Origin of the sequence: Epilithonimonas hispanica, from assembly GCF_003385395.1 — a bacterium.
Lineage (GTDB): Bacteria > Bacteroidota > Bacteroidia > Flavobacteriales > Weeksellaceae > Epilithonimonas > Epilithonimonas hispanica.
This window is the reverse complement of sequence record NZ_QNUG01000015.1, coordinates 1-99160: the sequence shown is the minus strand read 5'-3', so window position 1 is coordinate 99160 and position 99160 is coordinate 1. Positions and strand designations below refer to the sequence as shown.

Below are 99160 nucleotides of genomic sequence, written 5' to 3'. Positions count from 1 at the left end.
AGATAATTTTGGTTTAATTGGTTTGAAATAAAAATTTTCTTTGATGGTTAATTTTCTTAATTCCTTTAAAATAAAATCGTAAATTGCATCTAGGTTATTCATAACGTATTAGATTGATAGTCAATACAATATACGAAATTTCCGTATTATGAGTAACCTTTTTTATAATGCACTACGGGTTTTCATATGTAGATTGTATTTTTTTGAATGAGTGAATTAATCACTTTATAAAGATGCATCATTTTATTGTAAGGTTGGAAGGGAAAACAATTTTTTTTTAATTTGAATTAAAACCACAAAAGTCACAAAAGCTTCTGTTTTCTTAAGTTTATCAAAAGTTCAAAAAAGGAATTGCTTTAAAAAAAATATCTTTTTTAGTCTTTATGGAAATTATTCTTTTGTGACTTTTGTGGTTTAATGTTTTTCAAGATTTTAAACTTCATTTATTTAGAACAATTTTTCCGACATTTGTTAAAATAAAATGTCGATTTTAAATTTAGCAAAAAAATATCTCATTGACAGTCAGGTTTATGTTTCATTAATGGGAACTTTTCTGGCTGGTTTTTTTATGCTGGAGCAAAAGATATTCCGATGGCCGACTTTGCTTTTGATTTTCATCACTTATTTCAGCGGTTATCTTTATACTAAATATCAGTACGACAAAAAGAAGTTTCTCAAGATTCTGATTTTCAATTGTATTTGCGGAATTATCAGCGTCATTCTCATTCTCAAAAATCATAACGAATACAGACTTCTGAAATGGGCAATTATTGTCATTCTTGGTTTGCTTTACAATTCTTTCTTCTTGGAGAAATTCATCAGGAAAATCCCATTACTAAAAATTTTTTACGTTGGATTGACTTGGGCTTTAATCAATTCTTGGTTGATTCTTCCTGAATTTAATTGGCCGATTTTTTTAATTTCTTGGCTATTCATTTCGGCTTTGGTTTTACCTTTTGATATAAGAGATATGAAAAGTGATGATGTTGTGACTTTTCCGATTTTGATTGGTGTTCAGAAAACTAAATTTCTGGCTTATATACTGATTTTCATTTCTGGTTTATTGAGTGTTTTTTACCTTGATTTGGAATTCGGAATTTATTTTTTCTTGACGGTAATTATCACATTTATATTGATTTATTTTTCTGAAAATAGCAATCAAGAATCATACTTTTCTTTTTGGGTAGAGAGTTGTAGCGGATTACCTTTGTTATGGCTTTTCGTGCATTGGCTTATAAATTGCTAATACAGATTTTGTTGAATTTTACTTTAAACCACATAGACACATAGTTTAATAATACTTGGTTGATTGATAATTTAAGATTAAATAGTTGCAACTATTTAATCTTTTTAATTAGATGAAATAAATCTATTGTGCCTATGTTGTTTATTTATCTTTAAAATATTTTTCCGATTATTGATGAACAAATCGATTCTGATTTTTATTTTCGTTTTAAGTTGCTTTTCTTTTGCTAATGCTCAGGAAGGAAAAGATTCGCTTTATTATAAAATTGAAGAATTTTCGGATAAAAGAGAATTTACAAAATTCATTCATCGTTTTATATTTCGTCGCGAAGCAGATTCGGTTTCCGTAAAAACTCGAACCGAGAAAGAAACGCAAGCATCTTATGATGGAAGATATATCCGAAATATTAAAATTGAAACGATTGACCCTTTTGGATATGGTTCTAAAGACAAAAAAGAAAAGTCCAAATGGTACGATTGGTTTACAAATCATCTTCATTCAAATACTCGAGTTTCAACAGTTAATAATTATTTGCTTTTCAAAAAAGGCGAAGAATATAATGCGCAAAAACTCTATGAATCCGAACGTTTGCTAAGAACAATGCCTTTCATCAACAGAGTTAATATCAGCATTTCTGACAGCACTTCTACCAAGGATTCTATTGATGTTGTGATAAAAGTTCTCGATTCTTGGAGTTTGAAGCCGAGAGTGAGTTATTCTGGAAGTAAAATCGGTCTTGGAGTTACAGAAGAGAATTTTCTAGGTCTTGGTCACGAAGCGGATTTCCTTTACAGAAACGATTCTAAGGAAAAACAAGATTATATGTACGGAAGTTATACGGCTTATAATCTCTTTGGTTCTTACATCAATGCTCAAGTTTTGGGAGAAAGAGATTTTGTGAAAAATGAAAGAATTAATTTTAATGTTAAAAGAGACTTTTTCTCACCATTGACTAAATGGGCAGGCGGATTCACTTTTGAATATTTTATGCGAAATGTTTTACTTCCGATAGAAACAGACACAACTTTTCCTGAAGTTCAAATCAAAGTTTACAGTCAGGATTTGTGGGGAGGTTATCAGATTCCGGTTTCATCTAATCCAGAAGAAAAAGTATCGAGTAATATTGCATTGATAGGACGTTTTCAGAATTATCAGTATAAAGATAGTCCTTATATTGACCAGTTTGGATATTTCCGTTCGTACAGTAGTTTTTTGATGTCTGCGGGATTTATTCAAAGGAAATTTGCAGTTGAAAAAAACATTTTTCAATACGATTTGCCAGAAGATATTGCTTACGGAAATACATTCAACTTAACTGCAGGGTTTTTGTCAAGAAGTAACGAAGTGATGCCTTACGCCGGTGTTGCTGCATCTTACGGAGATTTTACGAAAATCGGTTATTTCAATATTATAGCTCAGTTTGGTCGGTTTTTTAATGAAGAAAGAGAAAACCGCGAATCTTTTCGCCTAGATGGAACTTATTTCACAAATCTGATGGATTGGAAATTTGCAAAAGCCAGACATTTCTTTTCACCGACTTTAGCACTTGGAAATCCTCAACATAATTATTCTTACAGAGATAGGATTAATCTTTCCGCAGCAGAAGATTTTCCTGTTTACAATGCGGATTATATCGGCACAAAGAAGCTGGTTTTGAGATATCAGCTTCAACTTTTCGTTAATAAAACTTGGAAGAATTTCCACTTTAGTCCTTATTTAACGACTGCTGTTGGTTGGCTTGGAATGCCAGATGATAAATTGCTGAAAACCAATGCTAATACAAAAATTGGAATTGGAGTTTTGATTAACAATCCTTATTTGGTTTTCAACAGGATTCAGATTTCCTTTACTTATTATCCTCGCGTTCCTTTTGATAATAATTCGGTTTTTGATTTTAACAGCAACCGAAATAATGTTTTACCATTGAACAATTTTGGAACAGACATTCCGCACTTTGTGAATTTCGGAAATTGATTTTGTTGTTATTTAGTTTTATCTTTACTGAAATTTTTGAGTGATGGAAAACATTAATGATATTAAAATAAAACTAATTCAGAAAATCTGTGAATCCGATAATTATTATTTGTTATCCGCTTTCCTCAAGAATTTTGAATCAAAATCTCCCAATATCGTCGCAGAATCTCCATCCATCTACGAATCTGAAAAACCAATGACAGAAGAAGAAGTTGATGAATATTTTAAAGAAGAAGTAGTAGTTCTTCCAGATTATGTGATGAAAATGATAGAACAAGGTATGGACGATGTAAAAAATGGTAGAGTTTACACAGAAGAAGAAATGGACAAAATGGATGAAGAATGGTTGGGTTAAAGGTAGAATGGACTCATTTTGCTAAAAATCAAAGAGATAAAATTTTTGAATATTGGAATAATAGAAATAAAAGTAAATCTTATTCTAAAAAGCTAAAAATTGCGATTAAGGAAAAAACAAATCAGTTAAAAATTCAACCGTTATCTGGAAAAAAAACTATCAATGAAACTACAAGAATGTTGGTTTTTAAAAATTATAGTTTGATTTACAATATAGAAAAAGAAACCATTTCAATTATTTCATTTTGGGAGAACCATCAAAATCCTAAAACACTCGAAAATTTTTTAGGATTATGATTATCAACAAACTTGCGCTCATCAATTTCAAAAATCACTCGGAACAGTCTTTTTATTTTTCGCCTCAAATCAATTGTTTTGTGGGCAATAATGGAGTAGGGAAGACCAACATTCTGGATGCGCTTCATTATTTGTCTGTTGGAAAGAGTTTCCTTGGAAATTCTGACCTTAATAATGTGAAATCTGACGAAGATTTCTTCGTCATTGAATCCGAAATTCAGAATGAGGAAAAAGAAGATATTATCAAAATTCTCCAGCCAAAAGAATCCAAAAAAGTCATTAAGAAAAATGATAAATCATACGATAGATTAGCTGACCATATTGGTTATCTACCGAGTGTGATGATTTCGCCGTATGATTCCAATTTGATTTCTGATTCTGGAGAGAGTAGAAGAAAGTTTCTGGATGCAATGATTTCTCAGACCGATTCTTCTTATCTTTTTGATTTGATTCAGTATCAGAAAACGATTCAGCAGAGAAATGCTTTGCTGAAATATTTTGCGAAGAACAGGACATTTGACAAAGATTCTTTGGAGATTTATGATGACCCAATTTCAAACTTCGGAACTCGAATTTTTGAAAAAAGAAAAGACTTTGTAGAAAAACTAAATCCAATTGTTCAGCATTTTTATGAAATCATTTCTGGAGGAAAAGAAATCGTGAACGTGATTTATGAATCTCATCTTTTGGATGGCTTCGACTCCGCTCAGCCTAACAGTTTTTTTAAGGAACTTTTATCCAGTTCAATTGACAAAGACAGAGCTTTAACTTACACTTCCAAAGGAACTCACAAAGATGATTTGTTGTTCGAAATGAACGGGAATTCAATCAAGAAAATTGGTTCGCAAGGTCAACAGAAATCATTCTTAATCTCTTTAAAATTAGCTCAAATCAACCGAATCAAAGAATTGACAGGAAAATCTCCGATTCTCCTTTTAGACGATATTTTTGATAAGCTAGATGATTCAAGAGTTTCTCAATTGATTGAATTAGTCAATAAAGAGAGCTTTGGGCAAATTTTCATTACTGACACTCATAAAGAAAGAACAGAAAACGTTGTGAGACGTATCAACGAAGAAAGTAAGGTTTTTGAAATTTAGAAAAAGCTTAGAGATTACAAAACGTCAACATAGCCCTGATGGGAACGGCATCCTTTTTTGTTATTGCGATTGCTGAAAAGTTCAACAGATTGCTTCACGGTGTTCGCAATGACAAAAAAGATATAGTGGACAGCAGGTTGGAAAATTTCTAAAAATAGACCAATCGTCTTGCTCCTAAAAATTATAAAAAGCTCCCGTCAAATGAGAATGGCAACAAGTCTCGGATAGATTTTGTTTTGATGATTTCTCCGTTTGGTGCGGCAAAATAGATTTCGATTTGTTCTTTTTGCTTAGCTTCATATTCCAAAATTGACTGTCTGCAACCGCCACAAGGTGGAATTGGAATAGAACTTAGAGCTCCTTCTGGCCCGCCAATCACAAATATTTTTTTGATTTTTACATCGGGATAATTGGCAGAAGTCCAAAAAATCGTCGTTCTCTCGGCACACAATCCAGAAGGATAAGCGGCGTTTTCCTGATTGCTTCCAGTGATTATTTCGCCGTTTTCCAGAAGCAGAGCACATCCAACAAAGAAGTGGGAATAAGGCGCGTAGGCTTGTTCTCGAATGGTTTTAGCTTTATCAAATAGTGTTTTTTCTATATCGTTGAGTTCTTCGTAACTCGGGATGACTTCAAAGTTGATTTTTATCTCTTTTTCCATTTTTTAAAATGCAGGGAGGTAAAAATACAAGTTTTGTGGAAAATAAAAAGATTTTTTTGAAATTTATTTGAAGATTGATTAAAATCTGAATTTTCGGTTTTCCTTTTTCTCGGACAATTTCTTTTTGTTATCGATGCGTTTTTGGATTTGACCTTTCGAAGGTTTTGTAGCGAGTCGTTTCTTTGGAACAAAAAGTGATTTTTTAACCAGTTCCAGCATTTTCTCAGTCACAATTTTTTTATTTTGGAGTTGCGTTCTGCTTTCAGAAGAAGTCATTTGCAGAAGACCTTCAGAATTGATTCTGTTTTTGAGTTTTTCCGAGATTCGGAGTTTCTCATCAAAAGAAAAAAACTGACTTTCCATCACGTTCCAAATTCCGGTAACAGCTGTTTCCACCTTGTTCACGTTCTGTCCGCCAGCTCCAGAAGAGCGGGAAGTTTTGTAACTGATTTCGGTAGAAAAATCTTTCATTTTAGTTTTTGATTAATTTTTTTAATTCAAGACGATTCACTTTTCCGTTCGGCGTTCTTGGGATTTGTTCTACAAAAATAATCTCTTTTGGTTTATGAAACGACTTTTGAAATTTTAAATTATGGATTTTAAATTTTAGATTTTCATTAGATTCTCCTTCGATTACGAGAACTAATTTTTGTCCGAGTTTTTCATCTTGGATTCCTAGAAAAACGGCTTCATTGGGAATTTCTTTTTTAACTAATTTTTCTAATTCTTCAGGAAAGATCTTGGCGCCTCCTGAATTAATTACATTATCGATTCTTCCCAGAAACCGGAATTGTTTAATGTCATTAATTTCAACCAAATCATTGGTCTGTAAAACTTCAGAATTCAATTTTGGAGCAAATATTTTCAAACAATCTCTTTCGTCCAAAGAAATCTCTACGCCTTCAAAAACTGTAAACCAATCTTCTGGATTTGGGAAAATTTGTTTTAATGCAATGTGAGAAAGGGTTTCGCTCATTCCGTAAGTCTCGAATACTTTGGGTTGAAAATTATTTGTCAGGCTGAGGCTCTCGAAGCCTTTTTCTTTTTTAGTTAATGATTCTTGAATTTTTTGCTTTAAAGTTTCAGAAACAGATGCGCCTCCAATAATCAAATTTTTAATCCAATGAATTTTGTCCAAAGAATTTTCAACTTGCAAAGGTGTCATTGCACAAAAATCAATTTCTTCATTATTATTTTCTAAAGGATTAAGAGAAGTTGGAGCAATTTTCAGTTTTAATTTTCTCGAAATACTTCTTACGACCATCATTTTTCCTGAGATATATTCAATCGGAAGACAAAGTAGAGCCAAATTTCCTTCTTTCAAACCTAAAAAATCACAAGTCATCTCTGCCGAGTTCAACATTTTTGATTTTTCTACGTAAAAAACTTTCGGAATTCCAGTAGAGCCAGAACTCTGGATTTTCACCGTTTTTGACTCCGAAAACCATTCTTTTATGAAGTCTAAAACTTTGGATTCAAATTCGTTAGATGAGGTTTGGTTGATTGGTGATGCTTTGGAAAGGTCGATTAACATTGAGTTGTTTGAAAAATTATTTTATAAAAATATGTAATTTTTTTTGAAGAAAGTTTGGAAGTTAAAAAAAAAGCTGTACATTTGCACCACAATAAACGACAGACCCATGGTGTAACGGTAGCACTTCGGTTTTTGGTACCGCCTGTCGGGGTTCGAATCCCTGTGGGTCTACAATCGTAAGTTAATAACCAGCTGAATTTCAGTTGGTTATTTTTTTATAATATATGCAGAAAAAAATATAAGACTTCAAAATTCGAAGCCTCATACTTGGTTAATATATAAATTTTGTTTTAATTGGATTCCATTGTGAAATCTCCTTGTTATTTTTGCAAAAATACTTCAATTTTAATTTTTACGGATTTCCATATTTATTAAAATAAATTTCATTATAACTTTAAAAGTTTTAATAAAAGTCTTTTAGTTGGAGGAAGTTATACTTTGTTTTCGTCAAAAAAAGTTAATGCGCTTATAGATTTTTCCTGGCTGCCAAAGTTATCTCCCAATTGTTCTTGGATGATTGCGATGTTCATAAGGCATTTTCCTACTCCTAAATCATTTTTATGTTTAAGAAAAATCCTTGGCTTTTTCAAACTATATGAAGGCTTTGATATTGTCTTTTTTATCCAGATAATCCCAAGCTTTTTAGTGTCGATTATTCGTTGTTATTTGATTTGAAGATTTTTTTAGGAACAAGAATAAATGATTATTAGTAATAAAAATATTAAGATTTTCTTTTTTTTTAGTTTACGTCTGATTTAAAAAAATGGGCAAAAGATATATTCTTTCGCCCGTCAAATCATTTATTTTTTTTGAGCCTGTCTGCCTTCTCCGCCAGTCTCTCATTTTATTGAATAAAGTAATTTCAAATTTAAGCATCATAATTCCAAAAACAAAAAACTCCGCCTTTCAGCAGAGTTTAATTTTATTTAAAAGAGAATTTTACATTCTATTCACTACATTAATTCCAAGAAGAGAAAGCCCTTTCTTAATCGTTTTTCCAGCCAATTCGGAAATCTGAAGACGGAATTGTTTCGCATTCTCATCATCTTGATTCAAAATTGGATTGTTCTGATAGAAAGAGTTGTAAGCTTTCACCAATTCATAAACATAATTCGCAACTAGAGCTGGACTCAAAGATTCCGAAGCTTTTGCAACCACATCTTTGAACTCCGAAAGAAGCATTATCAAATCTTTCTCACCAACGTTCGGGAGATAAGCATCAGAAAGTCCTTTTGCGGAATAATTTGCCTTATCCAAAAGCGACTGAATTCTCGCATAAGTATATTGAATAAACGGACCTGTATTTCCATTAAAATCGATACTTTCTGCTGGATTGAAAAGCATTTTCTTTTTCGGGTCAACTTTCAAGATAAAATATTTCAAAGCGCCTAATCCAACCGTTTCGTAAGATTTCTCTTTGTCTTCGGCAGAAAGATTTTCCAGTTTGCCCAATTCCTGAGATTTTTCTTTTGCCGTCAAATACATTTCCTGAACCAAATCATCTGCATCAACCACGGTTCCTTCACGGGATTTCATTTTTCCTTCTGGCAATTCGACCATTCCGTAAGACAAATGATAAAGATGGTCTGCCCAATTATAACCCAATTTTTTCAAGATTTTGAACAAAACTTGGAAGTGATAATCCTGTTCATTCCCAACAGTGTAAATCAATCTTTGGATGTTATTATCTTTGAAACGCTCAACAGCGGTTCCCAAATCCTGCGTCATATAAACCGAAGTTCCGTCAGAACGCAACAATAGTTTTTGGTCAAGACCTTCGTCCGTCAGGTCGCACCAAACAGAACCGTCTTCTTTTTTGTAAAGAACGCCATTGTCCAAACCTTGCTGAATCAAATCTTTCCCCAAAAGATAAGTATTGCTCTCGTACTGAACTTGGTCAAAATTAACGCCCAATCTCGCATAAGTCTGATTAAATCCTGCATAAACCCAAGAATTCATCATCTCCCAAAGTTTACGTATGTCAGCATCATTTTGTTCCCATTTCAAAAGCATTTCCTGCGCTTCGATGATAGAAGGCACTTGTTTTTTCGCTGTCTCTTCGTCGATTCCGTCAGCAACTTGCGCTTTGATTTCGGATTTATATAATTTATCGAATTCCACATAATAGTTTCCGACCAATTTATCGCCTTTCAAACCTGTAGATTCAGGAGTTTCCCCGTTTCCGAATTTTTTCCAAGCCAACATCGATTTGCAGATGTGGATTCCACGGTCGTTTATGATTTGCGTTTTGATAACATTGTAACCGTCTGCTTTCAGGATTTCAGCCACAGAAAAACCGAGAAGATTATTTCTGATATGTCCCAAATGGAGCGGTTTGTTGGTATTTGGCGAAGAATATTCCACCATTACCGTTTCGTTTTTGGAAGGAGTAGAATCGAAGTTCTTTTCCGTTTCAGAAAACTCTTGTAAGAAAGCCGAATCTTTAACTTTTAAGTTCAGGAAACCTTTCACGATTCCGAAGTTTTCTATGAAATCGATTTGATTTTTAATTTCTTCTCCAAGTTCATTTCCAAGAACATCAGGACTTTTTTTCGCCAGTTTTACCAGCGGAAAAATCACGATGGTGAAATCGCCTTCAAACTCGGTTTTGTTCTTCTGGACTTCCAGCGTCACATTCTCGATGCCGTATAATTTGGAAACGATTTCCGATATTTTAGATTGTATATGTTGTTTAATCGTCATTATAAAATATTGAGTTGCAAATTTAAAAATTTAAAATAGGTTTTGAAATAATTTATTAACCACATAGACACATAGTTTTTTTAAAATTCTTTTAAATTTAAATAGAATTCTATTTTAATCTTTTAATGATTTTCCTATTGTGCCTATGTGGTTGTATTAGCGTTTGAGTATAATTAATTAGCCAAAGCTTTCCTTTTACTTAATCTCAAAAATCTAATCACCAAAAGAACAGCAGAAATCGTCAATCCAATTCCCAGCGCAATCCACATTCCAAATGCACCCATTTTCATCGTCACACAAAGGAAAAATCCAACAGGAATTGTGAAAACCCAATAAGCAACAAAAGTGATAATGCTTGGGATTTTCACATCTTGGATTCCTCTCAGGCAACCTAAAGCCGTAACCTGAATTCCGTCTGATAACTGGAAAAGCGCCGCAATAATCATTAATTTCGAAGCTAAATTGATAACTAAAACATCACTTTCTTTCGTGAAAAAATGTGGTAGAACATTTCTGAAAAGGATAAACATCAATCCACAGAATCCCATATAAATCAGAGTCAGTTTAAAGTTATTAATTCCGATTTTTCTCAAACCTGCATAATCTCCAACACCCATTTTGTTTCCAATCATCACCGTAGAAGCCACACTGAAACCAATACAAAGGTTGAAAGTAAATGAGGCCATAGAGAGCGCAATCTGATGTGAAGCAATATCAGTAGAACTGATTAATCCACAGATAAAAGCTGCTGCAGCAAAAGCAGTAACTTCAAAAAACATTTGTAGAGCAGTTGGTAAACCAAGTTTGAACATTTTATTGAACATCTCTTTTGTGAAAAGACTGATTTTCAAAGAAAATTCTTTGAGGTAACGTCTTGTTTTTGGCTCTTTTACCAAGACAAAGTAAAGGAAAACCACCATAAAAATTCTGGCAATCAAAGTTGCTAAAGCCGAACCTTGAACGCCCATTGCGGGCAATCCGAAAAGTCCTTTAATGAAAACGTAATTCAATGCAATATTAATAACGTTCGCAATAATAGTGGCTTTTGTCACACCTATTGTAAATGATAATCCTTCCGAAACTTCTCTTAAAGTCTGGAACATCATAAACGGAATCATCGTAAAAGCCATTATACTCAAGAAGCTAATCGTGTTTGGAATAATTTCTTTTGGCTGGTCAAGATGATAAATCAATGGAAGTACAGATAACAAAATTATCATCAGCAAAATCCCGATTCCCAGATTAATGACAAATCCATGTCTGAAAACCGAATTAATAGTATCGTGTTTCCCTTGAGAATTAGCTTCGGAAACCAAAGGCGGAATCGCAAAAGAAAATCCTAAAGCTAATACAAAAATCGAGAAAAATAAGGCATTACCCAGAGAAACCGAAGCTAAAGCCTGCGCTCCTAAAAGTTTTCCAACGATAATGTTATCGAACAGGTTTACAGATACTTGTCCAACTTGTGTCAGCATTACAGGAAGTGCTAATTTCAGTCCTTCCTGCGTATATTGTTTATTTAAAAAGTTCATTTTGTTTCATATATTTTTATTAAAAGAAAAATCATAATTAATAAATCTTCATTTTTATTCAAAAAAAAAACCGCAGAAAAAACTGCGGTTAAATATAATATTTAATTAAGTTTACTTCTTTACAAAATTCGAGACGTCATCAGCAGTCACAGGGTCAGCACCCAAAATGATTAATCTTTCTACAACGTTTCTAAGTTCTCTGATGTTTCCTGTCCAGTCAAATTGCTGTAATGCTTTGATAGATTTCTCATCAAATTTCTTTGGCGCAGAACCATTTTCGTTTGCAATGACTTGAGTGAAATATTCCACTAATAATGGGATATCTTCTTTCCTGTCATTCAACGATGGAACATTGACTTCGATTACAGAAAGCCTGTGAAACAAATCTTCACGGAATTTTCCTTCCTCAATTTCTTTAGCCAAATTCTTATTGGTTGCAGCGATGACACGGACATCCACTTTAATTTCTTTGTCACTTCCGACAGGGGAAACCTTGCTTTCTTGCAATGCTCTTAGAACTTTGGCTTGAGCGACCAAACTCATATCACCAATTTCATCCAAGAAAATAGTTCCACCATTTGCTTGCTCAAACTTTCCAGATTTATCTTTGATTGCTCCAGTAAAAGATCCTTTTACGTGACCGAATAATTCACTTTCAATCAATTCTGAAGGAATCGCAGCACAGTTAACTTCTACCATTGGTCCACGGGAACGTTCGCTTTGTGAATGGATGGCGTGCGCTACCAATTCTTTACCTGCTCCGTTTGGTCCTGTGATTAGAACTCTTGCATCGGAAGGAGCCACTTTATCAATGATTTCTTGAATTCTCTTAAGGGCGGAAGAATCACCAATCATTTGGTATTTTTTGTTAACTTTTTTCTTAAGTTGAGAATTTTCCTGCTTCAGATTGGTGTTGGCTTTTTGAAGATTTCCTTTGTCAAGCGCATTTTTTACACTTGTTATCAATCGATTGATGTCAATCGGTTTGGAAATGAAATCATACGCACCTTCTTTCAAACAGCTGACGGCAGTGTCAATATCTGCGTGACCGGAAATCATTACAAAAGTAGTTTCTGGTTTTATCTGAAGTGTTTGTTTTAGTAATTCGGTACCGGAGATTTTTGGCATTTTGATATCAGAAATCACTAGAGCGAAGTCTTCCTTCTCTAGAAATTTGAAACCTTCCAAACCGTCCTCGGCTATTTCGAAGTGGTAATCTGGTAGTTCATCTGATAAAATACTGTGTAGAACTCCGGAAATTGCTTTTTCGTCTTCTACTATTAAGATTTTTTGCATAGGCACAAAGATAGTGATTTTAGATTTCGTAAAACGAATTATTACTATTGATTATTTAAAAATTTGAAAAACTTCATAGCAAATTACCTGCCGAATTTTTGACTTGTTTTAAAACCACAAAAGCCACAAAAGCTGTTGTTCTTTTTAAGCTTATCAAAAGTTGAAAAAGTTGTTTTATAAAACTTGGTTTTGCTCTTTTGGATGATTTTTTTGTGGTTAAAGAATGTTTGTCATTTTGAACAATCTTTTATTCAACTATGATTTTCTTAGTAATCTGTTGGTTATCCATTTTAAAAGTTCCAAGATAAACACCTTTTGGAAGTTTGGAAATATCAATCCTTATTTGATTTTCGGTTTTACTGACTGTTTTTCCTTCAAGACTTGTTATCATAAAGCTAAACTTTTGATTTTTATTACTCGGAATTTCCAGTTGAAGATAGTCTTTTGCCGGATTTGGGGAAACTTTGAAATTTTTCAAAGCTTCTTTTGCAGTATCTAAGCTTAGCATTTGACTTGCAATTGCAAAATGTTGAACTGCTCCAGTTGTTGCCTTCGCAATATTGTAAATGTAAACTGGGTCTACATTAGAATAAGTGTCGTTAACCGTGTGTGCATAAGGCGTTTCGTTGTACTCGAACAAGCCGGTGATGATTTCTCCATTCGATTGGAACGGCATATAATCGGAAGCGTAGGCGTAACTCAAATTGGTTTTCAAATTGGAATAAAGCGTCACACAATTCATCAATTGTTGTGTGAAAGTATTGGACGCCGAGTTGTTGGAACTTGGATTATTAGATTCGTCTCTCTCGCAAGTAATCGTGTCGTTGGTTTGACCTTTGATTCCACCGACTTCATCGATATTAAGAACCAAACGGATGCTCATTTTCGGAGAAGTTGCATTCACAACATTGCTTACATAATGAGCTGAGCCAAGCAATCCTTGTTCTTCTCCAGAGAAATTGATGAATTTGATTGAATATTCTGTAGGAACATTTTTGAGTAGTCTCGCCAATTCCAAAATGACTGAAATACCGCTTCCGTTATCATTAGCCCCTGTTCCTGTAATTGTATCGTAATGTCCGCAAACAATAATGTAAGTGTTAGGATATTTGGTTCCCGTTTTTGTAACAATAATGTTGGATGTTGATTGCGCGCCGTAATTAAAAGAATCTTTTGTGATTTCAGTTTCGGAATATCCGAAAAACAGATATTTGTTTCTTAACCAATTATAAGCATTGTTGTTGGCTATTGAGCCTGTGGTTTTCACGCCCAAAGCTTCGAAATCCTGTAAATAAGTGTTGATATTGGTCTGAGAAACCAAATTAGCGACATTCGCGTAATCTTGATTGAATGTTTGAGAATTTGCAAAAAATCCTAAAAATAAAACCGAAAATAGTAAGTTCTTCATCTTCATTATTAATAATTGGTAAATATAATTAAAAAGGAGAAGCCAAATGATTGACTTCTCCTTTTCTTGAAAAACTATTACTAACTTAAAAACTAATTCGTTGCTTTTCTGAATTCTGCTTTCACATCTTCAGCGGAGTCCTTGGTTTTTTCCCAAGCATCAGAAGCTGTGTCTTTTGTTGTTTCCCATGCTTTATCTGCGAAGTCTTTTGTGTCTTCCCAAGCATCGGAAATATTAGATTTCAGATTTTCGAAGAAACCATCTTTTGTTGGCTCCTCATTTTTTCTTTTCTGCTCATCTATATATGAGCGAGCTCTGTCTGCATACTCATTTACTTTGTTTTTAGCGTTATCCGCTGCACTTTCCAAAGAATTTTCTGTTCTGTTTAAAGCTCTTTCTGCGTCATTGTATTTTTCGTCGTGCGTACTCATAATATTTTGTGTTTGGTGATTGATATTGAAAAATTTGATTTGATGTTAATCAATTATTCAATTAGAATGCCGAGAAATCTTAATGAACGTTAATTAAATTATAAAAGTTCTTTAATTAATTTATCGCAAAGTTTTTTGAAGAAATAAGCTTTTTTAAGATACCAAAGAATCAACAAGTTGATTATAAAAGTAAATGATTAATTATATGCTTAATAAAAATATCAATTTATTGATAATTTGGAAACTTTGAACTTTAAAAAAAACTTTGCAATAAAATTTTCTCGGAGTAAATAAATTCAAGTTACATTGAAACAAAAAAAGCAACATTCATTTCTGAATATTGCTTTTCTAATATCTAAAGTCTAATCTCTAACTTCTACTTAATAATTCTGTCAAGAACCCACTCAATCATCATTTTTTCTGATGCGTGATGGTCGCTTGCAAATTCGCCACGTCTTCTGTTGGCGATAACGCAGTTCACAGTGATTGCTTTGTGTCCTAACAATTTGGATAAACCATAGATTGCCGAAGTTTCCATTTCGAAGTTAGAAACACCAAGGTCATTCAAAGTTTCAAGGAATTGGTCATCCAAAGCTTTTAGTCTTAATTGACGACCTTGAGGTGCATAGAATCCGGGGAAAGTCGCAGTGTTTCCTCTGTATTTTGCATCAGCATAATAACCAGCGATATCTTCTGCCCAATCTGAGAAATACAACATTGGCTTGATTCTCTCGTAAGGAAACTTCTCCAAGAAATTCTTACTAAACTCATTCTCAAAGTTATAATCCTGATAAAAATGCATCAATCCATCCAGACCAACTACATTTTCTGTAACCAGCATATTATTAACCTCGATGTCAGGATTCACACTTCCGCAAGTTCCCATACGGAAAAGCTCTAGCGACTTGTGCTCTTTTTTGAATTCTTTTGCCTTCAAATCGATGTTGACCAAAGCGTCCAATTCGTTCATCACGATATCGATATTCTCTGTCCCGATTCCTGTTGACATTACCGTGATTCTCTCGCCACGCAAAGTTCCCGTATGGGTGTAGAATTCTCTTTTATTCTTCTTGATGTCAATCGTGTCGAAGAACTTAGACACTTTCGGAACTCTGTCTGGGTCGCCCACAAGAAGGACTTTGTCTGCAAGGTCTTCCGGAAGAAGATTCAAGTGGTACACACTTCCGTCGTCATTAAGAACCAGTTCGGAATCTGCTAATTTGTTAATCATATTTATAATTTATTTTATTTGAATATTTTGAAAATAAAAAGGTCTTAAAGTTAACAAAATTCTTCATCCGTAAAAGGATAGATGCTTTTTAATTTTGAAAAAAACATTTTCATTTCTTTTCAAACTTCTTTTCACCACATAGTCACATAGTTTTGAAAGAGGAAATAGTGTCACGAAATTTCTATTTTCTCTTTATTATAAGAAATTTCTATGTTTCTATGTGGTTTGATTAAATTTTGAAATCTCATTTGCAACCCAAAATCCTGTACTGAAACAGGCTTGCAAAAGATAACCGCCCGTTGGCGCTTCCCAATCTATCATTTCGCCAGCGCAGAAGACATTCGGGAAGTTGCGAAGTTCCAATTTATGATTCAAAGCTGAGAATGAAACACCTCCTGAAGTCGAAATTACTTCATCAATTGGTCTGTAACTTAGAATCTCGATGGGGAATTTCTTTATTGTTTTTGATAAATTTTCTATGTTGGTGTAGCTTTCTTTGTCTAAGGTTTTCAGAAGATTGAGTGCGGTTGTTGAAAGTTTTAATTTTCGTTTTAAAACCTGACTTATCTTTTCAGTTCCGTTGAGTTGTTTTAATATTTCTGCTTCTGAGAGATTTGGTTTTAAATCTATATATAAGGTTAAAGGAAAATCGTGTTTTCTTGTGAAGCGATTCAAATAGTAGATTGGACTTCCTTCAATTCCATATTTTGTGAAAACTACTTCGCCGATTTTATCATTATTCTCAAAAGAAACTTTGATGTTTTTAAGATATTGACCTTGTAATTGATGAAATTTCGAATCTGTATTATAACCAGAATTGGCGGACTCCAAAGGTGTGATGTCTATGTTTTTTGATTTTAAAATCTCAATCCATTTAGCATCAGAACCTGTCTTTTTCCAAGAACCTCCACCCATTGTTAAAATCAATTTTGAATATTCAATTTTAAGTTCTTTCTCTCTGTTTTTAAGCGTGATAGAATTTTCGTCAAAATCTAAAAAAGTATGCTCATAATGAATTGTAACGCCCAATTGTTCCAATCTATCCAGCCAAGCTTTCAAAACCTGAATCGGTTTAAAATTCTTCGTAGGAAATATCTTCCCAGAACTTCCAACATAAGTCGTAACGCCCAAGTCAGAAAGCCAATCGATAACTTTTTTGTTATCAAAATTCTTTACGATATTTCGGATTTCTGGCGCATCAAATTTTTCGATAAAACTTTCTAATTCTTCGCTATGTGTGAGATTGAAACCACCATTTCCTGCAACCAGGAATTTTCTTCCAGAGGCTTTGTTTTGTTCGAATATTTGAACTTTGAAACCTTTTTCGGCAAGAATTTGAGATGCCATCAATCCTGCTGGACCAGCGCCAATGATGATGATTTGATTGTCAGGAATTTGTTTCAAAGATTGTTTTTTCTGAAGAGATTATTAGAGGATTGGAAGTTACACAAAGGCACAAAAGGTTTATTAATGAATAGGATTGTGTTTTTAAGGCACAAAGTTGTACGTCAAAAAAAATCAATGATTCTCCTAGTGCCTTAAAAAAGTAATTTATAAATCAACGATTCCTTGTGTCTTTGTGTTTTACTTACAAGTATAAAATCATTCATCATTTATCATTAATAATTATTCTCATCCTCCAACACGTTTTGTTTTGTAACCCATTTCTTTTAAGATGGTCATTATTTTGTCACGGTTGTCGCCTTGGATGATAATAACACCGTCTTTTTCCGAGCCACCGATTCCCAATTTGGTTTTGATTTTTTTTGAGATTTCTTTCAAGCCTTCATCGTCGCCTTCCCAGCCTTCGATTAGGGTAACAGGTTTTCCGTTTCTGCCTTTCTTCTCGAATTTGCAGACCAAAGGTTCTTTCTGTTTGAAGTTTTCTTTTGCTTCATCGGGCATTTGAAAATCCTGTTCTTCGTGTTCGGGGAAAAGGTTTTTTAATTGGTCTCTTAAGTCCATTTTGTATCTTTAAATGAGGCTTTAAAATTACAGATATTAGTTGAGTGGTGAAAGTTAAGATTTGGAATTGTTTTTAATGAAATTTTATATTATTATATATAAGTTTAAATTTATATTTTTGGTAACTAAATTTTTTTAAAAACATTAAATTAATGAAAAAATACTTTACAATTTTTACACTCATCTCATTTCAGTTCTTCTTTTCTCAAAATATGACAAAAGAAGAAACTATTACTTATATTAATAATAATTTAAATAAAAATATTTTAAGTGTTGATAATCAGGGTAATGTTGTGATTACAAAAGTTGGCAAATTTTATTATAAAGAGATAGAATTAGGATGGTATCCTTTTGACCCATTTCAAATTCAATTTAAATGTATTAATAGCAATGAATGTATAGATAATCCAAATTATAATACTAGCTATGAAACAAGATACTCTAATATAGGACGATTGTTTTTTGATGATAAAGACCAATATAGATAGAAGAGTTTTAAATGCTTTTGATTATTTATTAAAAAAGTTAAAAAGTGAAAATCTTGTTAAATCAAATAGCGACCCATTTTCACCAGAAAATTATAAAAAATAAAAGACAGATATTATATTATGATGGAAAATATTAATAGATTTCAATTAATTGTGGAAGGTAAGTTGTTTAATTGTGAAATTGATGAACAAAATTATGTTTGGATAATTGAATTAGATGGTAGCAGAAGTAATTATGGACAAGTAAGACCTTCAATGAATTTAGAGGACGCAAAAGAAATTGCAAAACAGATGATTCACGCTTCAAACAAAACAAAAAAAGGATAAAAAACACCCACCAAAATTCCCCAATCACTTTTTCATTTCGTAAATTTGTAGTAACAAAACAAAATTAAAAATGTCAAAAAAAGCAATTCTTGCAATATTAGATGGCTGGGGAATCGGTCTTAATGACAAAGTTTCTGCCATTGCTCAGGCTAATACGCCTTTCATCGATTCGGCACTTAAAAACTTTCCTAATACAACACTTGAAGCGAGCGGTTTGGCGGTTGGTTTGCCGGCTGGACAAATGGGGAACTCGGAAGTAGGACATATGAATCTTGGTGCAGGTAGAGTCGTTTACCAAAACCTTGTAAAACTAAATATGGCTGTAGAAAACGGAAGTCTTGGAAAAGAGCAAGTCATCCAAGATGCTTTCGAATATGCTAAAGCCAACAACAAAAAAGTACATTTCATTGGGTTGGTTTCCAATGGTGGTGTGCATTCTCATATCAACCATTTGAAAGGATTATTGACGGCGGCGCACGAATTTGGATTTACAGACCAAGTTTTCGTTCACGCTTTCACAGATGGACGTGATTGCGACCCAAAATCCGGAAAAGGTTTTATTGAAGATTTATTAAATCATATGAAATCTACAACCGGAAAATTGGCTTCTTTGATTGGCCGTTATTATGCGATGGACAGAGATAAGCGTTGGGAGCGTGTGAAGCTGGCTTATGACGTGATGGTAAATGGCGTAGGGAAGGAGTCGAAAGATTTTGTTCAGGCGATTCAGGATTCTTATAACGAGGATGTTACGGATGAGTTTATCCTTCCAATCGTGAATGTTCAAAACCATTTCCCAATTGCAAAAATCGAAGAACACGATGTTGTGATTTCTTTCAACTTCCGTACAGACAGAGGTCGTGAAATTACAGAAGTGCTTTCTCAGCAGGATTTTCCAGAGTATGGAATGAAAAAGTTGGATTTGTACTATGTGACTTTAACCAATTATGATAAAACATTCCAGAATGTAAAAGTTGTTTTTGATGAGAATGTTCTTCAGAAAACAATGGGAGAAGTTTTGGAATCTGCAGGAAAATCTCAAATCAGAATTGCTGAAACTGAGAAATATCCACACGTGACATTCTTCTTCTCAGGCGGTCGCGAAGCAGAATTCGTTCAAGAAAGACGTTTGCTTTGCCCAAGTCCGAAAGATGTTCCGACTTACGATTTGAAACCTGAAATGTCAGCTTACGATATTACCAACGCCATCGTTCCGGAATTGGAAAAAGAATCAGCAGATTTCGTAGTTCTTAACTTTGCGAACACAGATATGGTAGGTCACACAGGTGTTTTCTCAGCGGCGGTAAAAGCGGCGGAAGTTGTGGATGCTTGCATTCAAAAAGTAGCGGAGACGGCCTATGAGCACGGTTATGCGGTTTTCATCTTGGCAGACCACGGAAACTCTGATGTAATGATAAATCCAGACGGTTCTCCAAACACGCAACACTCTACGAATTTGGTTCCGTTCATTGTGATGGACAAAGACCACACTTGGAATTTGACACCAGGAAAATTGGGCGATGTAGCTCCAACTATCTTAAGTGTGATGGGTGTAGATATTCCTGAAGAAATGACAGGGAATGTTCTAGCTAACTAAGAATTTGTTTAGGAATTAATCAAATAATTATTTAACACTTAAGTTTATTTAAAAGTCACATAAGAACGCTTAAGTTTCAAAAATCTTTAGATTTTTAACTTAATTAAACTTAAATCAATATTCATTCTAATCTTAAGTGACTAAAGTGTTTATAAAAATTAAAAGGTTAAAATTCAAATATAAAATAAAATAGGAAAGTCGGTTTTTTACCGACTTTTTTAATGTGTTTAATGCAAAGATTTTATGAGAATGAAGATTTTTTAAGAAACCAAAGAATCAACAAGTTGATGAAAAATTAATGTTTTAAGTAATGCCTTTGAAATATCAATTTATTGATGCTTTGGAAACTTTGAATTTTGAAAAAACTTTGCGATTAAAAAATATTGCTTTGGAACTGTGGTTATTTATGTAAATTAGTTTCGTTAATTTGAGAATGGATATGTTTCGCAGATTTTTTTTCTGTTATTTTTTGATTGCTAGTCTTGTTTTTGGGCAGAATATTTTGTCCAATGATAATGACTTTAATAAAAAGAAAAGTGAAGAACTGGCTTCTTTAGCGGTTTCTTATTTCAAAAATAATGACCTTAAAAAATCAACGGAATTACTTTTCAAAGCCAAAGAATATGCAGAAAAAACCAATGATTATGCATTGATTGCCAGAATGAATGGTTCAATTGCTCATCAATATATTCAATTGAATCTCAATGATAAAGCAAAATTTTATCTTGATAACGCTATCAAACAAATCAACAAATTACCTGAAGGTGACAAGAAAAAATTGCTGAAAACTTTATCTTATCTGGAAATTGGAAACATCGATTTTGATGAAGAGAATTATCAAAAAGCCAGCGAGTATTACAAAAAATCTCTCCGCGAAATTGAATTGGTTAAAAACCCTGACGAGCAAGCGATTTATCATCACAGACGTTCGCTTTACAATATCGGGAATTCCTATTATTATATTAAAAACGATTCGGCGGAAATCTATCTGAATAAAGCTTTGGCTATCAAAAGTAATTACAACAAGGAAATTAATTATTTCATTTACAATGCTTTGTCTCAGGTTTATGCTGGGAGAAAAGAATATCAAAGAGCAATTGATACTTTGAAGATTGTCCTGAAACACAAAAATGATTTGGACACGCGCCTGCTTTCCGATGTCTATTACAATCTTTCGAAGGATTACAAAGCTTTGAATAACCAATCTCAATATTCGCTTTACAATGAGGAATTCATAAAGCTCAACAGAAGCATTAGAGAAAGTGAGATGAAAGCCATTTCGTCCGCAATCAATGCAGAACAGAAAGATTATAAAGATGCGATTTCTGATGCAGATAGTTCTAAGAAAAATATTGTGATTATTGCGACAGTTTTTGTTCTGGTTTTGGCTGGTGCAATTATCTTTTTGCTTTATCGAAGAAAAAAAGAAAGAAAAGTTTTTGAGAATATCATCTATAAACTCGAATCTGATAAAATCGTTTCCACCGAAAATAAATTGGAACCCGCAGTGGAAATTCAGAAAGATTCATCTGTTCAGATTCCTAATTCTGTAGAGCAGGATTTGCTGGAGAAACTTCAGAAGTTTGAAGAGTCGGAGAAATTTACCAATTCAAAATTGACGATTGCAAGTCTCGCACTTCAACTCAAAACCAATACAAGCTACCTTTCCGAAGTCATTAATAAATATAAAGGAAAGAATTTCAATACTTACATTAATGAGTTGAGAATTGCTTACATCTGTCAGAAAATTTATAATCATAAAGAATATTAGAATTATAAAATAAGTTACTTGGCGGAAGAATGTGGCTTCGCTTCGCACAGTTCTTTTGCAACTGTTTTCCGAAATATTACAGGAATTTCGCCTTCCGTTTTCATTCGTGAGGCTTCTAAAAATCAATCTTCATAATATCTGAATTTTAAAATTCAAATTGTTGATTTTTAGTATTTTGAATTGTTTTTTGTTGTTTCAAAATCAAGGATTTCGAAAGTGTTACAGTTGGATTTGCCGATATTGTAACATAGTTTAGCATCCCATAATTATAATATGTTTTTTATGAAGAAAAATTTGATTTTTTTGATGATGATGTCCGGAGTGATGTCTTTTTCTCAAAACTGCAATTATGGCGTTGTGTCAGACGGCATTGCAATCGGCGAAAATATTTCGACAGGCGGAACTTACGAATATACATCTGCTTCGGATTTTGATGTAGAGTTCGGGAAAATTCTAACAGTGAACAATGTGAAATTCAATGCGCTGAAAGGAACTGCTGATCTTAGTTATGTAAATGTTTATTTTTATGCAGATAATGCAGGCAGGCCAGGAAATTTGATAAAGTCTTTTGAAAGCATATTTCCGACTTCTCAAACATTCAAATATACTTTTGAAGGTAATTCGGCTTATGAGATCAATGTGGATTTGCCATCAACTTTTGATTTGCCCAAAGGTAAATATTATCTATCTGTACAAGGTAAACCTGGAGATTCTACACCTGCAAGCTGGGAAATCAACAAGCAGGACACAACAAAATTAGGCAGGTTCGGTTTTTCAAAATTTGGTTCTGAGGATTGGTTCGGCGGTTTTTCTTATTATGATCACGTGTTTAATATTTCCGGAAGCTGTAATGATACAGGAGAACAAGCTCCGGATTATGGATCTCCTATTAGCCAAGGAAATCTGAGTAACGATTACGAGGCGGGTGGAAGTATGCCTTGGAGATCTCAGGCAGATGACATTATTGTTCCGGAAAATACCAAATTTACATTTACAAGCTTCAAGATATCAACATTGCAATTAGGAAACATCAGGAATGCGACAATCAATATCAGATCTTCTGTAGATGATGCACCGGGAGAGATTCTCCATTCTTTCCAGAATATTGGTCCCAGAACAGAAAACTATTTTGGATATTGGCCGGTTCCGGGATATCCGTTGGATGTTGTAGCTGTGGATTTGGAATTTGATTTTGATCAGCCAGCTGAGTTATTACCAGGGAAATATTTTGTAGAAGTAATAGCTGTTCCGGTTCAGTTTACAGATTATCTTACTTGGGAAGCAACCTCTCAGCCAGGCACAGGAAGCTATTGTTATACATCGGATGATGAAGGCGAAACTTGGGAAATAAATGATGGATATAATTTTGTTTTTGAAGCAAGAGGTTTTTCAAAATCTATTCTGGTTGTGAATGATGTTGATAAAAATAATTTCAGTTTTTATCCAAATCCGGTTAAAGATGAATTGACAATTGTTTCTAAAAATGAACCAAGCAGAATTTCAATTTATAACGTTGCAGGACAACTGGTAAAAGATTCTGAAATCAAAAATAATAAAGTAAATATTTCTGATTTGAATACTGGAAATTATATTGGGAAAGTTACTTTGAAGAACGGGCAGATACAAACAATTAAAGTTATTAAAAAGTAAAAATATCTTCACTTTTAAGTTTAACTAAATCCTATTCAGGTGATTAAAAATCTACTGAGTAGGATTTTTGTATTAAATTGATCTAATTTTGAGTCATTTTAGAAAGATATTTTTTAAATTAATTGGGCAGGAAAATTGAATTTTAGTGAATGTTATCTCAATCTAATATTTCGTATATTTGCGGACATTTTTAACAACTATTTACTCAAAAACAGATGATAAAAAGTAATAAAAAATTAGCAATCGATTTCGATGGAACTATTGTAGATGATGCGTATCCGGGAATTGGAAAGGCAAAAACATTTGCTTTTGAAACTTTAAAAAAACTACAAGGAGAAGGTTACAGATTGATTCTTTGGACTTATCGCCACGGAAAATCATTAGAAGAAGCAGTAGAATTCTGTAGAAAAAACGGATTGGAGTTTTATGCTGTTAATTCCAGTTTTGAAGGCGAGGTTTTCGATTCCGAAACACAATCCAGAAAAATTGATGCTGACCTTTTCATTGATGACAGAAATCTTGGCGGATTCCCAGGTTGGGGAGAAATTTATCAAATCATCAATGAAAGAATAGAATTTCAAGTTGCAGGAGGCGAAGTTCACGCTTACTCCAAAATGAAAAAAGAAAAGAAGAAAGGCCTTTTTTGGTAAAGCTCAAGACTTATAGATAATAGACTGATAGATAATAGATTTAGAGGTCTATTATCTATCAGTCTATTATCTCAATATCTAAATAAAAATGATTCAACTCAAAAATATAGAAGAGCTTCGATTGATGAAGCAAAGTGCAAGATTAGTTTCCCAAACTCTAGGTATGTTAGCTAAAGAAATAAAACCTGGAGTTACAACACTTCATCTTGATAAATTGGCTTACGATTTTATCAAAGACCACGGCGCAGAACCTGCGTTTCTTGGTTATGGCGGTTTTCCTGCCTCACTTTGTATCTCTCCGAATGATCAAGTCGTTCACGGAATTCCGAATGCTGAACCTATTAAAGAAGGTACAATCCTATCCGTAGATTGTGGTGTTTTCTGGAATGGTTTTGTTGGCGATCATGCTTATACTTTTGAAGTAGGAGAAGTTTCTGATGAGGTTAAAAAACTGTTGAGAGTTACGAAAGAATCTTTGTATAAAGGAATTGAACAATGTGTGAGAGGGAAACGTGTAGGAGACATTTCTAATGCGATCCAAAAACATTGCGAGAAAGAAGGTTATGGCGTTGTTCGCGAGCTAGTTGGTCACGGTGTTGGAAGACAAATGCATGAGGATCCGCAAGTTCCCAATTATGGAAGATCGGGCAGTGGGAAAGTTCTGAAAGACGGAATTTGTCTTGCCATCGAACCGATGATTAACCTTGGAACAGAAAAAGTGAAGTTTCATAATGATGGTTGGACCGTTACAACGCTTGATAACCAACCGTCTGCACACTTTGAACACGATGTTTGTGTTTACAATGGTAAGCCAGTTTTGCTTTCTACTTACGATTATATTTACGAAGCTTTAGGAATTAAATCTGACGAAGAAAAAGCTTTCCAAGTTGATTTTTAATTCTTAAAATATTGTATAAAAGCGACGAAGTTGTAGAATGTTGGTTGATTCTATTAACTAAAATTCAATTGCTATCGCGGATTCCAACGCAACTTATTCTCAAATTCATATTCAATTGGTTTTCGCAGTTAAATTTCGAGAGGCTTTGATTCAAAAAAACTGGAAAGAAGAACTCTATAAATATATCACAGGCATAAGTTATTATCTATAAATGGAATGCCAGACTATATTCACATTTTAATTGGATTGAGACCAAATCAAGCGCTTTCTGAATTGGTGAATCAAATTAAGAGTAATTCTTCAAAATGGATAAATGATAAACATTTTTTATCAGTAAGGTTTGAATGGCAGAAAGGCTACGGTGCGTTTTCGTATGGAAAATCTCAAATTTCAGATGTCATTAATTATATCAATAAGCAAGAAATTCATCATCAAAAAAAATCTTTTAAAGAGGAATATTTGGATTTTTTGAATAAATTTGGTGTAGAATATAATGAAGAATATATTTTTAATGAATTAATGTAATACCAAATTGTCGGGGCTTCGCAATTCTTCCAACATTTCGGTGCTTCGCACCTTTGTCTTGATAATGAATATTTCTACCGACATTTCGCGACTTCGTCGCTTCCTATAAAAATACAAATTGAAGAAACTAGCCCAATTCCTGCTCAATAAAATTCCGAGACCAATGCTTATTAATCTAAGCCTATTTTTGCGTCCTATAATTGTTTTGTTTTTCAAAGGGAATAATTTTACAGATCCAATCGACGGAAGGTCTTATCGCAAATTTTTGCCTTATGGTTACGGAAAACAACGAGCAAATGCGTTGTCTCCGGGAACTTTATCTTTGGAAAGACATCGTCAAATGTGGCTTTATCTTCAGAATGAAACTAATTTCTTTACCGCAAATTTAAAAGTCCTTCATATCGCTCCAGAGCAAGAATTTCTTAGAAAATTCAAGAGAATGAAGAATTTGGATTATACTTCTGCTGATTTGTTCTCTCCGATTGTGGACGTAAAAGCGGATATTCTGGATTTACCTTTTGAAGATAATAGTTATGATGTGATTATCTGCAATCACGTTTTGGAGCATATTATTGACGACAGAAAAGCAATGTCCGAACTGTACCGAGTAATGAAAAGTGGAGGTTGGGGAATTGTTCAAGTTCCCATGAAAAATTCTTTAGAAAAAACATACGAAGATTTCACAATCACGGACCCAAAAGAACGTCAGAAACACTTTGGACAGTATGATCACGTTCGTTGGTACGGAATGGATTATTTTGATCGTCTAAAAAGTGTAGGTTTTGAAACCGAAATTAATTTCTATTCTCAAAAATTCTCAGAAGCTGATATCAAAAGATTTGGTCTTAATAAGAATGAGATTCTTCCTATTGTGAGAAAGTAACAATTATTTTTCTGTCAAATATTTAGATTTATTGACATAGTAATCCAAAATTGCTACGCCGAGATAGTAGATTCCGCCAAACATCATATTCATCTTTATTTCGTTGTCGTCAAACAAAAAGTAAGATAAAGAAAAGAGTAAAAGGAAAACCATAATAATAACTTTCCTGCATAAACACTTGCAAATCTTGCTGTCATTTCTCCATCTTTATTTTTTGAGATTGTATCAAACATTGAATCAGAACTACCAAATATCCACACAAAAGTTCCTCTTCTTTGAACAAGTCGAAGGAATAAAAATATAAAACAGACCCTGATAAAACCAATCCAAAAATCAAAAATTTAAGAAACATATTCGCTTTTGTCATCTTTGAAAAAATCAAAGTTGAAAATATGAATAATGGATAAACCAGAAAAACCGAATACAACATATATTTGTAAATCAATAGTTCAGGTGTTTCTTCTCCCTCCGAAATCCAAAATAACCTAAAGTACAGAAACGATAAGTAAAGCGAATTGAAACTGAATAGAATTGGAAGCGGTTGAGGTTTCATATTACTATCAAATTTGCAAAAAATATTTTATTCTGGAGGTTAGTAATGAAAGTAAAATTGGTAATTCTTGCCGTAATTCTGGTAATAGTTTTTTGCAAAATGTGATGTAAATTTGCTTCAATATGAATCTTTAATTTAAAGTTCTATCATATCAGCTTCAAAATATTATTATTTTTTATCAACTTCCAATGTTTAATTCAAACGTTTGTTTGATTGGATTATGTTAAATATTCTTTAAAATTGTTATTTAACTTATTGTACATCAATGATAATAGTTTTTGTTGATTATCTTTGATAGATATTATTATTAATTACATAACACAAGTGTTGAAGATAATTAATAAATTTGAACGTTTGTTTGAAAACATATCTAAAAAATTAGTATTTATGAGGAATATCGCGATTAGTTTTTTTGTTCTTTTAGGTTTTTTGATATCTTGTTCGAAGTCTGAAAATAAAGATGACAAAAAAGAATTGCCACCACAACCATATCAATATATTGTTGCGAAAAGTGGTCCTGCTGAAAATCTTACACAATATCCTGCAAGATTAGAAGGCATACAGAATGTAGAAATTCGTCCGAAGATTGACGGATTTGTTGAAAGAATTTATGTAGATGAAGGTAGCCAAGTGAAGCAAGGACAACTTTTGTTCCTTATCAGAAATCCACAGTACGAGCAGTCTGTTTTGGCTGCCCAAGCGACTGTGAACAGTGCAAAAGCTCAAGTTGCTACAGCACAAATGCAAGTGACGAAAACCAAACCTTTGGTTGATAAAAAAATCATTTCTGCATATGAATTAGAAGCTGCAGAATTAGCACTTAAATCGGCAAAATCGGCTTTGGCTGAGACGCAAGCTCAGTTGACAAATGCCCAAGTTAATCAAGGTTATACAAAATTATTCAGTCCTGTAAGTGGAGTAGTTGGTACACTTCCTTACAAAGCTGGTAGTTACATCAGCAGCGCAACTGCACAACCTTTGACTACGGTTTCTAATGTTTCAAAAGTGTTCGCTTATTTTTCAATTAATGAAAAACAACAGCTAGACTTTTTCAAGCACGCAACCGGAGCTACAATTCAGGAAAAAATCAACAACTCACCTTTGGTAGATTTGATTTTATCTGACGGAAGCAAATACAACGAAAAAGGAAAAATAGAATCCATCAGTGGTTTGGTTGACCCCAATACAGGCTCTTTCTCTATGAGAGCAACTTTCCCCAATCCAAATGGACTTTTGAGAAGTGGATATAGTGCAACTGTACAGTTACCAAACAATATGGAAGATGTAATCATCATTCCGCAATCTGCAACTTATGAGCTGCAAGGTAAAGTTTTCACTTATGTTATCGGAAGTAATAACAAAGTAAAATCTACCGAAATCAAAGTTGAAGATCTTCCGGATGGATTGACTTATGCCGTGACTTCTGGTCTTAAACAAGGCGATAAAGTTGTTGTAGAAGGTACTGGCCTTCTTAAAGATGATACCGAAGTTGTTCCGAAAGAAACGACATTACAAAACGTTATCAACAAAAAATAGCATTAGTATTTAATTTGAAAGATGAGAGAACTGGATTCTCATTTTAATCTTTTTCTTTCATCTTTTCTCTATTATCTCAAATAATATATGTTTAAAAAATTTATAGAAAGGCCAGTTTTATCTACGGTTATTTCCATTATCATCGTAATCCTCGGTGTTTTGGGAATCGTTTCGTTGCCGGTTTCACAATATCCCGATATTGCACCACCAACAGTAGTGGTAAGTGCAAGTTATCAAGGTGCTAATGCTGATGTAATTCTTAAAAGTGTTATAGTCCCATTAGAAGAACAAATCAATGGGGTTGAAGGGATGACTTATATGACATCTACGGCAACCAATGACGGAACGGGTTCGGTAACAGTTTATTTCAAACAAGGAGTTGACCCGGATATTGCAGCGGTAAATGTTCAGAACAGGGTTTCCAGAGCAACGCCATTGTTACCAGCCGAAGTTACTCAAGCCGGTGTTACTACTACGAAAAGACAAAGTTCCAATGTTTTGATTTTCTCGCTTTATAGTGAGAATCCGGAATTTGATATGACTTTCCTTCAAAACTACGCGAATATTAATATCATTCCACAGGTCAAAAGGGTAACGGGAGTTGGAGATGTAATGGTTTTCGGAACCAAGGATTACTCAATGAGAATTTGGTTGGACCCAAATAAAATGGCTTCTTACGGATTGATTCCTTCTGATATTAGAACAGTTTTGGCAGAACAGAATATCGAAGCTGCGCCGGGAAGTTTAGGTGATGAAAGTAATCAGGCTTTCCGTTATACATTAAAATACAAAGGAAGATTGACTGAGATTCCTGAGTTTGATAATATCGTTATCAAAGCTACAACAACCGGTCAAATCCTAAGATTGAAAGATGTCGCAAAAGTAGAACTTGGAGCTCAGGATTATACAAGTAGTAGTAATACAGACGGACACCCATCTATTGGTATGGCTGTTGCGCAAACCGCAGGTTCCAATGCGCAGGATGTAATCAATCAATCGATTGCTGTTTTGGATAAGGCACAGGCTTCTTTTCCAAAAGGTGTAAAATATGTGACTCTTGTTAACGCAAATGACTTCTTGGATGCGTCTATTGAGAAAGTAATTCATACACTATTTGAAGCTTTTATATTAGTATTTATTGTTGTTTTCTTATTCTTACAAGATTGGCGTTCTACAATGATTCCGGCAATTTCGGTTCCGGTTGCGATTGTCGGTACGTTCTTTTTCCTGAGTATATTCGGGTTTACAATTAACTTATTAACGCTTTTCGCATTGATTCTGGCAGTTGGTATTGTGGTGGATGATGCGATTGTGGTTGTAGAAGCTGTTCATAGTAAATTAGAACAAGGTGAAAAATCACCACTCAGAGCATCTATTAATGCGATGGATGAGATTAGTGGTGCTATTATCAGTATTACGTTGGTAATGGCAGCGGTTTTCATTCCTGTGAGTTTTATTACAGGTTCTGCAGGGGTTTTCTATAAACAATTTGGATTAACACTGGCAATTTCAATTGTACTATCTGCTGTTAACGCATTGACTCTGAGTCCTGCATTATGTGCTATTTTCTTGAAGCCTCACTCTCACGAAGAAGCGAAAAAGAATTTTATACAAAGGTTCTTTACTAATTTCAATATTATTTTTGACGCTTTTACCAAAAGATATTCCCGAGGTGTTTTATTCTTATTAAGAAAAAAATGGATGGCTTTTGTTGGACTTTTGGCATTTACAGGACTTTTTGTTTGGTTGATGAATACAACGCCTAAATCATTCGTTCCAAGTGAAGATATGGGTGGTATTTTTATGGATATTTCGCTTCCGATTGGTTCCAACGAGAATAGAACAAAAGAGGTTCTTGCCAAAGTTGAAGAGATTGTAAAGAAACAACCGGAAGTACTTCATATTTTCAAAGTTTCCGGACGAGGAATGATTAGTGGTACAGGTTCTAATAACGGGATGTTGATTGTAAAACTGAAGGACTGGAAAGACCGAACCAAAAAAGGAGAAGATTTGCAGTCATTCGTTGCAAGAATGTACAAAGAAACTGCGGGAATCAAAGATGCAAAAATGACATTCTTCGGAAGACCAACTTTGCAGGGGTTTGGTAATGCAGCAGGTTTCGAATTACAAATTCAGGATCAAAAAGGTGGAAATATTAGTGACCTTAATAAAGTAACAAATGATTTTATCGATAAGATGAATCAGCGTCCGGAGATTCAGAGGACGTTTACTTCTTTCAACCCAAATTATCCTCAATATATGATTGATATTGATATTCCTGCTGCAAAAGCGGCTGGTTTCTCAGTCTCAGATATCTTGAGTACGATGCAAGGTTATTATGGTGGAGTATATTCATCCAACATCAACTTGTTTGGGAAACAATACCGTGTAATTTATCAAGCTCCTTATGAAGCAAGAGAGAACGTGGAAAGTTTTAATATGATTCAGGTTCGAAATGCGAATGGAGAAATGGCGCCTTTAAGCAGATTCATTACAGCAAGAAGAGTTTATGGACCTCAGGCAATTGGACGTTTCAATCTATTTACCGCGATTTCTATAAACGGAACACCAAATCCAGGATTCTCTTCTGGAGATGCTCTGAATGCGGTTCAAGAGGTTGCATCTCAAACACTTCCACAAGGTTATGGTTTCGAATATTCTGGTTTAACGAGAGAGGAAGTAAGTGCAGGAAGTCAGACAGCTCTTATTTTTGCACTTTGTTGTGTATTTGTTTATTTCCTTTTGGCAGCACAATATGAGAGTTATTTGTTACCATTTGCGGTAATGTTATCACTTCCTGTGGGTTTGGCAGGAGCAATGATGTTCAGTGCTTGGATTGGAGGTTCTAACAATATTTATACGCAGATTTCACTCATTATGTTAATTGGTCTCTTGGCGAAGAACGCAATTTTGATTGTAGAATTTGCTTTGGATGCAAGGAAAAAAGGTTACACCATTGGGCACGCTGCAATTAGTGGTGCAAAACAAAGACTTCGTCCTATTTTGATGACATCTTTTGCCTTTATTTTCGGTTTGGTTCCGTTGGCTATTTCAACTGGAGCAGGAGCTGTAGGTAATCAATCGATTGGAATTGGAGCAATTGGAGGGATGTTAATCGGAACGATTTTCGGAGTGTTCTTTATCCCAATTTTATTTGCAGTATTTATGTATTTGCAGGAAAAAGTGAGTGGCAAAAAAGACCTTGAAAAATACGAAGGAGAACTTAGCGAATAACCAATAAAAGTTAAAGAGAAATGAAACGCAAAGCGTTCCATCTGACCTTTAAAAAAAAATTAAATCTTACAGATGAAAATTAAAATCATAAATTTAGTTCTATTGGCTGGTATCGCTGGTTTCTTTTACTCTTGTAAAGTAACGGATACTTACAAAGACCCCGAAATAGAACAAAGCAGGCAGGATAATCTGTTCCGTCAGAAAACAAGTAACGACACTGTTTCTACCGCTAATGTAGCGTGGAATCAGATTTTTACTGATGATAAACTACAGAATATCATTAATAAAACGATTCAGAATAATCTTGATTTAAAAGTTGCTGTTGCAAGAATCCAAGAAGCTAGTGCTGTTTTCAAACAATCGAAATTACAAAATCTTCCAAGTTTGGACATTGCAGCTTCTACTACCGAGACAAAAAATAGTGGAGCAGCACAAGGTGGTAATTTTGTAATGCCAGATTTATTGGTTTATAGGTTGGGACTTTCTACGGGTTGGGAAGTGGATATCTGGGGAAGAATCAAATCGGTGAAAAAATCTGCCTATGCTGGTTTACTTCAAACAGATGCCGCAAAAAGAGCGGTTCAGACTCAGATGGTAGCACAAGCGGCAACGTTGTATTACCAGTTAATTTCTTTGGATAAACAATTAGAAATTACAAAACAGACAATTGAACTTCGTAAACAAGATGTAGAAACTGTTCAGTTGTTGATGGATGCAGCGTATCTTACAGGAGCAGATGTGGAGCAGAGTAAAGCCAATCTTTATTCGGCACAGTTGTCGGTTCCGGATTTGGAATTGCAGATCCAGCAGACGGAGAATTCTTTAAGTATTTTGATGAATGATAATCCGCAATCTATCGAGAGAAACTCTATCGATTCTCAGGTGATTTATACGGATTTGAAAACTGGTGTTCCTGTTTCATTATTGAAAAATCGCCCAGATGTTCAAGCTGCTGAATTCACTTTCCGTCAGGCATTTGAAAACAAAAATATGGCGATGGCTCAGGTTTATCCGACATTGAGTATTACAGGAACTTTAGGATTGTCATCTAGAACTTTGGAAAACTTTTTCAGCAATTCTTTATTCTACACAGCAGCAGGAACCTTGACACAGAATATCTTCCAGATGGGAAATAGAAAAGCGCAAGTTAGAATAATGGAAGCTCGTAAAATGCAAGCGTATTATACCTTCGAAAAGACTTTGTTAACAGCAGGTTCCGAGGTTTCCAATTCTTTATTGTCTTATCAAAAAGCGAAAGAGAAAGAAACAACAAGACTTCTTCAGATTCAATCTTTAGAAAAAGCAGTGGAGTTCAACAAAGAATTATTGACTTACTCTTCTAATACAAATTATGTAAATGTTTTAACTTCAGAACAATCTTTGCTAGCTGCAAAATTATCTGCTGTTAATGACAAATTACAACAACTTCAGGCAGTAACCGAGTTTTACCGTGCGCTTGGAGGTGGACAATTTTAGACACTAAATTTTTTTACTATACTTGTAAGCCCAGCAATTTTTGTTGGGTTTTTTGTTTTAATAATAAGTTCTCCAAAAAGTTGATTGAAAATACTATTTTAAAATTATAAATTCATAAAACATTAAATTTGCGAAATGACAGCTTTAGAACAATTTTGGGTCGAGATTTTTACTCAGGAAACAATTCATCAGAGAATTGCGACAGACAAGCCATTTCGGCCAGAAAATCCTGCTTTTCTATTTATTAAAAGTGGAGTAATCAAGCTTCGTCAACATCTCAGCGACCTAGAATTGACTGCCAATACTTTTATCGTTACAGATCCGCAAAGTGTCTATGAATTGATTTCTGTTAGTGATGATTTTCAGTCAAGGATGGTTTCTTACAAGAGAGAATTTATCTCTACATTATCCTTAAAATTCAATAGGCTTATTACTTATCGCTATTTTCGTCAGCAGATGAATGTTGGCGTTCCTTTTCATGCAGATGAAATGGAGGTAGTCTGGAAATCGGTTAATTTCCTCAAATATATTCTCGATTCCGAAACTGAGATGACCTATAAGAAAGAAATGGTGGAACACCTTTTTTCTGTTTTTTGTTACCAAATGGCGGGAATTATTGCCAGTGAAGATAATAAGTCGATGAATCAGATGTCGAGACAAGAAGAAATTGTTTTTCTTTTTTTGAATGACGCCAGCAAATATCATCTCAGCGAGCATCAGATAGAGTTTTATGCAGAACGGCAATCTATTACAACTCGACATCTTTCATCTGTGATTAAAAGTATAACCGGTCGCTCGGCAAGTCAGATTATTGCTTTGATTTTAATTAATGAAGCAAAAGTTCTTTTAAACTCTTCCAAAAAGCCTGTATCAGAGATTTCTACAACTTTGGGTTTTAGCGATCAATACTCATTTTCTCACTTTTTTAAGAAGCATTTGGGCGAAAGTCCGAGTCATTACAGAAAGCAGTTTGAAGGCTGAATCTTACATTTGAACATCTTTTTCCAAAAATCAAACATTTGATTGAGTTGTTGCTTGCCATAACTTTGCAACTGTAAAACAAGGTAAAATGATTAAGCAAATCAAAACAGCACTATCAGTTCTGATGGGGTTATTCCCTGTGCTGTTTTTTTCTCAGAACATAAAACAGATGACCGCTGATGAGGTTGCCAATTTGGCGCTTCAGAATCAACAGCAACTTAAAGTTTCTGCCCAAAATATTGATATTGCAAAACAGCAAATTGATATAGCTAAACTACAGAAACTTCCGACAATTACCGCTTCCACAAGCCAGTTTTACTTGGGAAATGCGATAGCAATTGATAAAGATTTTTCCAATTCTACCACGATCCAGATGCCGCATTACGGGAGTTCTTATGCGGTACAGGCAACTCAGCTTATTTTTAAAGGTGGATTGGTTAACAAATCTATTGAGTTGGCGGGACTTCGTGAGCAACTTTCTAAATTAGATTTAGAAAAAAATCAGCAGGATGTAAAACTTTTGGTGATTTCAAATTATCTTGATATTTATAAAATCATCAATCAGGAACAGGTTTTTCAAAACAACAAAAAACTGGCTCAGAAAAGATTAGAAAACATCAAAGATTTTTACAAACAAGGGATGATTACCAGAAACGAGGTTATTCGTGGAGAATTAAACATCAAAAATCTGGATCAGGGAATTCTTACGTTAACCAATAATAAGAAAATCCTTAATTATAATCTAAGCACAGCTCTCGGACTCCCTTTGGACACAGAAATCGTTCCGGTTGAAAGTTTAGAAAACAAAGAAGCAGGAATTGGAATGGACTATTATATTAATCTAGCCCACGATTCTAACCCGCAAATGAAGTCTGCTAAAACCAATATTTCGGTTGCTGAAAAAAATATCGAAATCATCAACACCGATAAAATGCCGACGCTTTCCGGTTTTGGAGGATATACTCTACAAAGACCGATCACGACGAGAAATCCTGTTCTGGATATGTATTCTAGCGGTTGGCAAGGCGGAATCTCTTTAAGCTACAATATCGATAATTTGTATAAAACCAAAGAAAGAGTGAAACTGGGTGAGTTGCAGAAAAATCAGGCTAGCGAATCACTAACTCTGGTACAACAAAACATTGATATGACAGTGAATGCTGCGTATGTGAAATATCAGGAAGCCATTCAGCAAGCGGAAATTTTAAACGATGCTAAAAATCTGGCAGATGAAAACTACAAAATTACAGAAGCAAAATACCTCAATCAATTAGCAGTACAGGCAGAAATGCTGGATGCGCAAAATCAGAAACTGCAGTCGGAATTGGATTTTGCTAATGCTGAAATCAATGTACTGTATCAATATTATAATTTATTGAAATCAACAGGTACGCTTTAATTTAAAACTGAAAATCAAGATAATGGAAAACAAGGAACAAAATACTCAAGATAAAAAGCCTGCAGTTTCAAGTGCAGAAGCTAAGAAAAAACAAAATAGAAAGAATAAAATAAGAGCCATCATCTCAAACGTGATTGTTTTTGCTGTAATTGGTTTCGGTTTGTGGTGGTTGGTGAGAGAATATTTTCACATTGGAGATAAGACTTACACTGAAGCAGCTCAGGTGGAAGAGTTTATTAACCCTATCAACACAAGAGTTTCGGCTTATATTAAAGAAATTAAATTCATCGAACATCAACAGGTAAAAAAAGGAGACACTTTGGTCGTTTTAGACGAAAGAGAAATCCTCACCCAACTTGGTCAGGCAGAAGCAGCATATCAGAATGCTTTGGCTCAAAGGTCAGCAACCAGTTCATCTGTAAATACTGTTTCGAATAATGTAAGTGTGATGGAATCTAACATTGCCGGAGCAAAAGCCCGACTTTGGAATGCTGAACAGAACTTAAACCGATACAAAAATCTTTTAGCTTCAGAAGCCGTTACCAGACAACAATTTGATCAAATGAAAACCGAATATGATGCCCAAAAAGCAGCGTACGAAACATTAGTCAACCAAAAACAGTCTGCTAATCTTTCGACCACTGAAGTAAAAAGCAAATTAGGAATCAACGATGCGGAAATCAAGAGAACAAAAGCGGCTTTGGATATGGCGAAAATTAATCTTTCTTACACCGTAATCACTGCACCTTACGACGGTGTGATGGGAAGAAGATTGATTTCTGAAGGTCAGTTGATACAGCCGGGACAACAGGTGGGAACGATTGTTTTAAATAATCAAAAATGGGTTACTGCCAATTTCCTAGAAAGCCAGATGCCGAATGTAAAAATAGGAGAGAAGATGACAATGACAGCGGATGCTTTAGGCGGAAAATCTTTTGAAGGAATCGTTACCGCAGTTTCTGCTGCCACCGGTTCAAGATACTCAAGCGTTCCGACAGACAATTCAACAGGGAACTTCATCAAAGTTCAGCAGAGAATTCCCGTAAGAATCGAGTTTACAGATTCCAACAAAAAAGAAGATGTAGCGAAACTGAGCGCGGGGATGAATATGAATGTTTCTATTAAAGAGACTAGAAGATAATAGACGAATAGATTATAGATTTTTTTCTTTATTAAAATTTTAATCTATCAAAAATTCAAATTGTCTATTGTCTATCAGTCTATCATCTATTAGTCAAGAAAAATTATGTACAATCAAGGTCTTTTCAGCCACTGGGTTCCGAAGCCGTTACAGCTTTTTGTGATCTTTCTTTTGACGCTTATTGCTATGCCAATAAGTGGGGTTTATACGGGAAGTTTAAGCTATATGGTAGGAGATACCGGAGTGATGAGCGAATATTTTATGTGGGCAAACTATGCCACAACGGTTGGGATGGGAGCGGCGATGCCTATCGTTTTGCGGGCTAAAATGCGTTTCAAAGTACGGGATAAAGTTGTGATTTTACTCTTGATATTGGGGATTTTAAGTTATATTAATGCGACGAGTTCAGAGCCGATGGTGATTGTATTTGTGTCTCTTATTTTAGGTTTCTGTAAAACGTTTATTACCATCGAGGTATTTCTACCGTTGATGGCAATGATGGGAGGTAGAGGTGTTTTCTATGGCGTTTTTTATACTTTTATTCTAGTGATTACGCAAGTTGCCAATTATTATGCAACCGACTTTTCGATTGAGTACAATTGGCGACAGTTCCTCATTTTCGTGTCGATTCTGTGTTTCGTTGTAGCGATGATTTGTTGGATGGTAATGCACGATAAATATTTTGCCCTAAAAGTTCCTCTGCATTATATCGACTGGCTGAGTATTCTTCTGTTTATCTCTACTTTTATGTTTTCGGCGTATGTTTTTTCATTTGGAAAACAGCAGGATTGGTTTCATTCTAAAAATATTCTCAACGCAAGTATTGCCGCTTTTGTGAGTTTTGCTTTGATGGTCGTTCGTCAGTTTACTCTCAAGAGACCTTATTTGTCATTTGAAATATTCTCCAGAAACAACGTACAGGTCGGGCTTTTCCTCTTGTTGTGTTTAGGAATGTTTATGGCAACGGCGATTATTCAGAATATTTTCACAATCGGGGTTTTGGGTTACGACCAATTAACGAATGCAAAAGTCAATCTGATGATGATTCCAGGAATGATTGCAGCGGGAGCGCTTGCGGTGTATTGGTTTAAAAAAGAAAAAAAACTGAAACTCTTTATCTTCTTTGGCTTCTCGGCGATGGTGGCGTATTGTATCATTATGTACTTTTCGATGGTACTGGAGTTTAATTACGAAAGCTGGTATTTTCCAATGATTTTGAAAGGATTTGGGATGGTGGCACTTTACATTTCGGTTTGGTATTATGCTTTAGATAAAATTGATATTAGCCAAATGTTGCCTGCGATTGGTTTATTTCTGTTGTGGAGAACTTTCGTAACGACTGGTTTTTTCTCTGCCTTATTTTCATGGACTCAGTATCAGTTTCAAATCGAAAGCTTAGGTGATTTAGCCGTTTATATGGATGGAATGACACTGAGTGCACAACCTAATCTCACCATGAAAGCCATCCAACTAAACGCAATGATTATTGCCAGCAAAAAACTTTTTGGCTACATTATTCTTGCCGGTTTTGGAGTGTTAGTTTTTGTAATGACGCACCATTTCGGATATCCGAGATTCACTTTAGACAAATTGGTCAGAGTTTTTGGCGGTAAATCTGTTGTCGCCCGAAGACGTTTAAGAGAAAGAAAAAAACTCGCAGAAAGCCTGAAAGACGGCGTAGGTTCTGCGGTATAAAGAAACCTTGTTTTTACCTGTGAAGTCCTGTTTTGTTTTCAAAGCGGGGCTTTGCTTTTTACTAATTTTGGCTAATTCATTTTTGGACTTCAATATGAAAAGAAAAACCCTTTCAAAGTTTTAAACTCAGAAAGGGTTTTTGTTTTTTATATGAATGATTATCTAAAACATATTTTCTTGATAAAAATGCTTCGTCTCTTCGATGATTTCATCAATTTGTTCAAGAGTTAAAGCCTGCAAAAACTTAGTCTTGAATTCTTTGAAATGTGGAATTCCACGGAAATAATTGCTATAATGTTGTCTCATTTCCACAATTCCGGGACGTTCGCCTTTCCATTCTACAGACCAAAGTGCGTGGTTTTTCACTGCTTCCAATCTTTCAGCAATGGTTGGTTCAGGTAAGATTTCTCCAGTCTCAAAAAAATGTTTGATTTCGTTGAAAATCCAAGGATAACCAATCGCGCCACGACCAATCATCACGCCATCACAACTATATTTGTTTTTATATTCCAGAGCTTTTTGTGGAGAATCAATATCGCCGTTCCCAAAAATCGGAATTTCGATATTTGGATTATTTTTGATTCTTGAGATGTGTTCCCAATCTGCTTCGCCTTTGTACATTTGAGCACGTGTTCTTGCGTGGATGGTTAAGGCTTTGATTCCAACATCCTGCAACCTTTCAGCAACTTCATCAATATTGATTGAATCATTATCCCAACCTAATCTTGTTTTTACAGTTACTGGCAAATGTGTAGAACTCACTACAGCTTTTGTTAATCTGACCATCAAGTCAATATCTTTCAAAACACCAGCTCCAGCTCCTTTGCAAACGACTTTTTTTACAGGACAACCGAAATTAATATCCACCAAATCTGGCTCCACAGTCTCCACAATTCTTGCAGACATTGCCATTGCTTCTTCATCTCCACCAAAAATTTGGATTCCAACCGGTCTCTCGTAATCGAAAATATCAAGCTTTTTTCTACTCTTAATCGCATCACGAATCAGTCCTTCCGAAGAAATAAACTCCGAATACATCAAGTCTGCGCCGTGCATTTTACACAATTTTCTGAACGGTGGATCACTTACATCTTCCATTGGTGCCAACAAAAGTGGAAAGTCAGGAAGTTCTATGTTGCCAATTTTTACCATTCTGCAAAGATAATAATTCCTATTCGTACTAATTTAAAATCAGTCTTAATTCCTTATTTAATAAATTTGTAATATAATAATCAATATGAAAAGAGTATTTCTAACAGTTGTTTTAACTGTAATATTTTCTTGTTCCAAAAATGAAAATTCTGGTAATAAAGATTTAACGACTTCTGAACCAGAACCAGCTCCAAAAGTTGTAACAGATCCAATTGCAGAAGGACAATCTTTAATTGAGGGGTCGGACTGTCTCGGTTGTCATAAATTAGATGAAAAAATGATTGGTCCCTCTTATAAAGAGGTTGCTGCTAAATATGAAAATACACCAGAAAATGTAGAAATGCTGGCGGATAAAATTCTTAAAGGAAGCTCTGGAGTTTGGGGCGATGTTCCGATGCCAGCTCACGGATTCAGTAAAGAAAATGCGAAGTTTATGGCGCAATATATTCTCTCTTTGAAAGAAAAATAATGTCTGAAAAATCCAGTCTTCATCCAAGAAATCTCCATCGCAATTCTTATGATTTTGAAGAATTGATTGTCTCAGTTCCAGAACTCAAACATTACGTTTTCAAAAATGATTACGATACTTTGACGATTAATTTCAGTATTCCGAAAGCGGTTAGATTATTGAATAAAGCCTTGCTTCTGAAATATTACAATGTCAAAGATTGGGATATTCCGGAAGGTAATCTTTGTCCACCGATTCCTGGTAGAGCAGATTATGTTCATTATTTGGCAGATTTGTTGGCGAGCGACAATGGCGAAATTCCAATTGGAACTTCGGTCAAAGGTTTGGATATTGGAACAGGAGCCAATCTCGTTTATCCTTTGATTGCCAATTATTCTTATGGCTGGGAAATGTTGGGAACGGATATCAATCAAGATTCTCTGGATAATGCTCAAAAGATTTTAGAACGCAATTCCGATTTAAAAGAAAATATCCAACTTAAATTTCAACCCGATTCTGATTTGATTTTTAAAAATATCATTTTGTCGAAAGACCGTTTCACTTTCTCGATGTGCAATCCGCCTTTTCACGAATCGGAAGAAGATGCGATTCTCGGAAATCGGAGAAAGAATAATAATCTCAGAAAAAAGAAGGTAGAGAAAACTAATCTCAATTTCAGTGGCAACGCGTCGGAATTGTGGTGCGAAGGTGGCGAAATGGCTTTCATCAAAAATATGATTAATGAAAGTGTTCAGTTTTCATCACAAGTTCTTTGGTTCACGAGTTTGGTTTCCAAAAAAGACAATCTGCATCAGCTGACAACACTTCTCAAAAACCTCAACGTGCCGGAATTCAAAACTATAGATATGGCGCAAGGTCAGAAAATCAGCAGGATTTTAGCTTGGACGTTTGTGCCAAAAGAAAGAAGGAAAGATTGGTTTTAAATAAATATTTTCAAAATGGATAGAATACAAAGAGGCGAAGAACCAATAATTTTTTCTTTGAGTGAAGACGATAAAGAAATGAATTCTGCTATTGAATTGGCAAATAAAACTTTAATAGATTTTGATGAAGCGTTGAAATTTTCAGAGAATGAAAACTTTGCTTTAAAGATTCGTTATGATATTAATAATAAATTGGAGCATATTTGGGCTGTTAATATTGAAAAGATAGATGATGATTATTTTGGGATTATTGATAATCTACCCAATTCGGTAATAGACATAAAATTAACTGATAAAGTTAAAATCGAAAAAGATAAAATTTCTGATTGGATGTTTTCGAAAAAAGGAAAGCTATTGGGAGGTTTTACAATTAGGGTTATACGTAATCGAATGTCACAATTAGAAAAAGAAAAATTTGACAAAGAATTTATTCTTTCCATTGATTAATTATTCTAAATTTTGCTGAGCAAAGCGCCTTTGCGAACCTTAAAATATCTTCAATAATTTCAAAAAAAACCTTGCGCTCTTTGCGTTTAAATTAAATCTAATAAAAGAGCTTTTACACCTTTTGACTCCGATTTTTGGTTGATTAAAATTTAACTTCCATAAACCTATAAAAATCACTATTTTTGCAATTCGAAAAAATTGAATTAAAATGTCATTATCAGAACAGGAAATTATCCGTCGCGAGAAACTACAGAAATTGACCGATTTGGGGATCGATGCATTCCCAGCCGCTGAATACAAAATCACCGATTCCACCAAATCTATAAAACAGGATTTCGAAGAAGGGAAGAAGGTGGTGATTGCTGGAAGACTGATGTCCAGAAGAATTCAAGGGAAGGCGAGTTTTGCAGAGTTGCAGGATTCTGAAGGCAGAATTCAGGTTTATTTTAACCGAGACGAGATCTGTACTGGTGAAGACAAAACTTTATACAACGAGGTTTACAAACATCTTCTTGACATTGGTGATATCATCGGCATCGAAGGTGAATTATTCAAAACTCAGGTTGGAGAGATGACAGTAATGGTGAGAAATTTCACTTTGCTGACAAAGTCTCTTCGCCCGCTTCCACTTCCAAAAGTTGATGCTGATGGAAACGTTTTTGATGGTTTTACGGATGCAGAATTACGTTACAGACAGCGTTATGCAGATTTGGTCGTGAATCCTCACGTGAAAGAAATCTTCGTGAAAAGAACAAAATTGTTCAATGCGATGAGAACGTTCTTCAATGATGCGGGATATTTCGAAGTTGAAACGCCAATCTTGCAATCGATTCCTGGTGGGGCGGCAGCGAGACCATTCATTACCCATCATAATGCTTTAGATATTCCTTTATATCTTAGAATTGCTAACGAATTATATTTGAAAAGATTGATTGTTGGTGGATTTGACGGTGTTTATGAATTCTCAAAAAACTTCAGAAATGAAGGAATGGACAGAACTCACAATCCTGAATTCACGGCGATGGAAATCTATGTGGCTTACAAAGATTACAACTGGATGATGGATTTCACAGAAAAATTGTTGGAATTCTGCGCGACTTCGGTTAACGGAACTTCTGAGTCTATTTTCGGAGAGCACACCATCAACTGGAAAGCACCTTATCCAAGAGTTTCTATGACGGAAGCGATTCAGAAATATACAGGTTTTGATATCACTGGAAAATCTGAGCAGGAGCTATTCGACTTCGCAAAATCTATCGGAATCGAGGTGGATGAAACGATGGGTAAAGGAAAATTGATTGATGAGATTTTCGGAGAAAAGTGTGAAGGAAACTTCATTCAGCCAACTTTCATCACAGATTATCCTGTTGAGATGTCGCCTTTGACCAAAAAACACAGAAGTCAGGAAGGTTTGACAGAGCGTTTCGAATTGATGGTTTGCGGAAAAGAAATCGCGAATGCTTATTCTGAGTTGAATGACCCGATTGACCAAAGACAACGTTTTGAACATCAATTATTATTGTCAGAAAAAGGTGACGACGAAGCTGGACAATTTATTGACGAAGACTTCCTTAGAGCTTTAGAATACGGAATGCCGCCAACTTCTGGTCTTGGAATCGGGATGGACCGTTTGATTATGTTCTTAACGAATAATCCGAGCATCCAGGAGGTTCTATTCTTCCCGCAAATGAGACCTGAGAAAAAAGCACCAACGGTTGAATTAGGAGAAGATGAAAAGGTAATTCTTGAAATCCTTAATTCTCAAGAAGATGCATTGGAACTGAATGAAGTTAAAATACGTTCTCAGCTTTCAGGAAAAAAATGGGACAAAGCTTCTAAAACTTTAACTAAAAATAATTTGGTGAAAGTGGAGAAAATTGATGAGGTTTTATTAATGAAATTGATTTAACGTTTTCTTAAAATTGCTATCGAAAACTATTCAAAATAAAACTTATTTTATTGATTGTTTAAGTAATTTTAGTTTTTGTTACGGAATTATTAAAATTGAATTTTGTCTTTCGATTTTACTTTCTAAATAATTAAAAATGGTTTCAAGTTGATTATTATATGAAAATATAATCTAGTTTCACTTGAAATTGTGTTTTAAAATATTGCACCCCTAAATTTTTTAGGGGTGTTTTTATTTTATCTGCTAAATTTTAGACTTTGCTGGGTTTTTAGAAAAATTAGATTTGTTTTCAATCTTTTTCGAGCCTAATTGAAATGTTGATTTTAACTAATGGTCTGATTGTTAATATTTTATGTGTTTTTAATATTAATTTAATTTTAACGAATAATTATTCAATATTAAATTAATGTAAATTATTAGCAAATAAAAGATGTTTTATTTGTTTTAAATCTTATTTATGGTTTTTGTAATTGCTGATTCGGTAATTTAAAATCATTTTTGACTCTTTTTTCATTAAGTTTGTTAGTATCCAAAATTGATGTAGATGAAAAGAGCAAGGAAAATTTCCCAAAAATCCATTCCCAAAAATCAAGGACTTTATTTACCCGAAACAGAATTCGATTCCTGCGGAGTCGGCTTTGTGGCTAATATAAAAGGAATCAAAAGTTTCAAAATCGTCAGCGACGCTATAACGATGCTCGAAAATATGGAGCATCGCGGCGCAACTGGTTACGAAAGTAATACGGGTGATGGTGCGGGTTTGCAGATTCAGATTCCGCACGAGTTGTTGTATGATGAAGCGCTCAATTTCGGTTTTGATTTGCCAGATCCTAATTTTTATGGCGTTGGAATGTTATTTTTTCCTCAGAATAATTTTATCCGCGAAGAGTGCAAAGAGATTATAGCGCAGTCTGCAGATAAACTGGGGCTTAAGATTTTGGGTTATCGGCCGGTTCCAGTCAATAACATAGACTTGGGAGATTTGGCAAAAAGTGTTGAACCTGTAATGGAAATGCTTTTTGTGGAACGTCCTTTTGATGTGGAAACGGATAAAGATTTTGAACGAAAACTGTTTGTTTTTCGCAATTATATTTCACATCAGATTACAAGTGTGACGAGCAATGACCCGATTGGTTTTTATGTGGCTTCGTTTTCTTGTAAGAAGTTGATTTACAAAGGACAATTGCGTTCTGTTCAGATTCGTAATTACTTCAAAGATTTGACGAATCCTAAAACACGTTCTGCGTTTGGGATGATTCATTCCCGTTTTGCGACCAATACATCTCCGACTTGGAGTTTGGCGCAACCGTTTCGATTTCTAGCGCATAATGGCGAAATCAATACAATCGGTGGAAATCTCAATTGGCTAAAATCTTCAGAAAAAACTTTTTCAAATCCCAATTTTACACCTCAGGAAATGGATATGATTTTGCCATTGACAAAACCGAATCAATCCGATTCTTCCTATCTCGATAATATGGTAGAATTGCTTTATCATTCTGGTCGCTCTTTGCCTCATACGATGATGATGTTGATTCCCGAAGCTTGGGACGGAAACAAACAAATGGAAGATTACAAAAAGGATTTCTATGAGTTCCACGCTTGTATGATGGAACCTTGGGATGGTCCTGCTTCTATTTCTTTTACGGATGGCGAAATGATTGGCGCGACTTTGGATAGAAACGGACTTCGGCCTTCGAGATATTGCGTGACCTCGGACGATTTGGTGATTATGGCTTCGGAATCGGGAGCTTTGCCTGTCAATCCAAAAAATGTCATCAAAAGAGGTCGTCTTCAGCCGGGAAAAATGTTCTTGGTTGATATGAAAAAAGGTGTTATCGTTAGCGATGACGAACTAAAAAAAGAAATTTGTACATCAAAACCTTATCGTGATTGGCTGGATAAAATGAATATCAATCTGAAGGAATTACCAAGTCCGAAAATCAGATTTAATAAATTACAATCCGAAGATATTTTTAAATATCAGAAAGCGTTTGGTTATTCAAGAGAAGATTTGGATAAAGTCATTAAAGAAATGGCGGTTCACGGTAAAGAACCGATTGGTGCGATGGGATTTGATGCACCGTTGGCAGTTTTGAGTGAAAAACCACAGCATTTCAGTTCTTATTTCAAACAATTATTTGCGCAGGTTACGAATCCGCCAATCGACCCAATTCGTGAAAAATTGGTAATGTCTTTGACTACTATTATCGGCGGAAATGGAAATCTTTTGGAGGATGATAAAAACTTTGCTCATTCTATAAAACTTGAACATCCGATTCTTAATAATGAACAATTAGAAAAATTAAGAAGTGTTGATACAGGGAAATTTCAGTCGAAAACAATTTATACATATTTCAAAGCAGATGAGAAAGAAGGAAGTTTAAAGAAAGCTTTGGATAGAATTTGTCGTTATGCGATAGATGCGGTGGAAGATGGTTTTGAGGTGATTATTTTGTCCGACAGGTCTTTGGATTCTCAACACGCATCGATTCCTTCTTTGTTGGCTTGTTCGGCTGTTCATCATCATTTGATCAGAAAAGGGGTTCGCAGAAGAGTTGGTTTAGTGATTGAAGCCGGCGATGTTTGGGAGGTTCATCATTTTGCAAGTTTGCTCGGTTTTGGAGCGACTGCGATTAATCCTTATTTGGCTTTGGCGAGTATCAGGCAGATGTTTTATGATGGCGAGTTCAAGCAGGATGCGGATTTAGAACAACTTAAATCCAATTATAAAAAAGCAGTTGGAGACGGATTGTTGAAGATTTTTTCAAAGATGGGAATTTCGACTTTACAATCTTATCACGGTGCGCAGATTTTTGAGATTATCGGTCTTAATAAGCCTTTAGTTAATACTTGCTTTACCGGAGCGATTTCCAGAATCAACGGAATTGGTTTTGATGAAATTGCGAAAGAAGCTTTAGCGAAACATTATCAGGCTTTCAAGAATGATTCAGCGTTTGGAATTTTAGATTCCGGAGGAATTTATCAATGGAGAAAAGACAGCGAATATCATCAATTTAATCCTCAATCCATTCATCTTTTGCAACAGGCAACTTGGAATGATAATTACGAAACATTCAAAAAATATTCTAGAGCGGTCAATCGTCAAACCGAAAATGCGTCGTTGTTAAGAGGTTTGTTGGAGTTTAAAAATGACCGTCAATCCATTCCTTTATCGGAAGTTGAGCCGATTGAAAATATTCTGAAACGTTTTGCGACTGGAGCAATGTCTTTTGGTTCGATTTCTTGGGAAGCTCATACGACTTTGGCCATTGCGATGAATAGAATTGGTGCAAAAAGTAATACAGGCGAAGGTGGCGAAGATGAAAACAGATATGTTATTAATGAAAACGGCGATAGTCTGCGTTCATCAATCAAGCAAGTTGCTTCAGGTAGATTTGGAGTAACAGCGAGATATTTGGCAGAAGCAGAAGAACTTCAAATCAAAATGGCGCAAGGTGCAAAACCGGGGGAAGGTGGGCAATTGTCAGGCGAAAAAGTGGATTCTTGGATTGGAAAAACGCGACATTCTACGCCGGGCGTTGGTTTAATTTCGCCGCCTCCTCATCACGATATTTATTCCATAGAAGATTTGGCGCAGTTAATTTTTGATTTGAAAAATGCCAATCGCCACGCAAGAATTTCTGTTAAATTGGTTTCGAAGGCCGGAGTTGGTACGATTGCCTCTGGCGTTGCTAAAGCAAAAGCTGACCATATTCTGATTTCCGGTTATGATGGCGGAACGGGAGCTTCGCCTTTGAGTTCGGTTCGTCATACAGGTTTGCCTTGGGAATTGGGATTGGCGGAAACGCATCAGACTTTAATCAAAAATAAATTAAGACAAAGAGTTACGGTTCAGGTTGATGGGCAAATGAAAACCGGACGTGATTTGGTAATGGCAACGTTGCTTGGGGCGGAAGAATGGGGAATTGCAACATCTGCTTTGATTGTTGAAGGTTGTATCTTGATGAGAAAATGTCATCTTAATACTTGCCCTGTTGGGATTGCGACTCAGAATGAAGAGTTGCGTAAAAAATTCACAGGAAAACCAGAGCATTTGGTGAGTTACTTTACATTTTTAGCGATGGAAGTTCGCGAGATAATGGCAAGTCTTGGTTTTAGAACGATTGATGAAATGGTCGGCCAATCTCAATGTCTGGAAAAGAAAAAAGAAATCAAATTCTGGAAACATCAAAACATAGATTTGAGTGGACTTCTTTTCAAGATGGAAACTGATTTACCAATTGTAAAAGCAGAGGAACAAGACAGTGGTTTGGATGAATCTTTGTCTTGGGAAATGCTGGAAGTGTCGCAATCAGCTTTAGAAAATAACGAAAAAGTAGAAGCTTCTTTTTTAATTAAAAATACTGACAGAACAGTTGGGACAATTCTTTCCCACGAACTCACGAAAATCTATCATTCGGACGGAATGCAAGAAGATGCTTTGAAATTTAATTTTAAAGGAACGGCAGGACAAAGTTTTGGTGCTTTTTGTAACCAAGGAATTACGATGATTTTGGAGGGTGATGCTAATGATTATTTTGGGAAAGGTCTGTCGGGTGCAAAACTCGCTGTTTTTCCGGATGAAGAAGCGGTGATTAAAGCTAATGAAAATAGCATTATCGGAAATGTGGCTTTGTACGGAGCAACTTCCGGAAAGGTTTTCATTAATGGAATGGCGGGCGAAAGATTCTGTGTTCGTAATTCAGGAGCGATTGCTGTCGTAGAAGGTATTGGCGACCACGGTTGCGAATATATGACGGGTGGAACAGTGGTGATTTTGGGCGGAGTCGGACGGAATTTCGGAGCCGGAATGAGTGGTGGAATCGCTTATGTATGGGATGTCAGAAAGGATTTGGAAAAGAATTTCAATCCTGATATGGCGGATTTGGAGCAATTGACAGATCGGGATAAAAATCTGGTTTTTGCCTTGATACAGGAACATTTTGAAATGACCAAAAGCCTTTTGGCGGAATATCTTTTAAGCGATTTTGAAAATAATCTGAAACACTTTGTAAAAGTCTATCCTCGTGAATATAAAAAAGTAATGGAGAATCAAATAAATGTAATGAAATAATGGGAAAGACAGATGGTTTTTTGATATATGACAGAGAGTTGCCTGCGAAGCTTCCGGTTTCGGAAAGGTTGAAGAATTATAAGGAATTTTATGAACCAGCTTCTGAAAAGCTCCTGAAAGAGCAGTCTGCAAGATGTATGGATTGTGGTGTTCCGTTTTGTCAGAGCGGTTGTCCGTTGGGGAATGTGATTCCAGAATTCAATGATGCAGTTTATAAAAAGCAATGGGAAAAGGCTTATCGTATTTTAACTTCAACTAATAATTTCCCTGAATTTACAGGCCGGATTTGTCCTGCACCTTGCGAAGGAGCCTGTGTTCTAGGAATTAATAATTTGCCTGTTGCGATTGAAGAAATTGAAAAAAATATTATCGAAATCGCTTTTGAACAAGGATTTGCAAAACCAAAAGTTCCTCAATTCAGAACGGATAAAAAAGTGGCGGTTATTGGTTCCGGTCCTGCTGGTTTGGCTTCTGCTTATCAATTGAATCAGGCTGGTCATCAGGTGACGGTTTTCGAAAGAGATTCTGAAATTGGTGGTTTGTTGAGATTTGGAATTCCAGATTTTAAACTTGATAAAAATATTGTTGAGCGTCGCGTTCGGTGGATGGAACAGGAAGGTGTTGAGTTTAGAACTAATGTCAATGTTGGTGTCAATTATTCAGTCGAGGAATTGAACAGAAATTTTGATGCGGTTGTTTTGGCTTTGGGAAGTACAGTTCCACGGGATTTAATGTTACCAAACCGTGATGCGAAAGGTGTTCATTTCGCAATGGATTTTCTGGTTCAGAATAATAAAAAAGTTAGCGGAATCGACTTTAATGAAGAAGAACTCAATGTTAAAGGGAAAAAGGTAGTTGTAATTGGAGGTGGAGATACGGGTTCAGATTGTATCGGAACTTCGAATCGTCAAGGTGCGGAAGTTGTTTATCAGATTTATTATAAACCAATGCAACCTACAAAACGAGACGAAACTATGCCTTGGCCAACAATGCCGATGACTTTGCAGATTACGTCATCTCACGAAGAAGGTTGCGAAAGAAGATGGTCTGTCAATTCCAAAGAATTTGTAAAAGATGAAAACGGAAATCTTACGGGTCTTCGTCTTGTGGAAGCTGAATGGACAAAAGATGCAGACGGAAAATGGAATCTCTACACAGAAAAACCAAACTCAGAATTTGTTATCGAATGTGATTATGCTTTCATCGCTTTAGGTTACACGCACGTTGAGCAAAAAGGTTTGGTGGAAGCTTTGGATATTAATCTTGACCCGAAAGGAAATCTGATTGGAAATAATAAAGAATTCCGAACCAATCAAACTAAATATTTCTCTTGTGGCGATGCCAGAAAAGGACAAAGCTTGGTTGTTTGGGCGATTGCGGAAGGCCGGGATTGTGCGAAAAAAGTGGATGAGTTTTTGAAAAATTAAAACTTTTATCAATATTTAAATTTTATAAAATCGAGCTTTTACAGTTCGATTTTTTTTATTCAAAATTCCCAAGCATCCCTGTTAAAAACTTGTCATTTTTGACTGATTTTAAGGCTTTCATATCTCGATTTTTTTAACGATATTTGTAAGCTTTAATGATATTTAATTAATAGAAAAAAAGAGATGTTTTTCACAAGGTTAATAATCTGAAATCTTGTGTCTTACATCTGTAATCTTAAATGATATGAGTCAAAAACAATATACAGCAAGTAGTATTCAGGCATTGGAAGGAATGGAGCACGTTCGTATGCGTCCTTCGATGTACATTGGTGATGTAGGAGTCAGAGGTCTCCACCATTTGGTTTATGAAGTAGTGGATAACTCTATCGATGAGGCTTTGGCAGGATATTGTGATACGATAACTGTCGCGATAAAAGAAGGTAACGCCGTAGAAGTTATGGATAACGGTCGTGGTATTCCTGTCGATTTTCACGAGAAAGAACAGAAATCTGCGCTTGAGGTGGTAATGACCAAAATTGGAGCGGGTGGAAAGTTCGATAAAGATTCTTACAAAGTTTCCGGAGGTCTTCACGGTGTTGGGGTTTCGTGTGTTAACGCACTTTCCAACGAGATGATTACAACTGTTTACAGAGACGGAAACATCTATCAACAAGTTTATTCAAGAGGGAAAGCGCAAACAGGTGTTGAAGAAATCGGAAACAGCGATTACAGAGGAACGAAGCAGTTTTTCCAACCGGATGATTCTATTTTTACTGAATTAGTTTACAATTACGATACATTGGCAAACCGTCTTAGAGAATTGTCTTACCTTAATAAAGGAATCACGATTACTTTAACAGACGAGAGAGAAAAATTGGAAGATGGCTCTTTCAAATCGGAAACTTTCCATTCAGAAGGTGGTTTAAAGGAATTCGTTGAGTATATCGATGGAAACCGCGAATCTATTATGGAGAACGTCATCTTTATGGAAGGCGAGCGCGATGATATTCCGGTTGAGGTGGCAATGCGTTACAACACGTCTTTCAATGAGAATCTTCACTCTTATGTTAATAATATCAATACACACGAAGGAGGAACACACTTAGCTGGTTTTAGAAGAGCTTTGACAAGAACTCTTAAGAAATATGCTGATGAATTAGGTCTTCCTGCAAAAGAAAAAGTTGAAGTTACAGGAGACGATTTCCGTGAAGGTTTGACGGCTGTGATTTCTGTAAAAGTAATGGAGCCTCAGTTCGAGGGTCAAACTAAAACGAAATTAGGAAACTCAGAAGTTTCGGGAGCGGTTGATAAAATCGTTGGAGAAATGTTGACTAATTTCTTGGAAGAAAATCCATTAGAAGCGAAACAAATCGTACAAAAAGTGGTTTTAGCTGCAAAAGCTAGACAAGCTGCGAAAAAAGCGCGTGAAATGGTTCAGAGAAAATCTCCAATGGGAGGTTCTGGCCTACCAGGGAAGTTATCTGACTGTTCTTCTAAAGACCCAGCTGAATCTGAAATCTTTCTTGTTGAGGGAGATTCCGCAGGTGGAACGGCTAAGCAAGGTCGTGACCGTCATTTCCAAGCGATTCTTCCATTGAGAGGTAAGATTTTGAATGTTGAGAAATCAATGCTTCACAAGGTTTATGATAACGAGGAAATCAAGAATATATACACAGCACTTGGGGTTTCTGTAGGAACAGAGGAAGATTCTAAAGCGTTGAATATTACAAAACTTCGTTATCACAAAATCGTGATTATGACCGATGCTGATATCGATGGTTCTCACATCTCAACTTTGATTCTGACTTTCTTCTTCAGATATATGAAAGAATTGATTGAGAACGGATACATTTATATCGCTCAACCGCCTTTATATTTATTGAAAAAAGGAAACAAAAAAGTTTACGCTTATAACGAAAAAGAACGTGAAGAGTTTACTCTGGAGATGTCACCAGATGGAAAAGGAGTAGAGGTTCAGCGTTACAAAGGTCTTGGAGAGATGAATCCTGAACAGCTTTGGGAAACTACTCTAAATCCTGAACACAGAATCTTGAAACAAGTTGCAATCGACAATGCCGTAGAAGCAGATTCTACTTTTTCTATGTTGATGGGCGACGAAGTTCCGCCGAGAAGAGAATTCATTGAAAAAAATGCGGTTTACGCAAGAATTGATGTTTAATTGATTCAAAATAAAATTATAAAAATCAAACCTTCCAATTTTGGAAGGTTTTTTGTTATCAATCAGAATATTATCAATTAAAATAAAACTATGAAAAATTTATTTGTTATTTTGTCTTTAGGCATTTTAGTGGCTTCTTGTTCTAAAAAAGACAATAAAGTAACTACAGAAGTTTCAAAATCAGACAGTCTTGTTACAAAGAACGAATTCGTGATAGATTCAGTTAGAGTTCAGGATTCTTTGGTAATTAATAAAAATCTGACAGCCAAATTTGACAGACAATTGCTTGTTTTCCCATCAATTCAAAACAAAGTGATTCTTGATAGTATTTATAAAGAATTCAAGTTCGACGGAACTTCTTACGACGCTAATTCTCTAAAAGCTGCTTTGATGAAACAAATGCAGAAAAGCTTTGCAGATAACAAGAAAAGTTCAGAAGAATGGTCTCCAGAATTCAAGCAGACTTGGGACGAGTCTTCTGCAATGAAGGTGGTTTCTCATAAGGATGATATTCTTACTTTGCGCTACTTTGGAAGTGGATATTCCGGTGGTGCACACGGTTATTATTTTGAAAATTACAAAACTTTTGATTTAAAAAATAATAAAGTGATTTCCCAAAATGACATTCTTAAAAATCCTGCGGATGCTAGTTGGGATAAGATATTGAAAGCTCATTTTGATGAACCGGAGCAAAAAGAAATGCTTTTGGAAGATAAAATCTCACCCAATAACAATTTCTATTTTGATAAAGATAAAATTACGTTTGTCTATAATCAATACGAGATTACGGCTTATGCAGCCGGTGTTGTTTATATTACTTTAAATTTTAAAGATATCAAAGACCAATTGAAACCGGGGTTTATCAAACAATATAATATCAAGTAAGATGAGTCAAAATTTGAAAAATCATAGGAAATATTATCCTTTACATCATTTTATTTTCTATCCGATAATGTTGATTTTATTAGTGTTGTCACTTTTTGAATTTTGGGATAATGCGGTTGATGAAAGAGGTGTAAGTTTGATTTGGCTGATGGTTTCCGCAGTTATTATTTCAATAATTATATTATCATTTATGCTTCGCCAACATTATGCTTTAGGATTGCAAGACCGATTGATTATTAATGAATTCAAGTTCCGATATTTTGCTTTTACGGGTAATCGATTGGAAAGTTTACCATATCAATTTTCCGACTCTCAGATTTTTGCGTTGAGGTTTTCTGAAGACGAAGATTTGATAGAATTAATCAACAAAACCATCGAGAATGATTGGTCTTCTTCCAAAATAAAACAGAATATCAAAAACTGGAAAGCCGATAACAGAAGAATTTAAAAATATGAAAATCCTTTCAGCGCCTCAGGATGACAACTTTAATAAAAAAGACTGAATCGTTTGTATTTTCTGGCTGAGGCTCTCGAAGCCCAATAAATAAAATTAATTCAAATAATACTCTGAAATCCTCAGAGTATTTTTATTTTTGACAAAATGAAATCAGCCTTCATCATCAATCCTTTTTCGGCGAAGAAAAATTATCAGCCTTTTGTGGACGAGCTTCACAAAAAAGTTGATAATCCGCTTTATTTGGTTTCCCAATCTTTGGAGGATACCGATGAGTTTATCCGAAGAGTTTGGAATGATGTTGATGTTTTCGTGGCTGTTGGAGGTGATGGAACTATTTCGGTTGTTGCTCAAAAACTCATTAATACTAACAAAATTCTTGCAGTTTTCCCGGCAGGTTCCGGCAATGGCTTTTCTAATGAAACTAATTTCAACAAAAATATTTCCCGACTTTTAGAAAAAATTGAAGCTAAAAAATCCAAGGAAATCGATACGTTTATGGTCAACGAACATTTTTCGATTAATGTTTCGGGAACCGGATTTGATGGAAAAGTGGTGAAGGAATTTGAAAAAACCAGTCGAGGTTTTAAAAACTATATCAAAGTTTCTATCCAGACTTTTTTCAAATACAAGCCAATTAAAATCAAATTCCTAGAAGAAAACTACAAGCAATACAATGGCAAATATCTAATGCTAAATATCGCTAACACACGCCAATTCGGGAACAACGCTTATATTGCACCTATGGCGAGTAAAAGTGACGGTTTGGTAGATTTGGTTTTGGTTAAGAAATTTCCGTTGACGTATTCTCCATTTTTCGCTTTCAGAATGTTTACAAAACGCTTGAAAGACGATGATTACGTGACTTATCTTCCTGTTTCAGAAATTGAGTTCAAAGTGAATACAAAAACTTGGCACATCGATGGAGAATTCAAGAAAATTAAGTCTCCTATTCATATCAAAGTGTTACCGAAGAGTTTACGGATTTTGGTTTGAGAATTTATTCTTTTTTATTAATCCATTCTGTGTCAAGAACGTCGGATAGTTTGCTGATGCTTTGTTTGGATTGTATTTTAAAGAATATTCCAATGAAAAAAAATCTAATAATTAAAACTTGACCTATGCAAACTATTATGAATATTGGATTGAATTCAGCTGTTTTTGAAAATAATTGGATGAAAAATGCAACAAAGGGGAAAAGCATCAATATTGTAAGAAGTATTTTGAAGGGTTTATTGATTTCCACTAAAACTTTTCCTTTTTCTTCTTTTATAAATCCGGTTAATGTACAAAAAGCACCTTTTCCGATGTTTGATGAAATGATTCTAAAATTATTGTTTTTTACTTTTCCAATAAAAGACTTTTCTGTTACTTTTGATATAAGACTTTCGGATTCTTCGGTTCTTCTATTTAGTCTTTCTAAAGTTTCAGTTTGCCCATTAATAAGTTTGAATTCATAAATTGTTGAAGGAAAGATGCTCATTAGTTTTTTTATTAATATTAGACTCTTGAAAGAATCACGAATATACAATCAATATAATTAATTCTTTTATTCACGTCTTATTATTTATTACATAAAACCATTTTAATTTCCTTATTTTTGTATCAATCATCAATATTGAAAGGTGCAGAATAAACTCAAGATTATCAACGACCCAGTTCACGGTTTTATCAAAATTCCTCACGAGATTTTGTTTGATATTATAGAACATCCTTATTTTCAAAGACTCAGAAGGATTTCTCAAACCGGACTTCTTTCCCTCATTTTTCCTGGTGCAAAACATACCAGATTTCTTCATGCTCTTGGTGCAATGAATCTAATGTTCAAAGCTTTGGAAACGCTTAAACTAAAAGGCGTAAAAGTTTCCAAAGAAGAAGAAAAAGCGGCGATGTTGGCAATTTTACTTCACGATATTGGCCACGGTCCGTTTTCGCACGCTTTGGAAAATATGTTGATGGACGATTGGCATCACGAGAAAATCTCAATTTTGCTGATGAACCGTTTGAATAAAGAATTCAAAGGGAAATTAGATTTGGCAATCGAAATGTTTCAAGGCAAATATCACAGACCTTTTTTCAATCAGTTGATTTCATCTCAATTGGATGTTGACAGAATGGATTATCTGAAGCGAGATAGTTTCTACACAGGCGTTTCCGAAGGAAGCGTAAATGTGGAGAGAATCATCTCTATGATGAATGTGAGTGATGAAAAACTTGTTATTGACGCAAAAGGAATTTATTCTATTGAAAATTATCTGACAGCGAGAATGTTTATGTATTGGCAGGTTTATTATCATAAAACTGCGGCGTTGGGCGAACATATTCTGGTTCAGATTCTTAATAGAGCCAAATATTTGGTTTCTCAAAATGTAGATTTGGAAGCACCTTCTAACTTGAAATATTTTTTAGTTAAAAATAAATTTGAAGAAGCAACTGAAGAAGATATCAGAAGATTCACGATGTTGGATGATATGGATGTTTACCAAGCCATCAAAGAATGGGCTGAGAATGAGGATTTTGTATTGTCAAGACTTTGTAAAATTGTTATATATCGAGATTTTCCGAAAAGTATTATTTCTTCCAAGCCTTTTTCAGAAGACTTTATTAAAGATAAAATTGAAAAAACGAATAAATTTTTCGGAATTGATAATGGAGAGGAAATCGTAGGACAGATTTCTCGTTCGCTTTTACCTTATGATACAGAAAAACAACCGATTTATTTGATGAACAAAACAGGAGAAACGATGAAGTTGGAAGAGTCTGAAAATCAGATCTTATTTGGCTGTATGGAGAATGCGACGAAAAAATATATCATTTATTTTCCTAGAGAAATAATATAAGTAAAGTAAAAGTAACTTTGATTCGTCATAAAAAATTAAAAGATAATTAATAAAATATTTATCTTTGCAAACTATGGAATTTAGCGCAGAACAAATTGCAGAATTAATAAACGGCAAAATCATTGGTGACGGAAAAACTGTTATTACAGGAGTTTCTCCTATAGAAAATGGAGAACAAGGACATTTGTCTTTCGTTGGCCAAAGTCGTTTTTCTCATTTTATTGACGAAACAGAATGTGCAGTTTTAATCGTTTCTGAAAATCTTGTGGAAGACAGAGATTACAGACCTGTGATTATTGCTGTGGAAGATGCATATCTTTCTTTTCAGGTTTTGATGAATCTTTATCAAGAGATGCAAGGCAGAAGAACTGGGATAGAAGCTGGTTCATTTTTCCACGAAACTGCGAAAGTAGGCGAAGATGTTTACATCGGCGCTTTTACTTATGTTTCTGAGAACGCTAAAATTGGTGATAATACACAGATTTTTCCGCACGTTTACATTGGAAAAGGAGTAAAAATTGGAAAGAACTGCAAAATTGACAGTGGCGCAAGAATATATGATTATTGTATCGTTGGAGATAATTGTGTTATCCATTCCAATACAGTTGTTGGTGGAGATGGATTTGGTTTCCAGCCGACTGCTGATGGCTTCAAAAAAATTCCTCAATTAGGAAATGTTATCATTGAAGATGATGTAGAAATTGGTTCTAACTGTAGTATTGACCGAGCAACAATCGGTTCTACAATTATTGGAAAAGGAACTAAGATTGATAATCTAATCCAAATTGCTCATAATGTGAAAATAGGTCAGAACAATGTAATAGCTTCACAAGCAGGAATTGCCGGTTCAACCGTTATCGGAGATTGGAATCAGATTGGTGGACAGGTAGGAATTGTAGGTCATATCAAGATAGGAAATCAAGTTAAGATTCAGGCTCAAAGTGGTGTTAATTCTTCTGCAAAAGATGGAGAAACGCTTTATGGTTCGCCTGCAATCAACTACAGCGATTATAGAAGAAACTATGTACATTTTCGTAATTTTACGGATATTGTCAAAAGAATAAACGATTTAGAAAATAAAAAATCAGAGTAAAGGTATCAGGAGCCAAGACATAGTTCTTCCCGCCTCAAAACTATTACAATGAGTGATAAACAAAAAACAATCAAAGAAGAAATCCAGCTTTCTGGAATAGGTCTTCACACAGGAAAAGAGGTTAATTTGAGAATCAAACCAGCAAAAGAAAATACTGGATTTGTATTCGTAAGAACAGACCTAGAAGGTCATCCTCAAGTTGAGGCTGATGTCAATTACGTAACTACTACAGAAAGAGGAACTACTCTTGAGAAGTTAGGCGTTAAAATCCATACTTGCGAGCATCTTTTGGCAGCTTTGGTCGGGATGGACGTTGATAACGCAATTCTTGAAATGAACAGTGCAGAGCCGCCAATCTTGGACGGTTCTTCTAAATTTTTTGTAGAAGCGATAGAAAAAGTAGGCATTCAGGAACAAGAGCTTCCTAGAGAATATCTTGTGATCAAAGAAGTAATGAACTATATCGACCCTTCTACAGGTTCTGAGATTACTGTCATCCCTGCTGATGATTACGAGATTACAACAATGGTAGATTTTGGTACCAAAGTTTTGGGAACTCAAAATGCTAGTATGAAAAATCTTTCTGAGTTCAAGGATGAGATTGCTTCTGCTAGAACATTCAGCTTTTTACATGAACTAGAGCAACTTTTGGATGCCAATCTTATCAAAGGTGGTGACATCAGTAATGCCATTGTGTATGTTGATAAAGAGTTGACGCCAGAAACTCTTGAAAAACTAAAAGTTGCTTTCGGAAAAGACGAAGTTTCTATCCGTCCAAACGGTATTCTTGATAATTTAACCCTTAATTATACTAATGAAGCGGCTCGTCATAAATTACTTGATGTAATTGGTGATTTGGCTTTAGTAGGAGTTAGAATCAAAGGTAGAGTTATTGCTAATAAACCAGGACACTTTGTAAACACTCAGTTTGCAAAAAAACTAAACAGACAATACAAATTGCAAAAAAGAAAAAATGTTCCAGATTTTGATTTGAAGGCTGAGCCTGTTTTCGATATCAACGGAATTATGAGATTGTTACCACACAGACCACCCTTTTTGTTGGTAGATAAAATCTTAGAATTATCTGATACTCACGTTGTGGGTCTTAAAAATGTTACTATGAACGAACCGTTCTTCGTAGGACATTTCCCAAAAGAGCCAGTAATGCCAGGTGTTTTACAAATTGAGGCAATGGCACAAGTTGGAGGTATATTGGTTTTGGCAAACGTTCCAGATCCAGAGAATTATTCAACTTACTTTGTAAAGATGGATAATGTTAAGTTCAAGAAAAAAGTAGTTCCAGGAGATCAGGTTATTTTCAAGATAGAATTGATAGAACCAATCAGAAGAGGAATTGTACATATGCAAGGTTATGGTTATGTTGGAGACAGTGTTGTTGTTGAAGCAGAACTGATGGCTCAAGTTGCAAAAACTAAAATTTAATTTATGATTCATCAGCTAACAGCAGTAGATCCACGTGCCAAAATTGGTAAAAATGTAACCGTAGAACCGTTCAGTACTATCGCAGCAGACGTAGTTATAGGAGCAGGAACTTGGATTGGATCTAATGTCACCATTATGGATGGCGCTAGAATCGGAAAAAATTGTAAGATTTTTCCAGGAACAGTTATTTCGGCTGTGCCACAGGATCTTAAATTTGATGGAGAAGATACTCAAACCATTATTGGTGACGGGACAACTCTTAGAGAATGTGTTACCATCAACCGAGGAACAAAAGCACTTGGCTATACAAAAGTAGGAGAGAACTGCTTGATTATGGCGACTTCTCACGTTGCTCACGACTGTATCATTGGGAATAATGTGATTATTGCCAACGGTTGTGGAATTGCAGGGCACGTAGAAATAGGAGATTTCACAGTTATGGGAGGTTTGTCAGCAATTCAACAATTTGGGAAAATTGGAAAACATGCTATGATTTCCGGTGGTTCATTAATCAGAAAAGATATCCCACCGTATGTTAAAGTAGCAAGAGAACCTATCTCTTACGCGGGTATCAATTCTGTAGGACTTAGAAGAAGAGGTTTTACTAATGAGAAAATCTTCGAAATCCAAAAAATCTACAGAGCTATTTTCCAAATGAAAATGAATACCACACAAGCAATAGAATTCATTGAGAAAGAAATGCTACCTACAATGGAGAGAGATGAGATCATTACATTTATCCAGAATTCTCCTCGAGGTATTGTAAAAGGTTATGGTTCTGGAAAAGAATAATTTAAAATAATTACAAGTTTATATATAACTAATGGCAACAAGCAACGATATCAGAAAAGGACTTTGCATAGAATTCAGCAATGATATTTTCAAAGTAATCGAGTTTCTACACGTAAAACCAGGTAAAGGTCCTGCTTTCGTAAGAACAAAATTAAAATCTGTAACCAATGGAAAAGTTCTTGATAATACTTTTTCAGCAGGTCACAAAATTGATGAAGTAAAGGTAATCACAAGAAAATTCCAATATCTTTATGATGATGAGAATGGATTCCACTTCATGAATAACGAGGACTTCTCTCAGCTTTATCTTAACAAAGAAATGATCGAGAACTCTAACTTGATGAAAGCAGGGGAAGAGGTAACAATCATCTTGAAAGAAGCTGATGAAACGCCACTTTCTGCGGAACTTCCTCAGTCAGTTTACTTAGAAGTTATCGAAGCTGATCCTGGGGTTAAAGGAAATACAGCTACCAACGCTTTGAAAAATGCAATCGTAGAAACAGGCGCAAGAGTAATGGTTCCATTGTTCATCGAGCCAGGTGACAAAATTAAAATCAGCACAGAAGACGGCTCTTACTTGGAAAGAGTAAAATAAAATTAAAAGATGGAAGTCTGGAGTTGATCTTCAAACTTCCATTTTTATTTTAGATCAATTATTTTTTATTTGGGGCAGCTTAATCCGCCTTCCGTTCCCGCTTTTTTCTTTTTCTGTCAAAAAAGAAAAAGAGCTCCACTCAAGTCGGGCTGCAGATTCGTATTCATAAAGACGATTTTACCCAAATCTAATGTCTAAATTCTAACATCTAGTTATGACTTTCAATCAACCTCAAACACTTAAAGTTGTTGCAGATATCATTGGTGCAAAATATATCGGAGACGAAAATTTTCCGGTTCTAGGAACCAATGAAATTCATATGATAAAACCAGGAGAAATAGTTTTTGTTAACCATCCAAAATACTATGACAAGGCTCTCAATTCTGCTGCTACAATCATCTTAATCGATAAAGAAGTAGAATGTCCAGAAGGTAAAGCCCTTTTGGTTTCAGATGATCCTTTTCGTGATTTTAATAAAATCAATACGCACTTCACAAGGATTTCAAATTTCAAAGAAGAACTTCACGATTTGGAAGTAGGAGACGGGACTTCCATTCATCCATCTGTTGTTATTGGAAATGATGTAAGAATTGGAAAAAATTGCCATATTTTCCCCAATGTTGTGATCGGTGATAGAACTGTAATAGGAGATAATGTTATTATTCAAGCTAATACAGTTTTAGGAGGCGACGCTTTCTATTACAGAAAACTGAATGGTAATTTTGATAGATTAATTTCTGTTGGGAACGTTATCATCGAAAATAATGTTGAAATAGGGAATGGATGTACCATTGATAGAGGTGTTACCGATTCTACAACCATTGGAGAAGGGTCTGTTTTAGACAATCAAATCCAAATTGGACACGATACAATTATTGGAAAAAGATGTTTGATAGCTTCACAAACTGGAATTGCTGGATGTTGTATTATTGAAGATGAAGTAACAATTTGGGGGCAAGTTGGGATGGCATCTGGTGTCAGAATCGAAAAAGGAACAGTACTTCTTGCAAAAGTCGGTGTTAATAGAGATTTGAAAAAAGGTACTTATTTTGGTCCCATTGCGGAGGAGTTCAAACAGTATCTTAGAAAAGAAGTTAAAATCAAAAATCTGAAGTAAATCATATTTTTAATATTCAAAAAAAGTATTTTATAAAGAAAATTCTGAATAATTATCGTTATTTTTGCGAGTAACAAATGTTTATAAAATCAATAAATAATAATAAAAAATGTCAGTATTAGTAAACAAAGATTCTAAAGTTATCGTACAAGGATTTACTGGTAACGAAGGTACTTTTCACGCAGGTCAAATGATCGATTACGGAACCAACGTTGTTGGTGGTGTAACTCCGGGAAAAGGAGGAACTGAGCACCTTGGTAAACCTGTTTTCAACTCAGTTGCAGAAGCTGTAGAAAAAGCGGGTGCTAATGTGAGTATTATTTTCGTTCCGCCTGCATTTGCTGCAGATGCTGTAATGGAAGCTGCTGAAGCAGGAATCAAAGTTATTGTATGTATCACAGAAGGAATTCCTGTTGCTGATATGGTAAAAGTTAAGGATTATATCCAAGACAGAGATGTTCGTTTGATCGGCCCAAACTGTCCTGGTATCATCACTTCAGACGAAGCTAAAATCGGAATTATGCCTGGTTTCGTTTTCAAAAAAGGAAAAGTTGGTATCGTTTCAAAATCTGGAACTTTGACTTATGAAGCTGCTGATCAGGTTGTAAAAGCTGGTTATGGTGTTTCTACAGCTATCGGAATCGGTGGAGATCCAATTATCGGAACTACTACAAAAGAAGCTTTGGAATTGTTTATCAACGATCCAGAAACAGAAGCTGTTGTAATGATTGGAGAAATTGGAGGATCTCTAGAAGCTGAAGCTGCAAGATGGTACAAAGCTAGTGGTTCTACAAAACCAGTTGTAGGTTTCATCGCTGGACAAACTGCTCCAAAAGGTAGAACAATGGGACACGCAGGAGCTATCGTTGGAGGAGCTGATGACACTGCACAAGCAAAAATGGCTATTATGAAAGAAAACGGTATCCACGTTGTAGATTCTCCTGCAGAGATTGGTAAAACTGTTGCTGCTGTTTTAGCATAAAATTCTTTAGTTAGAATACTTTTAAAGATATTTTGAGAAGCTCTTCTGGGCTTCTCATTTTTTTTATTTAAATTTGAAAAGAAAAATATTTATAAAAACACAAGTTATGAAAAAAAACCTTTTTGGGTCCTTATTGTTAATGTCGTTTTTTTCTCAAGCGCAAATTGATTTCAGATCTACTGAGTTTGGTGTCGTTGCAGGAGGAACATATTCTAGAGTTATAAATGCTCACCATCCTTCGGGGCCAAGGTTCTCTGTGTTAGGTGGAGTTACAGCACAAGTGCCAATAGGTGTTGATGAACAATTTTACATTCAGGCAGAAGTTTTGTATTTTGGAGCTGGCGAAGGAGGAGACAGAAAATATGAAAAGACAGTTGGATGGGAGCACGCAGTTTATGCTAACAATTACTTGAGTGTTCCATTTAATTTTAAAGCTTATTTCTCTGAAGCAGAGTCTGAGTTTTATGGATTGGTAGGACCTAGATTTAATTTTTTGATTAGTCAAAAAGTAAAGAACGCACCAGCTGAAAGAGGATATTATGATCCAAATGTAACAAATCCAGATTACCCGGATATCAATGGAAAAGCCAATTCTTTCAATTTTGGAATCGGTGCGGGTATTGGTTATAGCTATAAAAGACAACTAGAGATTGCACTCAAATATGATATTGGACTATCAAATACTTATCCTAATCTTGTAGAGACTTGGACGATGGATCCTAATACACAAAAGAAAAAATCGGAGCATGTTCTAAGCTTAGGTTTAACTTACTTCTTCAAATAAAAACAAAGGCTGTGATAATTCACAGCCTTTTATTTTGATTACTTATTCTTGATGATTTCTTTGATTTTACCTTCAATTTCTTCCGATAATTCTGGGTTATCTCTCAATACTTCTTTTACAGCGTCACGTCCTTGTCCTAGTTTTGTATCTTCGTAGCTAAACCAAGATCCGCTTTTCTTAACTACGGCAAGATCTACAGCAGTATCAAGGATCTCTCCAACTTTGGAAACTCCTTCTCCATACATAATATCGAATTCTGCCATTTTGAAAGGTGGTGCAACTTTATTTTTAACCACCTTTACTTTCACACGACTACCAATAGCTTCGTCTCCATTTTTGATAGGTGCACTTGCTTTTCTGATATCGATTCTTACAGATGCATAGAACTTAAGTGCGTTTCCTCCGGTTGTAGTTTCAGGATTTCCAAACATCACTCCAATTTTTTCACGAAGCTGATTAATGAAAATGACAGTACATTTTGTTCTGTTAATTGTAGCTGTCAATTTTCTAAGAGCTTGAGACATCAATCTTGCATGAAGTCCCATTTTAGAATCTCCCATTTCACCTTCTATCTCTGCTTTTGGTGTAAGAGCGGCAACAGAGTCAATTACTACGATATCTATTGCTCCAGATCTGATTAGGTTGTCAGCAATTTCTAAAGCTTGCTCACCATTGTCTGGTTGAGAAATAATTAGGTTTTCTAAATCGATTCCTAATTTGGCTGCATAGTTTCTGTCAAAAGCATGTTCGGCATCTATAAAAGCTGCAATTCCTCCTGCTTTTTGAGCTTCTGCAATGGCGTGAAGAGTGAGGGTTGTTTTACCAGAAGATTCTGGCCCATAGATTTCTATGATTCTTCCTCTAGGATATCCACCTACACCTAAAGCAAGGTCAATCCCCAAAGAACCAGAAGGGATTACTTCAATTGTTGTATCAACAGAATCCTCTCCCAAAGTCATTACAGTTCCTTTACCATAGGTTTTATCTAGTTTTTCAAGCACCAATTGTAATGCTTTTTTCTTATCGTCAGCTGTACTCATTATTTCAAAAAATTATTCTCAAAAATACGGAATTTTAAAATCAAAATCCAATATTATTTTGTTTATGAGTTTTTATTGAATTAGCTAGTGTCTAAAGGAAATTGGAATTTTTTATGATACTTAGATAGTCATTAAAGACTTTCATTTAATCCTTATCTCCTTTTTTTATTCTATTTTTTCTACCGACTAATTTTGCGCAGATTTTATTGAAAATTATTTTTGATATTTGCAACAGTTTTTTGTTTTCTATATCCCAAGAATTTATAGGCTCTCCTCGGTTCTTGGTATCCCAGTTTTTATAATGTTTCTTGATAGAAGTCTAGCATAAGAATAAATTATTCTTGTTTTTATAGCGAATTCTTAGCATTTTATAGATTTTCAATTTCTGATGTAGGTCTCGATTTGCTTTAAAATTCCTGTAAATGATTGTGAAAAATAAATATCTTTTACAACTTGATCAGTATCATAAAAGTAATGAGAGAATTTTTCAAAATTTTCAAAACCAACTTTTGCATTAGGAAATCCTACTAGATGCATATCGTTTCCTATTTCTCAAAAATTTCTGAAATGAGTTTAGAGTCTTTAAAACGTGGTTGTAAATTTTTTTTTCCTTTCAGATAAAGTTATGGTTATTTGCTTCAGAGAATAATTGTGAATTTTATCATTTTAAAAATATAAAAAAACCTCAGAAAAGGTTCTGAGGTTTTATGTTTAGTAAAATTACTTCTAATTATAAAGAAGAAGAGTGTACCAATAGGTCTGTTAATTTGTTAGAATAACCCCACTCGTTATCGTACCAAGATACCAATTTAACAAAAGTTGGAGAAAGCATAATTCCAGCTTCTTTGTCGAAGATAGAAGTTCTAGCATCTGTAACAAAGTCTTGAGATACTACAGCATCTTCTGTATAACCAAGGATTCCTTTCAAATCACCTTCAGAAGCAGCTTTTACAGCAGCAGCAATTTCGTCATAAGAAGTTGGTTTTTCCAATCTTACAGTTAAATCAACTACAGAAACATCGGCAGTTGGAACTCTGAAAGACATACCAGTCAATTTCCCGTTAAGAGAAGGGATTACTTTTCCTACTGCTTTTGCGGCACCTGTAGAAGATGGGATGATGTTGTTAAGTGCAGATCTACCACCTCTCCAGTCTTTTGCAGATGGCCCATCTACAGTTTTCTGAGTTGCAGTAGTAGCGTGTACAGTTGTCATAAGACCTTCTGCGATACCAAAATTATCGTGGATAACTTTTGCTAAAGGTGCAAGACAGTTTGTAGTACAAGATGCGTTTGAGAAGATTTTTACATCGTCCGTCAATTCTTTGTGGTTTACACCCATTACGAACATAGGCGTATCATCTTTGGAAGGAGCAGAAAGAATTACTTTTTTTGCGCCAGCATTGATGTGAGCTTGAGCAGATTCTTTTGTAAGGAATAAACCTGTAGATTCTACGATGTATTCTGCACCTACTTCATTCCATTTTAGGTTGTTAGGGTCTTTCTCAGCAGTTACACGGATTGTTTTTCCGTTTACAACAAGGTTGTTCCCTTGTACTGATACTTCTCCTTTGAACGGTCCGTGAACTGAATCGTATTTTAGCATGTAAGCCATGTATTCAGCATCGATAAGGTCATTGATACCTACAACTTCGATGTTGCTTCTTTCCGTCATTGCTCTAAAAACTAGACGTCCGATTCTCCCGAATCCGTTAATTCCTACTTTAATTGTTGACATATTATTTTAAAATATTAAGGTTTTTTTTGTTTCTATAAATTTACGAAAAAAAGAATTACATCGCAAGTATTTCGGCGATTTGAAGTAGGTCTTTATCTATTTCGTTATGTTTTTTGATGGCTTCTTCTATTGGCGTGTATACAATTTTATTAGACTGCATACCAACCATTACCTTGTTTTGTCCTTCCATTAATCCTATTACCGCACCGTAACCTAGATGACTAGCCAAAACTCTATCAGCACAACTTGGCGATCCACCTCTTTGGATGTGTCCTAGCACTGTAACGCGGATGTCATAATTAGGAAATTTTTCTTTAGTTGCTTTCGCAAGATCATAGATATTTCCTAGCTCTTCGCCTTCTGCAACCACAACCACGCTAGAGGATTTTCCTACTTTCTCGGCAGTGGTAAAAGTTTCAAAGAGTTCATCAATACTATCCTTTCTTTCTGGGATTAAAATATCCAAAGCTCCTGTCGCAATTCCGCTATTAAGTGCAATAAAACCTGCATCTCTTCCCATAACCTCTACAAAGAAAACTCTGTTGTGAGAAGTGGCAGTATCGCGGATTTTATCAATCGCATCCATAGCTGTGTTTAGAGCCGTATCATAACCAATGGTTTTATCTGTTCCAAAGATATCATTATCAATTGTTCCGGGAACACCAATTACTTTGATACCAAACTCTTCATTAAAAACTTTGGCACCGGTAAAACTTCCGTCCCCACCAATACAAACAATGGCATCAATTCCTAATTTTTGACACTGTTCGTATGCTTTTTTTCTACCTTCGGGAGTCATAAATTCTTTAGATCTTGCAGACTTTAGAATCGTACCTCCTTGATTAATTATATTTTTTACGGAACGAGGTCCCATCTTTGTAACATCTCCTGCAATAAGACCGTTATAACCTTCTCTGATTCCATAACAGTTTATATTGTAGTGGTTTGCTGTTCTTACAACTGCTCTAAGTGCTGCATTCATCCCTGGAGCATCTCCACCAGAAGTCAAAACAGCAATAGATTTTATGTTGTTTTCTGACATATTTTTAATTTTTTTCATAGCAAATTTACGAAATCTCTATCACATTTTAGGAACGTACTTTAATAATGTATTATAAATTATGTCATGTATCAATTAATAATCACTTCATAAAAATATGACAAATATTAGAATTTAATTTATAATAGGCTTTCTAAGATTTATTATATTTACGAAAAAGAGTTTTAAAAAAATTTAAACAAAAAATAATATTATGAAAGTAACTGTAGTAGGAGCTGGAGCTGTTGGAGCTTCTTGTGCTGAATATATTGCGATGAAAAATTTCGCATCCGAAGTGGTTTTGGTGGATATCAAAGAAGGTTTTGCAGAAGGTAAAGCAATGGATCTGATGCAGACAGCCTCTCTTAACGGGTTTGATACCAAAATTACTGGTACAACGGCAGATTATAGCAAAACTGCGGATTCTCATGTTGCAGTCATCACTTCTGGGATTCCTAGAAAACCTGGGATGACGAGAGAAGAGTTAATTGGAATCAATGCCGGAATTGTAAAAGATGTTACAGCTAATCTTGTGAAAAACTCGCCAAACGTTATCATTATTGTTGTTTCTAATCCTATGGATACAATGGCATATTTGGTACATAAAACTTCGGGGCTTCCAAAAGAAAGAATCATCGGAATGGGCGGTGCTTTGGATTCGGCAAGATTCAAATATAGATTGGCAGAGGCTTTGGCTGCTCCAATTTCTGATGTTGACGGAATGGTAATCGCAGCGCACTCTGATACAGGAATGCTGCCACTTTACAGCAAAGCTACAAGAAATGGTGTTCCTGTTTCAGAATTCTTGAATGATGAGCAAAAAGCTTCTGTAATCGAGGAAACTAAAGTTGGAGGAGCCACATTGACAAAATTATTAGGAACTTCTGCGTGGTATGCGCCAGGTGCAGCTGTTTCTGTAATGGTTCAGGCTATTGCATGTGACCAAAAGAAAATGATTCCTTGCTCTCTAATGCTTGATGGAGAATATGGTGAAAGCGATATCTGTCTTGGTGTTCCTGCAATCATCGGGAAAAATGGTGTTGAGAAAATCGTTAATATTACTCTGACAGAAGAAGAAAAAGCAAAATTCGCTGAAGCTGCGAAAGCTGTAAGAGATGTGAATGGAGATTTGAAATTTTAATTGGTTGATTAACTTTTATATAAATGAAACCGCACTCGGAAAAGTGCGGTTTTTTTTTATTTATTATAATTTTTTTTTAATTATTACTTTACAACAGTTGCCTCAAATTCGACTTTTAAAGTTTCAAATAAAGTTTTTACTTCCATTACAGTTGTAGTTGGTTGAATTTCGTGTTCAGTAATTCAGTTTTGAAGTATATCAAAATTTTTGAATAATTCTTCGTGTTTTGTAGTGTAAATATTGAGTCGGATGATGTTTTTAATCTCAAAATCTGCCTGTAGAATTACTTTTTTAAGATTAGCCAAATAAAGTCTGTGATGTGTGTCACAATTTTTGCTGTTCTGAGAAAAATCGGCTTAATGTTTCTCTTGAGACCCCCAGGTATAAAGACAGCGTAGCTTTTGGAATTCTTTGAATGATCTGAGGATAAATGTTATAAATTCTTCATATTTTTTCTGAGCAGAAAATGTCATTATTGATAAAATTCTTTTTTGATTGGCGATGTGTCAGTTTACAGCTTTCATCAGAAAAAACTCTGTCAACTCGGGAAATGTTTTCAAAATTGTGAGATAATCTGGGTAAGACAAAACGAAAGTTTCTGTTTCTTCGATGCAATGCAGATTTTGAGTAGATCTTTTTTGGGTATAAAAAGCTTCAAAATCAGTTTCCCACTAATCTTCTCATGCAAAAGAAATAATATTTTCGTTTCCGTTTAAGTCATCCACATAAAGTTTTACCAAGCCGGATTTGATGAAATAAATTTCAGTTACAACTTCATCCTTGTTGATGATGTACTCTTTCTTTTTAAATTTTTTAGAATGAAAATGTTTAGAAATAAAATTCCATTGTTCATCTTTCAATGATATATTTTTAAGAAAGTGTTCTTTTAATAATGATTTCAATAGACTTATTTTTTTAAATTAAAAACTATCCGTTACCATCTCCATATTAACTATTGCTCCGGCAATATTACCTGTATAAACTGCATTAGCAACAGATCGCATCATTGACGAGTTATCGCCACAGACAAAAACTCCAGGAATGTTGGTCTTTTGCATAAAATCAGTTTTGATATGTCCCATCTCCGTCAATTCACAGCCCAAAATCTGCGGAATCTCCGAATGTTGTTTGAATGGAAAAGCTCCATAAACTGCTTCAAATTCAATTTCCTTTCTATCAGAAAAAATAAGGCTTTCAACCAGTCCGTTTTGATGTTTCAGTTCTGAGATTTCTGTTTCGATAATTTGAATATTATTCTTGGCTAGTTTTTCCTTTTGTTGATCGCTAATTCGACATTTCCTCTTATAAGTAAAGTAACATCGTCTGTAAGGTTTTTAACAAGTGAGGCGATGTGAAAAGCTCTGTCTCCATTTTATTGTATTAATCTGCAAAATTTGCCAAATCAGTGAGAACCTAAATCTGTTTAGTCATTCATACCTTTTCCGTCCAAGATATTGGGAATTGCTTTTTCGATTCTGGATTCTATGGTTTTGGGTTGTAAAATATTAGCGATGTCAGGCTGAGGCTCTCGAAGCCTTTTTTTATTTGAAGTCTATAAAAATCTTTGCGCTCTTTGCGTTTAAATTTCCAGCAAAAAAACTTTAATAAAAATTTCACATTCCAAAACTTTTGAAAGCCTTAAATTTGGGCTCAATAAAAAGTTATTACAATGTTAAAAAAATTTACGATTGCAACAGTTGCTTTTCTGTCTGTAATCACCATCAATGCACAGAAGAAAAAAAATACAGAACTGCAAAGGCCAAAGTTGGTTGTTGGTTTGGTAATAGACCAGATGAGATGGGATTATCTTTATCGTTATTATAACAAATTCGGGAACGATGGTTTCAAAAGACTTTTGAATACAGGATATTCTCTTAACAATGTTCATATTCCCTATGTTCCTACAGTAACAGCTCTTGGGCATACTTCAATTTATACAGGTTCTGTTCCTGCTATTCACGGGATTGCCGGAAACGATTGGACAGACAAAGAAACAGGGAAAAATGTCTATTGTACTACTGACGAAAGTGTAAAACCTGTTGGAACTACTAATATAAAAGTAGGAAGTCACTCACCAAAAAATCTTTGGTCAACAACTGTAACTGACGAATTAAGATTAGCAACTAATTTTCAAGGAAAGGTTATAGGTGTTTCATTGAAAGACAGAGCTTCTATCTTACCTGCCGGTCATACACCAAACGGCGCTTTTTGGTTTGATGATTCTACTGGGGATTTCATTACAAGTACTTATTATATGAGTGACCTTCCGGAATGGATTAAAACTTTCAATTCTCAGAATCTTCCTGATAAATTAGTCGCGAATGGTTGGAATACATTATTGCCAATCAATCAATATACGGAGAGTTCTCCGGATAATTCTCATTGGGAAGGACTTTTGGGAAGTGCGAAAACGCCAACTTTTCCTTACAATGATTTGCCGGCAGATTATCAAAAGAAAAAAGATAATATCCGATATACACCTTTCGGAAATACTTTGACTTTGAAATTGGCGGAAGCATCTATTGAAGGAGAAAAACTGGGAAGTGACAATATCACGGATATTTTGGCAATTAATATCGCTTCAACGGATTATGCAGGACACAAATTTGGTCCAAATTCCATCGAGGTTGAGGATGTTTATTTGAGATTGGATCAAGATTTAGCCAATTTTTTCAAATATTTGGATAACAAAGTTGGGAAAGGACAATATACAGTTTTCCTTTCTGCGGACCATGGAGGCGCTCATTCTGTTGACTTTTTGAAAGAGCACAAGATTGCCACAGGTTTCTTTGGCGAAGAAATGGATAAAAATATTACTTCAAAATTGAAAGAGAAATTCGGGGTTGATAAGTTGATTAATGGAGTCGATAATTACCAAATTTATTTTAATAGAAAACTAATTGCAGACAATAAACTTAATCTTGAAGAAATTAAAAGTTTTACAATTCAAGAATTAGAAAAAGACCCGACAGTTTTATACGCCGTTTCTACTACTAAAGTTCAGGAAGCTACAATTCCAGAACCGATTAAACAAAGAATCATCAACGGCATCAATAGAGAAAGAAGTGGTGATATTCAATTGATTTCGCACGATTCTATGTTACGAACCTATGCGAAGAAAGGAACAACGCACAGTGTTTGGAATTCCTACGACGCTCATATTCCTTTGATTTTTATGGGTTGGGGAATCAATCACGGAGAAAGTAATAAGCCTTATTTTATGACAGATATCGCACCAACGGTTTCTGCTTTGTTGCATATTCAGTTTCCAAGTGGGAATGTTGGAAATCCAATTACAGAAGTGATTGGGAGATAAAAAAAAGATATTAGAGGTTAGAAATTAGATATTAGATTTTAGCTCATTAATTTATTAAGTCGCAAAATGTTTTCAATATGAGAACTTTGCGACTTTTTACTTTTCTAAAATTAAAATTCTTACGCCTTGGCGATAAAAACAATTCGTATTTTTGAACAATGAATTTCAAAGAAAAAGACATCTTCGATTTGCTAAATGAAAAAGCAGAGTTATACAATTCTCCAGACTTTATTACCGATGACCCAATCCAGATTCCGCATCATTTTTCTTTGAAGCAGGATATCGAGATTGCCGGATTTTTGTCTGCAAGTATCGCTTGGGGAAATCGAAAATCGATTATCAATGATGCCAATAAAATGATGGAATTGATGGGAAATTCGCCGTATGATTTCATCATGAATTTCACAGATTCTGACTTAAATAGAATTCCACAAAAAGCCATTCACAGAACATTCAATCACGAAGATTTTATTTTCTTTCTAAAAAATTTTCGCCGAATTTACACTCATTTTGAAAGTTTGGAAGATGTATTTCTAATCCATGACAACGAAATCAATTTTTCTCATTCTATCGAGCGTTTCAGAAATCATTTCATTTCCGAAAAACATCGTGGACAAAAACACGTGAGTTCGCCCTATAAAAATTCCGCTTCCAAACGATTGATTATGTTTCTGCGTTGGATGGTTCGTAAAGATAAAAAAGGCGTTGATTTTGGAATTTGGGAAAAGATCGATCCGAAGTTTTTATCGGTTCCGTTGGATGTTCATACCGCCAATATCTCCCGTAAATTAGGAATTCTGAAACGAAAACAAAACGATTGGAAAGCGGTTGAAGAGTTGGATTTAGTGCTTAGAAAATATAATGCTGATGACCCTGCAGTTTACGATTTTGCATTGTTTGGATTGGGAGTTTCAAAGGAATTTGAATGATATTTAACCACAAAAGGCAAAAAGTTTTTTCACGAATAGCACAATTGATTTTATGTGTAAATGTGAAGTTTATTCTTATTTGAAAAGTAAACTTCAGAATAAAAATTGCGTCTATGTGGTTAAAAAAAACTTTCTTGATGTACATCAATACGATGTCAAAATTTAAGGTCTTATTTTTGCTGCAGGAAAAATCAATATTAATTTAAAATATTATCTATGAAAAAATTGACAGTATTAGCATTGGTAGGAGCAGCGTTGTTGTTCACAGCTTGTAACGACAAAAAAGAAACTGTAACAGCAGAGCAAGAAGTTGCAGCAAAAACTGGTGAAGTTTACAACGTAGATTTGGCAGCGTCTAAAGTAGATTGGAAAGCGTTCCACAAAGGTGGATTTGCGCCAAGATGGGGAATTCTTAACTTGAAATCTGGAGAAATCACCGTTGAGAATAATGCGGTAACTTCTGGAGAATTCGTAATCGATATGACGACTTTGAAAGTGGATCCTGCGTCTGTAACCGAGGCTGACAAAAAACCGGCTGACCTAGAAGCGCACCTTAAAAATGCTGATTTCTTTGATGTTGAGAAACAACCAACTTCTGATTTCAAAATCACTGCTGTAGCTGATTTGGCTGGAGAACTTCCAAAAGATGCAGTTGCTGGAGCTAACAAAACGATAAGCGGAAACTTGACATTGCTTGGAAAAACGCTTAATGTTTCTTTTCCTGCGAAAGTGACTGTTGCTGAAGGTAAAGCTAGCATAGAAGCTAAATTTACTGTAAACAGAGCAGATTGGGGAATCAAATTTGGGACTGATGAAACTGACCCAGCAGAATGGATGATTAGCAAAGACATTGAAATTGGCATCAATGTAACGGCTTCTAAAAAATAGAATCTGAAATGAAAAGAAAGACTGTTTCGAAAGAGACAGTCTTTTTTATTATAAACACTTCGACTCCGCTCAGTGCGACACTTTTAGTACTAAATGTATAATAAGAATTGTCAGGCTGAGCGGAGTCGAAGCCTTTGTGAAATAAAAGAACCGACTCTTTAGAAGCCGGTTCAGTAGATAAAACATCTCATTTTTTTTAGTTAGACAACAACAAAAAAGGATAGCCGACAATGCTATCCTTTAAATTTTTATATCAAATTTAATTTGAGTAATTCCGATGGAGTCAAAAGTAAATTTTGTGTTCATTTCCTAAATCTCTATTGTAAATTTAGAAAGAAAAATAATACGAAATGTAAACTGAATGTTAAAATTTCTAGGTTATCCACATTTTTTTGTGGATAAGTCTAATAAGCTTGGATTAACACTTCTGTAGGAATATGTAATTTTTCGCTCAGTTTTCTAATCATTTCGAGGGAAAGTTTCCTTTTCTTATTAAGAATTTCGCTGGCTCTGCTTTTTAATCCAATGACTTCTGCAAGGTCGTTTTGAGAATAATTCAATTGTTCCATCCGGAATTTTATGGCTTCAATTGGGTCTGGAAGTTCGATGGGGAAATTTTCATTTTCATATTTTTCAACAAGAATTCCCAAGATTTCCAATTCATCTCCTTCTTTGGTATTTGGTTTAGCGTCGAAAATTTGTGAAAGTCTTTCTAAAACCTGATTGTAATCTTCTTCCGTTTTTATTGGTTTTAATGTCATTGTATTAGATTTTGTTTGCATCTATTTTATCATATTCTGCGTGAGTTCCTATGAACCGAATCCACATCATTTGATAATGATAATTAATTTTCACAATCAGTCTGTAATTATTTCCTTTGATATTAAAACAAACCCGATTGTCGTTCAGAAGACTTGCGCTAGGAAAGTCACTTTTCAGTTCGTTAGGATTTTTCCAAGTTGCGAGATTGGTTTCCTGATACCAAGATTTTAATTGCTGTTCACAATCAGAATGAATATCCCAAAAATCTCTCAATATCTTTTTTGCAATAATTCGCACCTTTATGTTTTTACAAATATAAATAAAAATTCCCAATTTGGGAATAATTATTCCAAAATCCAACTTTTCGCTGTTTCTAATTCTAAATCCTTGTCTGGAATTGATTCTACAAAAACATCTGGATTTATTTTCTCGCGATATTCTTTTCCCGTTCTGTCCATTTCAAAAGAAGTTGCCAAGGCAAGACTCCTGCCATCGCTCAAAGGAAAAGAAGAGTTAGCCGAGGTCAAACCGGCAGTCGGTTGCCCGAACAGCTTCACATTGTTTTTACCAATGAACGAGATTACAGTAGCTTCACCTGCGCTTCCTGTCTTTTTTCCAATCAAAATGGCAATTTTAGAATTGAATTTTTTTAATTTATAGGGTTGCGGTATTTCATTTTTGCCAAATTTTCCTTTTTCTAATATCCAAGGAACATTTTTTTCTTTAGTAACAAAATATCCTAAAGTACCATCTCCCAAAAGGCTCTCGAGCCCCAGTATCATCGGATATATACTTCCTCCCGTATTGGTTCTCAGGTCTACAATCCAACCTGCGATTTCGTTTTCAGAATCCAGTTTTTTTATCATTTCATTGATTTTCGAGGCAAACTGATTTCCGATTTCTGTATTGGATGTGGCAAATCCCGGAACCATAATATAACCAATTTTGGAGTCGATTAATTTATATTCCGGTTCTATTCCTTTCGTATTTGATGTCTTTTTTGCCTCTGTACTTTTTTTCGAGACAATGAAAGAATGGATGTCTCCGGAACCTTTCAATACATTCATCATATATTGTATTGCAGGTTTTGTGTCATCAATGGTTTCCATACCTTCGGATAATTTTTTGATGTTTTCGTCCACAATGTTCCAATCTATTTTGTCTAGGAACATAGATTTAGTTTTAATTAAGTTTTTGAAATATTCAATATAATCTGAGGCGATTTTTGATGGTTTTGTATCGGATAAATCAATTACTTTCAGTTCAAAATTATCAAACCAAACATTACCTGAACCTGCTAATAATCCTCCGATTTTTAAATTTTTTGCATACTCATCAATGATGAATTGCAATCTGTATTTTGTCCAATCACTATTTATAACTATTGAGTTTTCTTGAGTATTAGTAGTTCCGGAATTTATTTTGTTGCCATCTTTATCCAAAACTTGAAACCAAAGGTTAATTTTTCCATCAATGTTTTCAGATTTTACATAAGCAGAGATTTCAATTTTCCTTCTACCTTTTTCTTCAATAGGGATTTTTTGATAAAAAGATTGAAATGTTTTGGTATTGTTAGAACTTCCTACTATCTGAAAAGAATTTTGCCCTTGATATTTCTGACTGTTATCAATTTTCCAGTCATAGGATTCTGTTTTTTTTATACTCCAATTATCAGGCAGATTATTTGTTGAGTTTTCAAAACCTAGATTTTGTAACTGTGCATTTGAAAAGTTGATGAGAAGAATTGTTAGAATGCTAAATTTAAGTTTCATCATAATTTTCTTTTTGTACTAAAATATAGAAACCGACAATCAGATTCTAACCAATTAACAGAATTTATAAAATATTTGGAATGATTAACAAAAACAAAAACCAAAGCTTTCGACTTTGGTTTTATTATTTACTTAGATTCTATTACTTCAACTTCTCCGCAATATACTTCGCAGTAAAAGACTTTTTCTCTTTAGCCAAATCTTCCGGCGTTCCCGTAAAAACAATCTCTCCACCGTATTTTCCGGCATTTGGACCGACGTCGATAATGTGGTCGGCACATTTTATAATGTCAGGCTGGTGCTCAATCACAACCACCGAATGTCCCAATTCTATCAATGCCTGAAGCGATTTCAACAATTTTTGAATATCGTGGAAATGCAATCCTGTTGAAGGTTCATCAAAAACAAACAAAGTTTTTTCCGTCGTCACACCTTTCACAAGGAAAGATGCCAGCTTAACTCTCTGCGCTTCTCCACCGGAAAGAGTAGAAGAGGACTGACCCAACTGAAGATAACCTAAACCAACATCTTGCAAAGGTTTCAGTTTTGTAGCGATTTTTTCTTCGTGGTTTTCTTTGAAGAATTCCAACGCTTCATCTACTGTCATATGAAGAATATCGGAAATGTTTTTTTCGTCGTATTTGATTTCGAGAATTTCTTTTTTGAAACGCGTTCCGTGACAATGTTCACATTCCAGCTCAATATCTGCCATAAACTGCATCGAAACTGTGATGATACCGTCTCCTTTACATTCGTCACATCTTCCGCCATCCACATTGAAAGAGAAGTGTTTCGGCTTCAAACCTTGAACTTTCGCTGATTTTTGTTTGGCGAAAAGGTCTCGGATGTCATCATAAGCTTTTAAATACGTTACAGGATTGGAACGTGACGATTTTCCAATAGGATTTTGGTCAATTAATTCGATATTCTGAATCAATCTTGAAGGGAAAGTCACAGAATCATAATCCGCTTTTTTTCCACCCATTCCCAACTGAATTTGGATGGCATTTGTCATCACTTCTTTCATCAAAGTCGATTTTCCACTTCCTGAAACACCTGTAATCACCGTCAGACATTCCAAAGGAACATTGACGTCAACATTCTTCAAGTTATTTTGACGAGCACCTTTTATCTCTATGAATTCTTTTGTTTTTCTTCGTTTGCTTGGAACTTCGATTTTCAAATCGCCATTCAAGTATTTTGCGGTCAAAGTATCAGCTTTCAGCATTTCTTTATAATTACCACTGAAAACCAAATCACCACCAAGATAACCCGCTTCCGGACCAATGTCGATGACATAATCTGCTTCTCGCATCACATCTTCATCGTGTTCTACAACGATTACGGTATTTCCAAGGTCTCGAAGTTGTTTTAAAACGCCAATCAGATTTTCAGTATCTCGGGAATGCAAACCAATACTTGGCTCATCCAGAATATATATCGAACCAACGAGCGAGCTTCCTAAACTTGTTGCCAGATTGATTCTCTGACTTTCTCCTCCGGAAAGTGTGTTCGATGTCCGGTTTAAGGTCAGATAACCCAAACCAACTTTAGTCAAAAATTCCAGTCTTGTTTCAATTTCGTAAGTCAGACGTTTGGCGATTTCTTTATCGTGGTCGTTAAGTTTAAAATTTTTGATTAATGGAAGCAATTCGTCCAAAGGTAATTCAATCAAAGACTGAATATTGTGTCCGTCAATTTTTACCCAGCTTGTTTCTTCTCTCAATCTTAATCCTTCACAAGTTGGGCATCCTGTTTTTCCACGATAGCGAGAAAGCATTACTCTATACTGGATTTTGTAAAGATTTTCCTCCAGCATTTTGAAGAAGTTGTCAATGCTTGGAAAACTTCTGGTTTTATCGCCTCTCCAAAGCAATTGTTTCTGTTCTTTGGTGAGTTGATGATAAGGCTTATGAATAGGGAAATCTTTGGCTTTTTTCATAAATTCCTTTTTCCACTCGCTCATACTTTCTCCTTTCCAAGAAGCAACAGCGTCCTCGTGAAGCGACAAATTTTTATTCGGAATCACCAAATCTTCATCAATTCCAATCACTTTTCCGTAACCTTCGCAAGTTGGACAAGCGCCATAAGGATTGTTAAAACTGAAATAATGAACATTCGGTTCGTTGAAAACAATGCCGTCCAATTCAAATTTATTAGAAAATTCACGGATTTTTCCTGTGTCTGTATTTTTAAGTGAACAATAGCCGTGACCTTCGTAGAAAGCCATTTGGATAGAATCTGCCAATCTTTGCAAGAAATTCTCATCTTCCTCATAACTGAATCTGTCAATCACGAGATTGATTGTCATATCTTTTTCCGGCGTGAATCCGAAACTTTCCAAATCCTCGATTCCTGCAACATTGCCGTTAACTTCCAATCTTGTAAATCCTGAAACTTTAAGGGTTTTCAGTAATTCTGCAAATGTTTTAACTTCAAATGTCAAAGGCGCTAACAGTAAAAAAGTAGAGTCTTTTTTAGAATTCTTGATGAAATCAATCACGTCGGTTACGCTGTCTTTCTTCACTTCTTCTCCCGAAATTGGCGAAAAAGTTCTTCCAACTCTGGCGTAGAATAATTTAAGATAATCATAAATCTCCGTAGAAGTTCCAACTGTAGAACGCGGATTGGACGAAATTACCTTCTGCTGAATCGCAATAGAAGGTGCTAGACCTTTGATATCATCGATTTTCGGTTTTTCTAATTTACCCAAAAACTGACGTGCATAGGAACTCAAACTTTCCACATATCTTCTCTGTCCTTCAGCGTAAATCGTGTCAAAAGCGAGCGACGATTTACCACTTCCGGAGACACCTGTGATAACAATCAGTTTGTTCTTTGGAATCAGAACGTCGATGTGTTTCAGGTTGTTAAGATGTGCGTTTTTAACGAAAATATATTTTTTGATATCGATTTCAGAAGCTGTAGCCATAGTAAAAATAAGACCAACAAATTTACGAAAAATTAAATCGATTTGAGATAAGTTTTCAAATTAACATTTTAAGTTTTCTCAATTAATTTGATTGCAGATTAATGTTAATTTCTAAATTTGCGCCCAATTATTCAAAAGGGAAATTTAAACTGTGAGAATAATCTTTTGAACTAATAAAAATTAAATATGAAAAGAACTATTACAGCTTTGTCAATTTGCGTATTGTCTATTAATACAATAGCTCAGAACAAGGAAAAAGAGATTGATGAAGTTAATTTACAAGGTCGTTTTTTATCAACGCCTTATAACGATGTTAATGAAAATGTAGTCGTTATAACGAAACAACAAATCCAAAATAGTCCGGCAACTAGCATTGATGAATTGTTGCAATTTCATTCCGGGTTGGATATCAAAAGACGAGGTTCTAATGGTGTTCAGAGCGATATTACGATTAGAGGAAGTTCTTTTGAACAGGTTTTGATTTTGGTAAATGGCATTAGAATGAACGATTCGCAGACTGGTCATAATACGTTTAATATTCCGTTTGATATCTCAGCAGTTGAACGAATTGAAATTATTAAAGGCTCATCGGCAAAACTTTACGGACAGAATGTTTACGCTGGTGTAATTAACATCGTTACTAAAACTTCTTCCGAAGAACAAGTAACGATAAAAGCGCAAGGTGGCGATTTCAAAACTTATGATTTGTCAGCTTCTGCAACCTTTGGTTCGGAGAAATTCACGAATCTTTTCTCAATAAGCAATGGTGCTTCCGACGGTTATCGTTTCAATACAGATTATCAAATCAGAAACTTCTTCTATCAAAATAAATTAAAATTGAATGATGGAAGTCTTAGTTTGCAAGCTGGTTTTTCTGAGAAGAAATTTGGTGCGAATGGTTTTTATGCATCGCCATCGGCTATTAATCAATATGAAGAAACGCAGGCTTCTGTTGTAAGTTTACAATATCAGCAGAAGTTCAATAACTTATCAATTAATTCGAGTGTTTATTGGAGAAGAGGACAAGATATGTATCTCTACACGCGCTCAAATCCGGCTGGTTACAGAAATATGCACATCGGAAATAATGTTGGTGGAACTGTGAATGCTTCTTATGAATCTTCGGTTGGGACTACAAGTATTGGGGTGGATTACAGAAAAGAATTTTTGGTAAGTAGTAATCTCGGAGATAGAGAAAGAGATGTGACGCAGGTGTTTTTTGACCATCAATTCCGATTCTTTAATCAGAAATTAGAAATCAATCCTGGGGCGAGTTGGGCGAATTATTCTGGTGATAATTTTCTTTATCCGGGAGTGGATGTTGGTTTTATCTTTAATCCGAATCATAAGGTTTTTGGAGCTGTTTCTAAAGGTTTCAGAATTCCAACTTTTACCGACCTTTATTATGTGAGTCCGACAGAAATTGGAAATCCAAATTTGGTTCCGGAAAGTGCTGTTTCATCAGAATTAGGCTATCGATTCCAGAATGAAAAAATCTTAGCGAAAGCGAGTGGTTTTATTAGAAATACCAACGACGGTATTGATTGGCTTAAACCAACAGAAGAAAGTCCTTGGACAGCGGAAAATGTTGGAAAGATTCATCTCAAAGGTTTCGAAACAGAATTCAAACATCAATTATTTCCGTTTCTAAATTATAGATTGAGTTATACCTATCTTGATAATCAATATAAAAATAAGGAGCTTTCCAGATATGCATTGCAAAATCTGAAACATCAGTTTGTAGCGCAATTAGATGTTAAGTTTTTGAAATTTTTCAGCAATCAATTGATTTATAAATATTCGGAACGTGTGAATCTTGGAAGTTATAATGTTTTGGATGAACAACTTAATTTCCGAATCAAAGACCTTAATTTTTATGTTTTAATCAATAACCTGACGAATACAAAATATGTAGAAACCAATCTGGTTCCAATGCCTGGACGATGGTTTCACTTAGGATTTACTTATCAGATTAAAATGAAATAAAGCTTATTAACCACATAGACACATAGGGAAAACTATTTGAACTGTTTAAAAACTATGTGTCTATGTGGTTTAATTTTTCAAAGAAGTTTAAATAGTTTCTAAAATGAACTAAATTTGCAAAAAATCAAAAATGGCAGCTTACTTAGAATTTAATTTCAAAATAAAACCTCTCCAACCTTGGAACGAAATATTGATGGCAGAACTGATAGAAATCGGTTTTGACAGCTTCACCGAAGAATATGACGGGATTTTAGGGTATATTCAAAAAGACCTTTTCAAAGAAGAAGAATTGAAAAATATTTCACTATTTCAAAATCCGGATGTTGAAGTACATTATTCTTACGAAGAAATGCCAAATATCAACTGGAACGAGGAATGGGAGAAGAATTTCTCTCCAATAAATGTTGAAAATAAAGTCCTTATCCGAGCAGAATTTCACGAACCAAACCCCAATATGCACGAGATTGTGATTCAGCCAAAAATGTCTTTCGGAACAGGTCATCATCCTACGACGCATTTGATGATTCAGCAGATGTTGGATATGGATTTGGAGAACAAAAAAGTTCTTGATATGGGTTGCGGAACTTCGGTTTTAGCGATTTTTGCTAAGCAGAAAGGAGCAGGAAGAACTGTAGCCATCGATATTGACGAATGGTCTGTAGAAAACTCTAAAGAAAATGCAGAACGTAATAATGTAGAATTAGATATTGAACTTGGAACTGCTGATAATCTTGGAAAAGAAAAATTCGAAATTATCTTAGCTAACATCAATAGAAATATTCTGATTTCCGATATTCCGACTTATGTTTCCGTTTTGGAAGATGGCGGGAAATTATTGTTGTCAGGATTGTGTTTCTTTGATGTCGATGATATTTTGGAAGTCTGTACAGAACAAAATCTAAGACTCGAAAAGAAAATCCAAAGAGAAGAATGGGTTTCTTTGTTGTTGAGTAAGTAAGATTTCTTAATGTAATAAAGCCTCGAAAATTATTTTTCGAGGCTTTTCTATGCTATGCTTCTCCGTGGGTTCCGAAATATTCTATTTTATTTTTAGTAATATTAATTGTAATGTTCAAATAGCAATTTCCACCATCCATTACATAGACTTGATTCTTTCTCCAATCATCATCGTAATAAACACAAAAACAAAACACATTTACAATTTTATCTCCTGATTCGTTTGTGGAAACAAAATACTGTCGATAAAAATATCTTAGATTTAGTTTTTCTTTTTCGAAATCTAAAGTTGATGTTTTGCTCTCTTTATTCCATTTCTCTAATCTGATTTTTAATTTATCGTTATAATCATTAACTCCTTTAATTAGATTATGATTGATAATTCTCAGTTCGTTTATTGAAAGTTTAGTTTTTTTCTTCGAATCTTGGTCAAATATTGCGATATAATTTGGTTCTTTTAATGTGTCAGATTGATTTTGTTCAATATATTTTGATGGGACAAGCTCGCTTTCATCATTAACTTGTTTTTCAATCTTATTACAACTGAATATGGATGATGTTATCAATAGAATTGAAAAATTAAAGAAATGATTTCTCATAAAATATATTTTATATGACTATTTCTGCGGATATTTCTGAATCAAAGCCTGCAAAATAGCCCACGTTTCTGCATCCATAATACCGCTGTAATTGCTCGGGCGGAAATGAAATTGGAAAGCCTCAATTGTTTGTTTGGTTGTTTTATCCCAAACACCATTCACCGTTAATTTATATCCAAACTGGACTAATTGCTGCTGGATTTTAGACACAAATTCCGGATTATAGTATTGTAAGCTAATATCGTTGGTTGTTAGTATTTGATTGAGGAAAGTATGTTTCGCTGTTTCGTCATACCACATTCCCACTTGATACTCGTCGTACAATCTTTTCCAAGGGAAGAGCGGTCCTGGATCTTGCTTTCTAATTGGTGCAATATCAGAATGCGCTAGAATATTAGTTGGCGGAATATTATATCTGGTCACGATATTCTTTACCAAAGCTCCAACTTTCTTGAACTGCTCCTCGGGATAAGGATAAAAGACACGGTTGTTCAGAGAATCCGTTGTGTAACCCAGATTCACGATTTCTATTCCAATAGAAGTATCATTCAGGTTTTGATCTTTTCTCCAATTACTAACGCCTGCGTGGTAAGATCTTTTGTTTTCATCCACGATTTGGTAAATTTCTTTATCTGGTAGGGTGCTTACAAGGTAATGTGCACTCACAGATTGCTGGGTCAATGTGGAAATTGATTTCTCATCATTAAGTACAGTATAATGAAGAATCACATATTTCTGGCGGAAGTTTTGTCCAATGGCAGGAAAATAATTCTTTGTGACTTTGTAACCTGCAGGATTTGCGCTTACGATAGAGCCATAACTTATCGTATTATCATTTTTTGTAATGTCCGCAATATTGACTTTGTAATATTCACCTTCATCTTCCTTGATTTCTGGTTTTTTCTGAGTAATCACCGGTTTTGGAGCACTCGGAAGAGCTGGAGTTTTACTTTTTACAATTTTTTGTTGAGAACCACAGGAAATAATTAATGATCCTAAGGTTATGAGATATAATGAATTACGCATTCGTGTCTATTTTAGGTTATATTTTCGATTCAAAAATATGAAAAAAAATAAATAATTTTTTTTGGTAGTTACGCAAAAGTCTTCTATATTTGCACTCGCAATAACGGAATAGAATATATCTCGGAAACTGCAAGGAGAGTTGCCTGAGAGGCCGAAAGGACTTGTTTGCTAAACAAGCGAACTGGAAACGGTTCCAAGGGTTCGAATCCCTTACTCTCCGCAACAAAAGATGACTACTCGGGGCGTAGCGTAGTCCGGTCATCGCGCCTGGTTTGGGACCAGGAGGTCGCAGGTTCGAATCCTGCCGCCCCGACGATTTTTAGTGATTTTTCGAAAAAAAATTGCAATGGGTGCGTAGCTCAGCTGGATAGAGCATCTGCCTTCTAAGCAGACGGTCAAAGGTTCGAATCCTTTCGCGCTCACAAAATGGAGGTCATTCTTGATCTCTTTTTTTATATCGAAAGCTAATATTTATTTATCAATTTGATTTAAAATATTAACTTAATGCTCGGGGCGTAGCGTAGTCCGGTCATCGCGCCTGGTTTGGGACCAGGAGGTCGCAGGTTCGAATCCTGCCGCCCCGACAAAGTTTTAGTAATTTTTGAAAAAATTACAAATGGGTGCGTAGCTCAGCTGGATAGAGCATCTGCCTTCTAAGCAGACGGTCAAAGGTTCGAATCCTTTCGCGCTCACAAAAGACTCACAATTATTTTAGTTGTGAGTTTTTTTTATATTTCAAAACTAGATTTCTATTTTCTGTTTTCAAATAATTATTTGTTAATTATTTTTTAATAATATTTGGTACTCATGTCTTCTTTAATTACCTAATTGATTTTGATGAGACAGAAAAATTGTTTTATTTCGCTTAAAATTTCTTTTAGCAATGTGGAAGCTTGTCAAAAAATTGTTTTTATTCTTAATCTTAGCGAATATACTTTTCGTTATTTTCGGGATATTCTTTAATCCACCAATAACCTTTACACAAATAGGAGGATTGGTAAAATATGGAAAATTAGAGCGTGATTATATCTCCTATGATGATATGGGTGGTAATATAAAAAAAGCTGTGATTGCTTCTGAAGACCAATTGTTTTTCACACATAATGGTTTCGATTATAAACAAATCGAAAAGGCAATGAAGAAGAACGATAAGAAAGGAAAAGTAGTGAGAGGGGGAAGTACAATCTCGCAACAAACTGCAAAAAATGTTTTTCTTTGGCAAGGCAGAAGTTGGATTAGAAAAGGTTTGGAAGTGATTTATACATTTATAATCGAAAAAATCTGGGGCAAAGATGTTATTCTGGAAAGGTATCTTAATTCTATAGAAATGGGACAAGGTGTTTTCGGAATAGAGGCTGCGTCACAGTATTATTATAATAAACCAGCAAAAGACCTCACAAAAAGTGAAGCGGCTTGGATTGCGACCGTTTTACCGAATCCTAAAAAGTACGACCCAAAAAATCCTACACCATATCTTAGAAAAAAGCATGGTTGGATTATGCGCCAGATGAACAATATTGTTCTGAAATGATTACTTTTGTAAGGATATGGCGATTAGATTAACTAAAAAAGACAGCTTCAGTACAATTCTGAAAAATTATTTTTCAGAACAAAACGAAACCCAATCTTTGTTACCTTTATCCGAAATTATTGTAAGCCTAAAGAAAGATGATTTAGGTGTTTTTACTGCGTATCTCAAAGATAATGACAAGATAAGGGAAAATCTGATTTACTATATTAATAATGTCTTCAAGGATAAACCTTTTAATTTGTCATTGACAGAAGCAGACATCCTTTCGGAAAATGCCTTCTATCCTGAGTTCAAAAAACGAGTTCTTAATAAAATTTTACCGCCAATCGAAAACGAAAATACTGTTTGGTATTTGGTAGATAATGTGTTAGTAACACCAAAAAAAGACCTCGAGTTTTTCCAAAATTCTGCAGAGGATAAAATGGATGAGCTTTTCAAATTGTTGAGAATTGACAAGTATATTAATTCCCAACACGTTAAAAACGAAATGCTCTTTTCTCTTAATATCTTGGCGTGGCGAGTAATCGGAAACGCACTGGATGTTGAGGTTGTGAAAATGGCTCCGGAATATAGGAATTTTGATAATCCATTTTTAGCATTACAAAACGAATTAGACATATTGAATGCTGATTTCAAGGAGAACCCTGATTTCAAATTCACTTCCAATGATGAAGTTTATAAACAAACCAAAGTCTATCTCGACCAATGTTTGGAATTCGTGAATATTGCTTTCAAGAACTCTTCAAAATATGGTATTTCCAGCAAGACCAATCAGTCATTACTGAAAATCAGACAACAATTACAAAGGATGTCTGATATTATCAAGTTGTTCGTGATTGACAAAGAAAAAGATTATTTGATTAATTCCAAGCAATTATTTTTCAATATTTTAAAGTACAAATCTCATAAGAATAATCTTCAGGATTTAGTTTCGGACAGTACAAGATTGATGTCGCATCTCATTACCAATCACACAGCAGAGATGGGAACGCATTATATTACTTCGACTTTCAAATCTTATATGAAGATGTTTTGGAAAGCATCGGGAGGAGGTGTGATTGTTGGAGCACTTTGTGTTTTGAAAATGCTTTATGGTTATATTGATACGAGCGATTTTGCGCATGCATTTTTGTATTCTATGAACTATGCGATGGGATTTGTGATGATTTATCTGATGCACTTTACTCTAGCGACCAAGCAACCTGCAATGACGGCTGCTACAATGGCGAAAGTTCTCTCGGAAGGTAGTAGTAGAAGTACGTATGTAGAGTTTGCTCATGTTGTTTCACAATTGTTTAGGTCACAGTTTATTGCATTTGTTGGGAATGTTCTGTTGTCTTTTCCGGTTTCTTTGATTATCATTTATGGTTTAGAAATACTTTTCAAACAAAATTTTGCCTTCGATAAATCGACTAAGTTACTGTATGACTTAGACCCGTTCCAATCCAAAGCGATTTTACATGCTTCTATTGCTGGAGTTTTTCTCTTTATTTCGGGTGTGATTTCCGGGAATATCAGTAATAATTCAGTGTTTTTTCAAATTCCGAAGAGAATTGAAAAGAATCCTTTTATCAATTATTTCTTTGGACAAAAGATTGCAAAACGTTTATCCGTTTATTATTCTAAAAATTGGGCAGGAATTATTTCTAATTTTTGGTTCGGGGTTTTTCTTGGTGCAACCGCTCCGATTGGACTTTTTCTAGGTCTGGATTTAGATATTCGTCACATTACGTTTGCGGCTGGGAATTTTGCATTAGGACTTTATGGGAAAGATTTTGTAGTAACTTCTTACACATTCTGGATTTCCTTTGTTACAGTTTTTATTATTGGATTCTTCAACTTTATTGTCAGCTTTGGGTTGTCAATGTTGTTGGCATTCCGTTCCAGAAAAGTAGAAATGAGTGAGGCTAGAGAGATTTTTGGAGAGATTTTTCGATATTTTATCCGGAATCCATTCAGGTTTTTCTTTCCTCTAAGGTCTTTGCTTGATGAAAAAAGTAAGAAGATGATTGAAGAAGTTTCTACAAAATCAGAAGGTCATTAATCAAAGACTCATCTTTCAATACTTCTTGGAATTTTTTCAGAAAGAATGATTTTCTCATCCGGAAATCATTTTTCAATAGAGGAGATTTGATTCTCAAAACCAAAACTTTTTCTTTTAGGTTGACGGTTTCAATTTCAGAAAAAAGCGCATCCGAAAGATAATTTTGTAAAAAATCCTTGATTTCGAAAGCTTTCAATTTATCTTCAAAACCATAGATTTTAGCAAAAGAATTCAGTAATTCCGAAGATTGAAATTCGCGTTTTTTTCTGCCCATTTTTTGATTTTAATTAAGGATGTAAAAGTAGAAAATTCAAATTCAAAAATAGTATATTTGCACGCTGAAAGTTCAAAGTTTAAGGTTCAAAGTTAATGACATCAAAACCTTAAACTCAAAACTTTAAACTTTAAACCTTTTTTTATGAAATGTGGAATCGTAGGTCTTCCGAATGTAGGAAAATCAACTCTTTTTAATTGTCTTAGTAATGCCAAAGCACAGTCTGCAAACTATCCGTTTTGTACGATTGAGCCTAACTTAGGAACGGTTTCTGTTCCAGATAAAAGACTTTTTGAACTTGAAAAATTGATTAATCCGGAAAAAGTAATTCCTGCGGTTGTAGAAATTGTGGACATTGCTGGATTGGTAAAAGGAGCAAGTAAAGGTGAAGGTCTTGGAAATCAGTTTTTGGCTAATATTCGTGAGTGTGAAGCAATTATTCACGTTTTGAGATGTTTCGATAACGGAAATATTGTTCACGTAGAAGGTTCTGTTGATCCACTTAGAGATAAAGAAATCATTGATATAGAACTTCAGTTGAAGGATTTGGAAACGATTGGAAAAGCTGTTGAAAAGGCTAAAAAATTCATCAAATCCGGAAAAAAAGAAGATGTTCTGACTTACGAAACTTTACAAAATCTTCAAAAATTTGTTGAAGACGGAAAAAACGCAAGAGAATTTGCAACAGATGATTTTACAAAAGCAATTATTGGAGAAGTTCAATTGTTGACGAATAAGCCGGTTCTTTATGTTTGTAATGTAGATGAAAATTCTATCAAAAACGGGAACGATTGGATTGTAAAAATCGAAGAAATGGCAAAAGGCGAAAATGCTGAAGTTGTTGTTTTGGCTGCTCAAATCGAAGCTGATATTAATGAATTGGAAACTTTTGAAGAGAGAGAAATGTTCTTGGATGAGCTTGGCTTGGAAGAGCCTGGTGTTAACCGATTGATTAGAAAAGCTTATGACTTGTTGAAATTACAGACTTATTTCACTGCCGGTGTTAAGGAAGTTAGAGCTTGGACAATTGATCAAGGTGCAACTGCGCCACAGGCTGCTGGTGTGATTCATACAGACTTTGAAAAAGGATTTATCCGAGCTGAAGTTATTGGTTATGATGACTTTGTGAATTACGGTTCAGAATCTAAAGTAAAAGAAGCCGGAAAAATGAGAGTTGAAGGAAAAGAATATATCGTGAAAGATGGTGATGTGATGCATTTCAGATTCAATGTATAAGTAGATTTTAATCATTATAAAATAGAAACTCCCGAATTTTCGGGAGTTTTTTATTTGTATTTTAGCGAGAATTAAAAATAGAATTTATGATTAGAAAATTACTTTTTGCTTCTTTGTTGATATCAAGTTTTGCTGTGTCTGCACAAACAGTGGTTTTTAACGAAGATTTTGAAACAGAAACCGGAAGGAATTCTTGGATTAATACCGATAGAGATGGCGATGAGCAAAAATGGGAATTTGATAATAGTACTGTTGATTCGTTTACTGGATATTATGCTACTTCTTGGTCGTGGTATTTTGAAGCTTTTACGCCGGATAATACTTTAACAAGTCCAGTGATTACCTTGCCAAATAATTCGGATAAACATTTGAATCTTAAGTTTGATGTTGGTGCTTTTGATGATGAAGTCTTTCAAGAGCATTATGCTGTTTATGTGATTGCTGCAAATTCTACTTTTACGGGAACTGAAAACCCTGTTTTTGAGGAAACTTTGGATGCAGGATATATGGATGAAGCGAAACATGTAAATGTAGATATAACAAATTTTGCAGGACAAAATATTCAAATTGTTTTCAGACATTATGATTGCACAGATCTTTTAGTTTTAATGTTAGATAATATTCAAATAGTTGAGGAGGGAAAATTAGCGGTTTCTGATGCTAATAAAATAAATGCTCAGGTTTATCCAAATCCAACATCAGATTTCATAAAAATCAAAGGTGTTGAGAATATCCTAAAAATCAGAATTTTTGATATGAATGGAAAAATGGTTCTTGAAAGTCAATCTTCCGAAGCAGACGTTAGAAAGCTTCCTGTAGGACAATATATCTTGAATGTCCATACAGATTCGCAAATTATTTCCAAAAAAATAATCAAGAAATAAAATTTAAGAACGCTTTCGCACACAGGAGCGTTTTTTTTTATATTTAATATTAAAATTCAGTCCAATTCGAGTAAAATTGTCTGAATCAATTTGTCTGAACTTTGTCCCATCAAAAAACAAGTAAAGAAATGAGTACAAAAACAAAATTGGCATTAATAACCGGCGGAAGTCGTGGTTTAGGAAAAAATGCAGCCATCAAAATTGCAGAAAAAGGATTGGATGTAATTATCACTTATAATATCAACAAAGAAGAAGCGGATAAAACAGTTGCGGAAATTGTCGTTTTGGGAAGAAAAGCAATTGCTTATCAGCTCAATACGAAAGATGTGAAAAGTTTCGATGCTTTTGTAAAAACAGTTGGTGACCATTTGGAAGAAAATACAGGCAGTCGAAATATTGATTTCTTAATCAATAATGCTGGAACTGCTTTATATCAACCTATTACACAAGTTACAGAAGAACAATTAGATGATATGGTTAATATTCATTTCAAAGGTGTGTTTTTCTTGACGCAGAAGTTTTTACCTTTCATTAATGATAATGGAGGAATCGTGAACTTATCTTCAGGTCTTGCTAGATTTGCATTGCCGGGCTCATCTGTTTATGGTTCTATGAAAGCGGCGATTGACCAATTGAGCAAATATATGGCGAAAGAACTGGGAGCAAGAGGAATCAAAGTGAATGCAGTTGCACCAGGTGCTATTGAAACAGATTTTGGAGGTGGAAGAACAAGGGATGATAAAAATATGAACGCTTTGGTTGTTTCTAATACAGCTTTGGGAAGAGCAGGTTTGCCGGATGATATTGGAGGTGTAGTTGCTTTCCTTTGTACAGAAGAAGCGAGATGGATTACAGCGCAAAGAATTGAAGTTTCTGGCGGAATGTTTTTCTAAAAATCAAGTTTTAAATTGAAATAAAAGATGGCTTTTTAAGTCATCTTTTTCTTTTGTGAAAATCCAAATAATAATTGAGATGATTTACGGATATTTAAAATAAAAAATTCGGATTTTTGGCTTCAATTTCCTAATTTTGTCTGTTTACTGATTTTTCATCTATGTCACAAGATTTACAACCGAATTACTCCGAAGATAACATACGAACGCTCGAACCTAGGGAACACGTACGATTACGCCCCGGGATGTATATTGGGAAGTTGGGAGATGGTTCATCTGTGGATGACGGGATTTATATTTTACTGAAAGAAGTTTTGGATAATTCCATTGACGAATTCAGGATGAAAGCCGGAAAAAGAATTGACGTAAAAATCAAAGACGGAACCGTAACTGTTCGTGATTACGGTCGAGGAATTCCTTTGGGGAAAATTGTGGACGTTGTTTCCATAATGAACACTGGAGGGAAATATGATGACGGTGCTTTCAAAAAATCCATCGGTTTGAATGGGGTTGGTACAAAAGCAGTTAACTTTTTATCGACATATTTTAGAGTTAAATCGGTTCGTGAAGGCAGAATGAGAATTGCCGAGTTCCGTGAAGGGAGATTGGATGTTTTACACGATGAAACCGAAACTTCCGAAAGAAATGGAACGGAAATCACCTTTACACCAGATAACAGCATTTTTGTCAACTTCAAATTCAGAAATGAGTATGTGGAGAAAATGCTCCGCAATTACACTTATCTCAATCTAAGCTTAAAAATCTATTTCAACGGAGAAGTTTTCGAATCTCAAAATGGTTTGAAAGACTTATTGGAAGAAGAAATTGATGGCGAAATTGTTTATCCGATCATCCACATTAAAGATGAAGATATGGAATTGGCGATTACGCATTCCGACAAATCTCAATCTGAAACCTATTTTTCTTTTGTCAACGGACAATATACTTCACAAGGAGGAACGCATCTTAATGCTTTTAAAGAAGCTTATGTGAAAACTATCCGAGAATTTTTCAATAAAAACTTTGAAGCTACTGATATTAGAAAAGCTATTATCGGTGCAGTTTACATCAACGTTGGTAATCCTGTTTTTGAATCCCAAACCAAGACCAAATTGGGTTCTACAACAATGGGACAGGATAAAGATGGGAAAGAGCTGGAGTCGATTAAGACTTTTGTTATCAATTATTTGAAGAATAAATTAGATAATTTTCTTCATAAAAACCCTGAGATTGCAGAAGCTATTCAGCGTAAAATATTAATTTCCGAAAGAGAAAGAAAGGAACTTTCCGGAATCCAAAAATTAGCAAGAGAAAGAGCTAAAAAAGTATCGCTTCACAATAAAAAACTGAGAGATTGCAGACATCATTATAACGACCAAAAGGCAACTAGAAAATCTGAGACAATGATTTTCATAACCGAGGGAGATTCTGCTTCTGGTTCTATTACAAAGTCTAGAGATGTGGAAACGCAGGCTGTTTTTTCATTAAAGGGAAAGCCTCTGAACTGCTATGGATTGACAAAAAAAGTGGTTTACGAAAATGAAGAATTCAACCTTCTTCAAGCGGCACTTAACATCGAGGAAAGCTTGGAAGACTTGCGTTATAATCATGTTGTAATAGCAACCGATGCCGATGTTGACGGGATGCACATCAGATTGTTGATGATTACATTCTTCCTTCAATTTTTTCCTGATTTGATTAAAAATGGACATTTGTACATTTTACAGACGCCGCTTTTCCGTGTTAGAAATAAAAAAGAAACTAGATATTGCTACTCCGATGCCGAGAGATTGAAGGCATTGAATGAACTTGGAAAAAATCCGGAAATCACACGATTCAAAGGTTTGGGAGAAATTTCTCCGGATGAGTTCAAACATTTCATTGGGAAAGATATTAGATTGGAGCCTGTGGTTTTAGGGAAAGATCAAACCATTACGCAGCTTTTAGAATTCTATATGGGAAAAAATACGCCAGATAGACAATTGTTTATCTTGGATAATCTAGTGGTTGAAGAAGGTGATATTGATAAGAAAGAAGCTCTCGAGATAGAAACTTAGAAGATGAAAATCAATTATAAAAACTAAAAACATAAAACACACACAAATGAGATTAAGTAATAGAAATAAAGTTCCTGTTTATAGTTTTATATATTCACTGGCAGGGATTGTTTTTATATTAGGAATTATTGCATACATTTTAGAGATTAATAAGTTTGATATTTTTGGAAGGAAAGCTTGGGTTTTATTGGCATTTCCAGCTTTGATGTCGCTTTTTCTTTATCTTCTAGGCAAACCGGTGTTCGAATATGATAGTGATGGGGAAGCACTTAATTTTAGAAATAATCATATCTTATATTTATTGTCCAAAAAGAATGCAAAAGATGAATTTCCGAAATATAAATTGATTAAGTTTAATTTAGTTAATGTGTTTTTTTTTAAGAAGTTATATATTTATATTAACAGTAAGAAATCACACGTTGTAATCTTAAAATATGATATTTCTTTTCTGAACAAAAAGCAGGTGAAAGATTTGAAATTTTCTTTGAACAAAGTCTTAAAATTGAATAAGGAAAACGTGCACGAAGATAATACAGCAACAGATTAATGGAAGAAAGTACACATAACGAAGAGAGCCTGAAAAAAGTTTCGGGGCTGTATAAAGATTGGTTTTTAGATTATGCATCTTATGTAATATTAGACAGAGCAATTCCATCTATTTTTGATGGTTTCAAGCCAGTTCAACGTAGGATTATGCACTCTATGCGAGAGTTGGAAGACGGTCGTTATAACAAGGTTGCTAATATAGTTGGTAATACGATGAAATATCATCCACACGGCGATGCTTCTATTACCGATGCAATGGTGCAAATTGGGCAAAAGGAATTATTAATTGATACTCAGGGTAACTGGGGGAATATCTACACAGGTGATTCTGCTGCTGCTGCGAGATATATCGAAGCTAGATTGACACCGTTAGCTTTAGATATTGTCTTCAACCCAAAAACAACCCACTGGACCAAATCTTATGATGGAAGAAATAATGAACCTGTTGATCTTCCTGTAAAGTTTCCATTGCTACTTGCACAAGGTGTTGAGGGAATTGGAGTTGGGCTTTCTACCAAGATTATGCCTCACAATTTTAACGAATTGATCACAGCTTCTATTCTTTATCTCAAGGGAAAAAGATTTGAAGTTTTTCCAGATTTTTTGACTGCCGGAATGCTGGATGTTTCCAATTATAATGATGGTAAAAGAGGCGGAAAGATCCGAGCAAGAGCAAGAATTTCGCAAAAAGAAAAGCATTTACTTACAATTACAGAACTTCCTTTTTCCAAGAATACCGGTGATCTTATTGATAGTATTTTGAAAGCCAACGAAAGAGGAAAGATCAAAATCAAAAAAATTGAGGACAATACTTCGGATAATGTAGAGATTAATATTCATCTCCATCCGGATGTTTCACCAGATAAAACCATTGATGCGCTTTATGCATTCACAGATTGTGAAGTCCCAATTTCGCCAAATGCCTGCGTGATTGTTGGAGACAAACCAATGTTCTTATCAGTTTCTGAGATTCTGAAACATAATACAGATCATACAGTTTCTTTACTAAAGAAAGAGCTAGAAATTGAACTTCATGAGTTGCAAGAAAGTTGGCATTTTTCTTCATTAGAAAGAATCTTTATCGAGAACAGAATCTATCACGATATCGAGGAAGTGAAATCTTGGGAAGATGTGATTAAAACAATAGATGAAGGTTTAAAGCCTCATACAAAACATCTTTTGAGAGATGTTACAGAAGAAGATATTATTAAATTAACCGAAATCCGAATCAAGAGAATTTCTCGTTTTGACTTAGATAAATTCAAAGAAAATATTCTAGCCTTGGAAGGTAAGATTGAGCAAGTGAAACATCATTTAGCTAATCTTATCACTTATGCCATAGATTATTATACTAATATTCAGAAAAAATACGGAAAAGGAAAAGAAAGAAGAACCGAGCTAAGAATTTTTGATACAATTGATGCATCAAAAGTTGCGGTTGCTAATGAAAAATTCTATGTCAATAGGGAAGAAGGATTTATAGGAACTTCTCTCAAAAAAGACGAATATCTCTTCGATTGTTCCGATATTGATGACATCATCACATTTCAGAAAGATGGAACAATGAAGGTGGTGAAAGTTGAAGCTAAAACTTTTATCGGAAAAAACATTGTTCACGTTGCAGTCTGGAAAAAGAACGACAAGCGCACGGTTTACAACATGATTTATCGCGAAGGTAGGGAAGGTCCTTATTATATGAAACGGTTTTCTGTGACAGGAGTTACCAGAAATACAGATTATAAACTAGCTTCGGATAAAAAATATTCAGAAATGCTCTATTTTTCGGCTAATCCAAATGGTGAAGCAGAAGTTGTTTCTGTTTTGTTGAAGCCAAATGCAAGAGTCAGGAAGAATAAAATTGATATCGATTTCTCTGATGTAATAATTAAAGGTCGTGATTCTAAAGGAAATCTTGTAACCAAGTATGCGGTCAAAAAAGTAGACCTAAAAGAAGAAGGGGTTTCAACATTAGCACCTAGAAAAATTTGGTTTGATGATTCTGTAAGACGTCTTAATGCGGATGGAAGAGGAACCTTGTTGGGAAGTTTCAAAGGGGATAATAAGATTTTGACTATCAATTCTCAAGGCGAGGCAAAATTGGTTTCTTTCGATTTGATGAATCGATTTGATGACGATTATCTAATCTTAGAAAAATGGAAACCAGAGCAGCCGATAACTTGTATCTATTTTGACGGAGAAAAAGATAAATATTTTGTGAAACGTTTCCTCTTGGAAAATACACCAAATGTCCAGTCTTTCTTTGCTAACGACAATCCAAAGTCTTTCTTAGAATTTGTAACAACAGAAGTTGGGGCCATTGCAGAATTGGTCTATCCAGTAATCAAAGGGAAACAAAAAGATCCAGAAACTTTTGATTTGGATGAGTTTATTACAGTAAAAGGTATCAAAGCGATTGGTAATCAATTGGCAAAAGACAAAGTCAAAAATATCAATATCACCATTCCTGAACCACCAGAAGTTGTCGAAGAAGAACCAGAAATAGAAGAAAGAATACAAGAGGATCTGGATGACGAAGGTGGAAGTATTGGCAGTCTTTTTGAAGAAGAAAATTAAAAACACAATCAATTTTTTAAACAATGAACATCGTTTTATTAATCATAATCATTATTACTTGTGTAATCAGTTACATAGGTTTTCAACAACCAGAATTTTTCCAAAAATATAAATTTGAGGTCGGAAGTGTTCAAAGACGAAAAGAATATCTGAGACTTTTATCAGCCGGTTTCCTACACGGAGATTGGATGCATTTGTTTTTCAATATGTACACGCTTTACATATTTGCGCCGATTGCATTAATTGGTTTCAAGGTTTACGGATTTTTGATTATTTACATAGGTTCCATTATTTTGGGAAATTTGTTTTGCTTGTATCATTACAGAAAAGTTCCTTTTTATTCCGCAATAGGAGCTAGTGGGGGAGTTTCAGGTGTTTTGTTTGCTGCCGTGGCTCTTGCGCCCAGAGAAATCGAAATCTGGTTTATCCCAGGTTTTTTGTTCGGTGCACTCTATTTCGGATATTCTGTTTATATGATGCTTAATCCAAGAATGAATGACAATATCGGTCACGCTGCACATCTTGGAGGTGCATTTTTCGGATTGGTTTATGCCGTTGCAGTTTATCCAGAATTTGCATTGCAAAATGCAATTTACATTGGGATTATGGCATTGCCACTCATTTATTTAGCTTACGAGATTATTGTTAAAAAAAGAATTGGATAATTTTATTAGGAGCAAGACGATTACCGTTTTTTAGAACTTATCTCACCCGCTGTCCGCTATATCTTTTTTTTGCAAAAAAGGATGCCGCTACCATCGGGGCTATGTTGAGGTTTTGTAATTCTTTTCCAGATTAAAAAATCCAAATAAAATCTCTTATAAGCGAAGCAATTTTGTGAACTTAAAGCAGAAAGTATTAAAAGCCTTTAGGAGCTTTGTGTTCACAACTATTTTCGTGCAAAAATCATCCGGTCATTTCCAGAAATGTCCTTAAGTAAAACTGACTCAGAAAAATTCAGAAACAACTCCAAAGTTTCTTTTCCCAGTTTCTGATTGATTTCCAAGAAAACCATTCCGTTTTTGGAAAGATGATTCTTGCAATCTTCTGCAATTTTTCTGTAGAAAATCAAAGCATCAGAAGTAGGAGAGAAGAGCGCCAAATTAGGTTCAAAACCTTTGACTGAATCTTCGATGTCTACATTTTCTTCAATTCCAATATAAGGAGGATTGCTGATAATGACATCATAAATATCATCAAGACTTTCATTCAGATAATCTTTATTTACAAAATTGATTTCAAGATTATGAAAATTAGCATTTCTCTTCGCAATTTCTAACGCATCTTTAGAAATATCAATAGAATTAACTTCAGCTTCCGGAAAATGTTTCTTTAAAACAATCGGAATAATTCCGCTTCCGGTTCCAATATCAAGTATTTTTAAACCTTGAACCTTGAATCTTGAATCTTGAATCTTTTGAATCGCTAATTCCAGCAATTCCTCAGTTTCTGGTCTTGGAATCAAAACGTGTTCATTGACAAAGAATTTCATTCCATAAAATTCTGTTTCGCCAAGAATTTGTTGGAAAGGTTTCCGGGTTTTCAATTCCGAAATGGTTTCTAAAAATTTATTAGAATCATTTTCAGATAATTCTTTGTCAAGATTTTGTCTCAATTCAATTTTATTCAGTTCAAGAAAATGTTCACAAAAAATAGAGAACAATTCCTCAATCTCAGATTTTGAATAGATTTCAGAAAGTTCGGTTTGAAAAATAGTTTTGATTTCAGAAAGTTTCATCATTATCTTGTAAAAACCAAGTTAGTTTCAGTCGAAAGTTTCTCATCAAATAAGTAATTCTCGTAATTGAAAGCTTTCAGTTCATCCAAAGTTTGAACTTGATTTTCTGCACAAAAACGTAAAACCAAACCACGAGCGTGTTTGGTATAAACAACAATCGTTTTTAGTTTTCCATCAGGCTGAATTTGTTTAAATTCAAAATCGATAACTTTTGCTTTTAAAGATTTTTTATTAATGACTTTAAAATATTCTGTACTAGCAAGATTAATGAGCAATTCTCCTTTTTTAAGCTCAGAATTCAATTGTTCCGTCACTTTGTCTGCCCAGAATTCATAGATGTTTTTATAAGAATCAAACTGGAAAGGTCTTCCCATTTCCAAACGATACAACATAATTTTGTCCGAAGGTTTCAAAAGTCCATAAAGTCCAGATAAAATTCTATAATTTTTCTGAAGATAATCAACCGCATTTTTGTCCAAAGTTGGTGCATCCAGACCTCTGTAAACTTCTCCTGTAAAAGCAAACATTGCAGGCGCTGAGTTTTTAGCGGTTGGTTTTGAAGTCCATTTTTGATTACGTTCCCAATTTTCGTCTGCCAGTTTTGGAGAAATTTCCATTAATTCTGCCAAGAACTTAGGTGATTTTTCTTTTAAAAAAGATTGGATAAATTCTGAATACTTGATGAATTTCGGCGTTGTACTTTTTAGGAATTCTGTAGAGTTTTCTACATTCATCAATTTTGCAGGCGATGTTATGAATTTCATTTTTGTTGTTATCGGTTGATAATTGTTTGTTGTCAGGCTGAGGCTCTCGAAGCTCTTTTATTTATTCTTTACAAAACTCCTTTCCCTTGTCTGATAATCTCGGGTTCTCCAGAAGTCAAATCTACAATTGTGGAAGCCGTGTTGTCTCCATAACCCGAATCGATGACGATATCAACCAATTTGTCATATTTTTCAGCAATCAATTCCGGATCTGTAGAATATTCCAAAATCTCATCATCATCGTGGATTGAAGTTGATACAATCGGATGTCCTAATTTTTCTACAATCAATTGCGGAACGATATGGTCTGGAACTCTGATACCAACTGTTTTATGTCCTTTATAAGAAGTAGGAAGATTTCTGTTCGCTTCCAGAATGAAAGTAAATGCTCCGGGAAGATGCGTTTTCAGAAAACGAAAAGTAGATGTTTCTATCGGTTTTGTAAACTCAGAAAGATGGCTTAGATCATTACAGATGATTGAAAATTTATGTTTGTCAATCTTGATTCCTTTTATCTGAGCAAGTCTTTCCATTGCTTTGTGATTATAAATATCACAGCCAATTGTATAAATCGTATCCGAAGGATAAATAATAACGCCACCGTTTTGAAGGACTTTTACGGCTTCGTCTATTAAATTTTCTTGCGGATTTTGCGGGTATATTCTTAAGATTTTTGCCATAATCAAAGGTACAAATTTAAAGTTATTTTAAAAAATTAGCAAAAAGTTTAAAAAATGGTGTTGATATTACTTTGGAGTTTTAAAATTAAATAAAATGAGAAAAATTCTATTTATCCTTATTACAAAGATTTTATTTACTGATTTATTACCAATTCAATATCTTTTAATATCTATTTTGCTTGACCTTTCTAAAAAAACTTATTTGTGAGGATGTAAAATATTATAATGAAATACAGTTTCGAAATGATTTATTAGAAAACTGTTGTTAAAATTTCAATCAAAATGTTGTAACAATTAACTAAAAAAAAAGAGAATCAAAATTTTTGATTCTCTTAAATTGTTGCGAGGACACGACTCGAACGTGCGACCTCCGGGTTATGAGCCCGACGAGCTACCTACTGCTCTACCTCGCGATATTGTTCTGCAAATATACGACTTTTTCAATATAAGTCAAGGGAATTGGAGTTTTATTTTTAGTGACTTGAATTATGAATTTAAAATTCTTGCAGATTAAGCAAATTTTGCTGATAATCAATAATCTGCTTAATTAGCAAAATCTTCGAGAAGATATTGTAACTAAATTCTACAGATGAGTCTTAGTTTTAAAATAAAAAAAAGAATCCGTCTCACAACTTGAGGCGGATTTTTTTTGGTTATAATTGTTATTTTTTGTATATTTATATCTGATAATCAGATATTTGTCTATGAATTTC

At 34.7% G+C, this 99160-nt stretch carries 86 protein-coding genes, 7 tRNA genes and 2 pseudogenes; 61 read left to right on the top strand and 34 right to left on the bottom strand.

Annotated elements, in window-relative coordinates; genetic code table 11:
• Nucleotides 1-102, bottom strand: a pseudogene (locus DRF58_RS19225) (IS982 family transposase); the annotation flags it as partial.
• A 379-nt stretch (nucleotides 103-481) separates the two neighbouring features.
• Between DRF58_RS19225 and DRF58_RS09030 the strand changes: the two are divergent.
• The 5 genes from DRF58_RS09030 (at nucleotide 482) to recF (ending at nucleotide 4971) form a co-directional block, all read left to right on the top strand.
• Entirely contained in the window at nucleotides 482-1246 is a 765-nt protein-coding gene (locus DRF58_RS09030; RefSeq protein ID WP_185144540.1) for a UbiA prenyltransferase family protein, read from the top strand.
• A gap of 174 nt (nucleotides 1247-1420) precedes the next feature.
• Complete coding sequence (locus tag DRF58_RS09025) at nucleotides 1421-3220, top strand: hypothetical protein (RefSeq protein ID WP_116034782.1); 1800 nt, start codon at nucleotides 1421-1423, stop codon at nucleotides 3218-3220.
• 43 nt (nucleotides 3221-3263) lie between these two features.
• On the top strand, nucleotides 3264-3575 hold the full coding sequence (locus tag DRF58_RS09020; RefSeq protein WP_116034780.1) for a hypothetical protein: 312 nt from the start codon (nucleotides 3264-3266) through the stop codon (nucleotides 3573-3575).
• Nucleotides 3563-3871 carry a type II toxin-antitoxin system RelE/ParE family toxin gene (locus tag DRF58_RS09015; RefSeq protein ID WP_116034778.1) on the top strand — a complete coding sequence of 103 codons (309 nt, stop codon included), beginning with the start codon at nucleotides 3563-3565 and terminating at the stop codon, nucleotides 3869-3871. The genes DRF58_RS09020 and DRF58_RS09015 overlap by 13 nt, the downstream gene beginning before the upstream one ends.
• On the top strand, nucleotides 3868-4971 hold the full coding sequence (gene recF / locus DRF58_RS09010; RefSeq protein ID WP_116034776.1) for a DNA replication/repair protein RecF: 1104 nt from the start codon (nucleotides 3868-3870) through the stop codon (nucleotides 4969-4971). The genes DRF58_RS09015 and recF overlap by 4 nt, the downstream gene beginning before the upstream one ends.
• Nucleotides 4972-5152: 181 nt before the next feature.
• Here the strand turns inward: recF and DRF58_RS09005 are convergent, their stop codons facing one another.
• The 3 genes from DRF58_RS09005 to DRF58_RS08995 all read right to left on the bottom strand — a co-directional run bounded on the left by DRF58_RS09005 (nucleotide 5153) and on the right by DRF58_RS08995 (nucleotide 7166).
• Entirely contained in the window at nucleotides 5153-5632 is a 480-nt protein-coding gene (locus DRF58_RS09005) for a cytidine deaminase (RefSeq protein WP_116034774.1), read from the bottom strand.
• A 78-nt stretch (nucleotides 5633-5710) separates the two neighbouring features.
• Entirely contained in the window at nucleotides 5711-6103 is a 393-nt protein-coding gene (gene arfB / locus DRF58_RS09000) for an alternative ribosome rescue aminoacyl-tRNA hydrolase ArfB (protein WP_116034772.1), read from the bottom strand.
• A 1-nt stretch (nucleotide 6104) separates the two neighbouring features.
• Entirely contained in the window at nucleotides 6105-7166 is a 1062-nt protein-coding gene (locus DRF58_RS08995) for an acyl-CoA synthetase family protein (protein ID WP_116034770.1), read from the bottom strand.
• 100 nt (nucleotides 7167-7266) lie between these two features.
• Between DRF58_RS08995 and DRF58_RS08990 the strand changes: the two genes are divergently transcribed.
• Nucleotides 7267-7337, top strand: a tRNA-Gln gene (locus tag DRF58_RS08990).
• A gap of 260 nt (nucleotides 7338-7597) precedes the next feature.
• On the opposite strand, the gene DRF58_RS18460 is transcribed toward DRF58_RS08990, so the two are convergent.
• The 10 genes from DRF58_RS18460 to DRF58_RS08945 form a co-directional block, all read right to left on the bottom strand.
• A complete protein-coding gene (locus DRF58_RS18460; RefSeq protein WP_162300302.1) occupies nucleotides 7598-7756 on the bottom strand; it encodes a hypothetical protein in 159 nt (52 codons plus the stop codon).
• Nucleotides 7757-8105: 349 nt separating this feature from the next.
• The gene (gene argS, locus DRF58_RS08985; RefSeq protein ID WP_116034768.1) at nucleotides 8106-9869 is read right to left on the bottom strand and encodes an arginine--tRNA ligase; all 1764 of its coding nucleotides are present in this window, start codon (nucleotides 9867-9869) and stop codon (nucleotides 8106-8108) included.
• 173 nt (nucleotides 9870-10042) lie between these two features.
• The gene (locus DRF58_RS08980) at nucleotides 10043-11401 is read right to left on the bottom strand and encodes an MATE family efflux transporter (protein ID WP_116034767.1); all 1359 of its coding nucleotides are present in this window, start codon (nucleotides 11399-11401) and stop codon (nucleotides 10043-10045) included.
• A 111-nt stretch (nucleotides 11402-11512) separates the two neighbouring features.
• Complete coding sequence (locus DRF58_RS08975; protein ID WP_116034765.1) at nucleotides 11513-12697, bottom strand: sigma-54-dependent transcriptional regulator; 1185 nt, start codon at nucleotides 12695-12697, stop codon at nucleotides 11513-11515.
• A gap of 247 nt (nucleotides 12698-12944) precedes the next feature.
• Nucleotides 12945-14105 (bottom strand): M28 family peptidase, encoded by a 1161-nt coding sequence (locus DRF58_RS08970; RefSeq protein ID WP_245955391.1) that lies wholly within the window; start codon nucleotides 14103-14105, stop codon nucleotides 12945-12947.
• A gap of 92 nt (nucleotides 14106-14197) precedes the next feature.
• Nucleotides 14198-14536 (bottom strand): hypothetical protein, encoded by a 339-nt coding sequence (locus DRF58_RS08965; RefSeq protein ID WP_245955390.1) that lies wholly within the window; start codon nucleotides 14534-14536, stop codon nucleotides 14198-14200.
• A 376-nt stretch (nucleotides 14537-14912) separates the two neighbouring features.
• The gene (locus DRF58_RS08960; RefSeq protein WP_116034761.1) at nucleotides 14913-15767 is read right to left on the bottom strand and encodes a nucleoside phosphorylase; all 855 of its coding nucleotides are present in this window, start codon (nucleotides 15765-15767) and stop codon (nucleotides 14913-14915) included.
• Between the two features lie 216 nt (nucleotides 15768-15983).
• Nucleotides 15984-17171, bottom strand: a complete 1188-nt coding sequence (locus DRF58_RS08955) for a BaiN/RdsA family NAD(P)/FAD-dependent oxidoreductase (protein WP_116034759.1) — start codon at nucleotides 17169-17171, stop codon at nucleotides 15984-15986.
• Nucleotides 17155-17289, bottom strand: coding sequence for a DUF3709 domain-containing protein (locus DRF58_RS19120; protein WP_157966721.1), 135 nt, complete (start codon nucleotides 17287-17289; stop codon nucleotides 17155-17157). The genes DRF58_RS08955 and DRF58_RS19120 overlap by 17 nt, the downstream gene beginning before the upstream one ends.
• Nucleotides 17290-17399: 110 nt before the next feature.
• Complete coding sequence (locus DRF58_RS08945) at nucleotides 17400-17732, bottom strand: translation initiation factor (protein ID WP_116034755.1); 333 nt, start codon at nucleotides 17730-17732, stop codon at nucleotides 17400-17402.
• A gap of 212 nt (nucleotides 17733-17944) precedes the next feature.
• Between DRF58_RS08945 and DRF58_RS08940 the strand changes: the two genes are divergently transcribed.
• From DRF58_RS08940 to DRF58_RS08895, 10 genes and pseudogenes are all read left to right on the top strand, one after another.
• Entirely contained in the window at nucleotides 17945-18220 is a 276-nt protein-coding gene (locus DRF58_RS08940) for a hypothetical protein (RefSeq protein ID WP_123902386.1), read from the top strand.
• Between the two features lie 120 nt (nucleotides 18221-18340).
• Nucleotides 18341-18547, top strand: a complete 207-nt coding sequence (locus DRF58_RS08935) for a hypothetical protein (protein ID WP_116034751.1) — start codon at nucleotides 18341-18343, stop codon at nucleotides 18545-18547.
• A 70-nt stretch (nucleotides 18548-18617) separates the two neighbouring features.
• Nucleotides 18618-20144 carry a 2,3-bisphosphoglycerate-independent phosphoglycerate mutase gene (gpmI, locus tag DRF58_RS08930; RefSeq protein ID WP_116034749.1) on the top strand — a complete coding sequence of 509 codons (1527 nt, stop codon included), beginning with the start codon at nucleotides 18618-18620 and terminating at the stop codon, nucleotides 20142-20144.
• 469 nt (nucleotides 20145-20613) lie between these two features.
• A complete protein-coding gene (locus DRF58_RS08925; protein ID WP_123902385.1) occupies nucleotides 20614-21915 on the top strand; it encodes a tetratricopeptide repeat protein in 1302 nt (433 codons plus the stop codon).
• A gap of 18 nt (nucleotides 21916-21933) precedes the next feature.
• The gene (locus DRF58_RS19115) at nucleotides 21934-22050 is read left to right on the top strand and encodes an AraC family transcriptional regulator (protein WP_157966720.1); all 117 of its coding nucleotides are present in this window, start codon (nucleotides 21934-21936) and stop codon (nucleotides 22048-22050) included.
• A 147-nt stretch (nucleotides 22051-22197) separates the two neighbouring features.
• A complete protein-coding gene (locus DRF58_RS08915; RefSeq protein ID WP_157966719.1) occupies nucleotides 22198-23565 on the top strand; it encodes a T9SS type A sorting domain-containing protein in 1368 nt (455 codons plus the stop codon).
• 218 nt (nucleotides 23566-23783) lie between these two features.
• Complete coding sequence (locus DRF58_RS08910; RefSeq protein ID WP_116034791.1) at nucleotides 23784-24215, top strand: BT0820 family HAD-type phosphatase; 432 nt, start codon at nucleotides 23784-23786, stop codon at nucleotides 24213-24215.
• Between the two features lie 88 nt (nucleotides 24216-24303).
• Nucleotides 24304-25113: a type I methionyl aminopeptidase gene (gene map, locus DRF58_RS08905; RefSeq protein ID WP_116034740.1), complete on the top strand. Its 810-nt coding sequence runs from the start codon at nucleotides 24304-24306 to the stop codon at nucleotides 25111-25113.
• Between the two features lie 73 nt (nucleotides 25114-25186).
• Nucleotides 25187-25638: pseudogene (gene tnpA / locus DRF58_RS08900) on the top strand (IS200/IS605 family transposase).
• A gap of 118 nt (nucleotides 25639-25756) precedes the next feature.
• Complete coding sequence (locus DRF58_RS08895; RefSeq protein WP_116034738.1) at nucleotides 25757-26521, top strand: class I SAM-dependent methyltransferase; 765 nt, start codon at nucleotides 25757-25759, stop codon at nucleotides 26519-26521.
• Nucleotides 26522-26524: 3 nt separating this feature from the next.
• Here the strand turns inward: DRF58_RS08895 and DRF58_RS18375 are convergent, their stop codons facing one another.
• A complete protein-coding gene (locus DRF58_RS18375) occupies nucleotides 26525-26674 on the bottom strand; it encodes a hypothetical protein (RefSeq protein WP_157966718.1) in 150 nt (49 codons plus the stop codon).
• 787 nt (nucleotides 26675-27461) lie between these two features.
• Between DRF58_RS18375 and DRF58_RS08885 the strand changes: the two genes are divergently transcribed.
• From DRF58_RS08885 to DRF58_RS08855, 7 genes are all read left to right on the top strand, one after another.
• On the top strand, nucleotides 27462-28610 hold the full coding sequence (locus tag DRF58_RS08885) for an efflux RND transporter periplasmic adaptor subunit (protein ID WP_116034734.1): 1149 nt from the start codon (nucleotides 27462-27464) through the stop codon (nucleotides 28608-28610).
• Between the two features lie 87 nt (nucleotides 28611-28697).
• Nucleotides 28698-31844, top strand: a complete 3147-nt coding sequence (locus DRF58_RS08880; RefSeq protein WP_116034732.1) for an efflux RND transporter permease subunit — start codon at nucleotides 28698-28700, stop codon at nucleotides 31842-31844.
• 72 nt (nucleotides 31845-31916) lie between these two features.
• Nucleotides 31917-33320, top strand: a complete 1404-nt coding sequence (locus tag DRF58_RS08875; RefSeq protein ID WP_116034729.1) for an efflux transporter outer membrane subunit — start codon at nucleotides 31917-31919, stop codon at nucleotides 33318-33320.
• A gap of 135 nt (nucleotides 33321-33455) precedes the next feature.
• Nucleotides 33456-34301 (top strand): helix-turn-helix domain-containing protein, encoded by an 846-nt coding sequence (locus DRF58_RS08870; protein ID WP_116034727.1) that lies wholly within the window; start codon nucleotides 33456-33458, stop codon nucleotides 34299-34301.
• Between the two features lie 88 nt (nucleotides 34302-34389).
• On the top strand, nucleotides 34390-35700 hold the full coding sequence (locus DRF58_RS08865) for a TolC family protein (RefSeq protein ID WP_116034725.1): 1311 nt from the start codon (nucleotides 34390-34392) through the stop codon (nucleotides 35698-35700).
• Nucleotides 35701-35722: 22 nt separating this feature from the next.
• Nucleotides 35723-36841: an HlyD family secretion protein gene (locus DRF58_RS08860; RefSeq protein WP_116034723.1), complete on the top strand. Its 1119-nt coding sequence runs from the start codon at nucleotides 35723-35725 to the stop codon at nucleotides 36839-36841.
• Between the two features lie 105 nt (nucleotides 36842-36946).
• Nucleotides 36947-38536: an MFS transporter gene (locus tag DRF58_RS08855; protein ID WP_116034721.1), complete on the top strand. Its 1590-nt coding sequence runs from the start codon at nucleotides 36947-36949 to the stop codon at nucleotides 38534-38536.
• Between the two features lie 162 nt (nucleotides 38537-38698).
• Here the strand turns inward: DRF58_RS08855 and dusB are convergent, their stop codons facing one another.
• Nucleotides 38699-39688, bottom strand: coding sequence for a tRNA dihydrouridine synthase DusB (dusB, locus tag DRF58_RS08850; RefSeq protein ID WP_116034719.1), 990 nt, complete (start codon nucleotides 39686-39688; stop codon nucleotides 38699-38701).
• Nucleotides 39689-39773: 85 nt separating this feature from the next.
• Here dusB and DRF58_RS08845 point away from each other — a divergent pair, with 85 nt between their 5' ends.
• The 10 genes from DRF58_RS08845 (at nucleotide 39774) to DRF58_RS08800 (ending at nucleotide 54454) form a co-directional block, all read left to right on the top strand.
• Nucleotides 39774-40157: a c-type cytochrome gene (locus tag DRF58_RS08845; protein WP_116034717.1), complete on the top strand. Its 384-nt coding sequence runs from the start codon at nucleotides 39774-39776 to the stop codon at nucleotides 40155-40157.
• Nucleotides 40157-41080, top strand: coding sequence for a 23S rRNA (adenine(1618)-N(6))-methyltransferase RlmF (rlmF, locus tag DRF58_RS08840; protein WP_168926413.1), 924 nt, complete (start codon nucleotides 40157-40159; stop codon nucleotides 41078-41080). The genes DRF58_RS08845 and rlmF overlap by 1 nt, the downstream gene beginning before the upstream one ends.
• A gap of 15 nt (nucleotides 41081-41095) precedes the next feature.
• A complete protein-coding gene (locus tag DRF58_RS08835) occupies nucleotides 41096-41527 on the top strand; it encodes a DUF2314 domain-containing protein (protein ID WP_116034713.1) in 432 nt (143 codons plus the stop codon).
• A 208-nt stretch (nucleotides 41528-41735) separates the two neighbouring features.
• The gene (gene lysS, locus DRF58_RS08830) at nucleotides 41736-43436 is read left to right on the top strand and encodes a lysine--tRNA ligase (protein WP_116034711.1); all 1701 of its coding nucleotides are present in this window, start codon (nucleotides 41736-41738) and stop codon (nucleotides 43434-43436) included.
• 544 nt (nucleotides 43437-43980) lie between these two features.
• Nucleotides 43981-48513, top strand: coding sequence for a glutamate synthase large subunit (gene gltB / locus DRF58_RS08825; protein ID WP_116034709.1), 4533 nt, complete (start codon nucleotides 43981-43983; stop codon nucleotides 48511-48513).
• Nucleotides 48513-49940, top strand: coding sequence for a glutamate synthase subunit beta (locus tag DRF58_RS08820; protein ID WP_116034707.1), 1428 nt, complete (start codon nucleotides 48513-48515; stop codon nucleotides 49938-49940). The genes gltB and DRF58_RS08820 overlap by 1 nt, the downstream gene beginning before the upstream one ends.
• 244 nt (nucleotides 49941-50184) lie before the next feature.
• Complete coding sequence (gene gyrB / locus DRF58_RS08815) at nucleotides 50185-52119, top strand: DNA topoisomerase (ATP-hydrolyzing) subunit B (RefSeq protein WP_116034705.1); 1935 nt, start codon at nucleotides 50185-50187, stop codon at nucleotides 52117-52119.
• Nucleotides 52120-52209: 90 nt separating this feature from the next.
• Nucleotides 52210-53004: an RsiV family protein gene (locus DRF58_RS08810; RefSeq protein WP_116034704.1), complete on the top strand. Its 795-nt coding sequence runs from the start codon at nucleotides 52210-52212 to the stop codon at nucleotides 53002-53004.
• Nucleotides 53005-53017: 13 nt separating this feature from the next.
• Entirely contained in the window at nucleotides 53018-53452 is a 435-nt protein-coding gene (locus DRF58_RS08805; protein ID WP_245955389.1) for a DUF6526 family protein, read from the top strand.
• Between the two features lie 153 nt (nucleotides 53453-53605).
• Nucleotides 53606-54454: a diacylglycerol/lipid kinase family protein gene (locus tag DRF58_RS08800; protein WP_116034700.1), complete on the top strand. Its 849-nt coding sequence runs from the start codon at nucleotides 53606-53608 to the stop codon at nucleotides 54452-54454.
• Nucleotides 54455-54458: 4 nt separating this feature from the next.
• On the opposite strand, the gene DRF58_RS08795 is transcribed toward DRF58_RS08800, so the two are convergent.
• Nucleotides 54459-54941, bottom strand: coding sequence for a hypothetical protein (locus DRF58_RS08795; RefSeq protein WP_116034698.1), 483 nt, complete (start codon nucleotides 54939-54941; stop codon nucleotides 54459-54461).
• A gap of 142 nt (nucleotides 54942-55083) precedes the next feature.
• Between DRF58_RS08795 and DRF58_RS08790 the strand changes: the two genes are divergently transcribed.
• The 8 genes from DRF58_RS08790 (at nucleotide 55084) to DRF58_RS08755 (ending at nucleotide 63104) form a co-directional block, all read left to right on the top strand.
• On the top strand, nucleotides 55084-56298 hold the full coding sequence (locus DRF58_RS08790) for an HD domain-containing protein (protein WP_116034696.1): 1215 nt from the start codon (nucleotides 55084-55086) through the stop codon (nucleotides 56296-56298).
• Nucleotides 56299-56371: 73 nt separating this feature from the next.
• Nucleotides 56372-57391, top strand: coding sequence for a UDP-3-O-(3-hydroxymyristoyl)glucosamine N-acyltransferase (lpxD, locus tag DRF58_RS08785; RefSeq protein ID WP_116034694.1), 1020 nt, complete (start codon nucleotides 56372-56374; stop codon nucleotides 57389-57391).
• 48 nt (nucleotides 57392-57439) lie between these two features.
• On the top strand, nucleotides 57440-58834 hold the full coding sequence (locus DRF58_RS08780; protein ID WP_116034692.1) for a bifunctional UDP-3-O-[3-hydroxymyristoyl] N-acetylglucosamine deacetylase/3-hydroxyacyl-ACP dehydratase: 1395 nt from the start codon (nucleotides 57440-57442) through the stop codon (nucleotides 58832-58834).
• A gap of 3 nt (nucleotides 58835-58837) precedes the next feature.
• Nucleotides 58838-59626 carry an acyl-ACP--UDP-N-acetylglucosamine O-acyltransferase gene (gene lpxA, locus DRF58_RS08775; protein ID WP_116034691.1) on the top strand — a complete coding sequence of 263 codons (789 nt, stop codon included), beginning with the start codon at nucleotides 58838-58840 and terminating at the stop codon, nucleotides 59624-59626.
• Between the two features lie 31 nt (nucleotides 59627-59657).
• Nucleotides 59658-60221: an elongation factor P gene (gene efp / locus DRF58_RS08770; RefSeq protein WP_027384968.1), complete on the top strand. Its 564-nt coding sequence runs from the start codon at nucleotides 59658-59660 to the stop codon at nucleotides 60219-60221.
• A gap of 214 nt (nucleotides 60222-60435) precedes the next feature.
• Nucleotides 60436-61338: an LpxD N-terminal domain-containing protein gene (locus DRF58_RS08765; protein WP_116034689.1), complete on the top strand. Its 903-nt coding sequence runs from the start codon at nucleotides 60436-60438 to the stop codon at nucleotides 61336-61338.
• A 109-nt stretch (nucleotides 61339-61447) separates the two neighbouring features.
• The gene (gene sucD, locus DRF58_RS08760) at nucleotides 61448-62320 is read left to right on the top strand and encodes a succinate--CoA ligase subunit alpha (protein ID WP_116034687.1); all 873 of its coding nucleotides are present in this window, start codon (nucleotides 61448-61450) and stop codon (nucleotides 62318-62320) included.
• Between the two features lie 106 nt (nucleotides 62321-62426).
• Complete coding sequence (locus DRF58_RS08755; protein WP_116034685.1) at nucleotides 62427-63104, top strand: porin family protein; 678 nt, start codon at nucleotides 62427-62429, stop codon at nucleotides 63102-63104.
• 38 nt (nucleotides 63105-63142) lie between these two features.
• Here DRF58_RS08755 and recA read toward each other — a convergent pair whose 3' ends face one another.
• The 4 genes from recA to pfkA all read right to left on the bottom strand — a co-directional run bounded on the left by recA (nucleotide 63143) and on the right by pfkA (nucleotide 66921).
• Nucleotides 63143-64144 carry a recombinase RecA gene (gene recA / locus DRF58_RS08750; protein WP_116034683.1) on the bottom strand — a complete coding sequence of 334 codons (1002 nt, stop codon included), beginning with the start codon at nucleotides 64142-64144 and terminating at the stop codon, nucleotides 63143-63145.
• Nucleotides 64145-64522: 378 nt separating this feature from the next.
• Nucleotides 64523-64681, bottom strand: coding sequence for a hypothetical protein (locus DRF58_RS18705; protein WP_245955388.1), 159 nt, complete (start codon nucleotides 64679-64681; stop codon nucleotides 64523-64525).
• Nucleotides 64682-64874: 193 nt separating this feature from the next.
• Nucleotides 64875-65879 carry a type I glyceraldehyde-3-phosphate dehydrogenase gene (gene gap / locus DRF58_RS08740; RefSeq protein WP_116034682.1) on the bottom strand — a complete coding sequence of 335 codons (1005 nt, stop codon included), beginning with the start codon at nucleotides 65877-65879 and terminating at the stop codon, nucleotides 64875-64877.
• Nucleotides 65880-65934: 55 nt separating this feature from the next.
• Nucleotides 65935-66921 (bottom strand): 6-phosphofructokinase, encoded by a 987-nt coding sequence (pfkA, locus tag DRF58_RS08735; RefSeq protein WP_116034789.1) that lies wholly within the window; start codon nucleotides 66919-66921, stop codon nucleotides 65935-65937.
• Between the two features lie 211 nt (nucleotides 66922-67132).
• Here pfkA and DRF58_RS08730 point away from each other — a divergent pair, with 211 nt between their 5' ends.
• Entirely contained in the window at nucleotides 67133-68059 is a 927-nt protein-coding gene (locus tag DRF58_RS08730; protein ID WP_116034680.1) for a malate dehydrogenase, read from the top strand.
• 680 nt (nucleotides 68060-68739) lie between these two features.
• Here DRF58_RS08730 and DRF58_RS08725 read toward each other — a convergent pair.
• Both DRF58_RS08725 and DRF58_RS08720 read right to left on the bottom strand, forming a co-directional pair.
• Nucleotides 68740-68961 carry a cyclic nucleotide-binding domain-containing protein gene (locus tag DRF58_RS08725; RefSeq protein ID WP_157966717.1) on the bottom strand — a complete coding sequence of 74 codons (222 nt, stop codon included), beginning with the start codon at nucleotides 68959-68961 and terminating at the stop codon, nucleotides 68740-68742.
• An 18-nt stretch (nucleotides 68962-68979) separates the two neighbouring features.
• The gene (locus DRF58_RS08720) at nucleotides 68980-69300 is read right to left on the bottom strand and encodes an FAD-dependent oxidoreductase (protein ID WP_245955392.1); all 321 of its coding nucleotides are present in this window, start codon (nucleotides 69298-69300) and stop codon (nucleotides 68980-68982) included.
• Between the two features lie 428 nt (nucleotides 69301-69728).
• On the opposite strand from DRF58_RS08720, the gene pafA reads away from it, so the two are divergent.
• The 3 genes from pafA to DRF58_RS08705 all read left to right on the top strand — a co-directional run bounded on the left by pafA (nucleotide 69729) and on the right by DRF58_RS08705 (nucleotide 73192).
• Nucleotides 69729-71375 (top strand): alkaline phosphatase PafA, encoded by a 1647-nt coding sequence (gene pafA, locus DRF58_RS08715; protein ID WP_116034677.1) that lies wholly within the window; start codon nucleotides 69729-69731, stop codon nucleotides 71373-71375.
• A 158-nt stretch (nucleotides 71376-71533) separates the two neighbouring features.
• On the top strand, nucleotides 71534-72304 hold the full coding sequence (locus DRF58_RS08710) for a TIGR02757 family protein (protein ID WP_116034675.1): 771 nt from the start codon (nucleotides 71534-71536) through the stop codon (nucleotides 72302-72304).
• A gap of 216 nt (nucleotides 72305-72520) precedes the next feature.
• Nucleotides 72521-73192 carry a YceI family protein gene (locus tag DRF58_RS08705; protein ID WP_116034674.1) on the top strand — a complete coding sequence of 224 codons (672 nt, stop codon included), beginning with the start codon at nucleotides 72521-72523 and terminating at the stop codon, nucleotides 73190-73192.
• A 404-nt stretch (nucleotides 73193-73596) separates the two neighbouring features.
• Here DRF58_RS08705 and DRF58_RS08700 read toward each other — a convergent pair whose 3' ends face one another.
• From DRF58_RS08700 to uvrA, 4 genes are all read right to left on the bottom strand, one after another.
• Entirely contained in the window at nucleotides 73597-73953 is a 357-nt protein-coding gene (locus DRF58_RS08700; RefSeq protein WP_116034786.1) for a helix-turn-helix domain-containing protein, read from the bottom strand.
• A 4-nt stretch (nucleotides 73954-73957) separates the two neighbouring features.
• Entirely contained in the window at nucleotides 73958-74251 is a 294-nt protein-coding gene (locus tag DRF58_RS08695) for a type II toxin-antitoxin system HigB family toxin (protein ID WP_116034787.1), read from the bottom strand.
• 47 nt (nucleotides 74252-74298) lie between these two features.
• Nucleotides 74299-75729 carry a S41 family peptidase gene (locus tag DRF58_RS08690; RefSeq protein WP_116034672.1) on the bottom strand — a complete coding sequence of 477 codons (1431 nt, stop codon included), beginning with the start codon at nucleotides 75727-75729 and terminating at the stop codon, nucleotides 74299-74301.
• Nucleotides 75730-75868: 139 nt separating this feature from the next.
• Nucleotides 75869-78658, bottom strand: a complete 2790-nt coding sequence (gene uvrA / locus DRF58_RS08685) for an excinuclease ABC subunit UvrA (protein ID WP_116034671.1) — start codon at nucleotides 78656-78658, stop codon at nucleotides 75869-75871.
• Nucleotides 78659-78844: 186 nt separating this feature from the next.
• On the opposite strand from uvrA, the gene DRF58_RS08680 reads away from it, so the two are divergent.
• Both DRF58_RS08680 and prmA read left to right on the top strand, forming a co-directional pair.
• A complete protein-coding gene (locus DRF58_RS08680; protein WP_116034669.1) occupies nucleotides 78845-80644 on the top strand; it encodes a TonB-dependent receptor plug domain-containing protein in 1800 nt (599 codons plus the stop codon).
• A 130-nt stretch (nucleotides 80645-80774) separates the two neighbouring features.
• Complete coding sequence (gene prmA, locus DRF58_RS08675) at nucleotides 80775-81602, top strand: 50S ribosomal protein L11 methyltransferase (protein WP_116034668.1); 828 nt, start codon at nucleotides 80775-80777, stop codon at nucleotides 81600-81602.
• Nucleotides 81603-81654: 52 nt separating this feature from the next.
• Here the strand turns inward: prmA and DRF58_RS08670 are convergent, their stop codons facing one another.
• Both DRF58_RS08670 and DRF58_RS08665 read right to left on the bottom strand, forming a co-directional pair.
• The gene (locus tag DRF58_RS08670; RefSeq protein WP_116034666.1) at nucleotides 81655-82200 is read right to left on the bottom strand and encodes a hypothetical protein; all 546 of its coding nucleotides are present in this window, start codon (nucleotides 82198-82200) and stop codon (nucleotides 81655-81657) included.
• 18 nt (nucleotides 82201-82218) lie between these two features.
• Nucleotides 82219-83226 carry an N-acetylmuramoyl-L-alanine amidase gene (locus DRF58_RS08665; protein ID WP_116034664.1) on the bottom strand — a complete coding sequence of 336 codons (1008 nt, stop codon included), beginning with the start codon at nucleotides 83224-83226 and terminating at the stop codon, nucleotides 82219-82221.
• A gap of 133 nt (nucleotides 83227-83359) precedes the next feature.
• Between DRF58_RS08665 and DRF58_RS08660 the strand changes: the two genes are divergently transcribed.
• From DRF58_RS08660 to DRF58_RS08630, 7 genes are all read left to right on the top strand, one after another.
• Nucleotides 83360-83446 (top strand) — tRNA-Ser (locus tag DRF58_RS08660).
• Nucleotides 83447-83464: 18 nt separating this feature from the next.
• Nucleotides 83465-83539 (top strand) — tRNA-Pro (locus DRF58_RS08655).
• A 35-nt stretch (nucleotides 83540-83574) separates the two neighbouring features.
• Nucleotides 83575-83648 (top strand) — tRNA-Arg (locus tag DRF58_RS08650).
• Between the two features lie 87 nt (nucleotides 83649-83735).
• Nucleotides 83736-83810 (top strand) — tRNA-Pro (locus tag DRF58_RS08645).
• Nucleotides 83811-83844: 34 nt separating this feature from the next.
• Nucleotides 83845-83918: transfer RNA gene (locus DRF58_RS08640), tRNA-Arg, on the top strand.
• Nucleotides 83919-84109: 191 nt separating this feature from the next.
• Entirely contained in the window at nucleotides 84110-84757 is a 648-nt protein-coding gene (gene mtgA, locus DRF58_RS08635; RefSeq protein ID WP_116034663.1) for a monofunctional biosynthetic peptidoglycan transglycosylase, read from the top strand.
• Nucleotides 84758-84773: 16 nt separating this feature from the next.
• On the top strand, nucleotides 84774-86801 hold the full coding sequence (locus tag DRF58_RS08630) for a recombinase (protein ID WP_116034661.1): 2028 nt from the start codon (nucleotides 84774-84776) through the stop codon (nucleotides 86799-86801).
• On the opposite strand, the gene DRF58_RS08625 is transcribed toward DRF58_RS08630, so the two are convergent.
• Nucleotides 86779-87075 carry a hypothetical protein gene (locus DRF58_RS08625; protein ID WP_116034659.1) on the bottom strand — a complete coding sequence of 99 codons (297 nt, stop codon included), beginning with the start codon at nucleotides 87073-87075 and terminating at the stop codon, nucleotides 86779-86781. The genes DRF58_RS08630 and DRF58_RS08625 overlap by 23 nt on opposite strands.
• A gap of 144 nt (nucleotides 87076-87219) precedes the next feature.
• Here DRF58_RS08625 and ychF point away from each other — a divergent pair, with 144 nt between their 5' ends.
• From ychF to DRF58_RS08590, 7 genes are all read left to right on the top strand, one after another.
• A complete protein-coding gene (ychF, locus tag DRF58_RS08620; protein ID WP_116034657.1) occupies nucleotides 87220-88311 on the top strand; it encodes a redox-regulated ATPase YchF in 1092 nt (363 codons plus the stop codon).
• An 86-nt stretch (nucleotides 88312-88397) separates the two neighbouring features.
• Nucleotides 88398-89195: a T9SS-dependent choice-of-anchor J family protein gene (locus DRF58_RS08615; RefSeq protein WP_116034656.1), complete on the top strand. Its 798-nt coding sequence runs from the start codon at nucleotides 88398-88400 to the stop codon at nucleotides 89193-89195.
• 128 nt (nucleotides 89196-89323) lie between these two features.
• The gene (locus DRF58_RS08610) at nucleotides 89324-90088 is read left to right on the top strand and encodes an SDR family NAD(P)-dependent oxidoreductase (protein WP_116034654.1); all 765 of its coding nucleotides are present in this window, start codon (nucleotides 89324-89326) and stop codon (nucleotides 90086-90088) included.
• Nucleotides 90089-90249: 161 nt separating this feature from the next.
• The gene (locus tag DRF58_RS08605; protein WP_116034653.1) at nucleotides 90250-92145 is read left to right on the top strand and encodes a DNA topoisomerase IV subunit B; all 1896 of its coding nucleotides are present in this window, start codon (nucleotides 90250-90252) and stop codon (nucleotides 92143-92145) included.
• Between the two features lie 46 nt (nucleotides 92146-92191).
• Nucleotides 92192-92692, top strand: coding sequence for a hypothetical protein (locus tag DRF58_RS08600; protein ID WP_116034651.1), 501 nt, complete (start codon nucleotides 92192-92194; stop codon nucleotides 92690-92692).
• A complete protein-coding gene (locus DRF58_RS08595; protein ID WP_116034649.1) occupies nucleotides 92692-95265 on the top strand; it encodes a DNA gyrase/topoisomerase IV subunit A in 2574 nt (857 codons plus the stop codon). Before DRF58_RS08600 ends, DRF58_RS08595 begins: the two co-directional genes overlap by 1 nt.
• 23 nt (nucleotides 95266-95288) lie before the next feature.
• Entirely contained in the window at nucleotides 95289-95930 is a 642-nt protein-coding gene (locus DRF58_RS08590; protein ID WP_116034647.1) for a rhomboid family intramembrane serine protease, read from the top strand.
• A gap of 224 nt (nucleotides 95931-96154) precedes the next feature.
• Here the strand turns inward: DRF58_RS08590 and prmC are convergent, their stop codons facing one another.
• The 4 genes from prmC to DRF58_RS08570 all read right to left on the bottom strand — a co-directional run bounded on the left by prmC (nucleotide 96155) and on the right by DRF58_RS08570 (nucleotide 98860).
• Nucleotides 96155-97003 carry a peptide chain release factor N(5)-glutamine methyltransferase gene (prmC, locus tag DRF58_RS08585; RefSeq protein ID WP_116034784.1) on the bottom strand — a complete coding sequence of 283 codons (849 nt, stop codon included), beginning with the start codon at nucleotides 97001-97003 and terminating at the stop codon, nucleotides 96155-96157.
• Nucleotides 97004-97005: 2 nt separating this feature from the next.
• Complete coding sequence (gene yaaA / locus DRF58_RS08580; RefSeq protein WP_116034644.1) at nucleotides 97006-97767, bottom strand: peroxide stress protein YaaA; 762 nt, start codon at nucleotides 97765-97767, stop codon at nucleotides 97006-97008.
• A 68-nt stretch (nucleotides 97768-97835) separates the two neighbouring features.
• The gene (locus DRF58_RS08575; protein ID WP_116034641.1) at nucleotides 97836-98447 is read right to left on the bottom strand and encodes an L-threonylcarbamoyladenylate synthase; all 612 of its coding nucleotides are present in this window, start codon (nucleotides 98445-98447) and stop codon (nucleotides 97836-97838) included.
• 340 nt (nucleotides 98448-98787) lie between these two features.
• Nucleotides 98788-98860 (bottom strand) — tRNA-Met (locus tag DRF58_RS08570).
• Between the last annotated feature and the right edge of the window lie 300 nt (nucleotides 98861-99160).

Coding starts and splice junctions, on each gene's coding strand:
- DRF58_RS08835 (WP_116034713.1), top strand. CDS start 41,096: ATGGATAGAATACAAAGAGGCGAAGAACCAATAATTTTTTCTTTGAGT.
- DRF58_RS08960 (WP_116034761.1), bottom strand. CDS start 15,767: ATGATTAACAAATTAGCAGATTCCGAACTGGTTCTTAATGACGACGGA.
- ychF (WP_116034657.1), top strand. CDS start 87,220: ATGAAATGTGGAATCGTAGGTCTTCCGAATGTAGGAAAATCAACTCTT.
- DRF58_RS08755 (WP_116034685.1), top strand. CDS start 62,427: ATGAAAAAAAACCTTTTTGGGTCCTTATTGTTAATGTCGTTTTTTTCT.
- DRF58_RS08945 (WP_116034755.1), bottom strand. CDS start 17,732: ATGGACTTAAGAGACCAATTAAAAAACCTTTTCCCCGAACACGAAGAA.
- DRF58_RS08700 (WP_116034786.1), bottom strand. CDS start 73,953: ATGACATTAAAACCAATAAAAACGGAAGAAGATTACAATCAGGTTTTA.
- dusB (WP_116034719.1), bottom strand. CDS start 39,688: ATGGTAAAAATTGGCAACATAGAACTTCCTGACTTTCCACTTTTGTTG.
- DRF58_RS08860 (WP_116034723.1), top strand. CDS start 35,723: ATGGAAAACAAGGAACAAAATACTCAAGATAAAAAGCCTGCAGTTTCA.
- DRF58_RS08765 (WP_116034689.1), top strand. CDS start 60,436: ATGACTTTCAATCAACCTCAAACACTTAAAGTTGTTGCAGATATCATT.
- gpmI (WP_116034749.1), top strand. CDS start 18,618: ATGTCAAAAAAAGCAATTCTTGCAATATTAGATGGCTGGGGAATCGGT.
- DRF58_RS08885 (WP_116034734.1), top strand. CDS start 27,462: ATGAGGAATATCGCGATTAGTTTTTTTGTTCTTTTAGGTTTTTTGATA.
- pfkA (WP_116034789.1), bottom strand. CDS start 66,921: ATGTCAGAAAACAACATAAAATCTATTGCTGTTTTGACTTCTGGTGGA.
- DRF58_RS18705 (WP_245955388.1), bottom strand. CDS start 64,681: ATGCATCTAGTAGGATTTCCTAATGCAAAAGTTGGTTTTGAAAATTTT.
- DRF58_RS08575 (WP_116034641.1), bottom strand. CDS start 98,447: ATGGCAAAAATCTTAAGAATATACCCGCAAAATCCGCAAGAAAATTTA.
- DRF58_RS08855 (WP_116034721.1), top strand. CDS start 36,947: ATGTACAATCAAGGTCTTTTCAGCCACTGGGTTCCGAAGCCGTTACAG.
- uvrA (WP_116034671.1), bottom strand. CDS start 78,658: ATGGCTACAGCTTCTGAAATCGATATCAAAAAATATATTTTCGTTAAA.
- DRF58_RS08980 (WP_116034767.1), bottom strand. CDS start 11,401: ATGAACTTTTTAAATAAACAATATACGCAGGAAGGACTGAAATTAGCA.
- DRF58_RS08820 (WP_116034707.1), top strand. CDS start 48,513: ATGGGAAAGACAGATGGTTTTTTGATATATGACAGAGAGTTGCCTGCG.
- DRF58_RS08605 (WP_116034653.1), top strand. CDS start 90,250: ATGTCACAAGATTTACAACCGAATTACTCCGAAGATAACATACGAACG.
- DRF58_RS08670 (WP_116034666.1), bottom strand. CDS start 82,200: ATGAGAAATCATTTCTTTAATTTTTCAATTCTATTGATAACATCATCC.
- lysS (WP_116034711.1), top strand. CDS start 41,736: ATGTCATTATCAGAACAGGAAATTATCCGTCGCGAGAAACTACAGAAA.
- DRF58_RS08625 (WP_116034659.1), bottom strand. CDS start 87,075: ATGGGCAGAAAAAAACGCGAATTTCAATCTTCGGAATTACTGAATTCT.
- DRF58_RS09005 (WP_116034774.1), bottom strand. CDS start 5,632: ATGGAAAAAGAGATAAAAATCAACTTTGAAGTCATCCCGAGTTACGAA.
- DRF58_RS08610 (WP_116034654.1), top strand. CDS start 89,324: ATGAGTACAAAAACAAAATTGGCATTAATAACCGGCGGAAGTCGTGGT.
- sucD (WP_116034687.1), top strand. CDS start 61,448: ATGTCAGTATTAGTAAACAAAGATTCTAAAGTTATCGTACAAGGATTT.
- argS (WP_116034768.1), bottom strand. CDS start 9,869: ATGACGATTAAACAACATATACAATCTAAAATATCGGAAATCGTTTCC.
- DRF58_RS08705 (WP_116034674.1), top strand. CDS start 72,521: ATGAAAAAATTGACAGTATTAGCATTGGTAGGAGCAGCGTTGTTGTTC.
- DRF58_RS08975 (WP_116034765.1), bottom strand. CDS start 12,697: ATGCAAAAAATCTTAATAGTAGAAGACGAAAAAGCAATTTCCGGAGTT.
- map (WP_116034740.1), top strand. CDS start 24,304: ATGATTCAACTCAAAAATATAGAAGAGCTTCGATTGATGAAGCAAAGT.
- recA (WP_116034683.1), bottom strand. CDS start 64,144: ATGAGTACAGCTGACGATAAGAAAAAAGCATTACAATTGGTGCTTGAA.
- gltB (WP_116034709.1), top strand. CDS start 43,981: ATGAAAAGAGCAAGGAAAATTTCCCAAAAATCCATTCCCAAAAATCAA.
- prmC (WP_116034784.1), bottom strand. CDS start 97,003: ATGAAACTTTCTGAAATCAAAACTATTTTTCAAACCGAACTTTCTGAA.
- DRF58_RS18375 (WP_157966718.1), bottom strand. CDS start 26,674: ATGGTTTTCCTTTTACTCTTTTCTTTATCTTACTTTTTGTTTGACGAC.
- DRF58_RS08665 (WP_116034664.1), bottom strand. CDS start 83,226: ATGCGTAATTCATTATATCTCATAACCTTAGGATCATTAATTATTTCC.
- DRF58_RS09020 (WP_116034780.1), top strand. CDS start 3,264: ATGGAAAACATTAATGATATTAAAATAAAACTAATTCAGAAAATCTGT.
- DRF58_RS08870 (WP_116034727.1), top strand. CDS start 33,456: ATGACAGCTTTAGAACAATTTTGGGTCGAGATTTTTACTCAGGAAACA.
- DRF58_RS09025 (WP_116034782.1), top strand. CDS start 1,421: ATGAACAAATCGATTCTGATTTTTATTTTCGTTTTAAGTTGCTTTTCT.
- DRF58_RS08880 (WP_116034732.1), top strand. CDS start 28,698: ATGTTTAAAAAATTTATAGAAAGGCCAGTTTTATCTACGGTTATTTCC.
- DRF58_RS08915 (WP_157966719.1), top strand. CDS start 22,198: ATGAAGAAAAATTTGATTTTTTTGATGATGATGTCCGGAGTGATGTCT.
- DRF58_RS09030 (WP_185144540.1), top strand. CDS start 482: ATGTCGATTTTAAATTTAGCAAAAAAATATCTCATTGACAGTCAGGTT.
- gyrB (WP_116034705.1), top strand. CDS start 50,185: ATGAGTCAAAAACAATATACAGCAAGTAGTATTCAGGCATTGGAAGGA.
- arfB (WP_116034772.1), bottom strand. CDS start 6,103: ATGAAAGATTTTTCTACCGAAATCAGTTACAAAACTTCCCGCTCTTCT.
- DRF58_RS08780 (WP_116034692.1), top strand. CDS start 57,440: ATGAGTGATAAACAAAAAACAATCAAAGAAGAAATCCAGCTTTCTGGA.
- DRF58_RS08875 (WP_116034729.1), top strand. CDS start 31,917: ATGAAAATTAAAATCATAAATTTAGTTCTATTGGCTGGTATCGCTGGT.
- DRF58_RS08710 (WP_116034675.1), top strand. CDS start 71,534: ATGAATTTCAAAGAAAAAGACATCTTCGATTTGCTAAATGAAAAAGCA.
- gap (WP_116034682.1), bottom strand. CDS start 65,879: ATGTCAACAATTAAAGTAGGAATTAACGGATTCGGGAGAATCGGACGT.
- DRF58_RS08590 (WP_116034647.1), top strand. CDS start 95,289: ATGAACATCGTTTTATTAATCATAATCATTATTACTTGTGTAATCAGT.
- mtgA (WP_116034663.1), top strand. CDS start 84,110: ATGTGGAAGCTTGTCAAAAAATTGTTTTTATTCTTAATCTTAGCGAAT.
- recF (WP_116034776.1), top strand. CDS start 3,868: ATGATTATCAACAAACTTGCGCTCATCAATTTCAAAAATCACTCGGAA.
- DRF58_RS08865 (WP_116034725.1), top strand. CDS start 34,390: ATGATTAAGCAAATCAAAACAGCACTATCAGTTCTGATGGGGTTATTC.
- pafA (WP_116034677.1), top strand. CDS start 69,729: ATGTTAAAAAAATTTACGATTGCAACAGTTGCTTTTCTGTCTGTAATC.
- DRF58_RS08965 (WP_245955390.1), bottom strand. CDS start 14,536: ATGAGTACGCACGACGAAAAATACAATGACGCAGAAAGAGCTTTAAAC.
- DRF58_RS08795 (WP_116034698.1), bottom strand. CDS start 54,941: ATGAGCATCTTTCCTTCAACAATTTATGAATTCAAACTTATTAATGGG.
- lpxD (WP_116034694.1), top strand. CDS start 56,372: ATGGAATTTAGCGCAGAACAAATTGCAGAATTAATAAACGGCAAAATC.
- DRF58_RS08970 (WP_245955391.1), bottom strand. CDS start 14,105: ATGAAGAACTTACTATTTTCGGTTTTATTTTTAGGATTTTTTGCAAAT.
- efp (WP_027384968.1), top strand. CDS start 59,658: ATGGCAACAAGCAACGATATCAGAAAAGGACTTTGCATAGAATTCAGC.
- DRF58_RS08630 (WP_116034661.1), top strand. CDS start 84,774: ATGGCGATTAGATTAACTAAAAAAGACAGCTTCAGTACAATTCTGAAA.
- prmA (WP_116034668.1), top strand. CDS start 80,775: ATGGCAGCTTACTTAGAATTTAATTTCAAAATAAAACCTCTCCAACCT.
- DRF58_RS08935 (WP_116034751.1), top strand. CDS start 18,341: ATGATGGAAAATATTAATAGATTTCAATTAATTGTGGAAGGTAAGTTG.
- DRF58_RS08800 (WP_116034700.1), top strand. CDS start 53,606: ATGAAATCAGCCTTCATCATCAATCCTTTTTCGGCGAAGAAAAATTAT.
- DRF58_RS08810 (WP_116034704.1), top strand. CDS start 52,210: ATGAAAAATTTATTTGTTATTTTGTCTTTAGGCATTTTAGTGGCTTCT.
- DRF58_RS08600 (WP_116034651.1), top strand. CDS start 92,192: ATGAGATTAAGTAATAGAAATAAAGTTCCTGTTTATAGTTTTATATAT.
- DRF58_RS08940 (WP_123902386.1), top strand. CDS start 17,945: ATGACAAAAGAAGAAACTATTACTTATATTAATAATAATTTAAATAAA.
- lpxA (WP_116034691.1), top strand. CDS start 58,838: ATGATTCATCAGCTAACAGCAGTAGATCCACGTGCCAAAATTGGTAAA.
- DRF58_RS08680 (WP_116034669.1), top strand. CDS start 78,845: ATGAAAAGAACTATTACAGCTTTGTCAATTTGCGTATTGTCTATTAAT.
- DRF58_RS08730 (WP_116034680.1), top strand. CDS start 67,133: ATGAAAGTAACTGTAGTAGGAGCTGGAGCTGTTGGAGCTTCTTGTGCT.
- DRF58_RS08615 (WP_116034656.1), top strand. CDS start 88,398: ATGATTAGAAAATTACTTTTTGCTTCTTTGTTGATATCAAGTTTTGCT.
- rlmF (WP_168926413.1), top strand. CDS start 40,157: ATGTCTGAAAAATCCAGTCTTCATCCAAGAAATCTCCATCGCAATTCT.
- yaaA (WP_116034644.1), bottom strand. CDS start 97,767: ATGAAATTCATAACATCGCCTGCAAAATTGATGAATGTAGAAAACTCT.
- DRF58_RS08595 (WP_116034649.1), top strand. CDS start 92,692: ATGGAAGAAAGTACACATAACGAAGAGAGCCTGAAAAAAGTTTCGGGG.
- DRF58_RS08690 (WP_116034672.1), bottom strand. CDS start 75,729: ATGATGAAACTTAAATTTAGCATTCTAACAATTCTTCTCATCAACTTT.
- DRF58_RS08845 (WP_116034717.1), top strand. CDS start 39,774: ATGAAAAGAGTATTTCTAACAGTTGTTTTAACTGTAATATTTTCTTGT.
- DRF58_RS08995 (WP_116034770.1), bottom strand. CDS start 7,166: ATGTTAATCGACCTTTCCAAAGCATCACCAATCAACCAAACCTCATCT.
- DRF58_RS09015 (WP_116034778.1), top strand. CDS start 3,563: ATGGTTGGGTTAAAGGTAGAATGGACTCATTTTGCTAAAAATCAAAGA.